The organism is Kaistia terrae (genome assembly GCF_026344005.1).
Classification (GTDB): domain Bacteria; phylum Pseudomonadota; class Alphaproteobacteria; order Rhizobiales; family Kaistiaceae; genus Kaistia; species Kaistia terrae.
The window spans coordinates 57672-147857 of the sequence record NZ_JAPKNH010000011.1; the positions used below are offsets into that span (position 1 = coordinate 57672).

The window sequence follows — 90186 nt, forward strand, 5'->3', positions numbered from 1 at the left end:
ATTGACGGATGCGCCATCGGCACCTTCGAACTCGACACGCGCGAACCAGCTCGAGAAGATGTCCTCGCCCAGCTCGGTGCGAAGCCGCGTCTTGACGCGCTCCCAAAGCACCGCATCGGCGCGCCCGCTCATCGGCTGAACCTCGTCGACGGCGATAGCCCGCAGAGCCGAAGCCCCCGATCCGAATTCGCCCGTCCTGTCGTCGCGCATCTGAGCCCCTCTCGTAACGAGCATCTAATCATGACTGGACCCAAGGCAGTCCCGCGGCTTTCCAGCCATCCACGGTCCCACGATGTCGTCCTTCGTCCAGCGGCCCTTCGAAGCCGCCGGCAATGTTGAAACACCGGTCGAAACCGGCATCGGCCAAAGCGTTCGCCGCCGCGAGGCTGCGTGCGCCCGACCGGCACAGAAAATACAAAGCCGTCTCGCGACCGACGCCACGTCGGTGCAATTCGGCGGCGAGCACCTCGGCGAAGTCGGCGTTGACCGCCATCGTCGGGTAGCTCTGCCACTCCACCAGGAGCGTCTCCTTGCCGATCGCGCTCAGATCGACAATGCCGACATAGGCCCACTCGGCCCGGGTCCGTACATCGATCAGCATCGACTGCGGCTCGCTGGAAAGACCTTCCCAAGCCTCATCGGCCGAAACGTCGCCGGCGAAGCTGCCGGCAGGCGAACGAGACATAATGCTCCCTCACGCAAATGAGCCGTCAGGCCACATGCTATGTAAAACGCTAATTTGATACTGGCGGTGGAGGTTCTTCCAAAACACGGAAGCAGTTAAATACGCATAAACACTACATAGAGAACAAACTTAATGTCCGCGATTTCACTGCCTTTACGCCCCTAGACTCTCAGAGGCGGAAAACGCCCGTTTGAATAATTGCCGGGTCACCCCGCCGGCCGACGACGACTTTGCTGTCGTGTCCATGAAGGGGAAAATACACAGCGGGTTGGTGGCTCGCAACGGCGCAGGGCCAAGATTCGCCCGCGCCCTGCCGCCGCACCCCCTGGCTGCCACCCCCTCGCCCCCTCCAGCCCGTCCGAATCCCTTACGACTCAAAGGGTTCAGAAGGCGGCGGCGCGACCCGAGAAAAGATCCAAAGCAGGCGAAAAATATTCGACCCGCGCCCCTTGACTCGACTGGAATCCCACCGAGTCGATGAAGGCTACCCGCACCGGCACATAAGCCTTTGATTTTGTTGATAAAATGGTGCGAAGCAGTTGAAGCCTCCGCGCTTCCGCAACGGCTATAACGGCATTTCTGAGGCAGGGCAGACACTTACCCGAATAACAAAAAAGCCCGGCCGAAGCCGAGCTTTTTGTCAATCCCCAGAAACTCTGCAGATCAGGCGGAGATCGCCTTCACGCGAGCTGCGAGGCGCGAAACCTTGCGGGAAGCAGTGTTCTTGTGCAGCACGCCCTTCTGGGCAGCGCGCATCAGTTCCGGCTGGGCGTTCTTGAACGCCTCGGCGGCGGCAGCGGCGTTGCCCGAAGCGATCGCCTCTTCAACCTTGCGCACCTGGGTGCGCATGCGGCTGCGGCGATTGCGGTTGACCTCGGCACGGCGAGCAATCTTGCGGGTCGCCTTCTTGGCGGACGGCGTATTGGCCATGAGGGGCCTTCCTGAAAAAGCGGTTCGTTGGACTTCCGTGCCGCAAACCAAAGGTTTTCAGGCTAAACGGAAGAGGCGGCTTCGAGGCCGCCCCGGGGTTCATGGGCGGCTTATAGTCGTCTGCCCGCGCGGCGTCAATCGCGAAGCGCAGGATTCAGCGGTTGCGGAACGCTGCCGGTCGCTTGTCGAGAAATGCCTCCATTCCCTCTCGCGCATCCTCGGTGGCGAAGAGCGAATGGAACAGCCGCCGCTCCGTGCGAATGCCGTCGGCGAGCGGGCTCTCAAAGGCGCGATTGACCGCCTCCTTGGCCATCATGACGGCAGGGAGCGAAAGGCCGGCCATCTTCTGCGCCACGGCGATGGCCGTCTCGACAAGCTCGTCCGTCGGCACGACCCGCGAGACCAGGCCGATCCGCTCCGCCTCACTCGCATCGATCATCCGACCGGTCAGGACCATGTCCATCGTCTTCGCCTTGCCAACCGAGCGGGCAAGGCGCTGGGTGCCGCCGGCGCCCGGCATCAGGCCTAGCGTGATTTCCGGCTGGCCGAACTTCGCGTTGTCAGCTGCGATGACAAGATCGCACATCAGCGCCAGCTCGCAGCCGCCGCCAAGGGCGAAGCCCGCGACCGCAGCAATCACCGGCTTGCGCACACGCGACAGCTGCTCCCAGCGGGCGACGAAATCATCCATGAAGACGTCGACATAGCCGAGCGCCTGCATCTCCTTGATGTCGGCGCCGGCCGCGAACGCCTTTTCGGAACCCGTCAGCACGATGGCGCCGATGCCGGCATCCGCCTCGAAGTCGTCAAGCGCCGCGTTCAGGTCGGCGATCAGCTGGCGGCTCAACGCATTGAGCGCCTTCGGCCGGTTCAGGCGGATGATCCCGACGGCGTCCCGCGTTTCGACGAGGATGGTCTCATAGGACATGGCGCGCTCCCGTTTTCCATGATCGCCCTCCCCTGACCGGCAAGGGCAAGGTGAACGGAGCCGAAGGCCTAGCCGACGCACGCCCGACCATCAAGCGCGGACGGGCTTTCGGCCGCCTTCTCCCCGCTCGCTATTTCTGGCAGGTCGCACAAAAGAAAGTAGAACGGCCGGATTGGACTTTTCGCTCAATCACGCCGGTGCAGCTCAGTTTCGGGCAGGGCTCGCCCTCGCGGTCATAGACGCGAAACGAGTGCTGGAAATAGCCAAGCTCGCCATTCGCCTGGCGATGGTCGCGCAGCGAAGAACCACCAGCGGCGATCGCTGCGGCAAGAACCTCCCGGATCGACGCCGCCAGACGGTCGGCCGATTTCGCGGTGAGCGATCCGGCACTGCGCTCCGGCGACAAGCCCGACATATGCAGCGCCTCGCAGACATAGATATTGCCGAGGCCGGCGATCAGGCTCTGGTCAAGCAGCGCGGCCTTCAGCGGCGCCTTCTTGGCGTCGAACAGCGCATGCAGCACCTTGCCATCGAATTCATTGCCGACCGGCTCGATGCCGAGGCCGGCCAGATGGCGCGCAGTTTCAATGCCGGATCGATCCGCGAGGTCCATGAAGCCGAAGCGGCGTGGGTCATTATAAATGACGCGCTTGCCGTTCGAGAGATGGAAGACAACGTGATCATGCGCCAGCGCTTTTCCGCGCGGATAATGGAAGTCGCCCGGCGTCTCGGGATCGGCCTCTGGCCCCTCCTCGATCCGGAACGAGCCGGACATGCCGAGATGCATGATGAGCACGGCGCCATCGTCGAGATCGGCGAGCAGATATTTCGCGCGACGGCCGAGACCTTCGATCCGCCGGCCAGTCAGCCGCTCGGCGAATCGTTCGGGAAAGGGAAAACGCAGGTCAGGCCGGCGTTGCTCCAGCCTGTCAATGACAGTGCCTTCCATGGCAGGGGCAAGCCCCTGGCGGACGGTTTCGACTTCAGGAAGCTCTGGCATTTAGGCTGCGTCAACTCTGCGGGTAGAGGGGCCGTGGCGCACGGATGGCGCTTCAGGTATCAAGGACTTCGATTTTCCAGGTCGGGCGGGGGTCGCCGCTTTCATGCGGTCATCCCGCATACGCGATCGCTGGCTCATATGCGTAATATAAGGAGTGGGACGCCATGGCGACCGAATCTCGCAGCGAGACGCCCGAAAAGGGCCGCGCCTCCTTCGGATTCCGCGATGTCGATGTCGATGCCAAGCAGGGCATGGTCAATGACGTCTTCCACAAGGTGGCCTCGCGCTATGATTTGATGAACGACTTCATGTCGGCCGGCCTGCACCGCGTCTGGAAGGACGCCATGGTGTCGTGGCTGACGCCGCCGCGCAACCGGCCCTTCGAGGTGCTCGACGTCGCCGGCGGCACCGGGGACGTGTCGTTCCGCATCGTCGAGCGCTCGCACAAATCGGCGACCTCGACCGTCTGCGACATCAACGCCTCGATGCTCGAGGTCGGCCGCGAACGCGCCCAGAAGCGCGGGCTCGCCGATCATGTCACCTTCGTCGAGGGCAATGCCGAGGAACTCCCCTTCGAGAGCAACCGCTTCGACGCCTATACGATCGCTTTCGGCATCCGCAACGTGCCGCGCATAGACCAGGCACTCAAGGAAGCCTATCGGGTGCTCAAGCCCGGCGGCCGCTTCCTCTGCCTTGAGTTCTCCGATGTCGACGTCCCCGGCCTCGACAAGATCTACAATTTCTATTCGTTCAACGTCATTCCGGCGATGGGCAAGGCGGTGGCCGGCGACAGCGAAAGCTACCGCTATCTGGTCGAATCGATCCGCCGCTTTCCGCACCAAGAGCGCTTTGCCGAGATGATCCGGCAGGCCGGATTTGCCAAAGTCTCCTATCGCAATCTGACGGGCGGCATCGCCGCCATTCACTCGGGCTGGAAAATCTGACGCAATGGCGCTCGGCATAGCCGCCCTTTTCCGCCTCGCCGCGGCAGGTTTCGTTCTGGCGCGTGAAGGCGCGTTCAGCCTCGTGGACATTGATGACCTGCCGTCCGGCGCCCGCCTTGGCGTTCGGCTCGGCCGGCTGGTGGAGCGGCGTTCGGCGCTGGTCGCCGATCGCGGCGAGCGGATCACCGCCGCTCTCAACAAGCTCGGCCCTTCCTATGTGAAGCTCGGCCAGTTCATGGCGACCCGGCCCGATTTCGTCGGCGAGGATGTTGCCGATGCGCTCGGAAAGCTGCGCGACGAGATCGAGCCCTTCGGCGAGCCGGCGGCGCGCGTCGTCATCGAGAAGAATTTCGGCAAGCCGGTCGACACCATCTTCACCAATTTCTCGCCGCCGATCGCCGCCGCCTCGATCGCGCAGGTGCACAAGGCCGATGTGATCGAAAGCGATGGCAGCCTGCGCGCCGTTGCCGTCAAGGTTTTGCGTCCGGGCGTGCGCACGCGCTTCCACCGCGATCTCGAAACCTTCTATGCCGGCGCAAAGCTGGTCGAACGCATGGATCCGGCAATGCAGCGGCTCAAGCCGCTCGCCGTCGTCGACACGCTCGCGCGATCCGTATCGATGGAAATGGACCTCCGCCTCGAAGCGGCGGCCCTTTCGGAAATGGCCGAGCGCACCCAAGGCGACCCCGGCTTCCGCGTGCCAAAAGTCGACTGGGCCCGGACGGCGCGCGATGTCTTGACCATGGAGTGGATCGACGGCGTCAAGCTTTCTGATCCCGTCGGCATCGAAGCCGCCGGCCATGATCTGAAGGCTGTCGCCCGCCGGCTGATGCAGGCGTTCCTGCGCCACGCCATGCGCGACGGCTTCTTCCATGCCGACATGCACCAGGGCAATCTGTTCGTCGATGCGGCCGGCGACGTCGTCGCGGTCGATTTCGGCATCATGGGCCGGCTCGGCCAGGCCGAGCGACGATTCCTCGCCGAAATCCTCTATGGCTTCATCAAGCGCGACTACCTGCGCATCGCTGAAGTTCATATGGAAGCCGGCTATGTACCGGCACGCCACGCGCCGGAAGATTTTGCCCAGGCACTGCGCGCTATCGGCGAGCCGATCCATGGCCAGCCGGCCAGCGATATCTCGATGGCCAAGCTGCTGACGCTGCTGTTCGAAGTTACCGAGCTGTTCGACATGCAGACGCGGCCGGAACTTCTCATGTTGCAGAAGACCATGGTTGTCGTCGAAGGCGTCGCCCGCTCGCTCGATCCCACCTTCGACATGTGGGACGCCTCGGAACCGGTTGTGCGCGAATGGATCGAGCGCAATCTCGGGCCGCTGGGCAAGCTCCAGGAAGCCGGCTCCGGCATCGCCGACCTCGGCCGCGCCGTGACGAGCCTGCCGACCATGCTGCAGCATGGCGCGCGGATCGCCGCGCAATTGAGCGACGCGACCCGCGACGGCATCACGCTGTCGCCGGAAACCGTCGAGGCGATCGGCCGGGCCGAAGGCCGGGGCAATCGCTGGCTGACGATCGGCGTCTGGGTGGCGGTTGTGCTGCTCGCCTGGAATATGTTCACGTAGTTTTGGCCTTCGCGCACCGCGCGGGGACGACAGCGGGGAAGCATCATGGCGGATTTTGACGCGACGCTTCAGGGCAAGCGCATCCTGCTGATCATCGCGGGCGGCATCGCCGCCTATAAGAGCCTCGACCTGATCCGCCGCCTGAAAGAGCGCGGCGCCACGGTTCGCGTGGTGATGACCAAGGGCGCGACCGAGTTCATCACCCCGCTCGCGGCCGGCGCACTCGCCGGCGGCACCGTCTACACCGATCTGTTCGACCGCGAATCCGAGCAGGATGTCGGCCACATCCGGCTTGCCCGCGAGGCGGACCTGATCGTCGTCGCCCCCGCCACCGCCGATCTGATGGCGAAGATGGCCGGCGGGCATGCCGACGACCTCGCCAGCGCTGTTCTGCTCGCGACCAAGCTTCCCGTCCTCGTCGCTCCGGCGATGAACCCGGCCATGTGGGCGCACCCGGCAACCCAGCGCAACATCGCGACGCTCCTCGCCGACGGCATCCGGCTTGCCGGTCCCGAACGCGGCGAAATGGCAGAGAGCGGCGAGGCCGGAACCGGACGCATGTCCGAGCCGCTGGCCATCGTCGCGGCGGTCGAGGCGCTTCTCTCTGGCGACAATGGCGCAGACGCAAGCGCCAAGCCCTTGTTGGGAAAGCATGTTCTGGTGACGGCCGGGCCGACGCACGAGCCGATCGACCCCGTCCGCTACATTGCCAACCGCTCCTCCGGCAAGCAGGGTTTTGCCATCGCGGCGGCAGCTGCGGCGGCAGGCGCCCGGGTGACGTTGGTCGCCGGACCGGTCGGGATGGCGGATCCCGAGGGCGTTTCGGTGCGCCGGGTCGAGACGGCGCGCGACATGCTGGCTGCCGTCGAGATCGCGCTTCCCGCCGATATCGCCATCTTCGCCGCGGCGGTTGCCGACTGGCGGCCGGCGCATGAAGCGGTCTCGAAGCTGAAGAAGGACGGCTCCGGCATCGTGCCGCCGCTGCACGTGACCGAGAACCCCGACATCCTTGCAACCATTGCGCATCGCCGGGACGGTCGCCCCGGCCTCGTCGTGGGCTTCGCCGCCGAGACGGACGATGTGCTTGAAAACGCAACGAAAAAGCTAAGCCGCAAGGGCGCCGACATCATCGTCGCCAATGACGTTTCGCCGGCGAATAATGTCATGGGCGGCGCAGCCAACACCGTTCATCTGGTGACAGCGGAGGGCATCGAAAGCTGGCCGCAGCTTCCGAAGGACGAGGTCGCCCGCCGCCTCGTGCACTGGATCGCCGGCCGCGTTCCGACCAAAGCCTGACCGGAGGCACACATCATCCGCGCCCTCCTGACCCTGTTGCGATGGACCGGACGACTGGTCCTCTGGCTGGTGATCGCGCTGACCGCGACGCTGGTCGGCATGGCGTTCTGGTACCAGCTGCCGCTGCCGCCAATCGTGCTGAAGATTGCCATCGGCGCCTGGGCCATCTTCGCGCTCGGCGTACTTTTCCTTGAGATAACAAGGCGTTCGTGGATCGTTCGCGGCGTCTATGCGCTGGCGCTGATCGCCGCTCTCGTCTGGTGGGCGAGCATAAAACCGAACTTTGATCACGAATGGGCGCCCGATGTCGCTCATATCGTCACCGGCACCCGCGACGGCGATATCGTCACCTTGGAGAACGTCCGCAACTTCGACTGGCGGACGGAAACCGACTTCACGCCGCGCTGGGAAACCCGCGCCTACGACCTCTCGAAGGTGGAGAGCGTCGACCTGTTCCTGTCCTATTGGGCCGGGCCTGCGATTGCCCACACGCTGGTTTCCTTCGGCTTCGAAGGCGGCGAACATGTTGTTTTCTCAGCGGAAATCCGCAAGGAGAAGGGCGAGAGCTTCTCGTCGATCGGCGGCTTCTTCAAGGAGTTCGACCTGGCGCTGATCGCCGCCGACGAGCGCGACATCATCCGTTTGCGGACCAATATCCGTGGCGAGGATGTCTATCGCTACCGGATCGAGATGCCGAAGGCGGGGATGCAGGCGCTGTTTCTCTCCTATCTCGAGACAGGAAACCACCTGGCGAAGGTCCCGACCTTCTACAATACCGTCACCGCCAATTGCACGACCGTGGTTTTCAAGCTTTTGCGCGCGCTCGACCCGGCGCTGCCGTTCGATTATCGCATCCTGCTTTCGGGCTATCTTCCCGGATATATCTATCAAAATCAGGGCTTTACCACTGGCCTGAGCGAGGCCGAATTCCGGCGTCGCGCCGCCATCAGCGCGCTTGGAATCGCCGCAGGAGACAGCCCAAACTTCTCCGAAGCCATCCGGGTTAACAGCCCCCCGCTCCGTTAACACCCCGTTAGCCCATCGTTAAGCATGAGGACATTTCCGTGCCGCACCAGCCGACCATCGAACTGAAGGTGCTCGATCCCCGCCTGGAAGCCTGGGGAATGCCCGCCTATCAGAGCGACATGGCGGCGGCGATCGACCTGCGCGCCGCGCTCGACGCGCCCGTCTCGATCGAGGCCGGATCGCCGGCCATCCTGATCCCGAGCGGGCTCTCCCTCTTCATCCGCGACCCGTTCGTCGCCGCGATGATCCTTCCCCGCTCCGGCCTCGGTCACAAGACGGGTCTCGTGCTCGGCAATTCGACCGGGCTGATCGACGCCGACTATCTCGGGCCGATCCTCGTCAGCGTCTGGAACCGCAACGCATCCGGCACGCCGCCGATCGAAATCCAGCCCGGCGACCGAATCGCCCAGATGATGTTCGTGCCGGTGGTGCGGCCGCGCTTCGAGGTGGTCACGGAATTTTCCGCCGAGACTTCGCGCGGCGCCGGCGGCTTCGGCTCGACCGGCGGCAAATAGCGAGGCTCGACCCGGCCGACCGGCTGGACTAGGCTTTCGACACAAGACAAACGGGTTGAGGAGACGAAGAATGGCTGACGAAAAGAAGCGCGGACGCGGCAAGATTTATGCGTCGATCACCGACACGGTGGGCGACACGCCGATCGTCCGGCTCGACCGGCTCGCCAAGCAGAAGGGCGTGCAGGCCAATCTGCTGGCCAAGCTCGAATTCTTCAATCCGATCGCCTCGGTCAAGGATCGCATCGGTGTCGCCATGGTCGATGCGATGGAGGCTGCCGGCACGATCACGCCCGGCAAGACGACGCTGATCGAGCCGACCTCCGGCAATACCGGTATCGCGCTCGCCTTTGTCGCCGCCGCGCGCGGCTACCGGCTGATCCTCGTCATGCCGGAGACGATGTCGATCGAGCGGCGCAAGATGCTGAAGCTGCTCGGCGCCGAGCTGGTGCTGACCGAGGGCCCGAAGGGCATGAAGGGCGCGATCGCCCGCGCCGAGGAACTGAAGGCGGAGATCGGCGACGCCGTGATTCCGCAGCAATTCCAGAACCCGGCCAACCCGGCGATTCACCGCGCCACCACGGCGGAGGAAATCTGGAACGACACCGATGGCGGCATCGATATCCTGATCTCCGGCATCGGCACCGGCGGCACCATTACCGGCGTCGGCCAGGCGCTGAAGCCCAGAAAGCCGTCGCTCCAGGTGATCGCGGTCGAGCCGGTCGAAAGCCCCGTCCTTTCCGGCGGCGCGCCGGGTCCGCACAAGATCCAGGGCATCGGCGCCGGCTTTATCCCCGGCGTGCTCGATACGACGATCTATGATGAGATCGTCCAGATTGCCAGCGCCGAGGCGCTGGAGACGGCGCGCGAAGTGGCGAAGGTCGAAGGCATCCCGGTCGGCATTTCGTCGGGCGCGGCGATCGCCGCGGCGCTCAAGGTCGGCGCCCGGCCGGAAAACGCCGGCAAGAATATCGTCATCATCATCCCCTCCTTCGCCGAGCGCTATCTGTCGACGGCTCTGTTCGAAGGTCTGGAGTAGGGCTGAGGGCTTTCCCCACCTCTCCCGCGCGCGGGAGAGGGTTTTGCTGAGGGGTATCCCTCAGAGCCCGATCAAAACGCCTCAGCCGTGGGACAGGTGAGAGGCGCACTGCATCCGGCGTCATCCCCGCGAAGGCGGGGATCCATGCAGCTTCCCAAGGCACTCGGCTGAATGGATCCCGGGTCAAGCCCGGGATGACGGCGAGTATGGTTGTCCAAGGGCCCGATCAAAACGCCTCAGCCATGGGACAGGTGAGAGGCGCACTGCATCCGGCGTCATCCCCGCGAAGGCGGGGATCCATGCAGCTTCCCAAGGCACTCGGCTGAATGGATCCCGGGTCAAGCCCGGGATGACGGCGAGTTGGAGAATTCGGGCGAGGCTCGTCCTGCCCCCTCGCCCGCTTGCGGGAGAGGGCTGGGGTGAGGGGCTTTTCTTTCGGGCTGCCCCGCCCACCCCGTCCTCAACATCCTGAGGTGCCGGCGAAGCCGGCCTCGAAGGACGCAGGGGGCCGTGCAAGCCAGGTCGCCTTGCGTGCTTCGAGACGGCCCTTCGGGCCTCCTCAGCATGTCGAGAACCGACCACCTCATCACGGAGTTGCCCCCTCGGCACCCAACTCCCCCGTCATCCCGGCGGAAACGGGGATCCAGACACGCCGTCGCCGGGCGAGATGCCTGTGCGTCGATTTCCCTGGCCTGAGCTTATGGGCCCCGGCCTTCGCCGGGGCGACAAGCAGGCACGCCCCCCAAACAAAAAAGGGGCCGGCGCGAACGCCGGCCCCTTCGATGGAAAAGAAAAACTCAGACCCAGCCGCCGTCGACGACGTAGCTCTGGTTGGTGCAGCCGGAGGCTTCTTCGGAGGCGAAGAACAGCACCGGCTTGGCGATGTCGTCCGGGAACAGCTTGCGCTTCAGGCACTGCTTGGCCATCAGATCGGCTTCGGCTTCCGGCGTCAGCCAGAGGTCGATCTGGCGCTGGGTCATGATCCAGCCGGGGACGACGCAGCAGACGCGGATGTTGAACGGGCCGAGATCGCGCGCCAGGCCACGGGTAAGGCCCTGCACGGCGGATTTGGCCGAGGTGTAGGCCGGCATGCCGCCCTGGCCGATCATCCAGGATGTCGAGCCCATGTTGATGATGGCGCCGCCGCCGGCTGCCTTCATGTCCTCGGCAACGGCCTGGGCCGCGAAGAACTGGTGGCGGATGTTGACCTGGTAGCGCTCGTCCCAATATTCGGGCGTCACGTCTTCCAGCTTGTGGCGCTGGTCGTGCGCGGCGTTGTTGACCAGGATCGTGATCGGCCCGAGCGCTTCACGCACATTGGCGATCGACTGGCGCAAAGCTGCGATATCGCGCAGGTCGCACTTTTCGAAGTGCACGGTGCCGGTGGCGGAAAGCTCTTTTACGAGCGCTTCGGAAGCTTCGGCGTTGATGTCGAGGAAGCCGACTTTCGAGCCCTGGGCGACGAAGTGGCGAACAATGGCTTCGCCGATTCCGCTGCCGCCGCCGGTGATGAGCACGGTCCGGCCCTTGAGGCTCGGATAAATGGCGCCGCTGGTCATGAGTGTTTCCGTCCCTGAAACGATGTCTCTTCGCCGGCAGGGCCGGCCCGCGCCTGTTTTAGGCCAAACCGGGAAGGAGAGGAATCAAAATTTGAGGGGCGCACGTCAGAGGGGGAAAGACCCGGAGCACTGGCTGTTGCTCGCGACGGTCGTTCCACAATCGCGGCGAAGATGCCGACGACGCTGCTGCCCAGCTAAGCGGCGTTGCCAACGCCACAACCATGCAGAAATTCCCAACGGTAAGGTTGCATGAACAGATAGACTCTGGCGTATCTATACTAGTTAAACTTGCGACCGGGGGCTCGCACATGGCATTTCGCTCACTGCCACTTTCGCTACTCATAGTAAACAAGGCGAATGATCGTCACGGCGAACTCGAAAATGAAACTGCCGCGATCGGATGGCTGTTCAGCAACCGCGAACTGCATATGAGGAATTTAGCCAAGGACATCGTCGCGGAGGGCGGGATATACGACGCTCCGCTAGTCACCCCCAACGGCGAAGAATACCTGGTATTCGACGGAAACCGTCGCGTGACCTGCATGAAGCTCATTGCAAGGCCCAATCGCTCGCCGACAATTGAGCTCCAGCGCTTTTTCATCGAACTTCGAGAGCAATGGGAAGGCGAGTTTCCCAGTCGCATTACGTGCCAAGTTGAAAGCAACCGGGATCGGATCGATGACATACTTTATCGACGGCACACCGGCACCCAGAATGGAGTTGGCCAGAGTACTTGGGACGACCGTATGAAGTCGAACTTCGTTGAACGAACCGGCAAATCAAGCGGTCTTCATATTGCGGACGAAGTGGAGAAACGGTTGGTTGGCGCTAGCCTATGGGATAGTAAGCGGAAAATACCACGTTCTAACATGAACCGCTTGCTATCGTCCGAGGCCTACAGAAACCGCGTTGGGTTCAGCATCTCGCGCGGCAATTTTGAATTCACTCACAACGAAACTGCCTCACTCAAGGCATTGTTTAAAATCGCAGACGATCTCACAAGCAAATCAGTCGTTTTGAACGACATCTGGGACGTATCCGCGAAGCGACAATATCTAGATCGGTTGGATCGCGAAGGCGTATTGCCTACCGCAGCAGACGTTTTGACACCCCCGTCAATGCCACCGAGCAAGCCCCTAGCGATATCACAGCCAAAGCCATTCTCAGCGCCCAAGACACAGCCGAGGATCACGCTGATACCCAACGACGTCGAATACCCTCTGACATGGTCCGGAGAACAGCAACGACTCAAGGCGATATGGGACGAACTTGCATGCAATTTAGAGCTCTCCAAGCACCCTAACGCCATAGCGGTAATGTTCCGGGTTCTGGTTGAGCTTGCAGTGGATAGCTACATCCGAAGCATGAACCTGTCGGAGGTTCACGAGAATGACAAGTTGTCCAATCGCGTGTTAAAAGTTGCGGCGGATATGAACGCGAGGAAAAAAATCGATAAACGATACTATGATGAGTGTAAAAAGCTAAACAATTCAGATCAATTACTATCAATGGCAACGATGAATAGCTGGGTTCATTCGCCAAGATTTAATCCGTCACCGCAACACATGATATCAATGTGGGGTTCCTTATCGACTTTCATCGTTGAATGCATAAACGCGTAGCGATCGAGCTGAGATAACACTCTCGGAGTGCCGCCGCAGGCTCTTGTCGTGATCCCTGGTTGGATTCCTCCTTACTCACGAACAGTTAGCGCGTCCTCATCACCTTCGTCGTCGCATCTGACGGCGTGTTCGCCCTCGCCGACGCCATGACGACGGTGGCGCTCGCCATCTCGACGCTGATCGTCAAATCGACGCAGGGCGACGCGCGCTGCCTCAGCCGTGCCTGCCGCGCGGCCATCTCGCGATGGCGTTCTGGACAGCGGCGATGAAGATCGCCGTGCTGATGCCAAACATCATCAAGCCATTGGCAGCCTGCATCGGCGCAAGCAGCCGCATGCGGCCGCTCAGCACGACATCGCCATAACCGAGCGACGTGAAGGTCACACCGGAAAAATACCACGCCGTTTCAAAGTTTTCGAAGGCGCCGAGCGCGATATAGAGCAGCGCCCAAAAGGCGATCTGGACGAAATTGCCAAGCATCAGCACGGTCATCAGGATCGAGAATTGCAGAAAAATCGCCCGCCACGGCTTCGGGCCCAGCGGTCGCGTTCCGGCCCGCGCGAAGTAGCGCACCGCGACCATCGATGCGTAGGCCTGGAGCACAAGGCATCCCAATATCGCCAACAGGCCGAGAGCCAGGATTACGATCACGGTAGTGGTTCATCCCCCCGCTGGCCGTTGCCGACCGGGCGCTGGCGCAGCCATTCCATCAGCAGCACATAGGCGACAGCCAGAAGCACCGGCCCGACAAACAGGCCGAGAAGACCATCGGCAAGCACACCTCCAATGACGCCGATCAGGATCACCGGCATCGGCACTTCCAGCCCGCGACCCAGCAGCAGGGGCTTCAGCGCATTATCGCTGAGGCCCATGACGAGGCTCCAGATCGTGAAGAGGACGGCCGGCGTCGTGGCTTCGGTCAGGAAGACGTAGGCGATGACAGGCAGCGTCAAGAGCGTCACCGGCACCTGCACGATGCCCAGCAGGAGGGCGACAAGCGTCAAAAGACCGGCCGCCGATAGACCGATGGCGAAGAAGCCGATCCCGACCAGCAGGGCCTGGATCACCGCGACGCCGATGACGCCGAGGGCCACGCCCCGGATCGTGGCGACCGTCAGCGTCGCGAGGTGCGCCCCTCGCTCCCGGCTACCGGTGACACGCTGCAACAGGCGCAGGGCGAAATTGGCGGCGCCCTTGCCATAGGCGACGAGCACAGCGGCGATGCCGACGGAAACGACGAATGACAATTCGCCGGCGGCGAGATCGCGAGCGAACGACAGCAGCCACGCCGTGAACCCGCTTAGCGCCGAGCGATATTTGGCAAGTGCTGCCGGCAGATTGGTGGCGACGAGCGCCCAGATCTCGGTCAGCTTCGCGCCCACCACCGGGATGTCGGCAAGCCGGGGCGGCGGCGGCGGCACGGTCAGGTCGTTGTTCTGCAGGCCCGAGACAAGCGAATAGAGCGAAGACCCGAGCGACGTCACCACGACGACCATCGGCACCAGCGTCAAGGTGACGCCGACCACGCCGATCAGCAGCGCCGATCCGCGATTTCCGAGAGGAACGGCCAGACGGCGATGCAGCGGATACAGCATCACGCCAAGGATAACCGACCAGAGCAGAATGGCGGTAAAGGGCAGCAGGATGCGGACGCAGACATAAACCAGAAGGGCCGCCAGCCCGAGCTGGAGCGCCGTATCGAGCAGGTTGGAGCGCGGCGGCGCGTAGCCAGCCTCTGGCGCATCCTGATCCATCCGCTTGCCCTCTGCTTCCATCTCTTGCAGCAGTTTTCGCGACGCGCCCGGTCCGTCCCAACAGCATATCACAAATGACATCTTCCCCTGCGTAAGTTTGCGGGATGAGCGGGGTATGGGGTGCATCGACCGACCGGCGCCGCTAGAGCGAGATCCATCTTCTTTGAAGCGCCATTCCTCACCTCTCCCTGAGGGAGAGGTGAAAAGTCGGATTCTACCCAGGTGCTTCTTGCTCTAAAGTCCGGCGACCGGCGCATTCGGGCGGCCGGAGGGTGAGGAAAGAATATTGCTGACCGAACAGGGCGTCCTTCGCGCGTCGATCCTCATCACCTTCGTCGTCGCGGCGTTCGGCATCGTTTTCGGGCTGCTTTCGGGCTCGTTCTCCATCGCCTTCGACGGTGTGTTCGCGCTGGCCGACGCCGCCATGACGACCGTGGCGCTGGGCGTTTCGGCGCTGATCGTCAAATCGGCGCAGAGCGACGCGCTTTCAGGAAAACTGCGCAACCGCTTCACCATGGGCTTCTGGCATCTGGAGCCGATGGTTCTGGGGCTGAACGGCACCATTTTGATCATGGTTGCCATCTATGCGCTGATCAACGCCATCCTCTCGATCCAGGGCGGCGGCCGCGAACTGGAATTCGGCTATGCCATCCTCTATGCCGCGACGACGCTGGTCGTCTGCCTCGGCATGGCGTTTTTCGACTGGCGCGCGAACCGGAAAATCGAGTCCGACTTTCTCAAACTGGACATCCATTCCTGGCTGATGTCCGGCGCGATCAGCGCGGCGCTGCTGATCGCCTTTCTCATCGGCTATGGCGTCGAGGGCACGCGATACGACTGGATGACGCCCTATATCGACCCGGCCGTGCTGGCGATCATCAGCGTCGCCATCATCCCGATTCCGATCGGCACGGTGCGGCAGGCGGTGGCCGACATGCTGCTTCTGACGCCGGCCGACCTGAAGGAACATGTCGACCAGGTGGCGCGGGATACGGTCCAGCGGCATGGATTTCTCACCTATCGCGCCTATGTCGCCAAGGTGGGCCGCGCCAAGCAGATCGAGATCTATTTCATCGTCGCCCGCAACGGCGCGGCGCGGCGGCTGGAGGAATGGGACAAGATCCGCGACGAGATCGGCGAGGCCATCGGCGACGAGAGCTATAATCGCTGGCTGACCATCGCCTTCACCACCGACAGCGAATGGGCCGAATAGCTTTTCTCCCTAATTTTTCCCGCGGCTGTCGATTCCGGCCGGGCTCGTTCGTTGAGGAGTGGAGGCGCGGCTGTTTTGGCCGGCGCCAGCGCGAACCAGCAAGGGGATGAGAAAATGCCTCATGACCAGATCGTCCAGCCGGGAGACCTTGTCCCGGCAGCGGAAATGGCCGCGCGGAACACCGGCCGGGTTCTGAACGAAAGCGACGAGTATCGCCGCGCGCGCCAGGCGCTCCTGGCGGAAGAGATCGAGTTGCGTCGCCATATCGAGCGGGTGGCCGAGTTGCGGCGTCACCTGCCGCCGGGCGGCGTCGTTGCGAAGAACTATGCGTTTGAAAGCGAAATGGGGCCGGTCGATTTCGCCAGCCTGTTCGGCGATCACCAGACCTTGGTCGTCTACAGCTACATGTATGGCCCGCAGCGCAAGCGGCCCTGCCCGATGTGCACCTCGATGATGAGCGCCTGGGACGGCGAGGCGCGCGATGTCGAGCAACGCGTGGCCCTGGCGATGATCGCCCGCTCGCCGATCGAGCGGCTGTGGGCGTTCAAGCAGGAGCGCGGCTGGAAGGCGCTAAAGCTCTATTCTGACGTCAGCGGCGATTTTACCCGCGATTATGTGAGCGCCGAGGATGCCGATATTCCGGCCCTCAACGTGTTCACCCGGCGCGACGGCGTCATCCGGCATTTCTGGGGCGACGAGATGGGCGAGACCGCCGATCCCGGCCAGGACCCGCGCGGCGCGCCGGACCCGATGCCGCTCTGGACCATCCTTGACCTGACGCCGGAAGGCCGCGGCACCGATTGGTATCCGAGCCTCGAATATCGCTGAGGCCGGGCCTCACCCTACCCGCGCGCAAGAACGGAGATTTCCGATGCAGTTTGCCTGCCTGGTCTATGTCGACGGCGACGCGATGGCGGCGCTTTCGAAGGAAGAGCAAGCCCGGCTCACCGACGAGACGATCGTCCAGGATTGGGCCCTGCGCCAGGCGGGCCGGCTGATCCTGGCGCGGCCGCTGCAAGCGCCGGAGAGCGCCGCCGTCGTGCGCGTGCGCGCGGGGCACGCCAACGTCACCGACGGCCCCTTCTCCGAGGCCAAGGAGATTCTCGGCGGCTTCCTGATCATCGAGGCGGACGACAGGGAGGCGGCGATCGCGGTGGCGAAGGCGTCGCCGATGGCGCGGATGGGCAGCATCGAGGTCCGGCCGATCCTCGACCAGACGCACAGCGTGACGGGCGAAGGGCGGCCACCCGCCCTTTCGCGCGCGGTCGATCAGCCGTCGACCCGCTCATAGACCGTCGCGGCGGGCTCCGGCTTGTCACCGAGGCGATAGGCGGCGCGCAGAAGTTCGCTGACACGGTCGGCATCCGCGTCTGACCTGGCGTGGATGCGGGCGAGCGGCGTGTTCGCGTCGAGGCGCGTGCCGAGGCCGGCCAGGTGAGAAAAGCCGACGGAAAGGTCGATCGGGTCGCTGGCGACACGACGGCCGCCGCCAAGCTCGATCACGGAGATGCCGACGGCGCGGGTGTCGATCGCCGAAACATGGCCCTCGCCTTCCGCCAGCACGTCGCGGACCACGGTAGCCTTCGGCAAATAGTCATCGACGCGCTCGACGAAATCCGTGGGGCCGCCGAGCCCCGCCACCATGCGTCCAAACACCTCCGCCGCGCGGCCGGAGGTAATCGCCGTCTCGATGCGGTCACGCGCGGCGGAAACGCCATCGGCTCGGCCGGCGGTGATCAGCATCTCGGCGCCGAGCGCCACGGTGATCTCATGCAGGCGTGCATCTCTCGCGGCGTCCGTCAGGTAGTGGACGGCGTTTCTCACCTCGAGCGCATTGCCGGCGGCGGACGCAAGCGGCTCGTTCATGTCGGTGATCAGGGCCGTGGTGCGGACACCGGCGCCATTCGCCACCTCGACCAGGCTTTTTGCCAGCGCGCGAGCGTCAGCGTGGCTGGCCATGAAGGCGCCAGTGCCGGTCTTGACGTCGAGGACGAGGCCCTGCAGCCCGGCGGCGAGCTTTTTCGACAGGATAGAGGCCGTGATCAGCGGGATCGATTCGACCGTCGCGGTGACGTCGCGGATGGCGTAGAGGCGCTTGTCGGCCGGCGCGAGATCGGCGGTCTGGCCGATGACGGCGGTGCCGCAATCCCTCACCACCTGGCGGAACAGATCGAGGTCGGGCTGGCTCTTGTAGCCGGGGATGGCGTCGAACTTGTCCAGCGTGCCGCCGGTATGGCCGAGACCACGACCGGAAATCATCGGCACATAGACACCGCATGCGGCAACGGCCGGGGCCAGCATCAACGAGACATTGTCTCCGACGCCGCCGGTCGAATGCTTGTCGACAACGGGGCCATCGAGATGCGACCAGTCCAGCACCGAGCCGGAATCACGCATGGCGAGCGTCAGCGCCACCGCCTCGTCGCGGCTCATGCCGCGAAAGAAGATCGCCATGGCGAAGGCGGCGACCTGCCCCTCCGAGACGGCGCCGGAGGTCAGCCCCTCGACCATGAAGCGGATCGCGTCCGAGGGCAGAACCTCGCCCTCGCGCTTGGCGCGGATGATTTCCTGCGGCAGCATTTTTTTGGCACGCCTCCCAAGCGTAGTCCGAGTTCGACCCGGCTTCTTCCAACCGGATCGCACTATACCTCACCTCTCCCCTCGGAGAGACCTTTGCAAAGCCCCGCCCTCAACATCCTGAGGAAGCCCGCAGGGCCGTCTCGAAGGACGCGGAGCCGTCGTGCAAACCCGAGCGAATCCTGCCCTTCAGTCGTGCGTCCTTCGAGACGGCTTTCTTCGAAAGCCTCCTCAGGATGTTGGACATGGGGGTACTGCGGAACGGGGAACCATCCGGTGAGGCCGTAAACCCTCACCCGGAGCTTCGCTCCGACCTCTCCCTCAGGGAGAGGTGAAAGGAGGGCTGGATCGTCCTCAGTCCCCCAGATCCCGCAGAAAGCGGCGGATGATCTTTTCGAGCTTTTTCGCGCCGAGCGGAGCCATCTCCTTGGTCTCTTCATGCGAAAGCTCGCCCGCCGCCATGCCGGCGCCGAGATTTGTGATGTTGGAGATGGCGGCGACCTTCAGCCCGAAGAAGCGGGCCAGAATGGTCTCCGGAACGGTCGACATGCCGACGGCATCGGCGCCGAGGATGCGCGCCATGCGGATTTCGGCCGGCGTCTCGAAGGCGGGGCCGGAGAACCACATGTAGATGCCGCTCTCCAGATCGAGGCCCTCGCGCTTGGCGGCGCGCTCCAGGCTGGCGCGCCAGACCAGGTCATAGGCGACCGAAAGGCCAACGAAGCGGGCATCCGTCTCCTCGCCGATCAGCGGATTGCGGCCCGAGAAATTGATGTGGTCTTCCAGCATCATCAGCGAGCCGGGGCCCATTTCCGGGCGCAGCGAACCGGCGGCGTTGGTGAGGATGACGCCCTCGCAGCCCAGTTCTTTCAACATGCCGATGGCGTTGCGCATCACCGATGCATCGCCGGACTCGTAAAAGTGCGAGCGGCCGGAGAAGACGAGGACTTCGACGCCGTCCAGTCGTCCCGCCACCAGCGCGCCGGCATGGGCAGAGACCTTCGAGACCGGCATGCCGGGCAGGTCGGCATAGGGGATCCGGACGGCGTCGGTGACGGCGTCCGCCAGCGGGCCAAGGCCGGAACCGAGGACGATGCCGATGCGATAGGGCGCATCGCGCCGATCGCGCAGCACGGCGGCCGCGGCGCGACCGTCGTCCCGGAGCGCGGACATCAGAACCGCTCGTCCATGGAGAAGCCGGCGGGCAGCAGCTGGGCCATGGTGAAATCCTGGCCCTCGCCGGTCGGATCCGAGCAATGGATCAAGGTGTTGGGATGCGAAAATTCCTTCAGCCGCTGGCGACAGCCACCGCAGGGCGTGCAGACAATGCCGCCATCGACCCGGTCGGCCACGACGACGACAGCCGCGATGCGGCGGCCTTCGCCGGGAATGCCGGCGGCGATCATCTGGCCGATAGCCGAAGTCTCAGCGCACCAGCCCTCGGGATAGGCGGCGTTTTCGACATTGGCGCCGACATAGACGCTGCCGTCCTCGGTCAGGACGGCGGCGCCGACCAGAAATTTCGAATAGGGCGCGTGGGCATTGAGGCGGACTTCCTGCGCCCGCTCCAGCAGTTCGGCCTTCAGCTGGTCGTCCATTCTAGCGCTCCTTCACATAGGGCACGCCGCCAGCCTTGGGCGGGATCGCCTTGCCGATGAAGCCGGCAAGCAGGATCACGGTCAGGATGTAGGGCAGTGCCTGGATCAACTGGACCGGAACCTCGCCGAAGCCCGGGATGATGATGCCCTGCAGGCGGATCGAGGCCGCATCGAGGAAGCCGAACAGCAGGCAGGTCAGAAGCACGTTGAGTGGCTTCCACTTGGCGAAGACGAGCGCGGCAAGCGCGATATAGCCCTTGCCGGCCGACATCTCGCGGATGAAGCCGGCGGACTGGGCGATCGACAGATAGGTGCCGGCGAAACCGGCAAGGATGCCGCAGCAGATCAGCGCGCGATAACGCAGCCACGCCACCGAAATGCCGGCCGTGTCGACGGCGCCGGGATTCTCGCCCACCGCGCGGACGCGGAGGCCAAAGCGGGTGCGATAGAGCACCCACCAGGTGAACGGGACGGCGAGGAAGGCCAGATAGACGAGGATGTTCTGGCCGGAGATCAGCCCGGAATAGAGCGGGCCGATGAAGGGGATCGGCGCGATATCGGCAGCAAACGGCAGCGTGATCTCGGTGAAGCGCGCCGTATTGGGCAATTGCGGCGTGCGGCCGCCCTGGCCGAACCAGGCATTGCCGAGCAGGATCGTCAGGCCGGAGGCGATGAAATTGATCGCGACGCCGGAGATGATCTGGTTGCCGCGCTGGGTGATCGAGGCGAAGCCGTGCAGCAGGCTGAGCAGCACGCCGGTCAGGATGCCGGCGAAAAGGCCGAGCCAGGCCGATCCGGTGACGGTGGCGACCGAGGCGGCCGAAAAGGCCGAGAACAGCATCTTGCCTTCAAGGCCGATGTCGAAGATGCCGGAGCGCTCGGCATAGAGGCCGGCGAGCGCGGTGAAGATCAACGGCACCGACAGGCGAACCGTGGCGGCGAGGATCTGGATCAGATCGGCGAAGTCCATGATCGCTCCTCAGGCCGCGCCGGCGGCGGAAGCCGCGACGGATTTGGGTTTCGGGGCGAACAGCACGATCAGCGCCGGACGGAACATGTGTTCGAGCGCACCGGCGAACAGGATGACCAGACCCTGGATCAGGATGATCACCTCGCGCGAGATATTGGGCATGTCGAAAGCGAGCGCCGCGCCGCCCTGGTACAGCACGCCGAACAGGATCGAGGCGATGACGATGCCGACCGGATGCGAGCGGCCCATCAGCGCCACGGCGATGCCGACAAAGCCGGCGCCGGCGGGAAAATCGATCTGCAGCTTGCCGGCGTCGCCCATCACCGGGTTCAGCGCCATCATGCCGGACAGGCCGCCGGAGATCAGCATGGTGACGACGACGGTCTTCACATAGGGAATGCCGGCATAGACGGCGGCCGTCGCATTGGTGCCCATCGTGCGGATCTCGAAGCCGAAGCGGGTGCGCCAGATCAGCAGCCACACCGCGAAGGCCGCGACCAGCGCGATCAGGAACGAGACATTGAAGGGCGCGGCGCCGATGTCGAGGCCGAACACCTGCATCAGCCAGCCGAGCTTCGGCAATTGGCCGCCTTCCTCGAACAGGCGCGTCTGCGGCGACATGTTGCCGGGCTGCTTGATGACGTTGACCAGCAGATAGACCATCAGCGCGGCGGCGATGAAATTGAACATGATCGTCGTGATGACGATGTGGCTGCCGCGTTTCGCCTGCAGCCAGGCGGGAATGAACGCCCACGCCGCGCCAAACGCGAAAGCGGCGGCCGTCGCCAGCACGGCGGTGATGTACCACGGCATGTAGCGGTCGAGCGCGAGCGCTGCGAAGGCGACGCCAAGGCCGCCGAGATAGACCTGGCCTTCACCGCCGATGTTGAACAGGCCGCCATGGAAGGCGACCGCGACCGCGAGGCCGGTGAAGATGAAATTGGTGGCGTAATAGAGGGTGAAAGCAATGCCCTCGCCGTCGCCGAGCGCGCCGGCAACGAGATATTTCACCGCTTCGATCGGGTTTTCGCCGATGAACAGCACGACGAGGCCGGAAATGGCGAAGGCCACGGCGACGTTGAGAAGCGGCAGCAGGCCAAAATTGACCCAGCGCGGCAGGGTTCCGAGTGGGACGCTCATGGGTGCAATCCGTTGATGGTGCGCGGGCCGAAATCTTCACCTCTCCCTGAGGGAGAGGTCGACGGCGAAGCCGGCGGGTAAGGGTTCACGGCGTTGCCGGAAACGGTCGGCCGAAGTCCCCTCACCCCAGCCCTCTCCCGCAAGCGGTAGAGGGGGCCGATCGAGCCTGGTCCCGGCGTCACCGCCACACCGGCGGAAAGGCCCTCGCCCGCTCGCGGGAGAGGGTTGGGTGAGGGTCTTGCTTGACCATCAGACATCACTCCGCCGCCTCCCGGCCGATGCCGGCCATCATCAGGCCGATTTCCTGCTCGTCGGCATGCGCCGCCGGCTCGCCGACAATGGTGCCGGCGAACATCACCAGAATACGGTCGGAGAGCGAGCGGATCTCGTCCAGCTCGACCGAGACCAGCAGGATCGCCTTGCCCTCGTCGCGTAGCGAGACGAGGCGCTTGTGGATGAACTCGATGGCGCCGATATCGACGCCGCGCGTCGGCTGGCCGACGAGAAGACAGGCCGGATCCCGCTCGATCTCGCGTGCCAGAACGATCTTCTGCTGGTTGCCGCCGGAGAAATTCGCCGTCTTCAGCCGGGGATCGGCCGGGCGGATATCGTACTTCTCGATCTTCTCAATCGCGTCCTTGCGGATCGCGTCGATGTTGAGGAACGGGCCTTTCAGATATTTCGGGTCGTCCTGGTAGCCGAGGATCGAGTTTTCGTTTTCCTCAAACGAGAGCACCAGCCCCATGTGGTGCCGGTCTTCCGGCACATGGGCGAGGCCCTTCTTGCGCAGCAAGGCGGGGTCGATACGGCCATTGCGATCGACCGGCTCGCCATTCATGACGATCCGTCCGGACGAGGCCTTGCGGATGCCGGCGATCGCTTCCAGCAGCTCCGACTGGCCATTGCCGGCGACTCCCGCGATGCCGACGATCTCGCCGGCGCGGACTTCGAACGACACGTTATCGACCATGGTGACGCCGCGACCGTCCTTGACGGTCAGATTCTCGACCGAGAGCACGACAGGGCCAGGCTTCGCTTCGCCCTTTTCGACGCGCAGCAGCACGCGGCGGCCGACCATCAGCTCGGCCAGTTCCGCCATGGTGGTCTCGGCGGTCTTGCGGGTGGCGACCATTTCGCCGCGACGCATGACCGAAACGGTATCGGTGATCGCCATGATCTCGCGCAGCTTGTGCGTGATCAGGATGACGGTTTTGCCCTGCGCCTTCAGCTGCGCCAGCATCTTGAACAGGTGGTCGGCCTCGGCAGGCGTCAGCACGCCGGTCGGCTCGTCGAGGATCAGCACCTCGGCGCCGCGATAGAGCGCTTTCAGGATCTCGACCCGCTGCTGCTTGCCGACGGGGAGTTCCTCGATGATCGCATCCGGGTCGACGTCGAGCCCGTATTCGCGCTCGATCTGCTGCAGCGCGCCGCGCACGGCGGTCTCGCCACCCTTCAGCAGCACGCCGCCCTCGACGCCGAGCATGACGTTTTCGAGGACGGAGAAATTCTCGACCAGCATGAAGTGCTGATGGACCATGCCGATGCCGGCGCGGATCGCGGTCTGGCTGTCGGTGATCTTCAGATCCTTGCCGTCGACCAGGATCTGGCCGCTGTCGGCATGGTAAAAACCATAGAGTATCGACATCAGCGTCGACTTGCCGGCGCCGTTCTCGCCGATGATGCCGTGGATCGAGCCCTTGGCAACGGAAAGATGGATATTCTTGTTGGCGTGCACCGCCCCGAAGCGCTTGTCGATGCCGACAAGTTCGATGGCGGGGGTCGGATCCAAGGTCGAAGCTGTCATTCAGGGCCCCGAAACGGCTGCATCTTCGCACGGAAGATGGCCGGATTGTTCATCGCCATGACCGGGACAGGGGCCGGACCGCCTCACCCGCCCGAAGCCATGCTTCGCCGGGATATCCCCTGTCGTCTCGGTTCGCCGCCGTTCTCCGCGCCGGACAATCCGACGGCGCCTCTGGCCGCGTCGCTCGTGAACCGCGATGCCGGATCGCTCCGGCATCGCGGCCTCGTCTCAGGAAGCGTCCGGGATTAGCCCGGGCACTTCTCGTCGCTCATGTAGTCATGAACCTTGACGGTGCCGGAGATGATGTCGGCCTTGGCCTTCTCCACGGCAGCCTTCATCTCGTCGGTGACGAGCGGCTTGTTGTTGTCGTCGAGCGCCCAATCCACGCCGCCTTCCTTCAGGCCGAGGGCCTGGGTGCCGGCGGTGAACTTGCCTTCCTTGACGTCGGCATAGGCATTGAACACGGCCACATCGACGCGCTTGACCATCGAGGTCAGGATCTTGCCGGGATGCAGGTGGTTCTGGTTGGAATCGACGCCGATGCCGAGCTTGCCCGCGTCGACGGCCGTCTGCAGCACGCCGAGGCCGGTTGCGCCGGCAGCCGCGTAGATCACGTCCGCGCCCTGGTCGATCTGCGACTTGGCGAGTTCGCCACCGCGCACGGGATCGTTCCAGGCAGCGCCCGTCGTACCGGTCATGTTCTGGAACACGTCGGTCGCACCGGCAGCCTTGGCGCCCTGGACATAGCCGCAGCCGAACTTGCGGATCAGCGGGATATCCATGCCGCCGACGAAGCCGACCTTCTTGGATTCAGACTTCAGGCCGGCGAGAACGCCGACGAGATACGAGCCTTCATCCTCGGCGAACACGACCGAACGGACGTTCGGCGCATCGACGACGGAGTCGACCAGCACGAACTGGGTCTCCGGGAATTCCTTGGACACCTTGGCGACCGCATCGGTCCAGGCGAAGGAGAGCGCGACGACGGGGTTATAACCGCGCTTGGCGAAATTGCGGATTGCCTGCTCGCCCTGCGTGTCGTTCTGCGGCTCGAAATCCTTGTAGTCGATGCCGGTCTCGGTCTTGAACTTCTCCGAGCCGTTGAAACCGGCTTCGTTGAAGGATTTGTCGAACTTGCCGCCCGTGCCATAGACGATGGCCGGCTTGACGTCGGCAGCCCATGCCGAACCGGTAGCCATAAGGGCCACGAAGGCTACACCGATAAACTTGCGGATCATGATGGTGACTCTCTCCTCTTGAAGGCTTTTTCGTCCGGCTGGCATTTGGCCGCCAGACCGAAAGTTCCCCTGACGTTACCGACGAGCGGGCGTTCAGCCCAATTTCGCATGGGGCTACGCAAATTTCATGCGCTTTCTTTGAACAGCCCCCCGCCTATCCGCCGCTTTCCCTGCAAGGCGGATCGTGGGGGCCAGATTATGCGGCGACATTTTTTTATACAACTGATCAAAGAAACGCCGTCGCGAGGCGCTCAATCAAATTGTCGTCTGCCGCACTTTCGGCTTTTCCTCGGACCCCGATTTTTCTATCACTGACGAGCCGGTCCGGACGACCGCATGGAGGACTGACGATGACGATCCGCCCGGCCGAAAGACGCCCAGACCAGATCCACCCGGCATTGGCGCTGGTTGCCCATGACAAGAAGAAGGACGACCTCGTCGCCTTTGCCGTGACGCATCAGGCCAAGCTTTCGGACTTCGACCTCTATGCGACCGGCACGACCGGCAGCCGCATCCTCGACGCGGTGCCGAGCCTGCCGGTGACGCGGCTGAAGAGCGGACCGCTCGGCGGCGACCAGCAGATCGGATCGCTGATCGCGGAAGGCCGCATCAAGGGGCTTATCTTCTTCGTCGATCCCTTGACGCCGATGCCGCATGACGTAGACGTCAAGGCGCTGATGCGGCTGGGGGCACTCTACGACATTCCGATGGCGCTTAACCGCTCCACCGCCGAATTGCTGATCGCCCATCCCGACGCGTTCCTGCAGACGACCTGACGACCCGATCCCGTTTCCCGACGCGCGAGCGAACCCAAGGCACCATGACCGCTTCCTCTCCGACCCGCGATTTCGTTCCGTTCCCGACGCTGATTGGCGATATTGGCGGCACCAACGCCCGCTTTGCGCTGGTTCCCGACGAGGACGGGCGGGTCATCCGTTTCCCGACCGTGCTGACCGCCGATTTCGCCACCATCGATGATGCGATCGCCGCCGTGCTGCCGGAAGGCGTGACGCCGCATTCGGCCGTGCTGGCGCTGGCCGGGCCGATCCAGGGCGACCGGGTGCCGCTGACCAATTGCCATTGGGTTGTCGAGCCGAAGCGGATGATCGCCCGCTTCGACATGGACGAAGTGATCCTGCTGAATGATTTCGAAGCGCTGTCGCTGTCGCTGCCGGCGCTGGCCGGCGACGATCTGGTGACGATCGGCAGCGGCCAGCCGCACGCCAGCGCCGCGCAGGTCGTGGTCGGCCCCGGCACCGGCCTCGGCGCGGCGGCCCTGATCCACGCCAATGGCATCTGGGTGCCGGTCCCCGGCGAAGGCGGCCATATCGACCTCACCCCTGTGAGCCGGCGCGATTTCGAGATCTGGCCGCATATCGAGCGCCCGCACCAGCAGACCGACCCGTTTGCGCGCATCGAGGGCGAGACGCTGCTCTCCGGCAGCGGCCTGTTGCGGCTCTATCGCGCCGTCGTCGCCGCCAATGGCGCATCGCCCCGCTTCGACAACCCGTCCGAGATCACCGCCGCCGCGATGGATCGCTCCGACGCGGCCGCCGAGGAAGCGCTTGAACTCTTCTGCGTCCATCTCGGCCGTCTTGCCGGCAATCTGGCGCTGATCTTCATGGCGAATGGCGGCGTGTTCCTGGCTGGCGGCATCGCCGCCAAGATTGCGCCCTTCCTGAAGCAGAGCGGGTTTCGCGAGGCCTTCATCGACAAGGTGCCGCATGGCGCGATGATGGACCGGATGCCGACCTCGGTCGTGGTCCATCCGGAGCCGGCCTTGGCCGGCATCACCGCCTATGCCCGCCATCCCGAGCTTTTCGGCGTCGTCACCGAAGGCCGCCGCTGGCACAAGTGAGCGGGCGTTCTTCCTTCACCACTCCCCGAGGGAGTGGCCTGCAATCGAGCAGGTCGATCATCACCCTGAGTGTCTGGCCCGTAATACGTAGTTGAGGGAAGCAGTTGGAGCCTCCTCACTGGTGCGGTCCGAAAGGCCCTTCCTTCACCTCTCCCTGAGGGAGAGGTCGACAGCCGAAGGCTGGCGGGTGAGGGTCTACGGCCTCTCCGGATGGTTCCCTAAACCCTCACCCGGAGCTGCGCTCCGACCTCTCCCTCAGGGAGAGGTAAGGGGCAACGGGGGTCGAATGGAAGATCGGGCTCGCTTTTCGAATTATGGGCCGGACACTGAGGTGCCCGGCAAAGCCGGGCCTCCAAGGAGGGTCCGGAAGCGCTCTGATTTCGCCGGACTTCCGTTGACATGCCGGGATGCCCGCTGGAGCCTCCTTCGAGGCTTCGCTGACGCGAAGCACCTCAGGATGATGGCGGAGGCGGTCCACAGGCCGGTTTCCGAGGACGCCAGTCGGCGAGGCCGTACCCCCTCGCCCGCCGGCCTTCGGCCGTCGACCTCTCCCTAGAGGCGAGAGGTGAAGGAACGCCGCCTCAGCTCGCCCGCCGCAGGCTTGAGCCTTGCGCCCAGGCTCCGAAGGCAAACACCCAAACTCCGTCATCCTCGCGCAAGCGAGGATCCATGCAGCCGAAGCCCAGGGCGTTCAGGCTTCAGCTTCGCGTCAAAAACCCGGATGAATGGGTCCCCGCCTGCGCGGGGATGACGGCGAGCGTGGGGCAGCGCTCCGCGACCCATCCTGCGCTGGAGTCCCCTCAGCTGATCCGCAGCAGGCTGGCGATCTCGATGTCTTCGCCGATATCGGGCCAGTGAATGCCCTCGCCACGGCCGACGAGCTGCCAGTTCTCACGCTCGGCACGGGTCGCCCCGACGAGGCGCGGGAACCAGTCGATCGGGGTTGCCAGTTCGCGGCCATCGGCCAGGCTGACCAGAAGCGCCTCCTTGGTCACGGCCGCATCGATGGCGACGGGATCGATCTTCATGGGCGTTCCTTTCCGCGACCTGGAGCCTTGCCTACGCGCATTTACGTCACGCGAACCGACACCCACTTCGCTCGAAAACGGTCTGGGCGTGATTCGCCTTTCTTCAACGATGCCCACGGCAGAATGGCGATTCCGAGTCCCGATCCGCCTTTTTTTCCGCGGATCAGGTGCCGCGCGGCTTGGCCCGCGCCGTCGCCTTGGCGACCAGCGGATCATCCGGCCAGACATGCTTTGGATAGCGCCCGCGCATGTCGGAACGGACATCCTTCCAGGAACCACGCCAAAAGCCCGGCAGGTCTTTGGTGATCTGGATCGGTCGATGCCCCGGCGACAGCAGCGTCACGGTCACCGGCACACCGCCATCCGCCACCGCCGGATGGCGGTCGAGCCCGAACAGTTCTTGCACACGGATTTCCAATACGGGGCCGTTCTCGTTCGAGTAATCGATCGGCACGCGCGATCCCGAGGGCGCATCGAAATGCGTCGGCGCGAGACGATCCATCGCCGCGCGCTTGTCCCAGGGCACGAGGCTTGCGAGCCCTTCATGCAAGACACCCGGCGTCACCGCATCGAGCCGGCGTTTTCCATTCAGGAACGGCCCGAGCCAATCCGCCAGAGTTTCGGCCAGCGCCATGTCGGACACATCCGGCCAGTCGCCGGCAAGCCGCGCATGCAAGAAGGCGATGCGAGCGCGAAACTGCTCGGCAGATTTTTCCCACGGCAGTTCGGCCACGCCACGCCGGCGGATCTCTGCCAGCAGGGCTGAATGCACCGCCCCATCCGACACTTTTGCAATCGCCCGATCGCCGAGGATCAAACGGCCAAGCCGGCGCACGGCCCGACCGCGAACCGAGCCGGTTTGGGAATCGAAGGCGACGCTTTCCTCGTCGACGATCAGGCTCGAAAAATTGGCCTCGATTTCGGCCAGCGTGATCGGCGCCGCTGTCAGGATGCGGGCTTTTTCCGCCGCGCCCTGCAGGCTGGCGATCGCCAGGAACGGCTCGCGCGACAGAGCGTCGGAAGCATCCAGGACGCCGCCACGCCCATTCGCCATGACAAAAGCGCCCGGCGCGCCGCGGGCCATGGCGATGCGGTCCGGGAAGGCAAAGGCGAGCAGCAGGCCCGCTTCCTCCGGCGCCTGCCGGCCGTCGTCCGGCCGCGCGCCGACATCGCGCGCCCAGCGCGCGGCCAGGCCGAGTGAATCGCGGGATCTCGGATCGCGCGCGGCAAACAGCCGGCGCACGCGCTCGCGAAGGTCGGTGTCGTTGCCGCCAAGGCCGATTTCGGAAAGCACCGCCGCGACGGCGCCGGCAAGACCGCCGAGTCCGAGGTCGGCACCTTTGCGCAGCATGTGACCAAGGCGCGGGCTCAGCGGCAGTCGCGCCAGCGCTTCACCTTCCTTCGTCAGGCGGCGATCGGCGTCGAGCGCATCGAGCCGGGTCAGCAGCGCGACGGCTTCCTCCCAGGCGGGCTTCGGCGGTGGATCGAGAAAGGCAAGCTGGCCGGGATCGGCGACGCCCCAATTGGCGAGATCAAGCACCAGCGGCGCGAGGTCGGCCTCGAGAATTTCCGGCCGGTCGAAGGGGGCGAGCGCCGCCGTCTGGCCCTCTTCCCAAAGACGGTAGCAGATGCCGGGCTCGGTGCGTCCGGCGCGGCCGCGACGCTGGTCGGCCGCCGCGCGAGAGACGCGGCGGGTTTCCAGCCGGGTCAGCCCGGTCGCCGGCTCATAGATCGGGGCGCGGGCAAGACCGGAATCGATGACGACGCGAACGCCTTCGATGGTCAGCGAGGTCTCGGCGATCGAGGTCGCCAGGACGACCTTGCGTTTTCCCGGCGCTGTCGGGCGAATGGCGCGGTCCTGCACGGAAAAATCGAGCGCGCCATAGAGCGGCGCGATCTCGACCTCAGGCCCAACACGCCCCTCCAATCGCTCTGCGACGCGGCGGATTTCGGCTTGCCCCGGCAGGAAGACGAGCAGACTGCCGGTTTCGGCCGCCAGCGCCCGGCGCACGGCATCGGCGACATCGTCCTCCATGCGGCGGGCGGGATCGCGGCCGCCATGCCGGGTCTCGATGGGGAACATCCGGCCGAGGCTTTCGACCACCGGCGCATCGCCGAGCAGCCGCGCCACGCGCGCGCCGTCGATCGTTGCCGACATGACGAGGATGCGAAGATCGTCGCGCAGCGCACCCTGTGCATCCAGCGCGAGGGCAATACCGAGATCGCCATCGAGGCTGCGCTCGTGAAATTCGTCGAAGATCACCGCCGCGATGCCTTCAAGCGACGGATCATCGAGGATCATGCGGGTGAAGACACCCTCGGTGACGATCTCGATCCGGGTTTTCGCCGAGACCTTCTTGTCCAGCCGGACGCGATAGCCGACGGTCTGGCCGACCTCCTCGCCCAGCGTTTCGGCCATGCGGCGGGCGGCGGCGCGGGCAGCGAGCCGGCGCGGCTCCAGCATCAGGATGCGGCGATCACCACGCCAGGGCGCATCCATCAGCGCCAGCGGCACACGCGTCGTCTTGCCGGCGCCGGGCGGCGCGACCAGCACGGCGCTGGTGCCACTTTCGAGCACGGATTTCAGTTTTGGAAGGACGTCATCAACGGGCAGCATGCCTGCCGTCATAGAGGGGGACGGAGTTTCGTGCCAGTGGGGGGCGCGCGGGCTCCGTCCCCCCAAACGCCGTCATCCCCGCGAAGGCGGGGATCCATGCAGCCGAAACCTTGGTCCATCAGCGAAAACCCGGCTGAATGGGTCCCCGCCTTCGCGGGGATGACGGCGAGAGCAGGAATGAAACAGGGAGTCTTCTAAGGTTGCCAAAAACCCTCAGGCGACCGTGCCGGCCTTCGCGTCGATGGCGTTGAAGTCGGTGACGATCGGGTGGGTTGTGTCGGGGGGAATGACGACTTCGCCCCTGTCGAGGCCGATCGTCGCCATGCCGGCGTCGCGGGCCGCGTCCAATTCCTTCGTATTGTCCGACAGGAACAGTATTTCCGAAGGCGAAAATCCGATCTCGGCGGCGATGGCGATGTAGGACGACGCTTCGAGCTTCGAGCCGATGGCGGTGTCGAAATAGCCGGAAAACAGCGGCGTCAGATCGCCGGCGTTGGTAAAGCCGAAGATCAGCTTCTGCGCCAGAACCGAGCCGGACGAATAGACATAGAGCGAAAGGCCATCGGCCTTCCATGCGGTCAGCTTCTCGACGACGTCGGGATAGATGTCGCCCTTCAGCACGCCGGAGCGGTAGCCGTCTTCCCAGATCATGCCCTGCAGCGACTTGAGCGGCTTGGCCTTGCGGTCCTCGTCGATCCAGGCGGCCAGCAGCTCGGCCGTTTCTTCCGCGTTGAGATCCGGCCTTTTGGCGAGATCGCGCGCTTCGGCCAGCGCCTCGGCGACGGCGGGTTCGGCCGCATGCTCGGCGACAAAATCCTTCAGCCGGCTGCGCGCATAGGGAAACAGCACGTCCTTGACGAAGGAGATCGACGAGGTGGTGCCCTCGATATCGGTCAATACGGCGCGGATTGGCGAGGTCGACATCGATGGAACCCTGATGGTTGACTGGAACTTCCGCCTCTAACCGATTACGTGAAGGCGGTCATCCCATTTTCGGTCGAGGAATTTTTGATGAAAGTCGACGGCGTAGCCTATCGCTCGATCTGGCGCGATCCCTCGGAGACCACGGTTACCGTCGTCGACCAGACGCTGCTGCCGCATCGTTTCGATACGCTGAAGCTGATGAATGTGGCGGACGCCATCGATGCGATCAAGCGCATGGTCGTGCGCGGCGCGCCGCTGATCGGCGTCACCGGCGCCTATGGCTATGCGATGGCGCTGCGCGACAACCCGTCCGACGCCAATGTCGACGCCGCCTTCGACGCCATCAACGCCGCGCGGCCGACCGCCGTGAACCTGCGCTGGGCGCTGGAAATCATGCGCAACGAGGTTCGTGAGCTCGCGCCGGACGACCGTGCCGTCGCCGCCTATGTCGCGGCCGATCGGCTGCGCGCCGAGGACATCGAGACCAACGGGACCATCGCCGAACATGGCGCGAAGCTGGTGCGCGAGATTTACGAGGCCAATGGCCGCTCGCGCCCGGTCAACATCCTGACCCATTGCAACACCGGCTGGATCGCCTGCGTCGACTGGGGCACGGCGCTCGGTGTCGTCTATCGCGCCCATGATGACGGCATTCCCGTCCATGTCTGGGTCGACGAGACGCGCCCGCGCAACCAGGGCGCCAGCCTGACGACATGGGAACTCGGCTCGCATGGCGTGCCGCATACGCTCGTTGTCGACAATGCCGGCGGCCACCTGATGCAGCATGGCCAGGTCGACATCTGTTTGGTCGGCGCCGACCGCGTCACCGCCTCGGGCGACGCCTGCAACAAGATCGGCACCTATCTGAAGGCGCTGGCCGCCAAGGACAATAACGTGCCGTTCTATGTCGTGCTGCCCGGCTCGACGATCGACTGGTCCATCGATGACGGCGTCGCCGAGATCGAGATCGAGGAACGCGCCTCCGACGAGGTGACGCATATTTCCGGCATTTCCGGTGACGGCAGCATCGTCAAGGTGCGGCTGGCGCCGAAGGGCACGAAAGCCGGCAACCCGGCCTTCGACGTGACGCCTGCCCGCCTGGTCACCGGGCTGGTGACCGAGCGCGGCGTCGCCGAGGCGAGCCGCGCCGGGCTTTTGGGGCTTTATCCCGAAAAGGCGTGATCAGGCCGGGTCGGGCTCGGCGCGGGAGGCAAGCTTTGCCGTCCGCGCCGGCGACTTCATCGTCGCCAGCAACAGGATGAGGGCCGCCAGCTCGAACAGGGCGGCGGTCCAGCCGATCGCCGTGATCGAGATGAAGTCGATCGCCAGCGCGCCGATGGCAGCGCCCGCCGCCGTGCCGAAATAGAGCGCCGACGAGTTCAGCGACAGGGACACCGCGGCAAGCGAGGGCGCCAGCTTCACGAGCCGCACTTGCTGCACGGCGGGGAACGACCAGCCGGCCAGGCCCCATATGGCGACGATGATATAGACGACGACGAGGCCGTGCCGGCCGGGCGCGAAGATCGAGACCAGCGACAACGCCGCGAAATTGATCGTCAGCGTCACCAGAACGGCGGTCAGGAAGCGCCGGGCGTTCCAGCGGTCGGCCGCACAGCCGCCGATCAGATTGCCGGCCGCGCCGCCGATGCCGGCGAGGAACAGCGCGCCTGCGACCATTTCCGGAGTCGCGCCAAACACGCTGATCATCAACGCGCCGAAATAGGTGTTGATGGCGAAGATGCCGCCGAGCGTCAGGAAAGTCAGCGCCAGGACGACCAGCAGGTCCGGCCGGCGCACCATTTCCATGCGGGCGGCGAGCGAGACGCTGGCCGGCGAGGCGACGCGGGGCAGCGCGACAAGAATGCCGAGCAGCGCCAGGGCGGCGAGCCCGGCGACACCGAAGAAGGTGGCGCGCCAGCCGAAATGCTCGGCGACGATGGTGCCGATCGGCACGCCGACGATCATCGACACCGTCATTCCCGTATAGATGATCGAAATGGCGCGGCCGCGCTTCTCCGGCGCGACGATGGTCGCCGCCGTGCCGGTGGCGGTCGGCACGAAGGCGGCGGCGGAAAGCGCCAGCAGCACGCGCGAAATCATCAGCCAGAGATAATCCGGCGCCATGCCGGCAACGATGTTGGCGAGGCCGAATGCGGTTATCGCCAGGATCAGCAGCGTCTTACGCGGCCAGTTGGCGGTCGCCACCGCCAGCAGGGGCGCGGAGACGGCATAGACGAGCGCGAAGCAGGTGACGAGATGGCCGGTCGCGGCGACCGAGACGTGCAGGTCATCGGCGATCATCGGCAGGATGCCGGCGATCATGAAACCCTCGGTGCCGATGGCGAAGGTGCCGAGCGCCAGCCAGATCAGGGAACGGAGCATGGTGATTTGTCCAAGAGTTCAATAACTATTGGACAATTGGATCCGTTTGGCCGCGACGTCAAGCAATGTTCAATAACTCTTGAACTGATTGCGATCCAGATTTATGTGTCGGCCATGGCCAAGGAACTTTTTCACCCGCTGACCGAACAGATCGACCTCTCCGCCGTGCTGGAGGCGCTGAGCGACCCGACGCGACGCGACGTGGTGCAGCATCTGCTCAGGGTTGGTGAGGACAGCTGCGGCGCCACCTCGGCGTTTGCCGGCATGACCAAGACCAATCTGACCTATCACCTCGCCAAGCTGCGCGAGGCCGGCATCACCCGCGCCCGCATTGACGGCGCCAGGCGGATGATTTCGGTGCGCTATGACGACATGCAATCCCGGTTTCCGGGGCTGCTGCCGGCGATTCTAGGCAACGGCACGCCCGAGACCTGAAGCTACCTTCCCCGGCGCGGAATCTCCGTCGTGCCTTGCAGGACCGCGCCCTTTGAATTGCGGCAGAAGCAGCGGTCGCCCACCTGCTCCAGCCGGCCGGTCAGGCAGGTTCCCTGAAGCGTCCGGCACTGGCTGCCGGTCATCGACCGGGCCTTTGGTGCGTTGGGCATCCGGACACTCGGCTGCGGCGCGGTGAACAACTTTGGCTGGGCAAACAGATTCGGCTGGTTGAAGAGGCCAGGCGTGTCGATTCGGGTACTCCCCTGCGCCATCGCCGACGTCAGGCTGATGAAAATCGCCAACACGCCGAAAAGCGCGCTCCACAAAACGTGTCTCTGCATCAGACGTCTCCGGGCAGCGCGGGTGTGTCGCGCGCAAACCATCTTATCAGGCCGGCCATCTCGCGACGATCCGACAAATCCGCCGGGCTTTCGGTCGCGGGGCGGCTATGTTAGGAAGGCCACGATCAGCGTCGGGGGTTTAGCGTCTCCACGCCAACAGCATCGTGCGCGCGTTCGGTATTCGAGCGCTGGCGCCCAACAGAGGTAGATTGACGGCATGGCAGATCGCCCGTCGAGCTTCGACTATGAGGCTCTGCTCGCCTGCGGGCGGGGGGAATTGTTTGGCGAAGGCAATGCGCAACTGCCGCTGCCTCCCATGTTGATGTTCGACCGCATCACGTCGATCAGCGAAGAAGGCGGCGAATACGGCAAGGGCCATATTCGCGCCGAGCTCGACGTCAATCCGGATCTCTGGTTCTTCCAGTGCCATTTCCAGGGCGATCCGGTAATGCCGGGCTGCCTCGGCCTCGACGCCATGTGGCAGATGCTCGGCTTCTTCCTCGGCTGGAGCGGCTCCGAGGGTCGCGGTCGCGCGCTTTCGACCGGCGAAATCAAGTTCTCCGGCATGGTCGTGCCGAGCGTCAAGAAGGTCGAATACGGCGTCGATCTGAAGCGCGTTCTCCGCTCGCGACTGGTGCTTGGCATCGGCGACGGCTGGTTGAAGGCGGATGGCGTCACCATCTACCAGGCCAAGGACCTCCGCGTCGGCCTGTTCAAGGGCGAAGCGACACCGGCCGTCGGTTGATGGCGGGGCCGGCTCCAGCGAGCCGGTCGGTCATCCCCGAACGTTAGTATTCAGGAAGGACACCGAGCGATGAAGCGGGTCGTAGTGACGGGGATGGGTATCGTCTCCTCCATCGGGAACAACACCCAGGAAGTGCTGGCAAGCCTCCGTGAGGCCAAGAGCGGCATTTCCTTCGCACGCGATTATGCCGAACACGGCTTCCGCAGCCAGGTCGCCGGTGCACCGACGCTGGATCCGACGGAATATGTCGACCGCCGCGCCATGCGTTTCCATGGCGGCGGTACGGCGTGGAATCACGTCGCGATGGACCAGGCGATCCGTGACGCCGGCCTCGAGGAGAGCGAAATCTCCAACGAGCGGACCGGCATCATCATGGGTTCCGGCGGCCCGTCGACGCGCACCATCGTCGAATCGGCGCAGAAAGCCCTGGCTTCGGGCTCGTCCAAGAAGGTCGGCCCGCTTGCCGTGCCGAAGGCAATGTCTTCCTCGCCCTCGGCCACGCTCTCGACCTGGTTCAAGATCAAGGGCGTCAACTATTCGATCTCCTCGGCCTGCGCGACGTCCAATCATTGCGTCGGCAACGCCTATGAGATGATCCAGTACGGCAAGCAGGACCGGATGTTCGCCGGCGGCTGCGAAGAGCTCGACTGGACGCTCTCCGTGCTGTTCGACGCCATGGGCGCTCTGTCGTCCAAGTACAACGACCGCCCCGCGGTCGCCTCGCGCGCCTATGACGCCAACCGGGACGGCTTCGTCATCTCCGGCGGCGCCGGCGTGCTGGTGCTGGAGGAGCTCGAGGTCGCCAAGGCACGCGGCGCCCGTATCTATGGCGAGATCGTCGGCTACGGCCTCTCCTCCGACGGCGCCGACATGGTCGCCCCGTCCGGCGAGGGCGCGGCGCGCTGCATGCGCCAGGCGATTTCGGCGGTGAACGGCAAGATCGACTACATCAACCCGCACGCCACTTCGACGCCGGTTGGCGATCTGAAGGAAATGGAAGCGATCCGCGAAGTGTTCGGCTCGGGCGACAATTGCCCGAAGATCTCGGCGACCAAGTCGCTGACCGGCCATTCGCAGGGCGCCACGGGCGTGCACGAATCGATCTATAGCCTGCTGATGATGAACAACCACTTCATCGCGGAATCGGCCAATATCGAGGAACTGGATCCGGCCTTCGCCGACATGCCGATCGTGCGCAAGCGCATCGACAACGCGAAGATCGATACCGTACTCTCCAATAGCTTCGGCTTCGGCGGCACAAACGCCTCGCTGGTCTTCCAGCGCTACGTCGCCTGAGACAAAACAAAAACAAGGACGATCGAATGACGGCACCAATCAGCAACCTGATGAGCGGCAAACGCGGGCTCATCATGGGTGTCGCCAACGATCATTCGATCGCCTGGGGCATTGCCAGGACACTGGCAGCGCACGGCGCCGAAATGGCCTTCACCTATCAGGGCGAAGCCTTCGGCCGTCGCGTGAAACCGCTGGCCGACAGCATCGGCGCCAAGCTGCTGCTGCCCTGCGATGTCGATGACGTAGCCTCCGTCGACAGCGTCTTCGCGACGCTGGAGAAGGAATGGGGTTCGATCGACTTCATCGTCCACGCGATCGGCTTCTCCGACAAGAACGAGCTGAAGGGTCGCTACGCCGACACGACGCGTGACAATTTCGTGAAGACGATGGTGATCTCGTGCTTCTCCTTCACGGAGATCGCCAAGCGCGCTGCAACGCTGATGACCAATGGCGGCTCGATCCTGACGCTGACCTATGGCGGCTCGACCCGCGTCATGCCGAACTACAACGTCATGGGCGTGGCCAAGGCCGCGCTGGAGTCCTCGGTGCGCTATCTCGCCATGGACTTTGGCGGCGACAACATCCGCGTCAACGCCATCTCGGCCGGCCCCGTCCGCACGCTTGCCGGCTCGGGCGTCGCCGATGCGCGCATCATGTACAACTACCAGAAGAAGAACGCGCCGCTCCGCCGCACCGTCTCGCTCGACGAAATCGGCGGCTCGGCCCTCTATCTGCTGTCGGAGCTGGGTGCTGGCGTCACAGGCGACGTGCACTTCGTCGATTCGGGCTACAACATCGTCTCGATGCCGCGCCTGGAAGAGCTGAAGGTCCACGAGGCGCACGCCGAAGCGATCAACCCGCAGGCCGACTGATCTTTTTCGCTGCCGCAGAATTTCAAAGGGCGCCCATGAGGCGCCCTTTTTCTATTTCAACGCGCTCGCTGTTCCGCCGCTTGCCGCAAGCCGCACGATCCTCATCCTGAGCGTCTGGCCCGTTCGTCGAAAAACTCGACCATCATCCTGAGGTGCCCGGTGCAGCCGGGCCTCGAAGGAGGGTCCAGACGGCTCCTGGCGCCGGTCCGGCCCCGGCAAGCGGCGGATGTGACGCTCACGTGGGGGAGTTCCTGAGTTTCGCTGGACCCTCCTTCGAGGCTTCGCTGACGCGAAGCACCTCAGGATGATGAGGAGCAGGGAATGGTGGATGCAGATTCAGGCTCCGGCTGTAGATCGGCGCGAAGATGCTCCGGAGCGGCATGTGAAAAGCACGGCTCTGTCACGTGCGCCCCGGCCAAGCCGTGCTATCGTCGCGCAAACTCCCCTCCCCGCCGCCTGCGTGACGGGCGTCCTCAACGGTGATGCAAGAATGTCCGGCAAGAAGCTGATCGATCCCACCTCGCTGCCCTACCGCCCCTGCGTCGGCGCGGTCGTGTTCAACAAGGAAGGCCTGGTCTGGATCGGCGAGCGCTCGCCCAATGCCGAACTGACGCCGGGCGATCCGGTCTGGCAGCTGCCGCAGGGCGGCATCGACAAGGGCGAGGATCCCCTGCCCGCCGCACGGCGCGAGCTGTACGAGGAGACGAGCATCCAGACGGTTTCGCTGCTGGCCGAGGCCGAGGGCTGGTTCGACTACGACCTGCCGCCAGAACTGGTCGGCATCGCCCTCAAGGGCAAGTATCGCGGCCAACGCCAGAAGTGGTTCGCCTTCCGCTTCGAGGGTGACGAGAGCGAGATCAACGTGCTGGAGCCGGGCGATGGCAGCGCCGAGGCCGAGTTCATCTCCTGGCGCTGGGAGCCGATCGAGCACCTGCCCTCGCTGATCGTGCCGTTCAAGCGCAAGGTCTACGAGCAGGTCGTCTCGGCCTTCCGCCATCTGGCGCCCTGACGCCTACCGCCGGGCTCAGGCCCGCCGCGCGGCGCCACACCTTGGCCACGGACCTTAACAATTCATAAGGCAGCCATTCAGTTTGAGTTCATCGGGCCGGGCCCATAAGGGGGGCATCAACCAAGAGGATGCCCCCGATGAAGAAGATCCTTCTCGCAACGATCGCCCTGTCGATGCTCGCCACGCCGGCCGCCTTTGCGCAGCAGTATCGGGGCGACGGCGACCGCTACCAGGGCCGGGATCGCGATGGACGCGGCGGCTATGAGCAGCAGCATCGCAAGCCCGAGATGCGCAAGCAGCAGAAGAACCGTCGTCATTGGTCGAAGGGCCAGCGCGTGCCGTCGCAGTATCGCGGCGGTCGGGTCGACTATCACCGGCACAATCTGAAGGCGCCGCCGCGCGGCTATCAGTGGGTCGAGAATGACGGCCAGTACCTGATGATCGGCATCGCTACCGGCCTGATCGCCGCGATCGCGAACTCCGGCCGGTAAAGTCTGGATCGGCGCTGCAACCCAGCGCCGCCTTTCACCTCTCTCCGTCGGGGGAGGGGAAGGGTTCCGGCCCAGCTAAGCCCAGCCGACCCATAAAAAAACCCGCCATCACCGATGGCGGGTTTTTTCGTCGTGCGTTCACGCGGCTCGACGCCGCGTAAATAGATTAGTGGCCGAGCGCTTCGCGGATGTCCTGAAGCTGCTGCAGCTTGGTCTGCGCCACAGTGCGTTCGGCGTCGTCGCGCGCGTCGGCGACGTCTTCCTCGGCATTGCGGATCTCGAGTGCGAAAGTCTCGGGATCGAGGCTTTCGGTCGGGATGGCCTGTTCGGCGAGGATGGTCAGACCGGCCCCGTTCACGTCGGCAAAGCCGCCGCGGACGAAGAACTTCTGAACACCGCCGCCGACTTGCGTGACGATAACGCAGCCCGGCTTGAGGGTCGCCATGAAGGGCGCATGGTCCTTGAGGACCGTGAAATCGCCTTCAGCACCCGGGACCACAACCGAGAGGACCTGCTCTGAAAGCAGGAGCCGCTCGGGTGAGACGAGTTCGAACGAGAACGGATCTGCCATGTTGGGCTCTTTCTCTCGTCAGACGATCAGGCTGCGGCCGCGAGCTTCTTGGCCTTGGCAATTGCGTCTTCGATCGTGCCGACCATGTAGAAGGCCTGCTCGGGGAGGTGATCGTAGGTGCCTTCGCAGAGACCCTTGAAGCCCTTGATCGTGTCTTCGATCTTGACCTGGACGCCCGGCGAACCCGTGAAGGCCTCGGCAACGTCGAAGGGCTGCGACAGGAAGCGCTCGATCTTGCGGGCGCGGGCAACGGTGAGCTTGTCCTCTTCGGAAAGCTCGTCCATGCCCAGGATCGCGATGATGTCCTGGAGCGACTTGTAGCGCTGCAGGATCTGCTGAACCTGGCGAGCGACCGAGTAGTGCTCTTCACCGACGATGGCCGGCGACAGCATGCGCGAGGTCGAGTCGAGCGGATCCACGGCCGGGTAGATGCCCTTTTCCGAGATGGCGCGCGACAGAACGGTCGTGGCGTCAAGGTGGGCGAACGAGGCGGCCGGCGCCGGGTCGGTCAGATCGTCGGCGGGCACGTAAATGGCCTGCACGGACGTGATCGAGCCCTTATGCGTCGTGGTGATGCGCTCCTGCAGCTGACCCATGTCGGTCGCCAGCGTCGGCTGATAGCCCACGGCCGACGGGATACGACCGAGCAGAGCCGACACTTCCGAGCCTGCCTGGGTGAAGCGGAAGATGTTGTCCACGAAGAACAGAACGTCCTGGCCCTGGTCGCGGAAATGCTCGGCGACGGTCAGGCCGGTCAGCGCGACGCGGGCGCGGGCGCCCGGCGGCTCGTTCATCTGGCCGAACACGAGGGCGCACTTCGACTTGACCGACGCGTCCGGGTTCTTCGGATCGGCGTTCACCTTGGAGTCGATGAACTCGTGGTAAAGGTCGTTGCCCTCGCGGGTACGCTCGCCAACGCCGGCGAACACGGAGTAACCGCCGTGCACCTTTGCGACGTTGTTGATCAGTTCCTGGATCAGAACGGTCTTGCCGACGCCGGAGCCGCCGAACAGGCCGACCTTACCGCCCTTGGAATAGGGAGCGAGCAGGTCGACGACCTTGATGCCGGTCACGAGGATCTCGGCCGAGGTGGACTGCTCGGAATAGGTCGGAGCGGGAGCGTGGATCGGACGGAGGCCTTCAGCCTCGACCGGGCCGGCTTCGTCGATCGGCTCGCCGATGACGTTCATGATGCGGCCGAGGGTGCCGACGCCGACCGGAACCTGGATCGGACCGCCGAGATCCTTGACCTTCTGGCCGCGGACGAGGCCTTCCGACACGTCCATGGCGATGCAGCGCACGGTGGACTCGCCGAGATGCTGGGCGACCTCCAGAACGAGGCGGTTGCCATTATTGTCGGTCTCGAGCGCGTTCAGGATCGCCGGCAGATGGCCTTCGAACTGCACGTCGACGACGGCGCCGATGACCTGGGTGACCCGGCCGGAGCCGGCCTGCTGATTGGTGTTCGCCATGGTGTTCAACTTTCCAAAAATCCGGTCAGAGCGCCTCGGCGCCCGAAATGATCTCGATCAGTTCCTTGGTGATCATCGCCTGGCGCGTCCGGTTGTACCGGAGCGTGTACTTCTTGATCATCTCGCCTGCATTGCGCGTGGCGCTGTCCATCGCAGACATCTTGGCACCCATTTCGGAGGCCACGTTCTCGAGGAGAGCACCCAGGACCTGCACCGACACATTGCGCGGCAGCAGGTCTTCAAGGATCGCCGCTTCGTTCGGCTCATATTCGTAGTTCGCAGCGACCGTGTCGGCGTCGGTCACGGGGACCTGGGCCGGAATGATCTGCTGCGCCGTCGGGATCTGCTGGATCACCGAACGGAACTTCGAATAGAAGAGCGTTGCGACGTCAAACTGACCGTCAGCATAGAGCTGGAGCAGCTTGCGGCCGATCGCGTCCGCATTGGTGAAGCCGATCTGCTTCACCGTGCGCAATTCGATCAGCTCGATGATTTCCGACGCGAACTGGCGACGAAGGATGTCGTAGCCCTTCTTGCCGACGCACAGGATCTTCACCGTCTTGCCTTCACGCTGCAGACGCAGCGTGTGCTCGCGCGCCAGACGCGCGATCGACGAATTGAAGGCGCCGCACAGGCCGCGTTCAGCCGTGCAGACCACCAGAAGATGCGTCTGGTCGGAGCCGGTACCAGCGAGCAGCTTCGGGCCGTCGTCGGTGTTGACGCCAGCCGCCACATTGGCGAGCACGGCGTTCATGCGCTCCGCATAGGGGCGCGCGGCTTCAGCAGCAGCCTGGGCGCGACGCAGCTTCGCCGCGGCGACCATCTGCATCGCCTTGGTGATCTTCTGTGTCGCCTTCACCGAGGTGATGCGATTTCTAAGTTCCTTGAGGCTCGGCATGAGCGTCCCTGTCGAGCGGAATGAAAGCCGGGCCGCTCAGGCGACCCAGCTTTGCAGACCTAGGTTCAGGCGAAATTCTTGGCGAAACCGTCCAGAACGGACTTCAGCTTCGTGCGGAACTCGTCATTCAACTCGCGCTTGTCGCGGATGCCGTCGAGCAGCGCCTTGTTGTCCGTCCGCAGCACGGCCAGCAGGCCAGCCTCGAACGCACCGACCTTGTTGACGGGGATGGCATCGAGATAGCCATTCACGCCGGCATAGATCACGGCAACCTGCTCTTCGACCTTCAGCGGCGAGAACTGCTGCTGCTTCAGGAGCTCGGTCAGGCGCGCGCCGCGGTTCAGCAGCTTCTGCGTCGTGGCATCGAGATCGGAACCGAACTGCGCGAAGGCAGCCATTTCACGATACTGCGACAGCTCGCCCTTGATCGGGCCGGCAACCTGCTTCATCGCCTTGATCTGGGCGGCGGAGCCGACGCGCGACACCGAGAGGCCGACGTTCACGGCCGGGCGGATGCCCTGGTAGAACAGGTCGGTCTCAAGGAAGATCTGGCCATCGGTGATCGAGATCACGTTGGTCGGGATGTAGGCCGACACGTCGTTGGCCTGCGTCTCGATGACCGGCAGAGCCGTCAGCGAGCCATTGCCGTTGTCGTCGTTCAGCTTGGCCGCACGCTCGAGCAGGCGGGAATGCAGGTAGAAAACGTCGCCCGGGTAAGCTTCGCGGCCCGGCGGGCGGCGCAGCAGCAGCGACATCTGGCGGTAAGCCACGGCCTGCTTCGACAGATCGTCATAAACGATCAGGGCGTGCATGCCGTTGTCGCGGAAGAACTCGCCCATGGCGCAACCGGCCATCGGGGCCAGGTACTGCATCGGAGCCGGGTCGGAAGCGGTCGCGGCGATGATGATCGAATATTCGAGCGCACCGCGCTCCTCGAGCACCTTCACGAACTGCGCGACGGTCGAACGCTTCTGGCCGATAGCGACGTAGACGCAATAGAGCTTCTTGCTCTCGTCGCCGCCGTCATTGATCGACTTCTGGTTCAGGATGGCGTCGAGCGCCACGGCCGTCTTGCCGGTCTGACGATCGCCAATGATCAGCTCGCGCTGGCCACGGCCGATCGGGATCATGGCGTCGATAGCCTTGAGGCCGGTCTGCATCGGCTCATGCACGGACTTGCGCGGGATGATGCCCGGCGCCTTGACGTCGACGCGGCGACGTTCCGTGAACTCGATCGGGCCCTTGCCGTCGATCGGATTGCCGAGCGCGTCGACGACGCGGCCGAGCAGACCCTTGCCGACCGGCACGTCCACGATGGCGTTGGTGCGCTTGACCGTGTCGCCTTCGGCGATGTCACGGTCGGAGCCGAAGATCACGATACCGACATTGTCGGTTTCGAGGTTCAGGGCCATGCCGCGGGTTCCACCGGGGAACTCGACCATCTCGCCGGCCTGGACATTGTCCAGACCGTAGACGCGGGCAATACCGTCACCGACCGACAGAACCTGTCCGACTTCGGAAACCTGAGCCTCGGAGCCGAAATTCTTGATCTGCTCCTTGAGGATTGCGGAGATTTCAGCGGCGCGGATGTCCATCAGCCGACCTCTTTCATAGCGATCTTGAGTGAATTGAGTTTGGTGCGAAGCGACGTATCGATCATGCGGCTAGCGACCTTGACGACGAGGCCGCCGATCAGTGCCGGATCGACATTCGTAGAAAGCGTGACGTCCTTGCCGATCTGCGCCTTGAGCGCTTCCTTCAGCGCCACGGTCTGCTGATCGGAAAGCGGCTCGGCGCTGGTGACCTCGGCGGTGACTTCGCCGCGATGCTTGGCCAAAAGCTGGCGGAAGCCAGCGATCATGCCCGGAACGGCGAACAGACGGCGATTGCTCGCCGCGACCTTGACGAAATTGCCGACCAGCCCACCGATCTCAGCCTTCGCCAGCACGGCCGAAACAGCGCGAAGCTGATCGTCGGCGGCGAATACCGGGCTCTGGACGAGGCGGACGAGATCGTCGCTCTCGCTCAAGAGACCCGTGAAACGGGTCAGATCGGAATTGACGGCATCCAGCGCGCCGCTCTCCAGGGCCAGATCAAACAGTGCCGTCGCGTAACGTCCGGCGACCCCTGATACGAGAGTTTTGTCTTCTGCCACCTGATCCTCGCTCTGTGACGCGCCCCCACTTCCGGGTTGGTCCGGATGCTGCACGCAACGCCTTGAACGTATTGAAGATTTTTTCAACGAGAACACGCCGCCAAAAACGACATTCCCCGAAGCCGCGCGTTCGTTAGCACAGCGTCCGGCGACTCGCAACACGGCCCGCGCTTTGAATCGTCCAGAAGGACCCGCTGACGTGCGCGTCACCCGTCAAAGGAAGCTCTGCGGATCGATGTCGACCTGCACTCGCAGGCTGCCGCGGACTGCCGGCGCCTCGGCCAGCCAAGTGCGCAGAAACGCCTGCAAATCGACCGAACGGGGCGCCTGGACCAGCAGGCGAAAGCGGTGGCGGCCACGCAAAACCGCCAGCGGCGCTTCGGAAGGTCCGAGAACCATCACCGGCCCGCTTTCCGGCGCCGTCCGGCGCAGCGCCATCGCATAACCATAGGACGTCGCGCGGTCAGCGGCGGAGATGATGATGCCGGCGAGCCGGCCGAACGGCGGCAGCACGGCGATTCGTCGCGATTCAATCTCGCGGGCATAGAAGGCCTCGCGATCCCCCGAGGCGATCGCCGCGATGACGGGATGCTCCGGCGCATAGGTTTGCAACAGCGCGCGGCTGTCGCCGCCGGCGCGACCGGCGCGGCCGGTCACCTGCGCCAGCAACTGAAACGTCCGTTCGGCGGCGCGCGGGTCACCATGGGCCAGCCCCAGATCGGCATCGACGACGCCGACCAGCGCCAGCAGCGGGAAATTGTGCCCCTTGGCGACGAGCTGCGTGCCGATGATGATGTCGGCGGCGCCGTTGCGGATGGCGTCGAACTCCTCGCGCATTTTCTTCACGCCGCCGAGCAGATCGCTCGACAGCACGATTCTTCGCGCATCCGGGAACCGTGTGGCCACCTCTTCCGCCACCCGCTCGACGCCCGGCCCGCAGGCGACGAGGCTGTCCTCGGCGTCGCAGACCGGACACTGGTCCGGCCGGCGCTCGTTATGGCCGCAATGATGGCAGACGAGTTGGCCGCGAAAACGGTGGTCGACCAGCCATGTCGAGCAATTCGGGCACTGGAAGCGATGGCCGCAGCTGCGGCAGAGCGTCAGCGGGGCATAGCCGCGCCGGTTCAGGAACAGCAGCGCCTGGCCCTTGTTGGCGATCGTCTCCTCTATCGCCTTGACCAGCGACGGCGCCAGGAACTGACCGCGCTCCGGCGTGTCGATGCGGAGATCGACCGGCGTGATCTCCGGCAGCTTGGCCGCCGCATAGCGCGCCGTCAGCAGGATGCGCCGATAGCGGCCCTGATCGGCATTGACCCGGCTTTCGATCGAGGGCGTCGCCGAGGCGAGCACCACCGGGAAGCCGCCGATATGGCCGCGCACCACCGCCATGTCGCGGGCGTTGTAGATAACGCCCTCTTCCTGCTTGTAGGCCGTGTCGTGCTCTTCATCGACGACGACGAGGCCGAGCTTCTGGAACGGCAGGAACAGCGCCGAGCGCGCGCCGACCACGGCCTGCACCGCCCCGGTGGCGACGCCGCGCCAAACCCGTTCGCGCATACGCGGTGGCATTTCAGAGTGCCATTCGGCCGGACGATGGCCGAAGCGGCGAGCGAATCGGTCGAGGAAATCGACGGTCAGCGCAATTTCCGGCAGCAGCACCAGCGCCTGCTTGCCCATGCGCAGCGTTTCGGCCAGTGCCTCGAAATAAACCTCCGTCTTGCCGGAGCCGGTGACGCCGTCGATCAGGGTTACGGAGAAAGTTTCCTCGTCGACGCTGGCGCGCAGAAGTTTTGCCGCGTCGTCCTGGCCGGGATCGAAGGTCGGGCGGGCAAAATCGGGCTCTGGCGGCAGGGTCAGAGGCGGCGGCGGCAGCGGGACCGCCTCCAGCGCACCCTGCTCCAACAGGCCGTTGACGACGCTGGACGAAACGGCGGCGAAGGCGGCGACCGCGCTTTTCGGCATCGGCTCGCCACCGGCCAAGGCATCGAGCACGCGCTGGCGCGAAGGCGTGACGCGGTCCGGCGTCTTGCCGGTGACGCGCAGCGCCGCCACGGCGCGCTCGGGTTCCAGCGCGTCGGGTGCGCGAAGCACCATGCGCAGCACCATGCCGCGCTGGCTCAGCGTGTAATTCGCCACCCAGTCGACGAAGCGGCGCAAGCTCGGATCGATCGGCGGCGAATCATAGTGATGCAGCACGGCACGCAGCCGATTGTGACCGACGGAGGGATCGACGGGATCGTCCCAGACGGCGCCGATCATCTCGCGGGGCCCGAGCGGCACGCGCACGATATCGCCCGGCGCCAGCTCCATGCCGGCCGGAACCTTGTAGGTGTAGGGTCCGTCGACGGCGAGGGGCAGCAGGACCGAAACGGTTCGACCCAGATGCGCCGGCGTCCCCAGATCCAGAGTCAGGTCCAGTGGCAAGTCCAATGGGGGGTCCAAAAACGGGATCCAAACCGGGATCCGGGTGGCAAAGCCTTGTGTCGGACCCTATACGAATCTAGGGACCGGCGAAGCGGCCGACGATGCCGCCATCGACGGCCAAAGAAAAGCCTTCTCTCCGCGAGACCGACGATCATGATCCTCGAACACGCTTTGCTTATCGTGAAGCCCGGCCAATTCGTCGCTTTCGAGACGGCGATGGCACAGGCTGCTCCGCTCATCGCCGCCAGCCCCGGCTTCCGCGGGCTCGAAGTGCGGCCCTCGATCGAAAAGCCCGGCACCTATCTGTTGCTGGTGCGCTGGGAGCAGCTGACCGACCACGACCCCGACTTCCGCGCCTCGGACCGCTACCAACGCTGGAAGGCGCTGCTGCATGATTTTTATGAGCCGTTTCCGATCGTGACGCATTTTTCCGAGCCGCTGCTGCTGTAGGGGGGATTGCACGGCTGCAGAAGCAAGCAAGGCCCTCACCCAACCCTCTCCCCGTCGGGGCGAGGGCTTTTTGGCCAGCGCTCGACGCCCGGCGTGAGCGCCCCCTCGCCCGCTTGCGGGAGAGGGCTGGGGTGAGGGTCTTGCTCCCTTAACCCGACATCAACCAAGATATCGTCGAATGGCGCCATGTCCGCGCCCCTCGTCATTGCCGCCCGCGACACGCTCGAACAGATCGACGCGTGGGGCGAACATTTGCGCGGCGAGCGGCGGCTATCGCCCAAAACGCTCGAAGCGTATTCGCGCGATCTCGAACAATTCCTGTCGTTCCTGACCGGCCATATCGGCAATCCGCCTACCATCGCCGATTTCGCAGCGATCCGGACGGCGGACCTGCGCGGCTTCATGGCGACGCGGCGCTCGTCCGGCGCCGGAGCGCGAACTTTGGCGCGCGGTCTGGCAGGTATCCGCTCGTTCATCGGCTACCTGGAGCGCGAGGGCCATGCCAACGGCGCCGCCTTCCGCGCCATGCGCTCGCCGCGCCAGCCAAAGACCCTGCCCCGCCCGCTCACCGCCCCGTTGGCCCGACGCGTCGTAGAGATGGACGAACAACTCGACGAAGAGCCCTGGGTGGCGGCGCGAAATGCCGCCGTGCTGGCGCTCTGCTATGGCTCGGGACTGCGCATTTCCGAAGCGCTCGGTATTCGCCGCGTCGACGCACCGCTCGATCCCTCGGCGACCCTGCGCGTTACCGGCAAGGGCGGCAAGATCCGCCTGGTGCCGGTGCTGCCGGTCGTGGCCGAGGCGGTGGGAGAGTATCTGCGCCTGTCGCCGTCGCAATCGAAGCCGGACGGGCCGCTGTTTCTCGGCGTGCGCGGCGGACCGCTCAAGGCACGCATCATCCAGTTGGCGATGGCCAAGCTGCGCGGCGCGCTGGGGCTTTCGGACAGCGCCACGCCGCATGCGCTGCGCCATTCGTTTGCGACGCATCTGCTGGCCAATGGCGGCGATTTGCGCGCCATCCAGGAGCTGCTCGGCCACGCCAGCCTGTCGACGACGCAGGTCTATACCGCCGTCGACACGGAGCGCCTTCTCGCCGTCTTCGAGATGGCGCATCCCCGCGGCAGCAACCGACCGGGCTGAGGCCCGCGATAAAGCCAGCCCCTCACCCCACCCTCTCCCGCAAGCGGGCGAGGGCTTTTCGGCAGGCAATCTTCATCGACTGTGAGTCTGAACAAGCTCAATCGGCCCCCTCTCCCGCGCGCGGGAGAGGGCTGGGGTGAGGGTCGTTTACACCGCCACCAGTTCGAACACCGCCTGATCGATGGTGAAGGAACCATCCGGTTCGATGGCAAAGTGCTCGCGCACGCCTTCCGACATCGCCGCCTGCAAGGCGCGGATCGCCTCGACCATCACGGCTGGCGTCCGCATCCGCCCGACCCAGGCGTCAAAATCGAGCGGCAGGCGGCGGCGCGTCACGCCGACCACGGCAAATCCGGCCTCGGCCGCGATCGCAACCCATTCGGCGCTGGAATAATCCCGCACGTGAGATGGGTCGCGCAGCATCTCGAAGGTCTGCAGGAAGGTGTCGGACACAGGCACTTCCGGCGCGATGATGTCGGAGATCACCGCCGTGCCGCCGGTCTTGATGACACGGCGCGCCTCGCGAACACCCTGGCGAACATTCTGCCAGTGATGGGCCGAGTAGCGCGACAGCACGACATCGAATTCGCCATCGGCAAAGGGCAGCTTTTCCGCCGCGCCCTGCTTCGTGGACAAATTGGCAAAGCCTCGCTTCGCCGCCTCGGCCGCGACGGCCTCCAGCATGCCGGCCGACAAATCATAGGCCACGACAGACGCCACAACCGGCGCCACGCCATAGCTGACATGACCACCACCGCAGCCGAGGTCGATGGCGCGGGCATTCGGGGTGCGCGCCGCGATCTCGATCATCTGCTGGAGATCCGCGCCCTGGGCGTGGACGGTGCTGGCGACATAGGCCGAGGCCTGCGAGCCGAATTGCTGCACGACCAAAGCCTCGTGGCTTTGGCGCTGGGCAGCGCTGTTTGTCGATTGGGTCATGGCTGTTTTCCGCGCGGTCGATCTTGTTGGTGGTGATCATCGACCGTCCCGGAAGGAATTGCCAGTCACCGTAAACCCGTACCAGATCCTACTTTATCCTGGTATAAGGGATGCCATGATCCCGGAAACCGACATCGTCCGCCGCCGCGAGCTTGGCGAATTCATCCGCGCCCATCGCGAGCGGCTGCAACCGGCCATGTTCGGGCTAGATCCCGGCACGCGGCGTCGTACGCCGGGCCTGCGCCGGGAAGAGCTGGCACAGCTCGCGGGCGTCAGTGCGACCTGGCTGAGCTGGATCGAGCAAGGGCGCGAGATATCGGTCTCGGCGACGGCGATTGCGCGGTTGGCGCGGGTGATGCGGTTGACGCCGGCCGAGCGGGCCTATCTGTTCGATCTCGGCGGAAAACGAGATCCGCAGGCGGGCGAGGACATGGGCGTCGACGTCCTGCCGCCGGAGCTGGCTGCGACGCTGGCGAAAATGCCGGACCCGGCCTATGTGCTGGATCGCTCCTGGAACGCGCTGGCCTGGAACGAGGCGGCGGCGCATCTCTTCGTCGGCTGGCTGGATGGCGAAGCGTCGGGCGCAAGGAATCTGCTGCGCTACATGTTCACGTCACCGGCGGCGCGAGAGATGATCCAGGACTGGGAAAGCCGGGCGCGGCGGGTTGCGGCGGAATTCCGCGCCGATTACAGCCGCCATCTGGAGGCGCCGGAAATGCGGGCGCTGGTCGAGGAATTGATCCGACTCAGCCCGTTCTTCGCGCAAGCCTGGGAGGCGCATGCCGTGGTCGACCGCGAAGGCGGCCTGCGCACCTTCACCCATCCGCAGGATGGCTTCTTGCGCTACGAGCAGATCACCTTCCTGCTCGCGCGCCATCCCGACATCAAGCTGGTGATGCTGGCGCCTTCAGGCGCGGGGTAGCCACCGTCTACTCCCGGTGCTCGCCGGCATCTCCAACGCGCGCCGTCATCCCCGCGAAGGCGGGGACCCATGCAGCCGTGCTGCCGGAAGGTTTGCTCGGCAAGTTTCCAGCTGAATGGATCCTCGCTTTCGCGAGGATGACGCCGGAGACGGATCGGCCTCAGGCAACCATCCGGTGAGGCCGTAAACCCTCACCCGCCGGCCTTTGGCCGTCGACCTCTCCCTCAGGGAGAGGTGAAAGTCAGCACCATGCTCCAACTGCGCCGTCTCTCTGAACGGCGCAAGCCGAGAGAAATCAGGCGGCGACGACGCCGTAGCGGGTCGCGGCGTCGATGGTGAGGCCGGTGCCGACCGAGCCGAACGTGTCGCCGTCGACGACGCGCGCATCCGGCACGGTGCCGAGGATGGCGGCATGGACATGCGCCAGCCGGGTCGAACCACCGGTCAGGAACACGGCGTCGATGGCGTTTGGGCCGAGGCCGGCGTCGCGCAGGCAATCGCCGATCCGGGCGGCAATCTTGTCGGCGAGGCCGCGCGTCTTGTCGACCAGCACCGTGCGGTCGACATTCATGGCAAGGCCGCTCTCGATCCAGTCCAGCAGCACCTGCACCTGCGGCTCGTCCGACAGCGCGATCTTCGCCGCCTCGATGTCGATGGCGAGGCGGTGGCCGCCATGCTCCTCGACGACATGGATCAGCCGCTCGATCAGTTCGGGATGCTGCGCCTCGCGCCGGACCTCATGCAGCTGCCGCATGACGCCGCTCTCATAGAGCCGGTTGATCGCCGACCAGGTGGCGAGATCGTGATAGTAGCCGCCCGGAACCGGCAGGCCGGCGCGCTTCATGCCGGTGCCGAAGCCGAGCAGCGGCATCGCCGTGCCGATCGAAAGGTAGTGGTCGAAATCCGTACCGCCGATGCGGATACCGTCATTGGCCAGGATGTCGTCGATGCGATCGGCCTTGTGGCGACGCTCCGGTCCGAGGCGGACGATGGAAAAGTCCGACGTGCCGCCGCCGATATCGGCGATCAGCGCCACTTCCTCATGGTTGACCTGGCGCTCGTAGTCGAGGGCCGCCGCGATCGGCTCGTACTGGAAGGAGATGTGCTTGAAGCCGACTTCCTGCGCGATCGCCTCCAGCGCTTCCTCGGCCTTGCGGTCGCCATCGGGATCGCTATCGACGAAATGCACCGGCCGTCCATGCACGACGGCGTCGATCTCGACGCCGGAGGTCGCCTCGGCCTGCTTCTTGATGATGTCGACATATTGCGAGATCACGTCGCGAAACGAGACGCGGCCACGGCCGATGGCGGTCGATTCATTGATCAGCGAGCTGCCGAGCACGGACTTCAGGCTGCGCATCAGGCGGCCATTATTGCCATCGACATAGGAGCGGATGGCGGCGCGGCCAACGGCCGGCGGCGCTCCGTTCGGCGTGTAGAAAATCGCGCTGGGGATGGTGACGCTAGACCCTTCAAGCGCGATCAGCGCCGGACCGTCCGCCGTGGTTATCCCGAGCGTCGTGTTGGACGTGCCAAAGTCGAGGCCGCAGGCTACCATGATAGAGAACTCCGTGAAGGGCCGGTCTGGTTAAGGGGTCGAAGCGCCCGGATCAAGGCCTGCGGCGGAAATATCGCCGCATTGCAGCATGGATCTTTCACGATGAAACCAATCTTGATTTGGTCTCACCCCCATCCTGTCGGATTGACGCAGCGTCTGGGGAGGCGCCGATTCGCGGCGTCGGGATAGGGAGAAGACGATGCGGGCTGTCACCATCGACGAGGCGTTGAACGCCGCCGGTACAGGGGCGTTCCAGCGCCGGCTGTTCCTGATATTCGGCCTCGTATGGACCGCCGACGCGATGCAGGTGCTGTCGATCGGCTTTACCGCGCCGTCGATCGCCAAGACCTTCGGCCTCACCCTGCCCGTGGCGCTGCAGACCGGCACGATCTTCTTCGTCGGCATGCTGATCGGCGCGGCCCTGTTCGGCCGCCTCGCCGACCGCATCGGCCGCCGCAACCTGCTGATCATCACCGTCCTGCTCGATGCGCTGTTCGGCCTCGCCTCGGCCTTCGCCTCCGATTTTACCATGCTTCTGGTATTCCGCTTCATCACCGGCCTTGCCGTCGGCGGCACGCTGCCGGTCGACTATGCGATGATGGCCGAGTTCCTGCCCGCCAACCGGCGCGGCCGCTGGCTCGTCGGCCTCGAAGGTTTTTGGGCCGTCGGCACGGTCATCGTGGCGCTCGCCGCCTGGTATGCCGCCGCTACCGGCATGGTCGATGGCTGGCGCTTCATCTTCATCATCACGGCGCTGCCGGCGCTGATCGGCCTGGCGTTGCGTTTCTGGGTGCCGGAATCGCCGTTCTACCTATTGCGAAGCGGCAAGGCGGCGGAAGCGAAAGCCGTTCTCGACCAGATCGCCACCACCAATGGCAAGCCGGTGCTGAACGGCAAGCTCGTCGACACGCAGGAGCCGCGCCTGCCGCTCTCCGCCCTGTTCTCCGGCCCCTATGCCCGCCGCTCCTACCTGATCCTCGCCGCGTGGCTGCTGGTGTCGATCTCCTATTACGGCATCTTCGTCTGGCTGCCGGGCAAGCTGGTCTCGGCCGGCGAGCACTACGGATTCCTGCGCGGCTACGGGTTCCTGGTGCTGCTGGCCCTGGCACAAATCCCCGGCTATGCGCTGGCCGCCTATGGCGTCGAGCGCTGGGGCCGCAAGCCGACGCTGATCGCCTTCCTGCTGCTCTCGGCGGTCGGCTGCTTCCTCTATGCGGTTCTGAGCGATCCGACGGCCGTCGGCGCGGCGATGATGCTGATGAGCTTCGCGCTGCTGGGCACCTGGGGCGCGCTCTACGCCTTCACGCCGGAACTGTACCCGACCTCGCTGCGCGCCAGCGGGATGGGCCTGGCGGGCGCCATGGCGCGGCTGGGCGGCCTTCTGGCCCCGACCCTTGTCGGCGCCGTCGTGACCTACTCCTTCAACGTCGCACTCGGCCTGTTCGCCGCGATCCTGCTGCTCGGCGCCATCGCCACGGCGATGATCGACGTCGAGACGAAGCAGAAGCCGCTGACGTAGCGGGGCAGCCCCTCACCCCACCCCTCTCCCGCAAGCGGGAGAGGGGGTTCGCCGGTGCAGGTTGAAACGCGGAGCCAGCAAGCCAACAGCCGAAAAGCCCTCGCCCGCTTGCGGGAGAGGGTGGGGTGAGGGGCTTGCTTGGTAAAAAAACGAAAAAGCCGGCGCCTGTCCAAGGACGAGCGCCGGCTTTTTGTTGTTCAGGACGTCATCGGGTAAGGCCGTAAACCCTCACCCGCCGGCCTCCGGGCCGTCTACCTCTCCCTCAGGGAGAGGTGAAAAAATCCTACATGTGGATCGGCTTGAACCAGGCGGCGAGCGCCGCTTCCTTGATCGATTCCGACATCGTCGGATGAGCGTGGGTCGAACGGGCCAGATCCTCGGCCGAGCCGGCGAATTCCATCAGCACGACGGCCTCATGGATCATCTCGCCAGCACCCTTGCCGACGATATGCGCGCCGAGCAGCCGATCGGTCGTGGCATCGGCCAGAACCTTGACGAAGCCATCGGTCGCCAGCATGGCGCGGGCGCGGCCATTGGCCGAGAACGGGAACTTGCCGACCTTGTAGGCGATACCAGCAGCCTTCAGCTCTTCCTCGGTGGCGCCAACGGTGGCGACCTCCGGACTGGTGTAGACGACGCTCGGAATCGCGCCGTAGTTCACATGGCCTGCCTGGCCGGCGAGTATCTCGGCAACCGCGACGCCCTCGTCCTCGGCCTTGTGGGCCAGCATCGGGCCGGCGATCACGTCGCCGATGGCATAGATGCCGGCGACATTGGTCTGGTAGTGGACATCGACCTTGACGCGCTTGCGCTCGTCCAGTTCGACGCCGACGCCTTCGAGACCCAAGCCCTCCGTGAACGGACGGCGGCCGATCGAGACCAGCACGACGTCAGCTTCCAGCGTCTCGGCAGCACCGCCTGCCGCCGGCTCGACGGTGACCTTCAGCGTCTTGCCGCTGGTGTCGACGCCGGTGACCTTGGTGCCGAGCTTGAACGCGAAGCCCTGCTTGTCCAGCAGGCGCTGGAACTGCTTGGCGACATCGCCGTCCATGCCGGGCAGGATGCGGTCGAGATATTCGACGACGGTCACTTCCGCGCCGAGACGACGCCAGACCGAGCCGAGCTCGAGGCCGATAACGCCAGCTCCGACGACCAGCAGCTTGCCGGGAACCTTGGTGAGTTCCAGCGCGCCGGTCGAGGTGACGATGCGCTGCTCGTCAACCGTTACGCCGGGCAGCGGTGCGGAGTCGGAGCCCGTTGCGATGACGATCGCCTTGGTCTCGAGCGTCTCGGACGTGCCGTCTTCCTTGGTCACGACGACCTTGCCGGGAGCGGCGATCGAGCCGGTGCCGATATGGCCGTCGATCTTGTTCTTCTTGAACAGATAGGCGACGCCGTCGACATTCGACTTCACCGTCGCGTCCTTGTGGGCGAGCATGACGGGCAGGTCGAGCTTCGGCTTGGCGACCTTGATGCCGAGCGCGTCGAGATGGCCGACCTCGTCGAACATCTCGGAAGCGTGCAGCAGCGCCTTGGACGGGATGCAGCCGATGTTGAGGCAGGTGCCGCCATAGGTCGCGCGCTTCTCGACGACGGCGACCTTCAGGCCGAGCTGGGCTGCCTTGATGGCGCAGACATAGCCACCCGGACCGGAACCGATGACGATGAGATCGTAGGACATGGGGTCTCCCGGACGATTTTTGGCGTTAGCCAGCGGCGCGTTTTTCCGCGCAGAAACGAAAATGGCCGGAGTCGTCACGGCGGCGCGAAAGGCGCCTATCCGTTGCTCCGGCCGGCTGAATGTCGAAGCGCGCCCGAAAGGGGCGCGCCGTCTTCACGGGCCTTCGCCGCCACCACCAGAAGAAGGCCCGGAACGCGGGAGCGCGCCGGGACTGCCTGGGGTCGGGGGACGAAAGCCATGTCGGTTCCGTCCTGGCGATCAGAGATCGAGAACGAGACGCTGCGGATCCTCGAGGTTCTCCTTGACGCGCACCAGGAACGTCACGGCTTCCTTGCCGTCGACGACGCGGTGATCGTAGGAGAGCGCCAGATACATCATCGGACGGATCTCGATCTTGCCGGCAACGACCATCGGCCGCTCCTGGATCTTGTGCATGCCGAGAATGCCCGACTGCGGCGCGTTCAGGATCGGCGTCGACATCAGCGAACCGTAGATGCCGCCATTGGTGATCGTGAAGGTGCCGCCCTGCATCTCTTCGATCTTGAGCTGGCCGTCGCGAGCCCGCTTGCCGAGACCGGCGATCGTCTTCTCGATGCCGGCGAGCGACAGCTGGTCGGCGTCGCGCAGGACCGGAACGACGAGGCCCTTCTCGGTGCCGACGGCGATGCCGATGTTGTAGTAGTTCTTGTAGATCAGGTCGGTGCCGTCGATCTCGGCGTTAACCGCCGGGATTTCCTTCAGCGCCTGGATCACGGCCTTGGTGAAGAAGCTCATGAAGCCGAGCTTCACGCCGTGCTTCTTCTCGAACAGGTCCTTGTACTGGGTACGCAGAGCCATCACGGCGCCCATGTCGACCTCGTTGAAGGTCGTCAGCATGGCGGCGGTGTTCTGCGCATCCTTCAGGCGGCGCGAGATGGTCTGGCGCAGCTTGGTCATGCGGACGCGTTCTTCACGCGATGCGTCGTCGGCCGAAACCGGCGCACGGAGGGCGACGGGAGCGGCAGGCACCGGAGCGGTAGCACCGCCGGCGATCGCGCCGAGCAGGTCGCCCTTGGTGACGCGGCCATCCTTGCCGGAACCGGCGACGGCCGAGGTATCGACGCCGCTTTCGGCGGCCAGCTTGGCAACGGCCGGGCCGTTGGAGCCGGCAGCAGCGGTTTTGGCGGGGGCCGGGGCGGATGCGGCGGAGGCAGCCGGGGCGGCCTTCGGCGCTTCCGTCTTGGCGGGAGCAGCAGCGGCGCCGGCGCCGGCGGCGATCGTGCCGAGCAGCGCGCCAACGCCGACCGTGTCGCCATCCTTGGCGGCGATCGCTTCAATCACGCCGGCGACGGGCGAGGGAACCTCGATCGTGACCTTGTCGGTCTCGAGCTCGACAACCGGCTCGTCGATCGCGACCGTCTCGCCGACTTTCTTGAACCACCGTCCAATCGTCGCCTCGGTCACGGACTCGCCGAGGGTCGGGACACGAATTTCGGTTGCCATGGCTTGGGTCTCTTACCGTTCGAACTTTGTGGACATTGGATGAAGCGAAGTTTCGCTGGATGATAGGTAGTTTTGGGCGGCACAGGGAAGCGCCGCCCGAATTTTGATCAGGAAAGCGCGTCGTCGAGGAAGGCGTTCAGCTGAGCCAGATGCTTGGACATCAGGCCTGTCGCCGTCGCTGCCGATGCCGGACGACCGACATAGCGGGCGCGGTTCGACTTGCCGGCGACCTGACCGAGCACCCATTCCAGATAGGGCTCGACGTGAGCCCAGGAACCCTGGTTCTTCGGCTCTTCCTGGCACCAGACGATCTCGGCGTTCTTGAAGCGGCCGAGCTCCTGGACCAGAGCCTTGAGCGGGAACGGATACAGCTGCTCGACACGCAACAGATACACATCGTTGATGCCGCGCTTCTCGCGCTCCTCGTAGAGGTCGTAATAGACCTTGCCCGAGGTGAGCACGACGCGACGGATGCGCTCGTCGGGAACGAGCTTGATCGGCTCGTCCTTCAGGAATTCCGCATCGTCCCACAGCAGGCGGTGGAACGATGAATCCGGACCCAGCTGGTCGAGCGTCGACACGGCGCGCTTGTGGCGCAGCAGCGACTTCGGCGTCATCAGGATCAGCGGCTTGCGGATGTCGCGCTTCAGCTGCCGGCGCAGGATGTGGTAATAGTTAGCCGGCGTCGTGACGTTGGCGACCTGCATGTTGTCTTCCGCGCACATCTGCAGGAAGCGCTCGAGACGGGCGGAGGAATGCTCCGGACCCTGGCCCTCATAGCCATGCGGCAGCAGGCAGACGAGGCCCGACATGCGCAGCCACTTGCGCTCACCCGACGAGATGAACTGGTCGAACACCACCTGGGCGCCGTTGGCGAAATCGCCGAACTGGGCTTCCCAGAGCGTCAGCGCGTTCGGCTCCGACAGCGAATAGCCGTACTCGAAACCGAGCACCGCTTCTTCCGAGAGCATCGAGTTGATGACCTCGTAGCGGGCCTGGCCCTCGCGGAGATTGTTGAGCGGGATGAAGCGCTCCTCGTTCTCCTGGTCGTAGAGCACGGAATGGCGCTGCGAGAACGTGCCGCGCTCGACATCCTGACCCGACAGGCGGATCGGGTTGCCGTCATTGGCGAGCGTCGCGAAGGCAAGCGCCTCGGCGGTGGCCCAATCAATGCCGACGCCCGTCTCGATCGCCTTCTTGCGATTGTCGAGGAAGCGCTGGACGGTGCGGTGGACGTGGAAGTCCGCCGGCACGTCGGTCAGCTTGGCGCCGAGCGCCTTCAGCGTGTCGATCTCGACGCCGGTCTTGCCGCGACGCGGCTCGTCATCGGCGGCAGCAGCCTTGAGGCCGGCCCACGCGCCGTCGAGCCAATCGGCCTTGTTCGGCTTGTAGGACTGGCCCGCCTCGAACTCGACCTCAAGCCGCGAACGCCAGGCAGCCTTGGCTGCCTCGACTTCCTCGGACGTGACCAGGCCCTCGGCGATCAGCTTCGTCGAATAGATCTCGACGATGGCAGGATGGCTGCGGATGTTCTTGTACATCAACGGCTGGGTGAAGCCCGGCTCGTCGCCTTCGTTGTGACCGAAGCGGCGATAGCAGAACATGTCGATGACGACAGGCTTGTGGAACTTCTGGCGGAACTCGATCGCGATCTTGGCAGCGAAGACCACCGCTTCCGGATCATCGCCGTTCACGTGGAAGATCGGCGCCTCGATCATCTTGGCGACGTCGGACGGATACGGCGAAGAGCGCGAGAAGCGCGGATTCGTCGTGAAGCCGATCTGGTTGTTGACGATGAAGTGGATGGAGCCGCCGGTGCGGTGTCCCTTCAGGCCCGACAGACCAAAGCACTCCGCCACGACGCCCTGGCCGGCAAAGGCCGCATCGCCGTGCAGCAACAGCGGCAGCGTGCCGGTGCGGACGTAATCCTTGTGGATGTCCTGCTTGGCGCGGGCCTTGCCGAGCACGACGGGATCGACGATCTCGAGATGCGACGGGTTGGCGGTCAGCGACAGGTGGACCTTGTTGCCGTCGAACTCGCGGTCCGAGGAAGCACCCAGATGGTACTTCACGTCGCCCGAGCCTTCGACGTCGTCGGGGGCGTAGGAGCCGCCCTTGAACTCGTGGAACAGCGCGCGGTGCGGCTTGGCCATCACCTGCGTCAGCACGTTCAAACGGCCGCGATGCGACATGCCGACGACGATCTCGTGCACGCCGAGCGTACCGCCGCGCTTGATGATCTGCTCGAGCGCCGGGATCAGCCCCTCGGCGCCGTCAAGGCCGAAGCGCTTGGTGCCGGTGAACTTGACGTCGAGGAACTTCTCGAAGCCCTCGGCCTCGATCAGCTTGTTGAGGATCGCCTTCTTGCCTTCCGGCGTGAAAGCGATGGTCTTGTCCGGGCCTTCGATGCGCTCCTGGATCCAGGCCTTCTCGACCGGATCGGAGATGTGCATGAACTCGACGCCGAGCGTCGAGCAATAGGTGCGCTTCAGGATCTCCAGCATCTCGGGGATGGTGGCGAATTCGAGCCCGAGAACGTTGTCGATGAAGATCTTGCGGCTGTAGTCGGCCTCGGTGAAGCCATAGGAGGAGGGATGAAGCTCCTCATGGTCGCCGGCGGTCGCGATGTGCAGCGGGTCGAGGTCGGCATGCAGATGGCCGCGCATGCGATAGGCGCGGATCATCATGATGGCGCGGACCGAATCACGCGCCGCCTGCTGGATCGCAGCCTCGGACAGCACGGGAGCCGCCTGGCCATTCGGCGCAACCGCCGGAGCCTGGGCCGCCTTCGCCTTCAGCTTGTCCGTGACCGTCTTCTCGATCTGTCCCCAATTGCCGTCCATGGCCGAGACAAGCTCGCCATTGGCGTGGAGAGGCCAGTCGGCGCGCTTCCAGGGCGCACCGCGAGCCTCGGCCACGACGGCCTTCGGGTCATCCTTGAGCGCTGAAAAGAACGTCTGCCACTCCGGATCGACCGAAGCGGAATCGTTCTGATAGCGGGCGTACAAATCCTCGATATAGGCGGCGTTGCCACCATACAGGAAGGATGAGGTCGCAAAGGCCGCGTTGGCTTGCTCGCGTGACATGTGCTGGTCGAGGAGCGCCGCCCCTCTCTCCTCTAACGCGCGGCCATGCGCCGCGCTCTTGTTGAAAAACCGACATTCCGGCACTCGGAATGTCGGTCTTGTGTCTTAGCCCTTCAAGACCTCAACCAAGGTCTTTCCAAGGCGCGCCGGCGACGGCGACACCCGGATACCCGCGGCTTCCATCGCCGCGATCTTGTCTTCCGCGCCGCCCTTGCCGCCGGAGATGATCGCACCGGCATGGCCCATGCGACGTCCCGGAGGCGCCGTGCGGCCGGCGATGAAGCCAACCATCGGCTTCTTGCGGCCGCGCTTGGCTTCATCAGCCAGGAACTGCGCTGCTTCTTCCTCGGCCGAACCGCCGATTTCACCGATCATGACGATCGACGTGGTCTCATCATCGGCCAGGAACATTTCCAAAATGTCGATGAACTCGGTGCCCTTGACCGGATCGCCGCCGATGCCGACGGCCGTGGTCTGGCCGAGGCCTTCCTGGGTCGTCTGGTAAACGGCTTCATAGGTCAGCGTGCCGGAGCGCGAGACGATGCCGACCGAGCCCTTCTTGAAGATGTTGGCCGGCATGATGCCGATCTTCGAGGCGTCGGCGGTGACGATGCCGGGGCAGTTCGGGCCGATCAGGCGCGACTTGGAGCCGGACAGCGAACGCTTGACGCGCACCATGTCGAGCACCGGGATGCCTTCGGTGATGCAGACGATCAGCGGGATTTCCGCGTCGATCGCTTCGCAGATCGCATCGGCGGCGCCGGGCGGCGGCACGTAGATGACGGAAGCATCGGCGCCGGTGGCGTCGCGGGCTTCAGCCACGGTGTCGAATACCGGCAGGCCGAGATGGGTCTGGCCGCCCTTGCCGGGCGAGGTGCCGCCAACGACCTTGGTGCCGTAAGCGAGCGCCTGCTCCGAATGGAACGTGCCGTTCTTGCCGGTGAAGCCCTGGGTGATGAGCTTGGTGTTCTTGTCGATCAGGATGGACATCAGACGGCTTCCTTCACGGCCTTGACGATCTTCTGCGCGGCATCGTCGAGATCGTCGGCGGGGATTACGTTCAGGCCGCTCTCGCGGATGATCTGCTTGCCGAGTTCGACGTTGGTGCCTTCGAGACGCACGACCAGCGGAACCGTGAGGCCGACCGTCTTCACCGCGGCGATGACGCCGCGTGCGATGACGTCGCACTTCATGATGCCACCGAAGATGTTGACGAGAATGCCCTTCACCTTCGGATCGGAGGTGATGATCTTGAAGGCTGCCGTCACCTTCTCTTCCGAAGCGCCGCCGCCGACATCCAGGAAGTTCGCCGGGCTTTCGCCGTAGAGCTGGATGATGTCGAGCGTCGCCATGGCGAGACCGGCGCCGTTGACCATGCAGCCGATCGAGCCATCGAGCGCGATGTAGGCGAGGTCATACTTGGACGCTTCGATTTCCTTGGCGTCTTCCTCGGTCTCGTCGCGCAGCGCCAGCATGGCCGGCTGGCGGTAGAGCGAGTTGGAGTCGAACGACACCTTGGCGTCGAGGACCTTGAGGTTGCCGTCCTTGGTGACGATCAGAGGATTGACCTCGAGCATCTCCATGTCCTTGGCGACGAAGGCCGTATAGAGCTTCGTCACGACATCGGTCGCCTGCTTGGCGAGCGCGCCGGAAAGGCCGAGCGCCTTGGCAACGGTGAGGCCGTGATGCGGCATGATGCCGGTCGCGGGATCGACCGAGAAGGACTTGATCTTCTCAGGCGTCGAATGGGCGACTTCCTCGATGTCCATGCCGCCTTCGGTCGAAACGACGAAGGAGATGCGGGCGGTCTCGCGGTCGACCAGGATCGAGAGGTAGAATTCCTTCTCGATGTCCGAGCCGTCCTCGATGTAGAGGCGGTTGACCTGCTTGCCGGCCGGGCCGGTCTGGATCGTGACCAGCGTGTTGCCGAGCATCTGCTCCGCGAACGCCTTCACTTCTTCGATCGACTTGGCGAGGCGGACACCGCCCTTTTCGCCGGCAGCCGCTTCGTTGAACTTGCCCTTGCCGCGTCCGCCGGCATGGATCTGCGACTTGACGACCCAAAGCGGACCGCCAAGTTCCTTGGCCGCGGCTTCAGCCTCGGCTGCCGAGAAGATTGCGACGCCGCGCGAAACCGGGGCGCCGAATTCCTTCAGCACCGCCTTCGCCTGATATTCGTGAATGTTCATCGATGACGTTCCGCCTTTGGGGATCGTTGTCTAGGTCCGGGTCCCGGACGTGGCGCGGGACCCGGTATTATTGCAGGGCTCGGCCGATCAGGCGCCGAGAGCCGGGGCGATCTTGACGCAGGCCTCGACGAGGCTCTCCACCGAGGCGAGCGACTTGTCGAGCATCGCCTGCTCGGCCTTGTTCAGCTCGATCTCGAGGATGCGCTCGACGCCATTGGCGCCGATGACGACCGGAACGCCGATATAGCGACCCTTGACGCCATACTGGCCGTCGAGCAGGGCTGCTGCCGGCAGGACGCGGCGCTTGTCCTTGAGATAGCTCTCGGCCATCACGATCGCCGAAGCGGCGGGCGCGTAGAAGGCGGAGCCGGTCTTCAGGAGGTTGACGATCTCGGCGCCGCCATCACGGGTGCGCTGGACGATCTCTTCCAGACGATCCTTCTCGATCCAGCCGAGCTTGACCAGATCGGTCAGCGGGATGCCGGCAACGGTCGAATAGCGGGTCAGCGGCACCATCGTGTCGCCATGGCCGCCGAGCACGAAGGCCGTCACGTCTTCGACGGAGACCTTGAACTCTTCGGCGAGGAAATAGCGGAAGCGGGCCGAGTCGAGGACGCCGGCCATGCCGACAACCTTGTTCGCCGGCAGGCCGGAGAACTTCTGCAGAGCCCAGACCATCGCGTCGAGCGGGTTGGTGATGCAGATGACGAAGGCGTTCGGCGCATACTTCTTCAGTCCGGCACCAACCTGCTCCATGACCTGGAGGTTGATGCCGAGAAGATCGTCGCGGCTCATGCCGGGCTTGCGGGGTACGCCAGCGGTGACGATGACAACGTCGGCGTCCTGGATCGCGGCGTAGGACGATGCGCCGGAGACGTTGGCGTCAAAGCCCTCGACCGGTGCCGCCTCGGCGATATCGAGCGCCTTGCCCTGAGGAACGCCGTCGGCGATGTCGAAGAGGACGATATCGCCCAGTTCCTTGATGCCGGCGAGAAGGGCGAGCGTGCCGCCAATCTGACCGGAACCGATCAAAGCAATCTTGGCTCGTGCCATGTGCAGGTCTCCCGATGGAGGTTTACCTAAACGTAATGCGACAGATGGTCGTCTGCCGGAACGCGCGTGGTCTAACGCCATTGCGTGACGGGTGCAAGTCGGACCAGCACCTTCCGTGGCGGCAATCCGCCAAATATCGCAGCATCTTACGTTAACGTCATGTCTCGACGATGAAGCCGCGATGCGGTTCGCGGAGGTAATCCTGCGACCGCATCTCGGTCAAGCGCGACGCCGTGCGCGCAAATTCGAACGCTTCCGTCCCGGATTCGGCGACGTAGAGATCGTCCGGCTCGGCCGCGGCCGAGATCACAATTTTCACATGGCCATCATAGAGCGCGTCGATCAAGGTAATGAAACGCTTGGCTTCATTGCGCCGCGCGTCGCTCATGACGGGAACGTGATCGATGATCACCGTGTGGAAGGCGTGCGCGATGGCGAGATAGTCGCTCGCGCCGAGCGGCTTGTCGCACAGATCGGCAAAATCGAATCGGGCGACGCCATCGACCATTTGCGGCACCACGACATCGCGACCCAGAACCGACAAGGTCGACGGCTCGCCATGTGACGTTCGCGTAAGCTGGAGCCATGCCGAATCAAGCGCTGCATCCGCATCCGGCCCAAGCGGCGTGAGATAGACGGGGGCGCGGTCGACCTTCTCCTGCCGGTAATCCGTGCGCGCAGCGAGACGCACGACCTCGACCCGCTGCTTCAGCAGGGCGATGAAGGGCAGGAAATGATTCCGGTTGAGGCCGCCGCGATAGAGATCGTCGGGATCGACATTCGACGTCGCAACCAGCACGACGCCCTTGGCGAAGAGCTGGGTAAACAGCCGGCCGAGGATCATGGCGTCGGCGATGTCGGTGACGGTGAATTCGTCGAAGCAGAGAAGCTGCGTCTCGGCCGCGATCTCCTCGGCCACCGGCAGGATCGGGTCTTCGCCAGATACCGTGCCGTTCTTGATCGCCTCGCGCATGCGAAACACGCGGGCGTGGACGTCGGCCATGAAGTCGTTGAAGTGGGCCCGGCGCTTGCGCTGCGTCGCGGCGCGCTCGAAGAACAGGTCCATCAGCATGGTCTTGCCGCGGCCGACATCGCCATGGATGTAGAGGCCGCGCAAATCCGGCGTCGCCGTCTCGCGCTTGGCGAACAACCAGCCCAGGGCGCTCGACTTGCGGGCGAGACGCCGCTCCGCCAGCCGCGCGTTGAGGGCGTCGAGCTTGGAAACCAGCACGCGCTGCGCCGGATCTTCCTCGATCTCGCCGCTGGCGACGCGTTCGCGATAAGCGTCGGCGACGCGGGAAACGACGGGCAGGCCCTGGCTCACCGAATAACCCCTACCCGTCCCTATTCCGCGCAGCCGAAACCGCTTGGCGTATCAGCGATAGAAGGAAACCGCCGCGCCGCCATTGATCTGGCCGTTGAACTGCGTCTTGCCGGTCGAGGAGAGGCTCGCAACCGAAACGCCATTGGCGCCGGCCAGAACCACCTGCGAACCGTTGAGGCTCCAGGCCGAGATCGACTTCAGCGTCGGAGACTGGCAGCCGCGCGTCGAGGCGCGGTAACCGCCGGTCCAGCTCGTCAGCGTCATGAACAGCTGGCAGCTCTCGCCGCCGGACTGGAGCGTCCAACCGCCGAGCAGATCGGTGCGGCCGATCTCTGCGCCGGAAGCCGTCGAGACGGGCGGCGGCGTGGTCGGCGCAGCGTTGATGGGGGTGGCACCCGGCATCGCGCCATCCGTGATCGGCGGCGGCGTCTGGGCATTCGGATCCATCGGCGGCGGCGCCAGAGCGTTGCGCGTCACCGGCGCGGAAGCGACCGGCGGCAGCGTATCGCTGACCACGGGCTTCGGCTGTTCCATCGGACCGAGGCCGATGGCCCCGAACGAGCCGCAGCCGCTCAAGGCGGCCGCCAGCGTGGCGACCAAGCCGATCGGCGCGAGACGTCGGAACATGAAATTCTCCATCATCGAAATCCTCGTTGCCGCACCATGCGCGCACAATCGAGCCGCTTTGAGGCAAGCGAGAATACGGTCATCACCCCAGCCAACACGTCCACCGTCGCGCACGTTGCGCGAACCGGACCGTCGAGACGAGAAGAATGATGGGAAATCACACGAAATTCCGCAGCCTGTCTGACTTTGCGCAATACGGCATAACGCCAGTTACGACAAGTCTCGTCAGGACACGCCCGCGCAAGAAAACGACCGACTATTCGGGTCGATGGCACACGGCCTCGATGTTGTGGCCGTCAGGATCGAGCACGAAGGCGGCGTAGTAGCCCGGATGATAGTGGGGACGGATGCCGGGCCCGCCATTGTCGGTACCGCCGGCGGCCAGAGCCGCGGCATGGAACGCATCGACGGCGGCGCGGTTTTCGGCGGCAAGCGCGATATGGACATGCGGCGTCGTCTTCTCGCCGCCGGAAAGCCAAAGCTCCGGCTTGGCCGCGCCATAGCCGACGACGTCGCCATAGCCGGTCAGCTCGCCCGGAACCCGCATGAGTTCCTTGACGCCGAGCGGCGCCAGCGCCGCACTATAAAAGGCCAGCGAGCGGTCCAGCTCGCTGACCGTGATGCCGATATGATCCAGAACGCCCATTCGCCCCTCCAGCCGTCTCGCCTCTGCCACGCAGACCCGCGCAGCAGGGAAACCCGGCGCCGGGGCGGCGTCAAGTTTCTCTGAAAACCTCAGGGCGTCATCGGCTCGATATCGAGCGCCAGGCCGAGTTCGGCCGCCTTGCGGCGCACCTCTTCCTCGGGCCGGTGCATGGCCGTGGCGATGATGTCGGCCGGAACATGCTCGACCGCCAGTTCGCGCAGGCGATCGATCGCCTCGATCGTCCAGGACTTCTCTAGATCTTCTTTGATGGTCATGGTCGTCTCCATCCGAAAACCGATCGGTCCGAGCCAAACGAAAACGGCGCGGAAAAGTTCCGCGCCGTTGCATCAAAATTCGGGTCACCGCGGAGAAATCAGACGCGGCGCTCGACCATCATCTTCTTGATCTCAGCGATCGCCTTGGCCGGATTGAGGCCCTTCGGGCAGGTCTGCGCGCAGTTCATGATGGTGTGGCAGCGATAGAGGCGGAAGGGATCTTCCAGATTGTCCAGACGCTCGCCGGTCGCCTCGTCGCGGCTGTCGATCAGCCAGCGATAGGCCTGCAGCAGAACGGCCGGGCCGAGGTAGCGGTCGCCGTTCCACCAGTAGCTCGGGCACGAAGTCGAGCAGCAGGCGCACAGGATGCATTCATACAGGCCGTCGAGCTTTTCGCGGTCGGCATGGCTCTGCAGCCATTCCTTCTGCGGCTCCGGCGTCGCCGTCTTGAGCCAGGGCTCGATCGAACGGTGCTGGGCGTAGAAATGGGTCAGGTCCGGGATCAGGTCCTTGACCACTTCCATGTGTGGGAGCGGATAGATCGCGACCGGGCCCTTCACATCGTCGATGCCCTTGGTGCAGGCGAGCGTGTTCGAGCCGTCGATGTTCATCGCGCACGAGCCGCAAATGCCTTCGCGGCAGGAGCGGCGGAAGGTCAGCGTCGGGTCGATCTCGTTCTTGATCTTGATCAGCGCGTCGAGAACCATCGGCCCGCAATCGTCGAGATCGAGGAAGTAGGTGTCGACATGCGGGTTCTTGCCGTCGTCCGGGCTCCAGCGATAGACGCGGAACTCCCGGACATTGTTGGCCCCAGCCGGCCGGTCCCAGACCTTGCCTTCTGTAAGCTTCGAGTTCTTCGGGAGGGTCAGCTGGACCATGGTAAGCGTCCTCGGGCGTAAATTTCGTTCAGCGACGGTCCTTGCGGACCATGAGTTTCAAACCGGACCAGGTAGCGTCGATCGCCGCGACCTTGATGTCGACGAGATCGAGCTTGAGCGCCGCATCGCGGACGACATCCTCGGTCACGTCGCTTGCAACCTTCGAGGCCTTCTTCGGCCAGGAAACCCAGATCATGCCGTCGCGCCGGATGGCATTTTGGAGCCGCACAAGATCGCGTTCGACCTCGGCGCGGCTCTTCGTAAACGCATGGATCGCGTCGAGCGCAGGATCGGAACCGAGCGGCGAAGCCCAATCGTCCGTGCGCAAAACCGCATCGAAGGCCACGCTGTCGGCCAGAGCTTCCAACTCGGCCGGCAGCGCCACGAACGCCACCGCCATGCCATCCTTGAAGCCGAGCTTTTCGGGAAGCGAACGCCCCGAAGTGCCGGACGAAGAAGACGTGGCGGCGGACATCATGCGCCCTTAGTAAACGCGAGCCTTGGGCTCGATATAGGCGATGTCGTTCGACATCGTGTAGGTGTGCACCGGCCGGTCGTCGAGCTTCACCGTCTTGGCGTCGGCGTCGATGTAGGCGAGCGAGTGCTTCATCCAGTTGACGTCGTCGCGAGCCGAATAATCCTCGCGAGCATGGGCGCCGCGCGATTCCTTGCGGGCTTGCGCCGAGTCCATGGTGACCACTGCCTGGACGATCAGATTCTCGAATTCGAGCGTCTCGACCAGATCCGAGTTCCAGACCAGCGAACGGTCGGTGACCTTGATGTCATCCGAACCCTTCCAGACCTGGTGGATCAGCTCATGGCCCTCGTCGAGCACTTCGCCGGTGCGGAACACGGCGCAGTTCGACTGCATGACCTTCTGCATGTTGAGCCGCATCTCGGCCGTCGAGGTCGAGCCATTGGCAAAGCGCAGGCGGTCGAGTCGGGCGATCGAGTCCTCGCCGGCATTCTTGGCGAGTTCCTTCTGCGGCTGGCTCGGCTGCACCGTCTCGATGCAGCGCAGCGCCGCCGCGCGGCCGAACACGACGAGATCGGTGAGCGAGTTCGAGCCGAGGCGGTTGGCGCCATGCACGGAAACGCAGGCCGCCTCGCCCACGGCCATCAGGCCGGGAACGATGGTGTCCGGGTCGCCGCCGACCTTGTTCAGCACTTCGCCGTGATAGTTCGTCGGGATGCCGCCCATGTTGTAGTGGACGGTCGGCAGGACCGGGATCGGCTCCTTGGTCAAGTCGACGCCGGCGAAGATCTTGGCACTCTCGGAGATGCCGGGCAGCCGCTCATGCAGCAGCGCCGGATCGAGATGGTCGAGGTGAAGGTGGATATGATCCTTCGCCTTGCCGACGCCGCGGCCTTCGCGAATTTCCATGGTCATGGCGCGCGAAACGACGTCGCGCGAGGCCAGGTCCTTGGCGGAGGGGGCATAGCGCTCCATGAAGCGCTCGCCTTCCGAATTGGTCAGGTAACCGCCCTCGCCGCGCGCACCCTCGGTGATCAGGCAGCCCGCGCCATAGATGCCGGTCGGGTGGAACTGCACGAATTCCATGTCCTGCAGGGGCAGGCCGGCGCGCAGAACCATGCCGCCGCCGTCGCCGGTGCAGGTATGGGCCGAGGTGGCGGAGAAGTAGGCGCGGCCATAACCGCCGGTGGCGAGAATGGTCTTGGTCGAACGGAAGCGGTGCAGCGAGCCGTCTTCGAGGCATAGCGCCACGACGCCGCGGCATTCGCCGTCTTCCATGATCAGGTCGATGGCGAAGTATTCGATGAAGAACTCGGCCGAATGGCGCAGAGACTGGCCATAGAGCGTGTGCAGGATGGCGTGGCCGGTGCGGTCGGCGGCGGCGCAGGTGCGCTGCGCGATGCCCTTGCCGAAATTCGTCGTCATGCCGCCGAACGGGCGCTGGTAGATCTTGCCCTCTTCGGTGCGCGAGAACGGCACGCCGAAATGCTCGAGCTCATAGACGGCGGCCGGCGCGTTGCGCACCAGATATTCGATCGCGTCCTGGTCGCCCAGCCAGTCCGACCCCTTGACGGTGTCGTACATGTGGAAGCGCCAATCATCCTCGCCCATGTTGCCGAGGGCTGCCGAAATGCCGCCCTGCGCCGCAACCGTATGCGAGCGGGTCGGGAACACCTTGGTGATGCAGGCGGTCTTCAGGCCGGCCTCGCTGGCGCCGAGCGTGGCGCGCAGACCCGCGCCGCCGGCGCCGACGACAACGACGTCGAAGGTGTGGTCGATGAAGGGATAGGCGCGGCCGTTGATGGACGCGCTGGCGTTGGCTTCAGCCATGGCTTCAGCCTCCGAAGCTGATTTTAAGGAAGGCGAGGATGGTCGCCACGCCGACGGCGACGGCGAAGAACATGTTGGCGACCAGCGCGACGATCTTCAGACCGCCATGCAGGTAATCCTCGATGATGATCTGCATGCCGAGCTTCATGTGCCAGACGCCGGTGCCGATCATCAGGATCATCAGCAGCGCGACGAACGGATTCGCCAGCGCCGCGACGACTTCCGGATAGGGTTTTCCGGCCAGCACGATGACGAGAAAGACAAACAGGATGGCCAGAACGGCAAGAGCAGCGCCAGTTAAACGCTGATGCCAGAAATGGCCCGTGCCTTCCTTGGCCGAGCCGAGCCCGCGAACGCGGCCGAGCGGTGTACGCATGGAATTGCCCCTCAGCGAATGGCGAGCGCCACGACCCAGATCAGGATCGTCAGCACGGCGGAGCCGATGATGTTGGCCCAGGAGAGATTGTCGCGCGACGACTTCGAGAAGCCCGCGCCGAAATCCCAGACGAAATGGCGGATGCCGCCGAGCAGATGCTGCATCAGCGCCCAGGTGTAGCCGAACAGCACCAGAAGGCCGATCCAGGAACCAAACACCCACGAGACGTAGGAGAAGGGGCCCGGGCCGGCGGCGGCCGCGATCGCCCACCAGGCGAGCAGCAGCGTGCCGAAATACAGCGCGCCACCCGTGACACGCTGCAGGATCGACACCGTCATGGTGATGGGCCAGCGATAGACCTGAAGGTGCGGAGAGAGCGGACGGCTCTTCTTCGCCTCGGCATTCGACATCGTGTTCATCCTCAATCGCTTACGTAAACGTAAGCATTTAGGGTAGAGAGATTGGACCGGTTCTAACCCCATTGTGCGGCGCGGTCAAAACGGTCTTTTGCGTGACGCAAGGTCAGGCAGGCCGCTTTTCCTGCGATTCGCCAGCCCTGATTGCCATCATCGCGCGTTTTGGCAATGTTGCAGAGGCCCACGAGGGAAATCCGACCCAGGCGGCGCCCGCTTCCGGTCCGATTCCCTCCGCGCCAAAAGGAGAATCCGATGACCCGACGCCTGATTTCGACCGGATCGCCCTTCGAGAAGGCCGCCGGCTATTCCCGCGCCGTGGTGCAGGGAGACTGGTGCTTCGTCGCCGGCACAACGGGCTATGACTACACCAGCATGACCATGCCGGCCGCCATTGGCGAGCAGACGGAAAACGCCATGGCGACCATCTCGCGCGCGCTTGGCGAGGCGGGCTTCGCCCTCAGCGACGTCGTGCGCGTGCATTATCATGTCACCGACGCCGCCTTTGCCGATGCCGTATTCCTCGTCGTCGGCGCCTATTTCCGCGACATACGACCGGCGGCGACCATGACGGTTTGCGGCCTGATCCGTCCGGAAATGAAGGTCGAGATCGAGGTTACGGCGCTGAAAGCCTGACCTCGCGGCGTCGGATGCGCGGGATCGGCTTGCATCGAGGCTTTCGCGACGCTATCGCTGCCCGCGATCCACACGCCCGCAGACCCGCTCGACAAGAGAACCCGCGACATGACCACCTACAAGCTTCTTCTCCTTCCCGGTGACGGTATCGGCACCGAAATCATGGCCGAAGTGAAGACGGTCATCGACTGGTTCGGCAAACGCGGCGTCGCGTCGTTCGAGTATGAGCAGGATCTGGCCGGCGGCGCGGCCTATGACGCGCACGGCAAGGCGATCTCCGAAGCGACGATGAAGCTGGCGCAGGAATCCGACGCCGTGATCTTCGGCGCTGTCGGCGGCCCGAAGTGGGACAGCGTTCCCTATGACGTGCGCCCGGAAGCGGCCCTGCTGCGCCTGCGCAAGGATCTGGAACTGTTCGCCAACCTGCGTCCGGCCATCTGCTACCCGGCGCTGGCCGATGCTTCGTCGCTGAAGCGCGAGCTGGTCGAAGGCCTCGACATCCTGATCGTGCGCGAGCTGACCGGCGGCGTCTATTTCGGTTCGCCGAAGGAAATCGTCACGCTGGAGAACGGCGAGAAGCGCGCCGTCGACACCCAGCTCTACACCACCTCCGAGATCGAGCGAATCGCCCGCGTCGCCTTCGACCTGGCCAAGACCCGCTCCAGCCGCGTTGCCTCGGCCGAGAAGCGCAACGTCATGAAGTCGGGCGTGCTCTGGAACCAGGTCGTCACCAAGGTCGGCAAGGAAGAATATGCCGACGTCGCGCTCGAGCACGTGCTGGCCGACAATTGCGCCATGCAGCTCGTCCGCCGGCCGAAGCAGTATGACGTCATCGTCTGCGACAACCTGTTTGGCGACATCCTGTCCGACGTGGCGGCGATGCTGACCGGCTCGCTCGGCATGCTGCCCTCGGCAGCGCTCGGTGCTCCCGACGCAACGACCGGCCGCCGCAAGTCGATGTACGAGCCCGTGCACGGTTCGGCCCCCGACATCGCCGGCCAGGGCATTTCGAACCCGATCGCGATGATCGCGTCCTTCGCGATGGCGCTGCGCTATTCCTTCGGCCTCGTCGAGGAAGCCGACCTGCTCGACCGCGCCATTTCCAGCGTGCTGAGCAAGGGCCTGCGCACCGGCGACATCTACACCGAGGGCACGACCAAGGTCGGCACCAAGGAAATGGGCGCCGCCATCCTTGCGGAACTCGACACCCTGTCGGCCTGAGAATAGCCAGCCTTGCGGCCGAATCTTTTTGCCGGGCCCCGACTGGTCAAGCTTGGGTGATCTCTGTATAAGGCCGCATTCAGATTGTACTGCTATGCCCTTGCCGGGCGGCGCGCCGCCGGTTCGACGGCATATGACGAAGGAAGAATGAAATGGCAGTTCCGAAGCGAAAGACGTCGCCGTCGAAGCGCAACATGCGCCGTTCGCACGATGCGCTCGCACAGCCGGCCTACACCGAGGACAAGAATTCGGGCGAACTGCGTCGCCCGCATCACATCGACCTCAAGACCGGCATGTATCGCGGTCGTCAGGTTCTGACGCCGAAGAGCGAAGCGTAATTCGGCGGGGCGCCCGGCGCCCTACCGGCTTATAGCCATCGTTGAACATTCAAGGGCCGGCCTCAAGCCGGCCCTTTTCTTTTGCGCGAATTGCTGTTGTTGTCGTTACGGTGCGGAATAAGTTTCGCGGACTGCTCGGTTCTTGTTTTGGACCCACGCCTTGTCCGTTCTGCTAGAATGGACATCGTCTCGAGCTAGGGAATCCGAACGTGGAAAATGCGGTGAGCGGCGATTTAGGGACCGATCGTCCCGACAGCACCGCGGCGATCCTCTCGACAGTTGGCGAGGTCGTCTATCGCTGGACGCTGGAAGACGACCGGATCGAATGGGGCGGCGACGCGGCTTCCGTGTTCGGCATCGCCTTGCCGGAGGCGATCGCCACGGGTGACGATTTCTCGCGGATGGTCGAAGACCTGAGTCCGCTGGTGCGGCAAGAGGCCATCCTCGGCGGCGTCGATACCGGCAACGGCGTCCCCTACCGGCTCGAATATGCGCTGCGCCCCCGTGGCCCCGACGGTCCGATGCTCTGGATCGAGGATGCCGGCCGCTGGTATGCCGATGGCACGAAGATCGCGATGCGCGTCGAGGGCGTGCTGCGCGTCATCAACGAGCGCCACGCCCGCGAGCAGCGGCTCGCCTTCCTGTCGAGCCATGACGACGTCACCGGGCTCTTCAACCGCACCTACCTGCTCGATCGTCTCGACGAGACCCTTCTGGCCGCACGCGAGAGCGAGACGACGGCGGCTCTCCTCGTCATCGCCATCGACGATTTCCATCTGATCAACGGCGCCTATGGCTACCGCGCGGGCGATCGCATCCTCGCCGCCGCGGCACGCCGCATCAAGGCAAGGCTACGCGAAGGCGACGTCATCGGCCGCTTCTCCGGTCACAAGCTCGGCCTGATCCTGATGCATTGCGACGAAAACGAGATGATGTTCGCGGCGGAGCGCTTCCTCTCCGCCATCCGCGACGATGTCATCGCGACGCCCGACGGCGCCGTTTCCGTCACCGTGTCGATCGGCGGGATCGTCCTGCCGTATCATGCGCAAAATCGCGACGACGCGATGGAGCGGGTACAGGAAAGCCTGGGCGCCGCGCGCCAAAGCGGCCGTGGTCGTTTCGTTGCCTTTGTCCCCTCGGCGGGGCGCGAATCCGAGCGGCTTTCCAATATTGCCCTGTCGCAACGCCTGATTGGCGCCCTCTCGGAGCAGCGCCTGCGCCTGGCGTACCAGCCGATCGTCGACATCGCGACCCGCAAGACCGTCTACCACGAGGCCCTGCTCCGGCTGGGGCAGCCGGATGGGAGCATCATCTCGGCCGGCAACATCATTCCGATCGCCGAGCGCCTGGGGCTGTCGCGGCTGTTCGACCTCGCCGTGCTCGACCGCGTGCTGGAAACCCTGCTCCGATATCCCGATGCCAATCTGTCGCTGAACGTCTCGCCGGAGACCGCCGCCGGAACCGACTGGCTGTCGAAATTCGCCAGAACGGTCAGCCAAAAGCCGGAACTGGGCAAGCGCCTGATCGTCGAGATCACCGAGACCAGCGCCATCCATAGTCTCGACGAGACCGCGCATTTCATCTCGACGATCCACGATGTCGGCGCCCGCCTCGCCATCGACGATTTCGGCGCCGGCTTCACCTCGTTCCGCAATCTGCGGGCGCTCAAGGTCGATATCGTCAAGATTGACGGCAGCTTCATCGCCACCCTGCCCCAGAGCCGGGACGACCAGATCTTCGTCCGCCGGCTGGTCGAGCTGGCGCACGATCTCGGCATCGAGACGGTCGCCGAATGGGTTCAGGACGAGGAAACCGCGCAAATGCTGGCCGGATGGGGCGTCAGCCATATCCAGGGCCACCTTTGCGGCGTGGCGAGCCTGGAATTGCCGTGGAAGTAGGCGGTTGCCTGCCAAGGTCGGCCCTGCCCGGCCGCGTAACGATGCCTTGCAGCCCGGCAGCTACCCCGCGAACCGGTTCATGCCCTCGGCAAGCTTGATGTCAAACGACGTCACACCGTCGACGACATGGGTCGCCAGCGTCACCGTGACCTTGCCGTAGACATTGCTCCATTCGGGATGGTGGTTCATCCGCTCCGCCAGCAGCGCCGAGCGCGTCATGAAGGCGAAGGCCTGCTGGAAATCTTCGAAGGCGAACACCTTGGTGATGGCCTCGCGGCCCTCGACCAGCGCCCATCCATCCAGCTTCGCCAGTGCTGCCGCGCGCTCGGCCGGGTCGAGTTTGGCAATCATGATCGTGCCTCCGAATATTCGGCGAGCGGATAGCTCTGCTCGATCAGATAAGGCCCGCCGCCCGTCGACGCCTTGGATGAGAACAACACAAAACGTGTCACGTGAAACGCTGCCGCCAGCAGGCCGCCGCGCAGGGTGAGATAGGCCGCGACGTCGCGATGCGGCGTGTTGCGCAGGCGGGCGAGCGTCACATGCGGCGTGTATTTGCGGCCCTCGGGCGGCAGGCCGATGCGTTGCAGGATGCGCTCCTGCTCGGCCTGCAACTCTGTCAACGCTCGCGACGAAGCGATGCGGGCGACGATGGAATGGGGTTTCGCGGTGCCGAACGAATCGAGGCCGGAAAATTCCAGGTCGAATTCGCGCCGACGCACCCGCGCCAGGGCGTCGGCAACCTCATCGGCGGTACGATCGTCGATATCGCCGATGAAACGGAGCGTGACGTGGAAGTTTTCCGCGTCGATCCAGCGCGCGCCGGCAATGCCGCCGCGCAGGAGCGAGAGCCGTTGGGCAATGTCGGCCGGGATCTCGAGACCGGTAAACAGGCGCGGCATGATCGCCCTCCTTTATCGGTGGGACGGGAGATCAGACTCGCGGTTTGCCGGCCGACTGTAAAGCCCTTTCCGGTACGTCTCAGGGGCAGGGATTGCCGCGCCACTGGTGAACGGCGTCGATCTTTGCCTCCAGCTCGGGGCTGATCGCGACATCCGCCGCGGCGATATCCACCTTGAGCTGATCCATCGTGGTCGCGCCGATGATGTTCGAGGTGACGAAGCAGCGCGTCGTGGCAAAGGCGACGGCCAGCGTCGCCGGATCCATGCCGAACTCGCGCGCAACCGCCAGATAGGCGTCGATTGCCTCATGCGCGCCCGGCGTTTCATAGCGATCGCCGCGCTTGAACAGCGTCGAGCGGGCGCCGGCCGGACGGGCGCCGTTCTGGTACTTGCCGGTCAGATAGCCCTGCGCCAGCGGCGAATAGACCAGCAGACCGACCTGCTCGCGCATCGCGACTTCGGCGAGATTCACCTCGAAGGTGCGGTTCAGCAGGTTGTAGGCGTTCTGGATCGAGACCACGCGCGGGCCCTTGCCGGCCTCGGCGGCTGCGACAAAACGCGTCGTGCCCCAGGCGGTCTCGTTCGACAGGCCGACATGCCGGACCTTGCCTTCCTGAACCAGCTCCTGCAGCGCGCCGAGCGTCTCCTCGAACGGCACTTCGTCGGCGGCGGGCTCCGGATGGCGGTAGATCGTCGGGTTGGAGCCCCACAGCGGCACGTGGCGGTCGGGCGAATGCAGCTGGTAGAGGTCGATATAGTCGGTCTGCAGCCGCTTCAGGCTCTTCTCGATCGCGTCGCGGATATGGGCACGGCTCAGCGTCGGCGTCGCACCGTCCCGAAACCAGGTAAAGCCGTTGCGACCGCACACCTTGGACGCGAGGATGACCTTGTCGCGATTGCCGCGCGCCTTCATCCAGTTGCCGATGATCCGCTCGGTCGAGCCCTGCGTCTCCGGCTTCGGCGGGATGGAATAGAGCTCGGCCGTGTCGAGGAAATTGACGCCCTGCTCGAAGGCGTAGTCCATCTGCTCGTGGCCCTCGGCCTCGGTGTTCTGCTGGCCCCAGGTCATGGTGCCGAGACAGATGGAGGACACGCGCAGATCAGTCCGTCCGAGCGAACGATATTCCATGGCGAAAAGCTCCGAGAATTTTGACGCGGCAAGGCCGGATGTGGAATGGCCGGATTTAATCTGCAGGGCGTGCGTAAGACTGGTCAGCGCCTGGCTTGCGCGACCAGATCCTCCACGGCGGGAAGGATTTTCTCGACGATCACCGCGACGCCGGCGGCGTTGGGGTGCATCCCGTCGGCCTGAAGCAGGGTCTGTTCGGCTGCGACGCCGTCAAGGAAGAACGGATATAGCATCGCATCATGCTTCGCGGCCAGATCCGGATACAACCCGTCGAAGCGTTTTGCGTAGTCCGGCCCAAGGTTTGGCGCAGCGCGCATCCCAGCCAGCAGCACCGGCAGCTTGCGCTCGCCGAGGCGGGTGAGGATGGCGTCGAGCGCCTGCTCGGGCACCGCAGGATCCAGCCCGCGCAGCATATCGTTGGCGCCGAGTTCGACGAGGACGGCCTGCGCATCCGGCCCGACCGACCAGTCGAGACGCGCCAGCCCGCCACCCGCCGTGTCGCCGGAAACGCCGGCATTGACGACTGCGACATCAAGTCCCTTCGCCGTCAGCGCCTTCTGCAACTGATCGGTGAAACCCTCGCCGGGGCCAAGGCCATAGCCGGCCGAGAGGCTGTCGCCGAGCACGACGAGACGGAGCGGAGCGGCCCATGCGGCGCTCGTCAGAGAGGCAAGCAGCGAGATAGCTAGCGCCAAGGTCTTTATCATCTGTGTTTTGCCACCATATTGAGCGGAACGCGCCGCGATCGGCAGGACGCCGGCGTTCGACGGCTTCCTCCGTTCGACGAGCCTGCCCGTCGCACGATATAGGGTTCGCGCGCGTGATTGATAATGTCCCGAATAATTCCGATGCCGTCATCCGGCTTTCTTCGGTTGAATTGGCGCTCGGTGCGGGAGCCGCTCGCGTCCACATCCTGCGAAATGTCTCGCTGACGATCGACGCCGGCGAGAGCGCCGCGCTGGTCGGACCATCCGGCTCCGGCAAATCGACGCTGTTGATGACGATGGCCGGGCTGGAACGCGTCGACAAAGGCAGCGTTCTGGTCGCCGGCACCAACCTCGCCGCGCTCAACGAAGACGGACTGGCGCGGTTTCGCGGCCAGAATGTCGGCATCATCTTCCAGTCGTTCCACCTGATCCCCAACATGACGGCGCTGGAAAACGTCGCCGTGCCGCTGGAACTCGCCGGCCGCGCCGACGCCTTTGCACGCGCCGAGGAAGAGTTGAGGCTGGTCGGCCTTGGCCAACGGATGAACCACTATCCTTCCGCCCTTTCCGGCGGCGAGCAGCAACGCGTGGCGATTGCCCGCGCCCTGGTGGCCCGTCCCGCCATCCTTTTCGCCGATGAGCCGACCGGCAATCTCGACGAGACAACCGGCCGCGAGATTGCCGACCTGCTGTTCGACACCTGCGCCGAGCGCGGCACCACGCTGGTGCTCGTCACGCATGACAACGCATTGGCCGGCCGCTGCGACCGGGTGATCCGTATCCATTCCGGCGTGATCGATCCGCGCGAGGCGAATGCCGGCGCGGTTCGGAGCGCTGCGGAATGACAACTTCCAGCTTGCCGCTCCCGCTCCGGTTCGCGCTGCGGGAACTGCGCGGCGGCCTTCGCGGCTTCCTCGTCTTCCTCGCCTGTATCGCTCTCGGCGTCGCGGCGATCGCCGCTGTCGGCTCGGTGTCGCGCGCCATGACGGATGGCCTCGCCCGCCAGGGCCAGGCCATCCTCGGCGGCGATGTCGCCTTCACGCTGGTGCAACGACAGGCCACGCCCGAAGAACGCGCCTTCCTCGAAAAGCATGGCGCGGTTTCCGAGATCGCATCGCTGCGCGGCATGGCCCGGCTCGCGGACGGTTCCGACCAGACGCTGGTCGAGATCAAGGCCGTCGATAGCCCCTATCCGCTCTATGGCACGCTCAAGGCCGGGGACGCCGTCGACGCGACCGCCGCCCTCAACGCCGGCACGGCCCTGGCCGATCCGGAGCTTTTCAGCCGGCTCGGGGTCAAGATCGGCGATACGCTGCAAGTCGGAACCGCCAAGCTGAAGCTCGCCGGCCCCATCGCCGATGAGCCGGACAAGCTCGCCACCGGGCTGGGCTTCGGCCCGCGCCTGCTGATTTCCCGCAACACGCTCGACGCCACGGGCCTCGTCCAGCCGGGCAGTCTCGTCGAATGGACATACCGCCTGCGCATGCCGGACGGCTCGCCAGACAGCGCCGTCGTCAACCTCGTCGAGACGGCGAACACCGACCTTCCGAAAGCCGGCTGGCAGGTGCGCAGCCGCGATGACGCCTCCCCCGGCCTCAAGCGCAACATCAGCCGCTTCGCGCAGTATCTGACGCTGGTCGGGCTTGCCGCCCTGATCGTCGGCGGCGTCGGCGTCGCCAATGCCGTCGGCGCCTTCATGGAATTGAAGCGGCCGGTCATCGCCACGCTACGCTCGCTCGGCGCGCCGGGGAATCTGATCACCCAGATCTATCTGATCCAGATCCTGCTGATCGCGCTGCTCGGCGTCGTCATCGGCCTTGTCCTCGGCGCCCTGGTGCCGGTATTGGCGCTGCAATTCCTCGCCGACGTGCTGCCGGTCGGCGCCGAGACGGGCCTGTATCCGAGCGCGCTCGGCTATGCCGCGCTCTATGGCCTGCTGACCGCGCTGACCTTTGCGCTGGTGCCGCTGGGCCGCGCCGGCGACATCGCCCCGACGGCGCTGTTTCGCGATGGCGCCGCCTTCGGCAAGGTGCGACCCCGCATCGCCTTCCTGATCGCCGCGATACTATCGGCGGTCGTGCTGGCCGGGCTCGCCATCCTGCTCGCCTACGACCAGCGGATCGCGCTCTATTTCGTCATCGGCGTCGCGGCGTCCTTCGGACTGCTGCGCCTGGTCGCCTGGGGCGTGACGGCGCTCGCCCGCCGCGCCCCCAGGCTTGCCTCGACGGAATGGCGGCTCGCCGTCGGCAACATTCATCGCCCCGGCGCACTGACCGGTTCCGTCGTCCTGTCGCTCGGGCTCGGCCTGACCGTGCTGGTGACGATCGCGCTGATCGACGGCAATTTGCACCGGCAATTGACGCAATCCCTGCCTGAGCGAGCACCGAGCTTCTTCTTCCTCGACGTCCAGAATTCGGAGGCGCCCGCCTTCGTCGACTTCCTGAAGAAGGAGATCCCGGGCTCGACGGTTGAAAGCGTGCCGATGCTGCGCGGCCGGATCACTGCGCTCAACCAGACCCCGGCCGAACAGGTAACGCCCGCGCCCGAGGTCGCCTGGGTGCTGAAGGGCGATCGCGGCGTCACCTTCTCAGCCACCATGCCGAAGAATTCGCGCCTGTCGGCCGGCGAATGGTGGGCGGAAGACTATACCGGCCCGCCGCTCGTCTCGATGGTGGGCGAGGCGGCGCGGGGCCTCGGCCTCAAGCCCGGCGACACCGTCACCGTCAACGTGCTCGGCCGCGAGATTACGGCGACCATCGCCAATCTGCGGGAAGTCGAATGGGAAAGCCTGGCGATCAATTTCGTCATGGTCTTCTCACCCTCGGCTTTTGCCGGCGCGCCCTATTCCGTGCTCGCCACCCTCGCTCATCCGGGCGAGGCCAATCCGGCGGCCGAAGCGAAGCTGATGCGCGATGCCGGCGTCGAATTTCCGTCCGTGACGGCGATCCGCGTCCGCGAGGCGCTCGACCGCATCTCGTCGATCCTCGGCCAGCTGATGCTGGCGATCCGCGTCGCCTCGTCGATCGCGCTGGCCGCTTCCGTACTGGTGCTGGCGGGCGCGCTGGCAGCCGGACACCGGCAGCGTCTGTACGACGCGGTGATCCTGAAAACGCTGGGGGCGACGCGCGGCCAGTTGCTCTACGCGTTCGGGCTTGAATACGGATTGCTCGGCCTGGCGACGGCGGTGTTCGCCGTGCTGGCGGGCTCGCTCGCCGCCTGGGGCGTTGTCGCCGGCGTGATGGGCCAGCCCTTCGCGATCTTCCCTGTCACCGCGCTGGGCGCCGCCCTGATCGCCGTCACGTTGACCATCGGCCTGGGCCTCGCCGGAACGTGGCGATTGCTCGGCAAAAAGGCAGCCCCGGTCTTGAGAAACCTGTAGTCGCATCCGACGGCTTCGCGTACGATTACGTTACTTGGGTCGCGCGGGATATCTTGCGCGGATCAATCGGGATGCCCATATCGCTTGGACACCCCGAGGGCTTGTCGCCCGGCCGGTCCGTAGGGATTGCGATGCCGGGCGTCGGAAACGGGGGTTTCGCGGCAAACGCAACCGCGGATTTTTTATTCGGAGAGGACTTCGATGGCAGATTTCGACAATCGCGTCTCACCGTTTGGCGCAGCGCGTGCCGAAACCGGTGTTATCGACCAGGGCCTGCGCAGCCACATGCTGCAGGTCTACAACTACATGGCGATCGGCCTGATGATCACCGGCGCGGCCGCGCTCGGCGTCTTCAAGCTGGCCGTGACGAACGATCCGAGCATGGCCGTCGGCCAGATGGCAAACGGCCTGATGCTGACCAGCCTCGGCAAGACCATCTACACAGGTCCCCTGATGTGGGTTCTGATGCTGGCACCGGTCGGCCTGGTCTTCTGGCTCTCCTTCGGCATTCACAAGATGTCGACGGCAAAGGCACAGGCCGTGTTCTGGGGCTACTCGGCCCTGATGGGCATCTCGCTGTCCTCGATCTTCGCCGTCTACACGGCGCAGTCGATCACGCAGGTGTTCTTCATCAGCGCCGCGACCTTCGGCGCGATGAGCCTGTACGGCTACACGACGAAGCGCGACCTGACCGGAATGGGCTCGTTCCTGTTCATGGGCCTGATCGGCATCATCATCGCTTCGATCGTCAACATCTTCATCGGATCGTCGGCGCTCGGCTTCGCGATCTCGATCCTCGGCGTGCTGATCTTCGTGGGCCTCACCGCCTATGACACGCAGAAGATCAAGGAAATGTACTATGTCGGCGACGACAGCACGGTTGCCGGCCGCAAGGCGATCATGGGCGCGCTGACGCTCTATCTCGACTTCATCAACCTGTTCCTGATGATGCTCCGCCTGTTCGGCGACCGCCGCTAGAGCGGGTATCACCAACAGATCGAAGGGCGCGGCCAAGGCCGCGCCCTTTTTTTGTGTTTTTTTGCGAACGGGCGGCCAAGCCCATGCCGCCTGAAGCTTCCAGCCTACGAGTGCCCCCATGCCAGCCCTTCCCAGCGATCTGTATATCCGCCCCGTCGCCGCCAACGATCTGGTCGCGATCACCTCGATCTATGCGGATTGCGTGCTGCACGGTTCGGCAAGCTTCGAACTGGAACCGCCGGACGAAGCGGAAATGCGCCGTCGCCACGATGCGCTTCTGGATGGCGGCCATCCCTATCTAGTGGCCGAAGGCGGCGGGGAGATCCTCGGCTATGCCTATGCCGGGCCATACCGGCCAAGGCCTGCCTACCGCTCGACGGTCGAGGATTCGATCTATCTCGAACCCAAATCGCAGGGACTCGGCATCGGCAAGCGATTGCTGGCGGAACTGATCGAGGCGGCGACCACAGCCGGCTTCCGCCAGATGATCGGCGTCATCGGCGATTCCGGCAACCAAGCCTCGATCCGGCTGCATGCGGCGCAGGGATTTCGCCTTGTCGGCATCTTCGAGAATGTCGGCTGGAAGCACGGCCGCTGGCTGGACAGCGTGCTGATGCAGCGGGCGCTCGGCGACAGCAACGACACGCCGCCGAGCCTGTGACGGCTGCCTACCCATCACCCGGAAAGCCTCTGACAGGCACATGCCCGTCAGCCATGGATGATCAACCCTGGACGAGCTTGAGCTTGGTATCCAGGACCGCCAGCACCTGCCGGAGATCGTGGCCGCGCTTCATGATGTAGCCGCCGGTCGCGATCACGGCATAGGCGCCCTGACGGTTCCGAAGCTCGGGATCCTTCACGACCGTATAGAGCGGCATTTCGGACGAACGGCGGAAGATGGAGAACACCGCCTTGTCGCGCAAATGATCGATCGCATAGTCGCGCCACTCCCCGGCCGCCACCATGCGCCCGTAGACACGCAGGATCTCGTTCAGTTCCAGCCGGTTGAAAGCTATCAAGGGAACGGACTTGGCCGTTTCCGGTGGGTTCAGCGACACCAGCGTGGCGCTGCCACCGGATATCGCCTTGTCTTCACCTTCGCTCAATGGCGCCTCCTGTTGCGAGCCGCTCCGTCATCGAGCTGTCATGATCGCTCCGATCGGCGGCGCTGGCAAGGCGCGGCCGCCAAATGGTGCGCCGGCAGACGACATCGCGGCAGCGCGGTCGCTTTCACAATCCGTGAAGTCAGACGGCCCAAATTCCTTTATTCCGCCCTCTTTCGGCCCGGCACCGGCCGCATTGGCCCAGTAATTTCCAACAATCGCTTCGAACGGTCCGGCTTGGCCAAGGCTTCGGAATTTCTCAGCCCCCCAGCCCCCCGGGGTCCTCAGCTGGGCCGGACCACCTTCGAAAGCGGTTGGCGGAGAAGTGCGTTCCCCTCCCAAAAAAGCACCTCAAGGTCGGCTCTGCCGGCCTTTTTCTTTGCCTGTATGGCAGGGAACGCCCTCCGCCCTTGAATCCGGACCGACAACCGGCGATATCAGCGCCGCCTCGCTTGCGCGAGCCTGTTGCCGATCGCGTCCCCCGCCCGCCGATCCGTCCCGGGCCGGGACGTCGAAAATTCCGGAGAGAAAGCGTGTCAGACCAGAAACCCGCCGCAGAGACCCGTTCCTTCGAGGCCGAAGTCTCGCGCCTGCTGCACATGATGGTGCATTCGGTCTATTCCAATCGCGACGTCTTCCTGCGCGAACTGATCTCCAACGCCGCCGACGCCTGCGAGAAGCTGCGCACCCTGTCGCTGTCCGATCCGGCGCTGATCGACGACGGTGACGCCTTCCAGATCGTCATCGAGGCCGACAAGGACGCCCCGAGCGTCGCCATTGCCGACAATGGCATCGGCATGGACCGGCAGGAGCTGATCGACAATCTCGGCACCATCGCCCAGTCCGGCACCCGCGCCTTCCTGGAACAGGCGGGCGAGAACGCCAAGGGCTCGGCCCTGATCGGCCAGTTCGGCGTCGGCTTCTATTCCGCCTTCATGGTCGCCGACAGCGTCTCCGTCGTCTCGCGCAAGGCGGGCTCTGACGAGGCGTGGCGCTGGCATTCCGACGGCAAGGGCGCCTACGAGATCGAGCCGGCCGAGCTTTCCGAGGCGCCGTCGCGCGGCACCCGCATTGTGCTGCATCTCAACCCCGACAATGCCAGCTATGCCGAGACGGAGACGATCGAGCGCATCGTCACCGCCTATTCCGCGCATGTGCCGGTGCCGATCGTCCTCAAGCTCGCCGATGGCACCGAGGAATCGCTCGCCGATGGCAGCGCGCTCTGGCGCAAACCGAAATCCGCCGTGACGGAAGAGGAATACAAGGAATTCTACGGCCATGTCGGCGGCCGCTTCGACGAACCCGCCGTCACCATCCACTACCGCGCCGAGGGCAGGACGGAATATTCCGTGTTGCTTTTCGTGCCTTCGTCGCGGCCGTTCGATCTGTTCGAGCCGGAACGCCAGGGCAAGGTGAAGCTCTATGTCCGCCGCGTCTTCATCACCGACGAGGCGGAGATCCTGCCGCCCTGGCTGCGCTTCGTGCGCGGCGTCATCGATTCGGAAGACCTGCCGCTCAACCTGTCGCGCGAGATGCTGCAGAAGAACCCGGTGATCGAGACCATCGGCAAGGGCGTCACAAACCGCATCCTCGCCGATCTCGACAAGCTGGCGACCGACGATCCCGAGCGCTTCGCCAAGGTCTGGGAAGCTTTCGGCGCCGTGCTCAAGGAAGGCCTCTACGAGGCGCCAGACCGGCGCGACGGGCTGTTCAAGCTGGCGCGCTTCAAGACGACGACCGGCGGCGACAAATGGCGCAGCCTGGCCGAGATCGTGGCCGACTTCCGTCCCAACCAGACGGCGCTCTTTTACGCACTCGGCGATGATGCGGCGACGATTGCCGCCAGTCCGCATCTGGAAGGCTATGCCAAGCGCGGCGTCGAGGTGTTGATCCTCGCCGATGCGGTCGACGCCTTCTGGGTCCGCACGGCGCTTGGCTTCGACGGCAAGCCGTTCCAATCGGTGACGCAGGGCGCCGCAACGCTCGACCTGATCCCGGTGCTGGAGGCCGAAGCGGCCAAGGACGCCGAGAAGGACGAGAAGCCAGCCTCCGACGCAGCCCTCGCCGCGCTGACCTTGCGGTTGAAGCAGGCGCTGGGCGACAAGGTTTCCGAGGTGCGCGGATCCAGCCGGCTGGCGACGAGCCCCGCCTGCCTCGTGTCGCCGGAGTTCGGCCCGGACCGGCAGCTGGAGAAGATTCTGGCGAGCCGCGACGGCGCTGGCGGTCGGGCAGCCCAGATCCTCGAGCTCAACCCTGCGCACCCGCTGGTGGCCGGCCTCGCCGCCCAGGCGGCGGCAGGCGGGACGGCAGCCGAACGCGTCGACGCGGCGGCACCGCTGATCTTCGGCCTGGCGCGCATTCTCGACGGCGAAGCGCCGGACGAGCCGGCGGCATTCGCCAAGGCACTGGCGGCCTTGATGGAAAAGACCGTCATCTGACGATCGACATTCCTGCAGGAAAACGAAAAGCGCGGGCCCGCCCGCGCTTTTCGTTTTCGCCCGGCGCAAATGGGGCGCTTCTTCACCTCTCCCTGAGGGAGAGGTCGACGGCCGCAGGCCGGCGGGTGAGGGTTTACGGCCTCACCGGATAGTTCCCTAAACCCTCACCCGGCTCTTCGAGCCGACCTCTCCCTCAGGGAGAGGTGAAGAAGCGCCACGCGTCCTGGCAGAATATCCGCTGATGCACTGAACGGCGCCGAGCGCTCACCACTCCGCGCCCTTTTCGGAAAACGCCGCGCCCAAAATCTCGCCCGGCTCGCCATTGGCCGTTTCCGACTGCAACAGGATGGCGCAGCCATCGGCATTGGCCTGATGGTACTCGCTCATCGGCAGATCGACGTCGACGGCATCGCCCCGCCACATGGCGATCGGGCGCAGCTTGGTGACGACGTTGTAATATTGCAGCGTGCGGTCCTGGTTCTCGCCCGTGCGGACGGGCACCGCGACCTGACGCTTGTAGAGCGCCAGCCAGATCGTCGCCTTGCGCTCCTGCGGAATAGACAAGCCAGGAGACTCGCTGACCCGCACATGGATCGCGTCGCGAACCATTTCCATCTGCACGGGAATGGCGAGCGGCGGCTTCGATTTGAGGACAGCCTCGATCGCCGTGCGGTCGCTGCCGACGACATGGGTGGTGCCATTGACGATCATCTGGGGGGTGTAGATCTGGCGGTCGCCGCGGGCATTGGCATAGGCCTTCTGCCGGTCGGTGAACTCATGGCTGGCCAGCGTGTCCTTCCAGCCGAGATAGTCCCAGTAATCGACGGGAAGCGACAAGGCGACGATGTCGTCGCGCTTGGAAAAATCTTCCAGCACCTCGTCCGCGGGCGGACAAGACGCACATCCCTGGCTTGTGAAGAGCTCCAGAACCGCCGTGACTTTCGTGTCGCTGGCGGAGGCCGACAACGCCGGCATCACGCTCAAACCGAAGGCCAGGACGATCCAGATGGATTTAGGAACAAACATGTCCTGATACGTGTCCTGACCGTCCTGCCACCGCAACGCGCGAGGCGTGCCCAGACAAAATTAAGTCGGCGTTTATTCGGAAGCCATTCAAATAAGGGTGACCACTCGTGAACAGGGCGCCGTCGAAGCCGCTCCGAGGGAGCGTAAACCCGCGCTGTTGCTTAAAAAAGCAGCAGCGCGGGCCTTCACGAAATTACCGCGTAGGGCGACCTATTTCGGCTCAGGCAACCAGGTTGCGGAGCACGTATTGCAGGATGCCGCCGTTCTGGAAGTACTCGAGTTCATCCAGCGTATCGATTCGGCAAAGCAGCGGAACGACCTTCTTCGTGCCATCGGCGAAGGTGATTTCCGCATCCAGCATCTGGCGCGGCTTCAGATCGCCGGCAATGCCCTTGATCGTCACGGTCTCGTCGCCCTTGAGGCCGAGCGTCTGCCAGGAGACGCCTTCCTCGAAGACGAGCGGGACGATGCCCATGCCGACCAGGTTCGAGCGGTGGATGCGCTCGAACGACTGGGCGATCACGGCGCGGACGCCGAGCAGATTGGTGCCCTTCGCCGCCCAGTCGCGCGACGAACCGGTGCCGTATTCCTTGCCGGCGAAGACGACCAGGGGCGTGCCCTCGGCCTTGTACTTCATCGCCGCGTCATAGATCGGCATCTCGACGCCGTCCGGCTCGTGCAGCGTGAAGCCGCCTTCCTTGCCGCCCAGCATCTGGTTCTTGATGCGGATGTTGGCGAAGGTGCCGCGCATCATGACTTCATGATTGCCGCGACGCGTGCCGTACTGGTTGAAGTCGACCACGGCGACGCCATTGTCCGACAGATACTTGCCGGCGGGCGAAGCGGGCTTGATCGAACCGGCCGGCGAAATGTGGTCGGTCGTGATCGAATCCAGGAACAGGCCGAGGACGCGGGCGTTCTCGATGTCCGTGATGGCGCCCGGCTTGCGCTGCATGCCGACGAAATAGGGCGGGTTCTGCACGTAGGTGGACTTGTTGTCCCAGGCGTAGGTCTCGCCCTTGGGAACCGAGATCTTCTGCCAGTTCTCGTCGCCCTTGAACACGTCGGCGTACTTCGTCTCGAACATCTTCTTGGTGACGTTCTCGCGGATGAACTTGGCGATCTCGCGGTTCGAGGGCCAGATGTCCTTGAGATAGACGGGCTGGCCGTCAGAACCGGTGCCGAGCGGTTCGGTCGTCAGGTCGATCTGCAGCGAACCGGCCAGCGCATAGGCGACGACCAGCGGCGGCGAAGCGAGGTAGTTCGCCTTGACGTCCGGATTGACGCGGCCTTCGAAATTGCGGTTGCCCGACAGCACGGCGGCGGCAATCAGGTCACCCTGGTTGATCGCGGCCGAAATGTTTTCCGGCAGCGGGCCGGAATTGCCGATGCAGGTGGTGCAGCCGAAACCGACCAGGTTGAAGCCGAGCGCATCCAGATCCTTCTGCAGATCGGCGGAGGCGAGATATTCCTCCACGACCTGCGATCCCGGCGCCAGCGACGTCTTGACCCAAGGCTTCGACTTCAGGCCCTTGGCGACCGCGTTGCGGGCCAGGAGGCCAGCCGCGATCAGCACGCTCGGATTGGACGTGTTGGTGCACGACGTGATGGCGGCGATGGTCACGTCGCCATGACCGACCGTGTAATCGGTATCGGCAACAGCAAAGCGCTTGTCGGCCTCGCCGGGCTTCTTGAACTCGCCTTCGAGCGAGGCCAGGAAGCCGGTCTTGGCGTCGGTGAGCAGCACGCGGTCCTGCGGACGCTTCGGGCCGGCCAGCGACGGCAGAACCGAGGTGATGTCCAGTTCGAGCACGTCGGTGAAGACGGGATCGGCCAGGCCGGGCTCGCGCCACATGCCCTGTGCCTTGGAATAGGCCTCGACCAGCGCGATGCGCTCGGCCTTGCGGCCCGTCTCGTCGAGATAGGCGATGGTCTCGTCATCGACCGGGAAGAAGCCGCAGGTGGCGCCATATTCCGGCGCCATGTTGCCGATGGTGGCGCGGTCGGCGAGCGACAGGTGGTCGAGGCCGGGGCCGAAGAACTCGACGAACTTGCCGACGACGCCCTTTTTCCGCAGCATCTGCGTGACCGTCAGCACGAGATCGGTGGCCGTTATGCCCTCGTTCAGCTTGCCGGTCAGCTTGAAGCCGATGACTTCCGGGATCAGCATCGAAACCGGCTGGCCGAGCATGGCCGCCTCTGCCTCGATGCCGCCGACGCCCCAGCCGAGTACGCCGAGGCCATTGACCATGGTGGTGTGGCTGTCGGTGCCGACGCAGGTGTCGGGATAGGCGACGGTCTCGCCGTCAGCGGTCTTGGTCCAGACGGTCTGGGCCAGATATTCGAGGTTCACCTGGTGGCAGATGCCGGTGCCGGGCGGAACGACGCGGAAATTGTCGAAGGCCGACTGGCCCCACTTCAGGAAGCGATAGCGCTCCTGGTTCTGCTTGTATTCCTCGTCGACATTCTTGCCGAGCGCGGAAGCGCTGCCGAAGAAGTTGACGATAACGGAATGGTCAATGACCAGATCGACGGGAACCAGCGGGTTGATCCGCTTGGGGTCGCCACCGAGATTGACCATCGCGTCACGCATGGCGGCGAGATCGACAACGGCGGGAACGCCGGTGAAGTCCTGCATCAGCACGCGGGCGGGACGGTAGGCGATTTCGCGCTCATCCTTGCCGCGCGACACCAGCCAGTCCTTGACCGCCAGGATGTCGTTCTTGGTGACGGTGCGACCGTCTTCGTTTCGGAGCAGGTTCTCGAGCAGCACCTTCAACGAGAAGGGCAGCGTGGAGATACCGGGAAGCCCGTTCTGCTCCGCGTCCCTCAGGCTGAAATAGACATAGCTTTCCGCTCCGACCTGGAGAGTCTTGCGGGATTTAAAGCTGTCGGGATGCTCGTTGCTCACGATACGGTTCGTCCTCGTTTCTGTCGCGGAAACGCATGGCCGAAGTCGATGCACGAAGCGTGCCCGACCCGGTCAGGCGCACCCAAGAAGGCGGCGGAGTTTGGTCTCTGCACGCGGTCCATCCCTGGGGTGGTGACGCAGGTCTTGACCGCGGCGCGACCGGCGCGCCGGGTTGCAGGCCTTATAATGAATTTCGTAAGGAGAAGCCAGATCAACGAAAGTCGCTGCGCTTGGAATCTTTCAAAGCTGCTCAAAGGCACCCCGATCCGGCTGATTTGGCCGGCAGGAGCGGCGCATGAACCACGCGAATAGCCGGCTTTCGGCACGCGAGCTTGCTGTAAGTCGCGGCGGCCGCAGCATTTTTTCCCAAATCAGCTTTGCCGTCGCATCAACGGAGTTGCTGGCCGTCACCGGGGCCAATGGCGCGGGCAAATCGACGCTGCTGCGCGCGGTCGCGGGACTGCTGCCGATCGCCTCCGGCACGATTCGATTCGACGATGCGCGAAATAGCGACGCGACGACTAGCGAAAGCGCTCATTATTTCGGCCATCTGGACGGTTTGAAGCCAGCCTTGAGCGTATTCGACAATCTGGCGCTGTGGACGCGCATTGCCGGCAAACCGGGGCTTTCGACGCTGGAAGCGCTGGAAAAGGTCGAATTGGACCACCTCGATGACCTGCCGGCCGGCTATCTATCCGCCGGACAGAGGCGGCGCGCCAGTCTCGCGCGGCTGCTCGTCGTGCGGCGTCCGATCTGGCTGCTCGACGAACCGACCTCGGCGCTCGACGCCCGCTCGGAAGAAACGTTTGGCGCCCTTCTGGCGGAACATCTTGCCGAAGGCGGCCTGGCGCTGGCCGCGACACATCGTCCCCTCCCCGTCGCCAGTACCGCGACGCTCGCGCTCGGTGCCGCATGACCGGCTTCTTTTTCGGCCTGATCGGACGGACGGTGCGCCTCTCCCTGGGCGCGGGCGGCGGCGCTTTTGTCGGGCTTATCTTCTTTCTTTCGGTTGTCGCCGTGGTGCCGTTCGGCGTCGGGCCGGACATGAAGCTGCTCGCCCGCATCGGCCCGGCCATGCTGTGGATCGCGGCGCTGCTTGCCACCCTGCTCGGCCTCGACCGGCTGTTTCAGGACGACCGCGACGACGGCAGCCTCGATCAGTTCATGCTCTCCGGCCTGCCGCTGGAACTGATCGTGCTCGCAAAAGCGATAGGCCACTGGCTGGCGACCGGCCTGCCGCTGGTGCTGGGCGCGCCGGTGTTTGGACTGATCCTCGGCATGGACGCGCAGGCGATCGGGCTGGTGACGCTGACGCTGCTGATCGGCACGCCGGCGTTGATTTTCATTGGTGCGATCGGCGCTGCGCTGATCACGGCGCTGCGCCGGGGCGGATTGCTGGTGGCGATCCTGGTGCTGCCCTTTACCATCCCTGTGCTGATCTTCGGCGTCAGCACGATAACGGCGGCAACGACGACCGGCATGCCGGTCCTGAACCCGATGTTGATCCTCGTGGCCCTGACCATGGCCAGCGCCGTGATCGGACCTGTCGCCGGCGCGGCAGCGCTGCGGGCCGGGATGGACTGAGTTTTCCCGCTAGCGTCCCGGGCCTCTGCCATCATCCTGAGGTGCTTCGCGTGAGCGAAGCCTCGAAGGAGGGTCCAGCGGGCACTCCGTCTTGGAGTCGGCGAAACCCGCCCGCAATCTCCACCAAGAGAACTCCCTGGC

At 64.6% G+C, this 90186-nt stretch carries 84 protein-coding genes (1 of these 84 cut by a window edge); 34 read left to right on the forward strand and 50 right to left on the reverse strand.

Features of this window, described 5'->3' with window-relative positions:
• The 5 genes from dnaA to mutM all read right to left on the reverse strand — a co-directional run.
• A protein-coding gene (gene dnaA / locus OSH12_RS22280; RefSeq protein WP_266345912.1) for a chromosomal replication initiator protein DnaA crosses the window boundary here: on the reverse strand, positions 1-132 show its start. Its footprint begins 1305 nt before the window's first position; only the first 132 of its 1437 coding nucleotides appear in the window; its start codon is at positions 130-132; its stop codon lies off the left edge, out of view.
• 106 nt (positions 133-238) lie between these two features.
• The gene (locus OSH12_RS22285) at positions 239-685 is read right to left on the reverse strand and encodes a rhodanese-like domain-containing protein (protein WP_266345832.1); all 447 of its coding nucleotides are present in this window, start codon (positions 683-685) and stop codon (positions 239-241) included.
• Positions 686-1348: 663 nt separating this feature from the next.
• Positions 1349-1615: a 30S ribosomal protein S20 gene (gene rpsT, locus OSH12_RS22290; RefSeq protein ID WP_266345833.1), complete on the reverse strand. Its 267-nt coding sequence runs from the start codon at positions 1613-1615 to the stop codon at positions 1349-1351.
• Between the two features lie 154 nt (positions 1616-1769).
• Entirely contained in the window at positions 1770-2543 is a 774-nt protein-coding gene (locus OSH12_RS22295; protein WP_266345834.1) for an enoyl-CoA hydratase, read from the reverse strand.
• A 130-nt stretch (positions 2544-2673) separates the two neighbouring features.
• Entirely contained in the window at positions 2674-3543 is an 870-nt protein-coding gene (gene mutM, locus OSH12_RS22300) for a bifunctional DNA-formamidopyrimidine glycosylase/DNA-(apurinic or apyrimidinic site) lyase (RefSeq protein WP_266345835.1), read from the reverse strand.
• Positions 3544-3707: 164 nt separating this feature from the next.
• Between mutM and ubiE the strand changes: the two genes are divergently transcribed.
• From ubiE to cysK, 6 genes are all read left to right on the forward strand, one after another.
• A complete protein-coding gene (gene ubiE / locus OSH12_RS22305) occupies positions 3708-4487 on the forward strand; it encodes a bifunctional demethylmenaquinone methyltransferase/2-methoxy-6-polyprenyl-1,4-benzoquinol methylase UbiE (protein WP_266345836.1) in 780 nt (259 codons plus the stop codon).
• A 4-nt stretch (positions 4488-4491) separates the two neighbouring features.
• The gene (gene ubiB / locus OSH12_RS22310; protein WP_266345837.1) at positions 4492-6066 is read left to right on the forward strand and encodes a 2-polyprenylphenol 6-hydroxylase; all 1575 of its coding nucleotides are present in this window, start codon (positions 4492-4494) and stop codon (positions 6064-6066) included.
• Positions 6067-6111: 45 nt separating this feature from the next.
• The gene (gene coaBC, locus OSH12_RS22315; RefSeq protein ID WP_266345838.1) at positions 6112-7362 is read left to right on the forward strand and encodes a bifunctional phosphopantothenoylcysteine decarboxylase/phosphopantothenate--cysteine ligase CoaBC; all 1251 of its coding nucleotides are present in this window, start codon (positions 6112-6114) and stop codon (positions 7360-7362) included.
• A 69-nt stretch (positions 7363-7431) separates the two neighbouring features.
• Positions 7432-8388: an Lnb N-terminal periplasmic domain-containing protein gene (locus OSH12_RS22320; RefSeq protein WP_266345839.1), complete on the forward strand. Its 957-nt coding sequence runs from the start codon at positions 7432-7434 to the stop codon at positions 8386-8388.
• 38 nt (positions 8389-8426) lie between these two features.
• Positions 8427-8903: a dUTP diphosphatase gene (gene dut, locus OSH12_RS22325; RefSeq protein WP_266345840.1), complete on the forward strand. Its 477-nt coding sequence runs from the start codon at positions 8427-8429 to the stop codon at positions 8901-8903.
• Positions 8904-8973: 70 nt separating this feature from the next.
• Complete coding sequence (gene cysK / locus OSH12_RS22330; protein WP_266345841.1) at positions 8974-9939, forward strand: cysteine synthase A; 966 nt, start codon at positions 8974-8976, stop codon at positions 9937-9939.
• Between the two features lie 797 nt (positions 9940-10736).
• Here the strand turns inward: cysK and OSH12_RS22335 are convergent.
• On the reverse strand, positions 10737-11498 hold the full coding sequence (locus tag OSH12_RS22335; RefSeq protein ID WP_266345842.1) for an SDR family NAD(P)-dependent oxidoreductase: 762 nt from the start codon (positions 11496-11498) through the stop codon (positions 10737-10739).
• Between the two features lie 308 nt (positions 11499-11806).
• Between OSH12_RS22335 and OSH12_RS22340 the strand changes: the two genes are divergently transcribed.
• Positions 11807-13120: a ParB N-terminal domain-containing protein gene (locus OSH12_RS22340; RefSeq protein ID WP_266345843.1), complete on the forward strand. Its 1314-nt coding sequence runs from the start codon at positions 11807-11809 to the stop codon at positions 13118-13120.
• A gap of 213 nt (positions 13121-13333) precedes the next feature.
• Here the strand turns inward: OSH12_RS22340 and OSH12_RS22345 are convergent, their stop codons facing one another.
• Positions 13334-13771, reverse strand: a complete 438-nt coding sequence (locus OSH12_RS22345; protein WP_266345844.1) for a potassium channel family protein — start codon at positions 13769-13771, stop codon at positions 13334-13336.
• Positions 13768-14955, reverse strand: coding sequence for an AI-2E family transporter (locus OSH12_RS22350; protein ID WP_266345845.1), 1188 nt, complete (start codon positions 14953-14955; stop codon positions 13768-13770). Before OSH12_RS22350 ends, OSH12_RS22345 begins: the two co-directional genes overlap by 4 nt.
• A 205-nt stretch (positions 14956-15160) precedes the next feature.
• Here OSH12_RS22350 and OSH12_RS22355 point away from each other — a divergent pair, with 205 nt between their 5' ends.
• The 3 genes from OSH12_RS22355 to OSH12_RS22365 all read left to right on the forward strand — a co-directional run bounded on the left by OSH12_RS22355 (position 15161) and on the right by OSH12_RS22365 (position 17378).
• Positions 15161-16087, forward strand: coding sequence for a cation diffusion facilitator family transporter (locus OSH12_RS22355; protein WP_266345846.1), 927 nt, complete (start codon positions 15161-15163; stop codon positions 16085-16087).
• Between the two features lie 114 nt (positions 16088-16201).
• The gene (locus OSH12_RS22360) at positions 16202-16915 is read left to right on the forward strand and encodes a DUF899 family protein (protein WP_266345847.1); all 714 of its coding nucleotides are present in this window, start codon (positions 16202-16204) and stop codon (positions 16913-16915) included.
• Between the two features lie 43 nt (positions 16916-16958).
• The gene (locus OSH12_RS22365; protein WP_266345848.1) at positions 16959-17378 is read left to right on the forward strand and encodes a YciI family protein; all 420 of its coding nucleotides are present in this window, start codon (positions 16959-16961) and stop codon (positions 17376-17378) included.
• On the opposite strand, the gene deoA is transcribed toward OSH12_RS22365, so the two are convergent.
• From deoA to OSH12_RS22400, 7 genes are all read right to left on the reverse strand, one after another.
• Positions 17357-18667 (reverse strand): thymidine phosphorylase, encoded by a 1311-nt coding sequence (gene deoA, locus OSH12_RS22370; RefSeq protein ID WP_266345849.1) that lies wholly within the window; start codon positions 18665-18667, stop codon positions 17357-17359. The two genes, OSH12_RS22365 and deoA, sit on opposite strands and share 22 nt — an antisense overlap.
• 351 nt (positions 18668-19018) lie before the next feature.
• Complete coding sequence (locus OSH12_RS22375; protein WP_266345850.1) at positions 19019-19837, reverse strand: purine-nucleoside phosphorylase; 819 nt, start codon at positions 19835-19837, stop codon at positions 19019-19021.
• Positions 19837-20262: a cytidine deaminase gene (gene cdd, locus OSH12_RS22380; RefSeq protein WP_266345851.1), complete on the reverse strand. Its 426-nt coding sequence runs from the start codon at positions 20260-20262 to the stop codon at positions 19837-19839. Before cdd ends, OSH12_RS22375 begins: the two co-directional genes overlap by 1 nt.
• Before the next feature lies 1 nt (position 20263).
• Positions 20264-21232, reverse strand: coding sequence for an ABC transporter permease (locus OSH12_RS22385; RefSeq protein WP_266345852.1), 969 nt, complete (start codon positions 21230-21232; stop codon positions 20264-20266).
• Positions 21233-21241: 9 nt separating this feature from the next.
• A complete protein-coding gene (locus OSH12_RS22390) occupies positions 21242-22372 on the reverse strand; it encodes an ABC transporter permease (RefSeq protein ID WP_266345853.1) in 1131 nt (376 codons plus the stop codon).
• 256 nt (positions 22373-22628) lie between these two features.
• Entirely contained in the window at positions 22629-24161 is a 1533-nt protein-coding gene (locus tag OSH12_RS22395; protein ID WP_266345913.1) for an ABC transporter ATP-binding protein, read from the reverse strand.
• A gap of 260 nt (positions 24162-24421) precedes the next feature.
• Positions 24422-25414 (reverse strand): BMP family lipoprotein, encoded by a 993-nt coding sequence (locus OSH12_RS22400; protein WP_266345854.1) that lies wholly within the window; start codon positions 25412-25414, stop codon positions 24422-24424.
• A gap of 350 nt (positions 25415-25764) precedes the next feature.
• Here OSH12_RS22400 and OSH12_RS22405 point away from each other — a divergent pair, with 350 nt between their 5' ends.
• Positions 25765-26190, forward strand: coding sequence for a methylglyoxal synthase (locus tag OSH12_RS22405; RefSeq protein ID WP_266345855.1), 426 nt, complete (start codon positions 25765-25767; stop codon positions 26188-26190).
• 44 nt (positions 26191-26234) lie between these two features.
• Positions 26235-27272 (forward strand): glucokinase, encoded by a 1038-nt coding sequence (glk, locus tag OSH12_RS22410; protein ID WP_266345856.1) that lies wholly within the window; start codon positions 26235-26237, stop codon positions 27270-27272.
• Positions 27273-28072: 800 nt separating this feature from the next.
• Here the strand turns inward: glk and OSH12_RS22415 are convergent.
• The 3 genes from OSH12_RS22415 to mtnC form a co-directional block, all read right to left on the reverse strand.
• Positions 28073-28300, reverse strand: a complete 228-nt coding sequence (locus OSH12_RS22415) for a DUF2442 domain-containing protein (protein ID WP_266345857.1) — start codon at positions 28298-28300, stop codon at positions 28073-28075.
• A 163-nt stretch (positions 28301-28463) separates the two neighbouring features.
• Complete coding sequence (gene hrpB / locus OSH12_RS22420) at positions 28464-30917, reverse strand: ATP-dependent helicase HrpB (RefSeq protein ID WP_266345858.1); 2454 nt, start codon at positions 30915-30917, stop codon at positions 28464-28466.
• 213 nt (positions 30918-31130) lie between these two features.
• On the reverse strand, positions 31131-31841 hold the full coding sequence (mtnC, locus tag OSH12_RS22425; protein WP_266345859.1) for an acireductone synthase: 711 nt from the start codon (positions 31839-31841) through the stop codon (positions 31131-31133).
• Positions 31842-31928: 87 nt separating this feature from the next.
• On the opposite strand from mtnC, the gene mtnA reads away from it, so the two are divergent.
• Positions 31929-33023, forward strand: a complete 1095-nt coding sequence (gene mtnA / locus OSH12_RS22430) for an S-methyl-5-thioribose-1-phosphate isomerase (RefSeq protein ID WP_266345860.1) — start codon at positions 31929-31931, stop codon at positions 33021-33023.
• Here the strand turns inward: mtnA and OSH12_RS22435 are convergent, their stop codons facing one another.
• Positions 33024-34223: an MFS transporter gene (locus OSH12_RS22435; RefSeq protein ID WP_266345861.1), complete on the reverse strand. Its 1200-nt coding sequence runs from the start codon at positions 34221-34223 to the stop codon at positions 33024-33026.
• A gap of 114 nt (positions 34224-34337) precedes the next feature.
• On the opposite strand from OSH12_RS22435, the gene OSH12_RS22440 reads away from it, so the two are divergent.
• Positions 34338-34658 (forward strand): ArsR/SmtB family transcription factor, encoded by a 321-nt coding sequence (locus OSH12_RS22440; RefSeq protein WP_266345862.1) that lies wholly within the window; start codon positions 34338-34340, stop codon positions 34656-34658.
• Between the two features lie 2 nt (positions 34659-34660).
• Here OSH12_RS22440 and OSH12_RS22445 read toward each other — a convergent pair whose 3' ends face one another.
• Entirely contained in the window at positions 34661-34999 is a 339-nt protein-coding gene (locus OSH12_RS22445; protein WP_266345863.1) for a hypothetical protein, read from the reverse strand.
• Between the two features lie 217 nt (positions 35000-35216).
• On the opposite strand from OSH12_RS22445, the gene fabA reads away from it, so the two are divergent.
• The 5 genes from fabA (at position 35217) to OSH12_RS22470 (ending at position 39412) form a co-directional block, all read left to right on the forward strand.
• Positions 35217-35744 carry a 3-hydroxyacyl-[acyl-carrier-protein] dehydratase FabA gene (fabA, locus tag OSH12_RS22450; protein ID WP_266345864.1) on the forward strand — a complete coding sequence of 176 codons (528 nt, stop codon included), beginning with the start codon at positions 35217-35219 and terminating at the stop codon, positions 35742-35744.
• Between the two features lie 69 nt (positions 35745-35813).
• Positions 35814-37040 (forward strand): beta-ketoacyl-ACP synthase I, encoded by a 1227-nt coding sequence (gene fabB / locus OSH12_RS22455; RefSeq protein WP_266345865.1) that lies wholly within the window; start codon positions 35814-35816, stop codon positions 37038-37040.
• A 26-nt stretch (positions 37041-37066) separates the two neighbouring features.
• On the forward strand, positions 37067-37912 hold the full coding sequence (gene fabI, locus OSH12_RS22460) for an enoyl-ACP reductase FabI (protein WP_266345866.1): 846 nt from the start codon (positions 37067-37069) through the stop codon (positions 37910-37912).
• A 490-nt stretch (positions 37913-38402) separates the two neighbouring features.
• A complete protein-coding gene (locus OSH12_RS22465; RefSeq protein ID WP_266345867.1) occupies positions 38403-38921 on the forward strand; it encodes an RNA pyrophosphohydrolase in 519 nt (172 codons plus the stop codon).
• A 137-nt stretch (positions 38922-39058) separates the two neighbouring features.
• Positions 39059-39412, forward strand: coding sequence for an RcnB family protein (locus tag OSH12_RS22470; RefSeq protein WP_266345868.1), 354 nt, complete (start codon positions 39059-39061; stop codon positions 39410-39412).
• A 166-nt stretch (positions 39413-39578) separates the two neighbouring features.
• On the opposite strand, the gene OSH12_RS22475 is transcribed toward OSH12_RS22470, so the two are convergent.
• The 6 genes from OSH12_RS22475 to OSH12_RS22500 all read right to left on the reverse strand — a co-directional run bounded on the left by OSH12_RS22475 (position 39579) and on the right by OSH12_RS22500 (position 46932).
• A complete protein-coding gene (locus tag OSH12_RS22475) occupies positions 39579-39983 on the reverse strand; it encodes a F0F1 ATP synthase subunit epsilon (protein ID WP_266345869.1) in 405 nt (134 codons plus the stop codon).
• Between the two features lie 26 nt (positions 39984-40009).
• Positions 40010-41455, reverse strand: a complete 1446-nt coding sequence (gene atpD / locus OSH12_RS22480) for a F0F1 ATP synthase subunit beta (protein ID WP_266345870.1) — start codon at positions 41453-41455, stop codon at positions 40010-40012.
• Positions 41456-41480: 25 nt separating this feature from the next.
• Positions 41481-42353: a F0F1 ATP synthase subunit gamma gene (locus OSH12_RS22485; RefSeq protein WP_266345871.1), complete on the reverse strand. Its 873-nt coding sequence runs from the start codon at positions 42351-42353 to the stop codon at positions 41481-41483.
• A 65-nt stretch (positions 42354-42418) separates the two neighbouring features.
• Positions 42419-43948, reverse strand: coding sequence for a F0F1 ATP synthase subunit alpha (gene atpA, locus OSH12_RS22490; RefSeq protein WP_266345872.1), 1530 nt, complete (start codon positions 43946-43948; stop codon positions 42419-42421).
• Entirely contained in the window at positions 43948-44508 is a 561-nt protein-coding gene (locus OSH12_RS22495; RefSeq protein ID WP_266345873.1) for a F0F1 ATP synthase subunit delta, read from the reverse strand. Before OSH12_RS22495 ends, atpA begins: the two co-directional genes overlap by 1 nt.
• Positions 44509-44721: 213 nt before the next feature.
• Complete coding sequence (locus tag OSH12_RS22500) at positions 44722-46932, reverse strand: primosomal protein N' (RefSeq protein WP_380224700.1); 2211 nt, start codon at positions 46930-46932, stop codon at positions 44722-44724.
• Between the two features lie 153 nt (positions 46933-47085).
• Here OSH12_RS22500 and OSH12_RS22505 point away from each other — a divergent pair, with 153 nt between their 5' ends.
• Together OSH12_RS22505 and OSH12_RS22510 are read left to right on the forward strand one after the other, a co-directional pair.
• Complete coding sequence (locus OSH12_RS22505; RefSeq protein ID WP_266345874.1) at positions 47086-47382, forward strand: antibiotic biosynthesis monooxygenase family protein; 297 nt, start codon at positions 47086-47088, stop codon at positions 47380-47382.
• A 186-nt stretch (positions 47383-47568) separates the two neighbouring features.
• On the forward strand, positions 47569-48522 hold the full coding sequence (locus tag OSH12_RS22510; RefSeq protein ID WP_266345875.1) for a tyrosine recombinase XerC: 954 nt from the start codon (positions 47569-47571) through the stop codon (positions 48520-48522).
• 147 nt (positions 48523-48669) lie between these two features.
• On the opposite strand, the gene OSH12_RS22515 is transcribed toward OSH12_RS22510, so the two are convergent.
• Positions 48670-49461 (reverse strand): class I SAM-dependent methyltransferase, encoded by a 792-nt coding sequence (locus tag OSH12_RS22515; RefSeq protein ID WP_266345876.1) that lies wholly within the window; start codon positions 49459-49461, stop codon positions 48670-48672.
• Positions 49462-49576: 115 nt separating this feature from the next.
• On the opposite strand from OSH12_RS22515, the gene OSH12_RS22520 reads away from it, so the two are divergent.
• Positions 49577-50383, forward strand: coding sequence for a helix-turn-helix transcriptional regulator (locus OSH12_RS22520; RefSeq protein WP_266345877.1), 807 nt, complete (start codon positions 49577-49579; stop codon positions 50381-50383).
• 295 nt (positions 50384-50678) lie between these two features.
• Here the strand turns inward: OSH12_RS22520 and OSH12_RS22525 are convergent, their stop codons facing one another.
• On the reverse strand, positions 50679-51941 hold the full coding sequence (locus tag OSH12_RS22525; RefSeq protein WP_266345878.1) for an Hsp70 family protein: 1263 nt from the start codon (positions 51939-51941) through the stop codon (positions 50679-50681).
• 199 nt (positions 51942-52140) lie between these two features.
• Between OSH12_RS22525 and OSH12_RS22530 the strand changes: the two genes are divergently transcribed.
• Complete coding sequence (locus OSH12_RS22530; RefSeq protein ID WP_266345879.1) at positions 52141-53460, forward strand: MFS transporter; 1320 nt, start codon at positions 52141-52143, stop codon at positions 53458-53460.
• A 283-nt stretch (positions 53461-53743) separates the two neighbouring features.
• On the opposite strand, the gene lpdA is transcribed toward OSH12_RS22530, so the two are convergent.
• The 15 genes from lpdA to sdhC form a co-directional block, all read right to left on the reverse strand.
• Positions 53744-55141 (reverse strand): dihydrolipoyl dehydrogenase, encoded by a 1398-nt coding sequence (lpdA, locus tag OSH12_RS22535; RefSeq protein WP_266345880.1) that lies wholly within the window; start codon positions 55139-55141, stop codon positions 53744-53746.
• 258 nt (positions 55142-55399) lie between these two features.
• A complete protein-coding gene (odhB, locus tag OSH12_RS22540) occupies positions 55400-56623 on the reverse strand; it encodes a 2-oxoglutarate dehydrogenase complex dihydrolipoyllysine-residue succinyltransferase (RefSeq protein ID WP_266345881.1) in 1224 nt (407 codons plus the stop codon).
• 107 nt (positions 56624-56730) lie between these two features.
• The gene (locus OSH12_RS22545) at positions 56731-59709 is read right to left on the reverse strand and encodes a 2-oxoglutarate dehydrogenase E1 component (RefSeq protein ID WP_266345882.1); all 2979 of its coding nucleotides are present in this window, start codon (positions 59707-59709) and stop codon (positions 56731-56733) included.
• 105 nt (positions 59710-59814) lie between these two features.
• Positions 59815-60699: a succinate--CoA ligase subunit alpha gene (sucD, locus tag OSH12_RS22550; protein WP_266345883.1), complete on the reverse strand. Its 885-nt coding sequence runs from the start codon at positions 60697-60699 to the stop codon at positions 59815-59817.
• Positions 60699-61898, reverse strand: coding sequence for an ADP-forming succinate--CoA ligase subunit beta (sucC, locus tag OSH12_RS22555; RefSeq protein WP_266345884.1), 1200 nt, complete (start codon positions 61896-61898; stop codon positions 60699-60701). The genes sucD and sucC overlap by 1 nt, the downstream gene beginning before the upstream one ends.
• An 87-nt stretch (positions 61899-61985) precedes the next feature.
• Positions 61986-62951, reverse strand: coding sequence for a malate dehydrogenase (mdh, locus tag OSH12_RS22560; protein ID WP_266345885.1), 966 nt, complete (start codon positions 62949-62951; stop codon positions 61986-61988).
• 157 nt (positions 62952-63108) lie between these two features.
• Positions 63109-64275, reverse strand: a complete 1167-nt coding sequence (zapE, locus tag OSH12_RS22565; RefSeq protein WP_266345886.1) for a cell division protein ZapE — start codon at positions 64273-64275, stop codon at positions 63109-63111.
• 51 nt (positions 64276-64326) lie between these two features.
• Positions 64327-64902: an AprI/Inh family metalloprotease inhibitor gene (locus tag OSH12_RS22570; RefSeq protein ID WP_266345887.1), complete on the reverse strand. Its 576-nt coding sequence runs from the start codon at positions 64900-64902 to the stop codon at positions 64327-64329.
• A 256-nt stretch (positions 64903-65158) separates the two neighbouring features.
• Entirely contained in the window at positions 65159-65548 is a 390-nt protein-coding gene (locus tag OSH12_RS22575; protein ID WP_266345888.1) for a VOC family protein, read from the reverse strand.
• 89 nt (positions 65549-65637) lie between these two features.
• Positions 65638-65823: a hypothetical protein gene (locus OSH12_RS22580; protein WP_266345889.1), complete on the reverse strand. Its 186-nt coding sequence runs from the start codon at positions 65821-65823 to the stop codon at positions 65638-65640.
• A 98-nt stretch (positions 65824-65921) separates the two neighbouring features.
• The gene (locus tag OSH12_RS22585) at positions 65922-66701 is read right to left on the reverse strand and encodes a succinate dehydrogenase iron-sulfur subunit (RefSeq protein WP_266345890.1); all 780 of its coding nucleotides are present in this window, start codon (positions 66699-66701) and stop codon (positions 65922-65924) included.
• Between the two features lie 28 nt (positions 66702-66729).
• Positions 66730-67179 (reverse strand): DUF3052 domain-containing protein, encoded by a 450-nt coding sequence (locus tag OSH12_RS22590; protein ID WP_266345891.1) that lies wholly within the window; start codon positions 67177-67179, stop codon positions 66730-66732.
• A 6-nt stretch (positions 67180-67185) separates the two neighbouring features.
• Positions 67186-69006: a succinate dehydrogenase flavoprotein subunit gene (sdhA, locus tag OSH12_RS22595; protein WP_266345892.1), complete on the reverse strand. Its 1821-nt coding sequence runs from the start codon at positions 69004-69006 to the stop codon at positions 67186-67188.
• 4 nt (positions 69007-69010) lie between these two features.
• Entirely contained in the window at positions 69011-69382 is a 372-nt protein-coding gene (gene sdhD / locus OSH12_RS22600) for a succinate dehydrogenase, hydrophobic membrane anchor protein (RefSeq protein WP_266345893.1), read from the reverse strand.
• 11 nt (positions 69383-69393) lie between these two features.
• Complete coding sequence (sdhC, locus tag OSH12_RS22605) at positions 69394-69792, reverse strand: succinate dehydrogenase, cytochrome b556 subunit (protein ID WP_266345894.1); 399 nt, start codon at positions 69790-69792, stop codon at positions 69394-69396.
• 258 nt (positions 69793-70050) lie between these two features.
• Between sdhC and OSH12_RS22610 the strand changes: the two genes are divergently transcribed.
• The 4 genes from OSH12_RS22610 (at position 70051) to OSH12_RS22625 (ending at position 73888) form a co-directional block, all read left to right on the forward strand.
• The gene (locus OSH12_RS22610) at positions 70051-70431 is read left to right on the forward strand and encodes a RidA family protein (protein ID WP_266345895.1); all 381 of its coding nucleotides are present in this window, start codon (positions 70051-70053) and stop codon (positions 70429-70431) included.
• A 108-nt stretch (positions 70432-70539) separates the two neighbouring features.
• Positions 70540-71652, forward strand: coding sequence for a 3-isopropylmalate dehydrogenase (leuB, locus tag OSH12_RS22615; RefSeq protein WP_266345896.1), 1113 nt, complete (start codon positions 70540-70542; stop codon positions 71650-71652).
• A gap of 152 nt (positions 71653-71804) precedes the next feature.
• Positions 71805-71990: a 50S ribosomal protein L32 gene (gene rpmF / locus OSH12_RS22620; protein WP_266345897.1), complete on the forward strand. Its 186-nt coding sequence runs from the start codon at positions 71805-71807 to the stop codon at positions 71988-71990.
• A 221-nt stretch (positions 71991-72211) separates the two neighbouring features.
• Complete coding sequence (locus tag OSH12_RS22625) at positions 72212-73888, forward strand: bifunctional diguanylate cyclase/phosphodiesterase (protein ID WP_266345898.1); 1677 nt, start codon at positions 72212-72214, stop codon at positions 73886-73888.
• A gap of 60 nt (positions 73889-73948) precedes the next feature.
• On the opposite strand, the gene OSH12_RS22630 is transcribed toward OSH12_RS22625, so the two are convergent.
• The 4 genes from OSH12_RS22630 to OSH12_RS22645 all read right to left on the reverse strand — a co-directional run bounded on the left by OSH12_RS22630 (position 73949) and on the right by OSH12_RS22645 (position 76626).
• Positions 73949-74239: a 4a-hydroxytetrahydrobiopterin dehydratase gene (locus tag OSH12_RS22630; protein ID WP_266345899.1), complete on the reverse strand. Its 291-nt coding sequence runs from the start codon at positions 74237-74239 to the stop codon at positions 73949-73951.
• Positions 74236-74790: an RNA 2',3'-cyclic phosphodiesterase gene (gene thpR, locus OSH12_RS22635; RefSeq protein ID WP_266345900.1), complete on the reverse strand. Its 555-nt coding sequence runs from the start codon at positions 74788-74790 to the stop codon at positions 74236-74238. Before thpR ends, OSH12_RS22630 begins: the two co-directional genes overlap by 4 nt.
• 79 nt (positions 74791-74869) lie before the next feature.
• The gene (locus OSH12_RS22640) at positions 74870-75919 is read right to left on the reverse strand and encodes an aldo/keto reductase (RefSeq protein ID WP_266345901.1); all 1050 of its coding nucleotides are present in this window, start codon (positions 75917-75919) and stop codon (positions 74870-74872) included.
• Between the two features lie 83 nt (positions 75920-76002).
• Positions 76003-76626, reverse strand: a complete 624-nt coding sequence (locus tag OSH12_RS22645) for an arylesterase (protein WP_266345902.1) — start codon at positions 76624-76626, stop codon at positions 76003-76005.
• Positions 76627-76739: 113 nt separating this feature from the next.
• Between OSH12_RS22645 and OSH12_RS22650 the strand changes: the two genes are divergently transcribed.
• From OSH12_RS22650 to OSH12_RS22665, 4 genes are all read left to right on the forward strand, one after another.
• On the forward strand, positions 76740-77471 hold the full coding sequence (locus OSH12_RS22650) for an ABC transporter ATP-binding protein (protein ID WP_266345903.1): 732 nt from the start codon (positions 76740-76742) through the stop codon (positions 77469-77471).
• Positions 77468-80005, forward strand: coding sequence for an ABC transporter permease (locus OSH12_RS22655; RefSeq protein WP_266345904.1), 2538 nt, complete (start codon positions 77468-77470; stop codon positions 80003-80005). The genes OSH12_RS22650 and OSH12_RS22655 overlap by 4 nt, the downstream gene beginning before the upstream one ends.
• Before the next feature lie 201 nt (positions 80006-80206).
• Positions 80207-80983 carry a Bax inhibitor-1/YccA family protein gene (locus OSH12_RS22660; protein ID WP_266345905.1) on the forward strand — a complete coding sequence of 259 codons (777 nt, stop codon included), beginning with the start codon at positions 80207-80209 and terminating at the stop codon, positions 80981-80983.
• A 118-nt stretch (positions 80984-81101) separates the two neighbouring features.
• Complete coding sequence (locus tag OSH12_RS22665) at positions 81102-81644, forward strand: GNAT family N-acetyltransferase (RefSeq protein WP_266345906.1); 543 nt, start codon at positions 81102-81104, stop codon at positions 81642-81644.
• Between the two features lie 61 nt (positions 81645-81705).
• On the opposite strand, the gene OSH12_RS22670 is transcribed toward OSH12_RS22665, so the two are convergent.
• Positions 81706-82089 carry a DUF2794 domain-containing protein gene (locus OSH12_RS22670; RefSeq protein ID WP_380224585.1) on the reverse strand — a complete coding sequence of 128 codons (384 nt, stop codon included), beginning with the start codon at positions 82087-82089 and terminating at the stop codon, positions 81706-81708.
• Positions 82090-82619: 530 nt separating this feature from the next.
• Here OSH12_RS22670 and htpG point away from each other — a divergent pair.
• On the forward strand, positions 82620-84524 hold the full coding sequence (gene htpG / locus OSH12_RS22675) for a molecular chaperone HtpG (protein ID WP_266345907.1): 1905 nt from the start codon (positions 82620-82622) through the stop codon (positions 84522-84524).
• Positions 84525-84788: 264 nt separating this feature from the next.
• On the opposite strand, the gene OSH12_RS22680 is transcribed toward htpG, so the two are convergent.
• Both OSH12_RS22680 and acnA read right to left on the reverse strand, forming a co-directional pair.
• Entirely contained in the window at positions 84789-85550 is a 762-nt protein-coding gene (locus OSH12_RS22680) for a DUF1223 domain-containing protein (RefSeq protein WP_266345908.1), read from the reverse strand.
• Between the two features lie 220 nt (positions 85551-85770).
• Positions 85771-88461 carry an aconitate hydratase AcnA gene (gene acnA, locus OSH12_RS22685; protein WP_266345909.1) on the reverse strand — a complete coding sequence of 897 codons (2691 nt, stop codon included), beginning with the start codon at positions 88459-88461 and terminating at the stop codon, positions 85771-85773.
• 295 nt (positions 88462-88756) lie between these two features.
• Between acnA and ccmA the strand changes: the two genes are divergently transcribed.
• Positions 88757-89377 (forward strand): heme ABC exporter ATP-binding protein CcmA, encoded by a 621-nt coding sequence (gene ccmA / locus OSH12_RS22690; protein WP_266345910.1) that lies wholly within the window; start codon positions 88757-88759, stop codon positions 89375-89377.
• Positions 89374-90045, forward strand: a complete 672-nt coding sequence (gene ccmB, locus OSH12_RS22695) for a heme exporter protein CcmB (RefSeq protein WP_266345911.1) — start codon at positions 89374-89376, stop codon at positions 90043-90045. Before ccmA ends, ccmB begins: the two co-directional genes overlap by 4 nt.
• Positions 90046-90186: the final 141 nt, after the last annotated feature.

What these genes read in the sequence shown, in the direction of transcription:
- OSH12_RS22580 (WP_266345889.1), bottom strand. Translation starts at nt 65,823, where the DNA reads ATGACCATCAAAGAAGATCTAGAGAAGTCCTGGACGATCGAGGCGATC.
- OSH12_RS22365 (WP_266345848.1), top strand. Translation starts at nt 16,959, where the DNA reads ATGCAGTTTGCCTGCCTGGTCTATGTCGACGGCGACGCGATGGCGGCG.
- OSH12_RS22390 (WP_266345853.1), bottom strand. Translation starts at nt 22,372, where the DNA reads ATGAGCGTCCCACTCGGAACCCTGCCGCGCTGGGTCAATTTTGGCCTG.
- atpA (WP_266345872.1), bottom strand. Translation starts at nt 43,948, where the DNA reads ATGGACATCCGCGCCGCTGAAATCTCCGCAATCCTCAAGGAGCAGATC.
- lpdA (WP_266345880.1), bottom strand. Translation starts at nt 55,141, where the DNA reads ATGTCCTACGATCTCATCGTCATCGGTTCCGGTCCGGGTGGCTATGTC.
- OSH12_RS22400 (WP_266345854.1), bottom strand. Translation starts at nt 25,414, where the DNA reads ATGATCCGCAAGTTTATCGGTGTAGCCTTCGTGGCCCTTATGGCTACC.
- OSH12_RS22385 (WP_266345852.1), bottom strand. Translation starts at nt 21,232, where the DNA reads ATGGACTTCGCCGATCTGATCCAGATCCTCGCCGCCACGGTTCGCCTG.
- OSH12_RS22475 (WP_266345869.1), bottom strand. Translation starts at nt 39,983, where the DNA reads ATGGCAGATCCGTTCTCGTTCGAACTCGTCTCACCCGAGCGGCTCCTG.
- cysK (WP_266345841.1), top strand. Translation starts at nt 8,974, where the DNA reads ATGGCTGACGAAAAGAAGCGCGGACGCGGCAAGATTTATGCGTCGATC.
- fabB (WP_266345865.1), top strand. Translation starts at nt 35,814, where the DNA reads ATGAAGCGGGTCGTAGTGACGGGGATGGGTATCGTCTCCTCCATCGGG.
- OSH12_RS22655 (WP_266345904.1), top strand. Translation starts at nt 77,468, where the DNA reads ATGACAACTTCCAGCTTGCCGCTCCCGCTCCGGTTCGCGCTGCGGGAA.
- mdh (WP_266345885.1), bottom strand. Translation starts at nt 62,951, where the DNA reads ATGGCACGAGCCAAGATTGCTTTGATCGGTTCCGGTCAGATTGGCGGC.
- OSH12_RS22440 (WP_266345862.1), top strand. Translation starts at nt 34,338, where the DNA reads ATGGCCAAGGAACTTTTTCACCCGCTGACCGAACAGATCGACCTCTCC.
- OSH12_RS22520 (WP_266345877.1), top strand. Translation starts at nt 49,577, where the DNA reads ATGATCCCGGAAACCGACATCGTCCGCCGCCGCGAGCTTGGCGAATTC.
- sucC (WP_266345884.1), bottom strand. Translation starts at nt 61,898, where the DNA reads ATGAACATTCACGAATATCAGGCGAAGGCGGTGCTGAAGGAATTCGGC.
- OSH12_RS22340 (WP_266345843.1), top strand. Translation starts at nt 11,807, where the DNA reads ATGGCATTTCGCTCACTGCCACTTTCGCTACTCATAGTAAACAAGGCG.
- OSH12_RS22645 (WP_266345902.1), bottom strand. Translation starts at nt 76,626, where the DNA reads ATGATAAAGACCTTGGCGCTAGCTATCTCGCTGCTTGCCTCTCTGACG.
- OSH12_RS22465 (WP_266345867.1), top strand. Translation starts at nt 38,403, where the DNA reads ATGTCCGGCAAGAAGCTGATCGATCCCACCTCGCTGCCCTACCGCCCC.
- OSH12_RS22445 (WP_266345863.1), bottom strand. Translation starts at nt 34,999, where the DNA reads ATGCAGAGACACGTTTTGTGGAGCGCGCTTTTCGGCGTGTTGGCGATT.
- ccmB (WP_266345911.1), top strand. Translation starts at nt 89,374, where the DNA reads ATGACCGGCTTCTTTTTCGGCCTGATCGGACGGACGGTGCGCCTCTCC.
- leuB (WP_266345896.1), top strand. Translation starts at nt 70,540, where the DNA reads ATGACCACCTACAAGCTTCTTCTCCTTCCCGGTGACGGTATCGGCACC.
- OSH12_RS22510 (WP_266345875.1), top strand. Translation starts at nt 47,569, where the DNA reads ATGTCCGCGCCCCTCGTCATTGCCGCCCGCGACACGCTCGAACAGATC.
- fabA (WP_266345864.1), top strand. Translation starts at nt 35,217, where the DNA reads ATGGCAGATCGCCCGTCGAGCTTCGACTATGAGGCTCTGCTCGCCTGC.
- sdhD (WP_266345893.1), bottom strand. Translation starts at nt 69,382, where the DNA reads ATGCGTACACCGCTCGGCCGCGTTCGCGGGCTCGGCTCGGCCAAGGAA.
- OSH12_RS22295 (WP_266345834.1), bottom strand. Translation starts at nt 2,543, where the DNA reads ATGTCCTATGAGACCATCCTCGTCGAAACGCGGGACGCCGTCGGGATC.
- OSH12_RS22570 (WP_266345887.1), bottom strand. Translation starts at nt 64,902, where the DNA reads ATGTTCCGACGTCTCGCGCCGATCGGCTTGGTCGCCACGCTGGCGGCC.
- OSH12_RS22515 (WP_266345876.1), bottom strand. Translation starts at nt 49,461, where the DNA reads ATGACCCAATCGACAAACAGCGCTGCCCAGCGCCAAAGCCACGAGGCT.
- OSH12_RS22590 (WP_266345891.1), bottom strand. Translation starts at nt 67,179, where the DNA reads ATGATGTCCGCCGCCACGTCTTCTTCGTCCGGCACTTCGGGGCGTTCG.
- fabI (WP_266345866.1), top strand. Translation starts at nt 37,067, where the DNA reads ATGACGGCACCAATCAGCAACCTGATGAGCGGCAAACGCGGGCTCATC.
- OSH12_RS22435 (WP_266345861.1), bottom strand. Translation starts at nt 34,223, where the DNA reads ATGCTCCGTTCCCTGATCTGGCTGGCGCTCGGCACCTTCGCCATCGGC.
- OSH12_RS22350 (WP_266345845.1), bottom strand. Translation starts at nt 14,955, where the DNA reads ATGTCATTTGTGATATGCTGTTGGGACGGACCGGGCGCGTCGCGAAAA.
- OSH12_RS22545 (WP_266345882.1), bottom strand. Translation starts at nt 59,709, where the DNA reads ATGTCACGCGAGCAAGCCAACGCGGCCTTTGCGACCTCATCCTTCCTG.
- OSH12_RS22525 (WP_266345878.1), bottom strand. Translation starts at nt 51,941, where the DNA reads ATGGTAGCCTGCGGCCTCGACTTTGGCACGTCCAACACGACGCTCGGG.
- coaBC (WP_266345838.1), top strand. Translation starts at nt 6,112, where the DNA reads ATGGCGGATTTTGACGCGACGCTTCAGGGCAAGCGCATCCTGCTGATC.
- OSH12_RS22375 (WP_266345850.1), bottom strand. Translation starts at nt 19,837, where the DNA reads ATGTCCGCGCTCCGGGACGACGGTCGCGCCGCGGCCGCCGTGCTGCGC.
- ubiB (WP_266345837.1), top strand. Translation starts at nt 4,492, where the DNA reads ATGGCGCTCGGCATAGCCGCCCTTTTCCGCCTCGCCGCGGCAGGTTTC.
- OSH12_RS22285 (WP_266345832.1), bottom strand. Translation starts at nt 685, where the DNA reads ATGTCTCGTTCGCCTGCCGGCAGCTTCGCCGGCGACGTTTCGGCCGAT.
- mutM (WP_266345835.1), bottom strand. Translation starts at nt 3,543, where the DNA reads ATGCCAGAGCTTCCTGAAGTCGAAACCGTCCGCCAGGGGCTTGCCCCT.
- cdd (WP_266345851.1), bottom strand. Translation starts at nt 20,262, where the DNA reads ATGGACGACCAGCTGAAGGCCGAACTGCTGGAGCGGGCGCAGGAAGTC.
- deoA (WP_266345849.1), bottom strand. Translation starts at nt 18,667, where the DNA reads ATGCTGCCGCAGGAAATCATCCGCGCCAAGCGCGAGGGCGAGGTTCTG.
- OSH12_RS22630 (WP_266345899.1), bottom strand. Translation starts at nt 74,239, where the DNA reads ATGATTGCCAAACTCGACCCGGCCGAGCGCGCGGCAGCACTGGCGAAG.
- OSH12_RS22335 (WP_266345842.1), bottom strand. Translation starts at nt 11,498, where the DNA reads ATGACCAGCGGCGCCATTTATCCGAGCCTCAAGGGCCGGACCGTGCTC.
- OSH12_RS22405 (WP_266345855.1), top strand. Translation starts at nt 25,765, where the DNA reads ATGACGATCCGCCCGGCCGAAAGACGCCCAGACCAGATCCACCCGGCA.
- OSH12_RS22470 (WP_266345868.1), top strand. Translation starts at nt 39,059, where the DNA reads ATGAAGAAGATCCTTCTCGCAACGATCGCCCTGTCGATGCTCGCCACG.
- OSH12_RS22415 (WP_266345857.1), bottom strand. Translation starts at nt 28,300, where the DNA reads ATGAAGATCGATCCCGTCGCCATCGATGCGGCCGTGACCAAGGAGGCG.
- OSH12_RS22660 (WP_266345905.1), top strand. Translation starts at nt 80,207, where the DNA reads ATGGCAGATTTCGACAATCGCGTCTCACCGTTTGGCGCAGCGCGTGCC.
- OSH12_RS22505 (WP_266345874.1), top strand. Translation starts at nt 47,086, where the DNA reads ATGATCCTCGAACACGCTTTGCTTATCGTGAAGCCCGGCCAATTCGTC.
- OSH12_RS22360 (WP_266345847.1), top strand. Translation starts at nt 16,202, where the DNA reads ATGCCTCATGACCAGATCGTCCAGCCGGGAGACCTTGTCCCGGCAGCG.
- OSH12_RS22530 (WP_266345879.1), top strand. Translation starts at nt 52,141, where the DNA reads ATGCGGGCTGTCACCATCGACGAGGCGTTGAACGCCGCCGGTACAGGG.
- atpD (WP_266345870.1), bottom strand. Translation starts at nt 41,455, where the DNA reads ATGGCGAACACCAATCAGCAGGCCGGCTCCGGCCGGGTCACCCAGGTC.
- rpsT (WP_266345833.1), bottom strand. Translation starts at nt 1,615, where the DNA reads ATGGCCAATACGCCGTCCGCCAAGAAGGCGACCCGCAAGATTGCTCGC.
- sdhA (WP_266345892.1), bottom strand. Translation starts at nt 69,006, where the DNA reads ATGGCTGAAGCCAACGCCAGCGCGTCCATCAACGGCCGCGCCTATCCC.
- sucD (WP_266345883.1), bottom strand. Translation starts at nt 60,699, where the DNA reads ATGTCCATCCTGATCGACAAGAACACCAAGCTCATCACCCAGGGCTTC.
- ccmA (WP_266345910.1), top strand. Translation starts at nt 88,757, where the DNA reads ATGAACCACGCGAATAGCCGGCTTTCGGCACGCGAGCTTGCTGTAAGT.
- odhB (WP_266345881.1), bottom strand. Translation starts at nt 56,623, where the DNA reads ATGGCAACCGAAATTCGTGTCCCGACCCTCGGCGAGTCCGTGACCGAG.
- thpR (WP_266345900.1), bottom strand. Translation starts at nt 74,790, where the DNA reads ATGCCGCGCCTGTTTACCGGTCTCGAGATCCCGGCCGACATTGCCCAA.
- OSH12_RS22485 (WP_266345871.1), bottom strand. Translation starts at nt 42,353, where the DNA reads ATGCCGAGCCTCAAGGAACTTAGAAATCGCATCACCTCGGTGAAGGCG.
- rpmF (WP_266345897.1), top strand. Translation starts at nt 71,805, where the DNA reads ATGGCAGTTCCGAAGCGAAAGACGTCGCCGTCGAAGCGCAACATGCGC.
- OSH12_RS22665 (WP_266345906.1), top strand. Translation starts at nt 81,102, where the DNA reads ATGCCAGCCCTTCCCAGCGATCTGTATATCCGCCCCGTCGCCGCCAAC.
- sdhC (WP_266345894.1), bottom strand. Translation starts at nt 69,792, where the DNA reads ATGTCGAATGCCGAGGCGAAGAAGAGCCGTCCGCTCTCTCCGCACCTT.
- OSH12_RS22575 (WP_266345888.1), bottom strand. Translation starts at nt 65,548, where the DNA reads ATGGGCGTTCTGGATCATATCGGCATCACGGTCAGCGAGCTGGACCGC.
- OSH12_RS22585 (WP_266345890.1), bottom strand. Translation starts at nt 66,701, where the DNA reads ATGGTCCAGCTGACCCTCCCGAAGAACTCGAAGCTTACAGAAGGCAAG.
- OSH12_RS22640 (WP_266345901.1), bottom strand. Translation starts at nt 75,919, where the DNA reads ATGGAATATCGTTCGCTCGGACGGACTGATCTGCGCGTGTCCTCCATC.
- ubiE (WP_266345836.1), top strand. Translation starts at nt 3,708, where the DNA reads ATGGCGACCGAATCTCGCAGCGAGACGCCCGAAAAGGGCCGCGCCTCC.
- glk (WP_266345856.1), top strand. Translation starts at nt 26,235, where the DNA reads ATGACCGCTTCCTCTCCGACCCGCGATTTCGTTCCGTTCCCGACGCTG.
- OSH12_RS22680 (WP_266345908.1), bottom strand. Translation starts at nt 85,550, where the DNA reads ATGTTTGTTCCTAAATCCATCTGGATCGTCCTGGCCTTCGGTTTGAGC.
- OSH12_RS22610 (WP_266345895.1), top strand. Translation starts at nt 70,051, where the DNA reads ATGACCCGACGCCTGATTTCGACCGGATCGCCCTTCGAGAAGGCCGCC.
- hrpB (WP_266345858.1), bottom strand. Translation starts at nt 30,917, where the DNA reads ATGCTGCCCGTTGATGACGTCCTTCCAAAACTGAAATCCGTGCTCGAA.
- mtnA (WP_266345860.1), top strand. Translation starts at nt 31,929, where the DNA reads ATGAAAGTCGACGGCGTAGCCTATCGCTCGATCTGGCGCGATCCCTCG.
- mtnC (WP_266345859.1), bottom strand. Translation starts at nt 31,841, where the DNA reads ATGTCGACCTCGCCAATCCGCGCCGTATTGACCGATATCGAGGGCACC.